This is a genomic window from Neobacillus sp. NPDC097160, from assembly GCF_044762155.1.
In the GTDB taxonomy this organism is placed as follows: domain Bacteria; phylum Bacillota; class Bacilli; order Bacillales; family Cytobacillaceae; genus Neobacillus.
In genome coordinates this window covers 1-115,343 of the sequence record NZ_JBIWDU010000016.1, presented here as the reverse complement: position 1 = coordinate 115,343, position 115,343 = coordinate 1, and the positions used below count along the sequence as shown (strand labels likewise).

Here is a 115,343-nt window from a genome sequence, read left to right as displayed (position 1 = left end):
GCAAAGCAGTCAAAAGTTGTTATTTTCCAAAATCAGTGCTGCGTTCTTACTGCAGATTATTTCACAATGCCTTCTATCTCTGTATGGTGTGTTCGTGACGAGCATTCTTGTGAAGCATGGCTTAATCGGCAGCTTTCGCGAATTTCTCCCTATTAAACAAGGTTTATTCTTCCATGGTGGTATGTTGTCGATTTCGATCTACATTTCGCTTTGGGTCATTTTCCTTTGGACTGTTTATCATTCACTTGGTAAATACCCAAAGGTAAAAAATTTCCGTTGGCTTGTTGTCCTGCTCGTTTGGGGTTCCTATAACGTATTCGAGGCATTACTTGTCAAACTTCAAGTACTTCCACAAGAACTTTTTACTTTCGGTATTAATTTGCAAGTGGCTCCAAGTATGAATTACGATCTTCAAAACGGATGGGAAATTAAATACATGAGTGCATCCCTGCCGATTATTCCGATTATTTTATACACGATTCTAACCATCATTTTATTTTTCATTGCAAGCCGGCTTCTCGATAAGAAAGTTGAGGTGTAATCGGGATGGCGACCAATTTTGAAACATCCAAACCAATATATATGCAAATTGTCGATACCATTTTTCAAAGAATTGTGCGCGGAGAAATTGGGCCGGGTGAAAAGCTGGCTTCTGTAAGAGAAATGGCGATTCACTCAGGCGTGAATCCGAATACAATTCAACGGTCATATGCGGAAATGGAAAGAATGGGAGTAGTGGAAACGAAGCGGGGACAAGGGACATTTGTCATTGAAGGGGAGATTATTGTGGAACGATTAAGGCATACGATGCAAACGGAGATTATCAGCCAGTTTGTTAAAAGTATGGAGGAGCTTGGTATTTCACGACAGCAGATGATTTCCAGACTAGAATCATTTTTAAAAGAAGGTGAGCAAAATGACGATCCACTTAAATAACGTAACGAAAAAATACGGATCAGATGTCGCATTGAATCAGGTGAGCATGGATTTTCAACCGGGGAAAATATACGGTCTGCTTGGCCCGAATGGCAGCGGCAAGTCGACCACCTTAAAGATGATTACCGGACTCGTCTATCCAGATCACGGAACCATTACTGTCTTGGGAGAAAAGGCAACACGGAGAATTTGCAAATCAGTTGCCTATTTAACCGAACTCGACATGTTCTACGATTCCTTTACCGTTGATAAAATTATTGCCTTTTACGCATCCCAATTCCCTGATTTCAGCCTAGAAAAGTCGCATCAACTATTAAAGGAGATGAATCTTTCCGGCAATAAAAAAATCAAACAACTTTCAAAAGGAAACCGAGGCCGGTTAAAGCTTGTGCTCACGTTATCAAGGGAAGTGCCCATTGTATTACTTGATGAACCTTTTTCCGGATTAGATCCGCTGGTAAGGGATTCAATTGTTAAAAGCTTATTATCTTACATTAACTTTGAAGAACAAACTGTTCTGATTGCTACTCATGAAATTGATGAAATCGAATCGATTATGGATGAAGTTATGGTGATCTACAACGGTAACATAATTGGAAGAGAAAATGTGGAACAGCTTCGTGAGGAACAGGGCATATCCGTTTTGGAATGGTTTAAACAGACAATGAAACAAATGGGAGTGTGAAAAGGATGAAATCGGTAGTAGAGTTGAAAAATGTTTCAAAGAAAATACGTGGAAAAACGATCATAGATAATCTTAGCTTTTCCGTTGAGGCTGGGGAAGTATTTGGATTTCTGGGGCCAAATGGCGCCGGGAAAACAACAACCATCCGAATGATTGTTGGATTAATCGGAATCACCTCAGGCGAAATTGCCATCTGTGGAAAAAGCGTTGCGAAAGACTATGAAAACGCCATTAGGCATGTAGGAGCCATTGTAGAAAATCCCGAGCTTTATAAATTTTTAACTGGATATCAAAACTTGCAGCAAGTGGCCCGTTTAACAAAAGGAATGACAAAGGAAAAAATCGATGAAGCCGTGAAGCTCGTTGGTTTATCGGATCGTATCCACGATAAAGTAAAGACGTATTCACTGGGGATGAGGCAGCGACTTGGGATTGCACAAAGCCTCTTGCATAATCCGAAGGTGCTGATTTTAGATGAGCCTACCAATGGACTTGACCCGGCCGGCATCCGTGAAATTAGGGATTACTTACGAAGACTGGCCCAAGAAAAGAACCTTGCCATTATTGTTTCCAGTCATTTGCTATCGGAAATGGAAATGATGTGTGACAGGATTGCCATCATTCAAAAAGGCAAATTAGTCAATGTGCAGCAAGTTCGCGATGATACAGAAGTTGAAAAGAAAACCTATGTGTGCGATGTGAATAACCCCAGTGAGGCGATTGCAGTATTAGCTGCGCATAACATTCAGGCTGCCGGGCATGAAGATGGTATTCAGCTGTTACTAGAAACACCGCAAGTACCTGATGTATTGCGCATTCTTCTTACGAATGACATTCTTGTTTTTGAAATGAAAGTGATAAAAAAATCGCTCGAAGACAGATTTTTAGAAATTACGCAGGAGGAGGAGGTGGCGGCCAATGCTTAGTCTTATTTACAACGAATGGGTAAAAATCTGTAAGCAAAAAAGCACCCTTTTGATGATTGCTTTACTCGCCCTGATCGTCATGGCTGCCGGAGGATTGACTAAATATATGGAGTCTAAAGCAGGCCCGGCTGCAGGCGATTGGAAGCAAGCATTGCAAGCGGAAAATACCAGCCTGAAACAAAACATGGAGGGCGCAGAAATCGTGGCTCCTTCGTTAAGGGAATATACGAATAAACAAATCGCGATTAATGAATACCGAATCAAGCATGATGTAGCCCCTGCAAAAGAAAGCACAGTTTGGACATTTATGAACGACTCGGCAGATTTGATCAGTTTTGCCGGACTATTCGTGATTATCATTGCGGCTGGTATTGTTGCCCATGAATTTTCATGGGGCACAATCAAAATCCTTTTAGTAAAACCGTTTAATAGATGGAAAATATTACTTTCTAAATATATTGCTGTCAATCTATTCTTTTTGCTCATGCTCGCTGTGGTATTTGTGATTGCCGGAGCGACCGGGTTTGTACTTTTTGGAACGGGCGTAGCCGCTAATAATGTACATCTCGCGTTCGTAAACGGAGCGGTTGTGGAACAAAACCTATTCTTATATCTAGTAAAAACATATGCGTTAAATTCCTTAAGCGTGTATTTACTGGTGGCAATGGCCTTTATGATTTCGGCTGTCTTTAGAAACAGCAGTTTGGCCATTGGTCTTTCCGTATTCCTTTTGCTCATGGGCGGAACCATTACAAACCTATTGGCCAGTAAGTTTGATTGGGCAAAATATAGCCTTTTTGCCAACACAAACTTAATGCAATATTATGATGGAATGCCATTGGTAGAAGGAATGACAATTGGCTTCTCCATTACGATGATATTGATTTATTTTGCTATTTTCCATCTTCTCGCCTTTGGTATTTTCACAAAACGGGATATTTCAGTTTAACAGAAAATAATAGTAGGAGGCCCTCACCACTTTGTTGGGTGAGGGCTTCCTACTATTATTTATGCACAACCAGATGTGCGAAGTGAAAATGGTCAAATGCATGTAATCCATTTCCTCTGTCCGCAAAATACAATTCTTCGATATTGGCGGGAGAAAGATTTTCATATAGTAGCATATTGCAAGCTTGAAGCTCCCGGTCAAGCTCGAACGGATCGAAACCCGTAACCATCGGTTCACCTGTCATGGCAGTAATTTGCCGCATCTGAATAAGTTTCTTTGAAGCTTTTCCGTCATTAAAAGCCGTATCATCAAGGTAATCAAAGACGAAAGAACTTCCGTTCATAGACATATCTGAAATAGAAGAAAGGAGGTTAAAGAAATCAGCCTTTTCTAAGTACATGACGACACCCAATAAACTAAAATAGGCATACTTTTGAGAATCATAGCCGCCTTTTTTTAGCTCATCAGGTAAGGAATCTTGCTTAAAATCTACGGGAACAAATTTTACGTTTGCAGGAATATCAAAACCCATTTCTTGAAGGCGGTTTCGTTTAAATGCTTGGGTTGCGGGGTGGTCGACTTCATAGATGATAAAATCTTCCGGTAAGTTTTTTTGACGAAGGGCAAACGTATCAAGGCCAGCCCCTAAAATGACATATTGTTTCACACCACGTTCAATAGCAGACATAAGGCCGTCCTCTGCATATCTTGCCCGGCTGACTAATTGTGGAATCGTCTGGTTATTCATCACCCATTCTAATTTTTCTTCAAACGCCTTCAAAGATTCATTCTTTTCCGGGTCAAAAAAGGCAATTGCATTAGCCCAATTGGTGCTGATTAACTGTTTTTCCTCTTCGCGTAAAAGTGAATGAGCAATCCAATCATTAAAAATGTGCTGATGACTGTTCATTGCATGGTAACCTCTAGAAAAGCAGCTTACTAACGCTGTTAAACTTTCCTTATTAACATCCACAAAATCTCCCCCTTAAACAGAAAAAACTCCCAGCAAAATTTTGCTAGGAGTTTATTGTATGTTAGAATTACCATACTGTCAATAAATATTTATTTTAACATAATTCTCAATAAAAGTCAATAAAAACTTTTATTTTTTCAAAAAAACATTGGTGCCTGACACCCTTTTTAACATGACACCCTTGTTAACAGAATCGACAAAAATCTGCTTCAATTCCGCTTTCATATCATTGTTTCACGCGTTAAAATAAATGGTATAACTACGGTCCTAACCGTCGTTATTATTTTTTCAGTCTATTATAAAAAAAGTTAATATAAATTATTAAATTTATCAATATAGATGGAGTGTAGATATGAATTTAAATAAACTTGAAGCGTTTATTTTGGTTGTTGAGAAAAAAAGTTTCTCAGAAGCAGCTGCAACTCTGAAAAGTTCACAGCCGACAACAAGCCTTAAAATAAAGAGCTTAGAAGAAGAACTTGGATTGGAACTCCTGGAACGAGGCACATCGGGAATACAGCCAACTGCCGCAGGTCAGCTCGTTTATCATGCCGCGAAAGAAATATCACAAAGATGGAGAAGATTGGAGGATGACCTTCATGGATTTCAAGATACATTAACCGGAACTTTGACCATTGGTGCAAGTACCATCCCTGGAACCTATCTAGTGCCGGGTTGGATTAAGACATTCCGAAACCTTTACCCAAAGGTCGAGGTAACCATTGAAATTGGTGATTCTAAAAAAATCCTCGATAAACTTCTGGATCATCAAATTGATGTAGGAATTATTGGCCTTGAGCATGATTCAAACAAACTTACATTTAGGCCGATTGCCTCTGATTCACTAATATTGATTACACCAAATGAACACCCGATGGTCCATTCAGACGACCCGGATTTAAGTCAGATCAAACAATATGATTTTGTTATAAGAGAAAAGGGTTCTGGTACCAGGAAGGTCATGGAGGATTACCTATCTCTTCATGAGTGTTCACTTTCCGATTTACACTCTGTTGTCTCGATTGGCAGTACCGAAGCCGTAATTGCTGCTGTAGAAGCAGGACTTGGCATCAGTTTTATTTCGAAACTGGCAGCACTGCCCGCCGCAAAAGCGGGTCGGATCCAGATTGTTGAAAAATTCGATCCATTTCTAAGAAACTTTTATTTTACTTCGCTGACGGATACAGAAAACCGGCCAATCATTAAAGAATTTACGGAGCTTTTATTTAAGGGTTGATGCAAAGAGAAATATTTTTTTAAAAAAAGAGGGGGAAAACAACTTTATGAAAACGAGTAAAACCATGATTTTGACCTATTCCGCAATGGGGATCGCTTTAAACGTCATACTAGGAACCGTTGTGTCATCCATGAAGATTCCTTTGTTGTTTCTTGATACGATTGGTACGGTTTTAGTTGCCGTATTATTCGGCCCATGGTGGGGAGCATTAGCCGGCGGGTTAACAAATGTGGTTCTTGGCGCCACAACAGGGCCATCTGCGATGTTTTTTGGACTTGTTAATATCGCCATTGCCTTAGTTGCTGGTTACATGGCGAAAAAGTTTGACTTTAGGAAATGGTACATCGCACTTATTACCGGAATTATGTTATCTATTATCGCACCGCTTATCGGAACACCAATCGCTGTTGCTGTATATGGCGGATTAAATGGCAGCGGGATGGACTTAGTTGTCTTATGGTTAAGATCCGCAGGGGAAAGTGTCTTTGCCTCTACGTTTATTTCAAGAATTACTGGCAATTTTGTTGATAAAATTATTACCTGCCTGCTCGTTATGTTCATGATTGCCCGATTGCCAAATCTAGCAAAAATCGTGAATAAGGAGAAGAAAAATGCAGCGTAGTAAAAAGATTTTACTCGTTTCTCATTGTATCCTAAACCAGAATACCGTCATTGAAGACGAGGCACGAGCAGAAGGCGCCGTCCTTTCAGCTGTAGAGTGGGCAATGAAAGCAGGCTATGGATTTCTCCAGTTGCCATGTCCGGAATTTACCTTTCTCGGACTGAATCGGCCGTCCATGACATATGAACAATATAATACACCGGAGTATCGAAAACATTGCCGGGAGATCTTGAAGCCTGTACTTTTACAAGCAGAAGACTACCTGAAAAACGATTACGAAATTGTCGGTTTGTTGGGGATCCAGAGCAGTCCATCATGCGATCCGACCCGCGGCATTTTTATGGAAGAGCTGGCGGCGATGTTTGCTGAAAAAGGAATCACATTGAAAACACTCTGGTATTTACCGAACACGAGTGAACCGGTATTCAAGAGTGATGTGCATTATATTAAAGAAACTTTATAATGATTATCAGACAATTGCTAGAAATTTAACTCAATCGTCACCGAAGGATTATACCAATAGGAGTCAGTCCCTGTTAAGGAATTGACTCCTGTTTTTTAAAAACAATTAGCTTATATTCAATTTCCTTTCCAACGTCACATCTAATTGTTTATAATATCTCTGAGGTGAAAGTATGGCACGCGAACGTAAATTTTCTATAGATGAATTATTTCATGAAACGAAACAGCTACTTCTCAAACACGGATATGATGGATTTACATTTGGCCTACTAGCCGATTCCTTAAACGTTTCACGAGGGGCTCTTTATAAATACTTTGAGAATAAGGACGAACTCCTCACAAACTTTATCTTTTATGAAATGGATCAATTTCTTCTTAAGTTAAAACAAATAGACGATCAGCAAGGGTTTGAAGCTCAATTTGACTTTCTTTTACAACTAATTTTCAGCCATGTCGATATTCAAAAGCTAATCAAAATTGCCCAGCAGATTCCAGGCAATGAAGAAAAGTTTGGTAAACTCCATTTCGATATGTATCAATACTTGCAAGGCTTCATAGAATTAGGTAAACAGGAAGGGAAGCTAAAATCCAACATTCCAAATGCCATAATTTTAGGATATATTTTTCAATCGGTCGCCATACCAAATCATTTTGATATCCCCACTTCGGTATGGGTCAGCTCCATAAAGGATGTTATCCGTCACGGAATGTTCACAAATACGTAAATTGACACTCTTGTTACTTTAAAAGATAATGGTAGTGACAATAGTGTCAATTTATTTTTCTCCAAAGTAACACAAGTGTCACTTTCGAATATTACAGTATGAAAGGAGATCAGCAAAAGAGATGAAATCATTCTTACAAACTATTACCGACCGGGTTTCAACTAAAAAGGGAATGTGGATTACCCTTGCTGCATGGTTAATCATTACGATGGTTTTGGCCATGTTTGCGCCAAGCGCTAAGGATTATGAGGTATCGAGAATTGATTCCCTTCCGAAAGATGCAATATCTGTCATTGCCCAAAAAAAGATGGATCAGTATTTTCCTAATAACGAAGGAACTCCTGCTATTTTAGTCTTCCAATCTAAACAGGGTGAAGTGACGCCCAAAGAGGTTGGTGCGATTTTAGACAAAATCAAAAATAACAAGATTGCTGGGGTTGATCAAATCATCCCGATTGCATCCTTACCTCCTCAAGCAACGGCCGGGTTCTTCTCAGCAGACAAAACAACAGCCATTATTCCGTTGACCTTTAATGCTTCATTAGAAAATAAGGAAATTAAAGAAACTCTAAAGCAAATCAAAAAGGTTGTTGCAGACTCCTCAGATTTAACCTTATATGTAACGGGGCCTGCTGGAATTGCAACTGATTCTCTTGATCTTTTTTCCCGTGCAGATGTTGTTCTTATTTTATCAACAGTTGGCTTAATCCTGGTACTCTTAATTGTGATTTACCGTTCACCATTATTAGCGTTAATTCCGTTGTTAGCGGCGGTATTTGTCTATGAAGTGGTTAATCAAATACTTGGGTTGATGGGAAAGGCCGGTCTTGCCCTAAGCAATCAGACCCTTTCAATTATGTCGATTCTCTTATTTGCCGCCATGATTGATTACTCCTTATTCGTTTTTTCTCGCTATCGTGAAGAACTGACGAATCATGAAAGCAAATTTGAGGCGATGAAAGAAGCCATGCGGGAAACGGGAATGCCTGTATTCTTTTCAGGTGGTACGGTTTTAGCAGCCATGCTTGTGTTATTCTTTGCTCAATTTGGCGATTATCAAAACTTCGCGCCGACCTTCGCTACCACGATGGCCGTGATTATGCTCGCATCGATTACACTTGTTCCGGCTTTATTCACCCTTTTTGGCAGAAAATCCTTTTGGCCTAAAATTCCAAAAGTCGGTGTTCAAACAGCTAATCAGCATGTTGTCTGGGGAAAAATTGGCCGTTTCGTTACGAAAAAGCCAGGCCTTTCCGTTGCGGTTATTAGCCTTTTCTTACTGCTCGCCGCTTGTAATCTATTCAATCTAAAATATGAGTTCGATACCATGAAATCCTTCCCTAAAGATATGCCTTCCCGCGAAGGCTATGAACTATTAGGAGAAAAGTTTGAAGCCGGAGACCTAGCGCCAACTTCGGTTTTAGTTGAATCGACAAAACCGGTAACAGCTGAACAGCAAGAAACATTGCGTAAATCACTAGCTGAACAGCCACTTGTTAGTAATGTACGTTTAGGCGAAACAACCAAGGACAATCAAGTCCTTTACTATAGCCTGACATTTAATGAAAACCCTTATGACGTGAAGACCATTGACGTATTGGAAAAAATAATAAACAAGAGCAAAAAACTAACGGCGGACAGCCAGCTTGACGGAAAACTTTATTTCGCCGGAGAGACAGCTGAAAAAGTGGATGATCGCTCCGTTAATGATAGGGATGTTATCGTGATCGTTTTGTTAGAAACCATTTTAATCTTTGCCTTATTAATCTTCTTAACAAAATCCATTAAAATGCCTATTTATATGATGGGGACGATTTTAATTTCATTCCTTTCCGCATTAGGATTAGGAACATTCTTAAGCAGCTTGATCTTCGATATTGATACGATTAGCAACCGGGTTCCGCTTTACGCCTTTGTCTTCTTGGTCGCACTTGGAATTGACTACAATATTATGCTTATCTCAAGATTCCAAGAAGAGCGGACGAAACACTCTGTTAAGGAAGCAGTAGAAATCGCTGTTGCAAATACAGGCGGGGTCATCTCCTCAGCAGGAATTATTCTTGCTGCAACCTTTGCTGTATTAATGACACAGCCCATCCAGCTATTATTTATCTTTGGCTTCATTGTCGCAGTGGGAATCCTGTTAGATACATTCTTAATAAGAGGAATACTGCTGCCGGGATTAATTGTTTTGTTGGAAAAGGAGAAAAAGGTTAGTGAAAATAGGTAGATTTCATAAAGAACGGCAGCCAAAAATTTTATTGGCTGCCGTTCTTTTTTACATGTAATGCCAGACGCTAACTTCCTGCAGAATTTTTATATAATTTTCCAAATTGGTAAAATATTCGGATGAATTTTGTTATACTATTTCTATGTCTATATAACGTTTTGAAACTTGCGTAGGGGGGGAATATAGATTGCCGCTCATTTTCCAATTAGGTAAAAGTATTTTGGCTTGGATGATTGCGTTATTTTTCATCATCTTTATTATCTTAATGCCGAGAGATGTGACATATGAAACCTCAACCGGAAATGTATTTGAGAATGCCGAGTACCATTACTCCTGGGCAAAGCACAAAGATTCTTTTGGAAACTTTTTTTCCTTTATTAAAGAAAACAAATCTCTAGGGGAATTCATGCCAGGCTATCCAAATAGCGAACTGCTCTCAAGGACCTTGAAAAAGAGCTTGTCCATTGCACTACCTGCCTTGTTCTTGTCATTTATCTTTGGAGTCCTGAAAGGGATGATGGACTACCGCCTCTCCAAATATAAGCTCTGGAATATACCCAATAAGGGAGCAACCTGGCTTTTCCTATCCATCCCTGATTTTTTTGTGGTGATTGGCATCCAATTATTACTGATGTTTTTATATAGCATTGGCTTCCTGCCCCATATCACCTTATTCGGCAGTGAAAGCTTTGAAAATATCATTCTATGTATTATCTATTTATCGATCTATCCCCTTTTTTATACGGCAAAAATGACTTACACCAGTTTGGAAGATGAAGAAGGGAAAGATTATATCCGCACGGCCTATTCCAAAGGAGTATCATTTAAAAAAGTAGTCAATATACATATTTTCCGGAATGCCATCATCAAAATTCTGCAGCACCTTAATACCATATCTTTGTTCGTTTTATCCAATTTATTTATTATTGAAAAATTTACTGCCTTTCGTGGTGCCGGATATTACTTCATGGAAGCTGTCTATCCAGGAGCCTCCTTTGCCGTCGGACAAAACAAAGATTTGGGCAATGCTTCATTAGCTATTTCGTATACGGTTATTTTTACGTTAATTATTTTACTTGTCCATTTAGTTAGCCAAACCTGCAACTATTTTCTTACACCATATGACCTGGAAAAAGAAGAATTATAGGATGGGGGGAAAGTCATGAAAAATATCCAACTAGTTTTAGGAGTAGTTTTTTTAACCATTTTCCTTCTATTTGCGGCTTTTGGCTCCCACTTCCCATTCGTTGATCGCGATTTAAAAGAGGAATCGATGAAAATGACCGAGGAAGGAATTAAAATCCCGCCCTATCCGCCATCGAAGGAACATCCTCTTGGCAGTGATCGAAAGGGAAGGGATTTGCTAAGTCTTTTAGTGATTGGCACAAGAGAAACATTACTGTTGGTTACGCTTGTCGTTGTGATTCGCTATTCTTTAGCGGTACCTTTAGGCATGGCTGCCACTATTTCGAAGCCGATAAATGCCTTCTTAAGCGGCTGGAATTATATTTTATCTTTTATCCCGCCTATTTTCTTAGTAGCACTGCTGCTTGGCATTCCTTTCATTTATTTTTCTAACTACCTGCCATTTTGGTTTGTTGTCATTCTATCTAGTATTGAAGTTGGACGGCTGGCGACAATTGTAAAAAACGATGTTACGTATTTATCGAATCAATTATTTGTGAAGGCGGCCATTTCCACAGGCTGCACCAAGGTGAAATTATTTACCCGGCACATTTTCCCGCATCTTAAATCACAGCTCATTACAAGTTTTGTAAACGATATGGCTAGAGTTCTATTTTTATTATCACAATTAGCCGTTGTTCAACTATTTTTGGATCGAAAATTCACATCAGAATTAGATGGCAGTTACTCGGCGGAAAATACCTCACTTGCCTACCCTATGTATCTTCAATTGGTATCGAGGGACATTTGGAGCAGCTATTGGGTCCCGCTGTCCTCTGTCTTATTTATTTCAGTTATGATCATCACCTTTCTTTTGCTTGCGGATGGGTTAAAAAAATATTTCAAAACGAAATACCGAATGCTTGGCTAAAAAGTAAGAGGTCAGTCCCCCGCACTTTAGTGCAACAGGAGACTGACCCTTTATTGGCTTGTGGGGGTTTAATTTCCAAAGTCCTTCATTCATTCGGGAAGTTTATTAAAACTCTTCATTTCGGTAGTTAAGTCCCCTACTGTTACGGTGATTTTCCTTGAGTTGTATTTCTTAAAGGCTTTCTCATCATACGGTAAAACTACTATGTCCGAAATGGAAGCTTTTCCTGATAGACGTATTGGCTCAGCTTGGACGCACGTATCATCGGAGTCTTCCACTTTGTTTTCCCCATAATACTGGGCGAATTCCAATACTGATTTACACTTTTTTGGACTCAAAACGAGGTCTTCATTTGATTTATTTGTTACTGTTGCTTCTACCTGGATAACTTTTCCTTTGAATGTTTGGATTGAATTTGAAACTAACAGGGTTACGTTCAGCTTGTCATTTTCATTTGAAATAGATGCGCCGCTTAGTCCTGAAAGGGGATGAAATTTTTCATATTCCTTATTTGCCAAAATCCCTACCCCAATTCCGATTAAAAAAATTATAAAAATAAAGATTGCCTTTTTCATATATACCTCCGATATAGTTATTTGGTTATCCTTCAACCGTCCCCCGCCACCATAAATCAGGTCACAAAAACAAGCCAGTTTCTAGCGAAGCTGGCTTGTTTGCTCTTTAAGGTCCGGGAATCAACTCCGTCCTTATTGGTTTAACTGTTTAATAAATTCCTTCATGAAGCCTGGAAGATCTGGCCAGGCATGACCGGAAACAAGATTGCCTTGAACATGAAGAGGATTCTCAATGTAAGTGGCACCTGCTGCTTCTACATCCGGTTTGCAGGCGATATAGGCCGTCAACTCTCTGCCTTCCATGTATTGACGAACCGTTGTTAAAACGAGACTTGCATGGCAAATAGCAGCAACCGGTTTATTCGCTTCAAAGAAATGTGCGACAATCCTTGGAACACTTTCATTTAAACGAATATACTCGGGGGCTCTTCCACCCGGAATAATTAAGCCGTCAAACTCTTCAGGTTTTACATCCTCGAAGGCAATCTGTGCCTCTATTAAGTATCCTTTGCTTTCGGTATAAGTATCCCAGCCAATAAAATCATGCACAACAGTTTGCAGCTTTTTCTTTGACGGAGCAGCGATTTGTACTTCGTAACCTTCTTCTAGACAACGAAAATATGGATAATAAATCTCCAAGGCCTCAACGGCATCTCCAGCTATTATAAGTACTTTTTTTGACAAATTTGAATCCTCCTCTCAAAAATCCAGCTTTCCCTTTATTTATTATTCAACCTTTTCCCTAATATTTCCTCTTTTCTGCAATTAATCTTTGAAAACCTCATAGTCCGCTAAACATCCATTTCATTGGATACTTATAAACACCCCATAACAGTATCTCCAAAAGCTCGAATGTCCGATAAATAATCATAACCGGGAGTGGATCCAAAACTATTAAACATGCGAACTGCAACAATATCATGCTTAGGAATAACCAATACTGCCACGCTTGTATATCCCAAGATTTGATAGGAACCTTTAGGTACAAGCTCACCAATTTCCGTTTTCTTTGCAGGTAAATTCTTTACAAACCATAAAAATCCATTTTGAGGAAGGTCTTTATTTAATAAGAATGGACTCTGAAGAGACGTAGCTAACTTGAGGATTTCATTTGATACCTTTTGTTCCCCAGCGATAAATCCTTGCTTCAAATGGACATATCCCCAATAAGCAAGCTCTCTTGTGGATACATACATATTCTTCTGGTCCCCAGCTGTACCTTTGCTAGTTGACCAAAATTTATCATTTTGTTCTTTGATAACTTGCACTAATTTTTCATTTACTTCATCATACCAACCAGTTTCCTTAAACCCTAAAGGATTAAAAACCTTTTCTTTAAGGATTTCGGCTATTGTCCTGCCTGTCGTGGATTTGACCATTTGTGTCAACATTTCAATGTTAATATCACGATATGCCCAACCTTTTCCTGGGGCAAATTCTCGAATAATACTGCCCTCTTGTGTGTTTAAACCATGGGTATGTGTAAGAAGGTGTCTAATCGTTGTTTTATCAAATAGTTCAGCATCAGTAACAGACAGATATTTTGTTACTTCATCATCAATTGAGTCGATGGATCCATTATATACAGCGTATGCAACCGCAAAGCCAATATAACTTTTACGAACAGAAGCTACATGAAATTGTGAGTCTTCTTGTACCGTTCTTGCATTAGGAGCTTTAGAATGTTTCCCCCAGTATTCCTCTGAAACAATTTTATCCTTATGTATGATGATCATAGCTGCACCAGAACCATCAACCATATCATAAGTATTCTTAACTTGAGATACTACTGAGTTAAACTGTCCATTTAATTTTCTCTCAACAAACATGGTATTTTTTCCTCCCCCAAAAAGATCTAACAAGCTCTTTATCCTGGCAAGTAATACAGTAGCCCAAACCGCTCCATTAAGAAAAATAGCACAGTGACAATAGGTAACATGCGTAAGCGTTGAAAATGATTTGCAGGCAAAATGATAAATAGCAAAACAGCTAAGACGATATCAAATCCACTGGGGATTGAAAGGGTATAGAAAAAACTATAACCTTCGACCAATAGCAAACTAATGGGTAGGGCAGCACAAAATGCAGCCCTCCAGCCATTTCCTTTGGCATACCACACCACATAACCGCCTATCGGTGAAAGCAAGGCAATACTTGCCCAAGCGATAAAATAATTCATTGGGAAAAATCCAAACAACATCATGGAATAGAAATAATAAACAATAAGCATAGCGAATAGAAAAACAAATGCGTGTAATGCTGCGACTTTAGGTGAACGACTTCGAACAGCAATGATGGTTGTAACGACTACCCAAAATCCTAAGTACGTCCCTATTAATCCTACAACTGACCCATCTGTGTACTTTGCCAAGAATCCCAGCAACGCTCCAAGCATAAATACAAATAATACTTTTACTAATCTCTGTTGGAACGGTGGCACTTTATCCGATTTAGCTCTTATGTAAACCAGTTTTTCTTTCAAAACTTTTTTGGTGAAAAGTTTATTTCATTTATTGAAGCCAATTGTTTCGCAACCATATCCATCACCTCTATTTACATATTTTACTATACTTTAGGGAAAGATTTTACCAAAATTATGGTGATTAAACACAGCTTATTGTTTTGCATTACTTGCTTTCAGAAATTTAAATCTAATTGTGCTAGTATGGAATGGTGGTAAAAAAATAAACAATTGGGGGTTAAAAAATGGCACTACCAAATTTTGAAGAAAATTTACAAAAATATGCCAAACTTTTAGTAGCGAAAGGAATCAATGTTCAACCCGGCGATTGGGTAAAAATGACAATTTCTGTTGACCAAGCTCCTTTAGCTCGTTACATCACCAAAGAATCTTATGAATTAGGTGCTGAAAAGGTAATCGTCAAATGGTCCGATGACGAAATCAGCAAATTGAATTACTTACATCAACCTGTCGAAGTATTGACCGACATTCCTGAATACGAAATTCAAGAATCCGAAGACCATGTGTTAAATCATCGTGTAAGCCGTCTTTCAATTGTATCAAGTGATCCAGGCTTATTAAATGAAGTCGATCCCGCTAAAATTGCTGCCTATCAAAGGGTGTATGGAAAGGCGTTCAGCGCCCAGCGCATTGCCACGCAAAATGATGATTTGAAATGGACCGTTGCCGCTGCTGCTGGAGCAGGCTGGGCCGCAAAAGTGTTCCCTGATCTTGCAACTTCTGAGGAGCAAGTTGATGCCTTATGGGATCAAATCTTTAAAACTTCCCGTGTTTATGCAGAGGATCCAATTGCTGCCTGGGATGACCATAAAAAGACGTTAAATGAAAAGGCAACAAAATTAAATGAAATCCAATTCGACGCCTTGCACTACACAGCACCTGGTACGGATTTAACCTTAGGCTTACCAAAGAACCATATTTGGGCATGTGCTGAAAGTTATAATCCAAAAGGAGAAGAATTTATTGCTAACATGCCGACAGAAGAAGTTTTCACTGCTCCTGACACACATCGCATGGATGGCGTGGTCCGCAGCACCAAGCCGTTAAGCTATGCTGGGACACTAATCGAAGGGATTGAAGTCCATTTTAAAGATGGGAAAATCGTGGACATTTCTGCAGAAAAGGGCGATGAAGCGATTAAGAAATTGGTGTTTGATAACGAAGGCGGCACTGGCTTAGGTGAGGTTGCCTTAGTACCAGACCCATCTCCTATTTCGCAATCTGGGATTACTTTCTTCAATACACTATTTGATGAAAATGCCTCCAACCACTTAGCAATCGGTGCGGCTTATCCGACTACGATTCAAGGTGGAACAAAAATGAGCCAAGAAGAATTATTAAAAAACGGCATGAATACTTCCACCGTACATGTGGACTTCATGATTGGCTCTAACAAGATGAATATTGATGGCATTAAACAAGACGGTACCATTGTTCCGATCTTCCGTAATGGGGATTGGGCAATTTAGGGTTATGCAAAGGGACGGTACTTATGTTTCTGAATCATAGTACCGTCTCCCGCTTCTACCTACTTGATCTCTGTTAATGCAACCTCCTGATAGGCTTTGAAGAAAGAATTACAAAACGCATCCCACTCCATTGCTGCTTCCATCGATCCTTCACTTACTTCTCCGAGAACCGGCCGTTGCAGCAGGTCTTCCAGCTGTTCTGAAAATGTTTGAATGGTTTCTTGAGAGGCTCCATCAAGCACATTACCTACAAAATCAGACGGCGGATACCAATCAGCTACCCTACTAATATCCCGATAAATTTGCGTTAATAAAAGATTTCTTGGTCCTTCCCATTGTTCGTTTACGACGACATCCCGGAAAATACGTGGAAGTGAGGAGAACTCTTCCATTACACCATGACCGGCAAACACTGAGATTGCCTCTCGTAATACGTCTACTCCCTCTTTGGTAGCACCAATTTTCTGTAAAATAATTAATTCACGCAGGTTAAATAGTTGCTTTCTGATTTCAAGCGGATGGTCAGATTTTAGTCCTGGATTGAGCGGTTTTTCAAGACGCAAGAAAAGGTCATAAATTTTAAAGGCCCCTGCCGTTGTCCGCTGTGCCGCATTTTCTATTTGCTTTAACTTGCTCGCTGCCAGCGGATAGTCTTTTATCTTTTTTCCAAAAACGGAACGGAATTCACTATAAAGATTCGCTTCCCTTGAAGCTCGGAGCATAAAGCCGGCACAGGCAATCCCGATTTCAAGTCGGGATAACGTTAAAACAATTCCTACTGCTACGGCTATGCCTTTATCCTTTGGACCGATTGGGTAGGCTAGTGCACCATTATATTGAAATTCACCGGTTGGAACCTCAGAGGTGCCCATTTTCCATTTAATCCGGTTAATTTGATAGCCATTCCTTTTTTCCTTCTCTTTATCACCTGGCATCCATGATGGAACAATGAAGGTAGATACCTTGTTTGAACCTGAGATTTTAGCTGTGACAACAGAATAATCGGCATGCGCTACCGAGCAGAAGAATTTATTCCCGTATAGCCGATAGTTTTTTCCATCCGGGACGGCTTCTAAAAGATTGGCGGGCAAATCAGAGCCGCCCTGTATTTCTGACATAAACTGTGCGCCAATTGCGAATTCGCCGTTAACCCCTTCTTTTGTATGCATTAAAATCTCGTGGAGTTCTGGATGAATCTCATCCGGAAATTCTTCAATTAGGGCAATTAATCCATGGGTACATGTTAAGGGACATGTAACTCCCGCTTCACCTAATTGATGGATTAACATTCGTTTAACAAAACTCTCCCAAGCTGTCATATGACTAGAGAAAAGGCTTTCACCAAATACTCCCTTTTCTAAAAGATGCGTTTCCATTGGGCGCACCACTCTGTCAATCCTATGATTAAAGGCATCATAATGAAGCATGTGGGGACGGACTTCCGGCCTCGCACTTTGTGCTGCCAAATGATTCCATTTGGCAGAAACCGTTGGAGAAAAAGAAAGAATTTTTTCATGAATTTGTTCAAAGTCTGTCTCGGTGAATTTTTCCACTGCCTTTTGCAAAAATGGTTCATCACGATACCAATCAAGATTTTCACGCTTTTCTACGAATTCATCAAAGGTGTAGGAATTTTTCCATCTAGCTTCTGTGTCTTGGGAAGTAAGGCTCATCGAATGATCACTCCTTAGTTTCATTTGACAAATTGGATTATTCAGAATTATTATATATTTAAGTTAACGTAAACGTCAACTAGGGGGATTCACAAATGTCTGAGGAACGTCTTTTTTCGATAAGCGAACTAGCATCTTTGTTTGATGTCAGCTCTAGAACGATTCGATACTATGAAGAAGTCGGGATGCTAACGTCAGAAATGCGCGACAGCTTAACTAAACAACGAATTTACACGAACCAAGAACGAAGAAGGTTAAAAATGATTCTTCGAGGTAAAAAGCTGGGTTTTAGCTTGCAAGAAATTAAGGAAATGATTGAGCTATACGAAGCGAACCCTGAGGGAGTGGAAGAGAAAAAAGCGATAATTCAGCATGCAGACCGCAAGATTCAAGAAATTAATGAACAAATCCTGCAGCTTCAGATGTTAAGAGATGAAATAACCGCTCACAAGGAAAGATATATACAAAAAAGTGAATAATAAAACCGATATGTAATCTGAAATTGAATTGTTAAGCGACCGGGTCGTTGATTTTAAAAGGGTTTCGGTCGCTTAGAACCTCGATATGCGGGAACCACTATCTTTTCAGCATATCAATTATTTTTCAGCAATTGGGTTCCTCAAATATCCTCTATCCCTGTGATACAAAACGAGAGCAATAACTAAAAAGCCCGATGCGATCCAAACAGACTTATCCCCTATATAAGTGGTAGTAAATGTCCCACTCGTTGCACCAAATAGAAAAGCAAGTATGATTCCAAAGAATTCTTTAAACTGCCTTTTTGCTTCCGGATTGTGTTCAATAAACGCGGAATAGGCAGCCTGGGTTGCTGTTCTCAGGTTACCCGTAGTCATCGTTGAATTGTAAGACCACTTGTCCAGTTTATTGAAGGTAGAGATCTGTAATGACGATACAAATGAAATACTTACGGTTACCACTATATTCGGCACACTACTTGGCAAAATCCCTACAACGGTTAGAACGATGCATTCCAAAATAAGGATTGAGCGTCTGTAACTATGTAATACCTGCCTTATCTGAGGGATCTTCACAATTTCTGATACCAAAACTCCAAATATAAAGGCTACAACAGGAAGAATATAAAGGAATGACCTACTCCATTCTCCGTTAGCCACTTTAACCGCAAGTAATACGATATTTCCTGTTTGTGCATTAGCAAAAACCCCGTCTCTGCTAATAAAAGTATAAGCATCTAAAAATCCCCCAACGATCGCTAACAATGCACCCAATCGAACAGAATTTGACGATAACGAAGGAATTTTCTTTTGCATGTCTATCATATGATGCGCTCCTTGTTTCTCTGATAATGTATGTATTATTTTACACTATGATGAGACGTTCTAAGAATTTATCTTTGACAATAATAGCAAAAGTAAAATAATTGCTATAATAAATTAATCAAACGTTTAGTTAACTTTTGCATATCAGTCATATCAAGGGATTCAGCGTTTTAATCAAATGGTTGATTAGTTTTTGCGGACCAATTACACCAAGCGCCACAGTCATTTAATCAAATGGTTGATTAGTTTTGCAGACCAGTCATGCCAAGCGATACAGCCATTTATTCAAATGTTTGATTAGTTTTTTCAGACCAGCCCTGCCACGGACACAGCCATTTAATCAATCGTTTGATTTAAAACAAATCTTCTTTTCATGGTTATAGGGGCATGTTTTCTCACGTACCTTTTTTGTGTTATCTTAAAAAATATAATGCTATAAGTGTTTTATAAAGGATGTGTAAATTCAATGGATTTTTCAAATAAAACCGTGGTCATAACAGGGGCCGGAAATGGAATTGGAAAAGGAATTGCTTTGCATTATGGAGAAAAAGGGGCCAATGTCGTCTTAGCTGATATAGACGAAAAAGCGGGTACTAAGATAGCTAGTATGATTAGGGAACAGTGCGGAGAAGCACTTTTCGTAAAAACAGATGTAAGACAGGAATCAGATATAATTCGGTTAATGGAAGCAGCCAATCAAACATACGGTCAGATTGATATTTTAATCAATAATGCGGGTAAAGCGTTATTCAAGTCTCCTTATGAAACAACGATTGAAGAATGGGACGATGTGATAAACACAAACTTAAGAAGTGTTTTCTTAGGATCACGTGAAGCTGCAAAATATATGCGGCTTAATAAGGATGGTGGATCGATTGTGAATATTGCCTCCACAAGAGCCATCATGTCTGAGCCTCATTCAGAATCTTATGCTGCCACAAAAGGTGGAATCGTGGCCATTACACATGCGCTTGCAGCCTCATTTAGCGTTGATAAAATTACGGTGAATGCCATTTCCCCCGGTTGGATCGAAACAGGAGATTATGCAAAATTAAGCAACCTGGATCATGAACAGCATCTATCAAAGCGAGTCGGGAAACCAGAGGATATTGCACGAGCTTGTTCATATTTAACTTCTAGAGAAAATAACTTTGTTACAGGCATTAACCTTGTTGTAGATGGCGGCATGACGCGGAAAATGATTTATGAGGAGTAGGGAATCCTACTAGGTTCTGTTATTAAAACAAACGTTTAATTAATCTTTTCATTCCAGTCATCCCAACGGTTTCAGCGAATTAATTAAACGTTTGGTTAGTTTTTTTATACCAGCCCTTCCAATCTTTCCTGCTATTTAACCAAACGATTGTTTAACTTTTTCATGATAGTCATAGCAGGAACCATGATAAATTAATCAAACGATAGTTCAGCCTTTTCTTGACAGTCATACCAACGATTACATCGTTTTAATCAAACGTTTGATTAGTTATTTAAGATAGATTAAGTACTCCTCACATACACTTTTTTAGTACCGAAGGAATCTACCAGCTCCAGAGATTGTGGGATTTCTTTCTCATCCAAATTTAAAGTATATGTATCATGAATAAAATCGCTTTTATAGACGACTGTTTCTGGTTTCACATCAATTGGGAACAATCTGAACTTATATGGTACACCGTACATTTTTGGAACGACAGCATATAGTTCTTTTTCAAAATGAATAGACAAGGTCTCTTCCCCGTTCAAATATGTTCCGACAAGGTTTTCGCCCACTATTTCTAACGGGTTAAACTGCTGAAAGCCATCAACCTCTTTGTCAAAAACAATCCGTATAAGGTCGCTGCTAATTTGTGTCACCGGAGTAATGTTGATATTACTTAATACAATCACAACTAGTTCCTCATCTGGATAAACCACTAGATGATTGACGAAGCCATTGATATCACCGAAATGACTGACTTCCTTTTGGGCACCGTCCTCGATGAACCAGCCAAAACCATACCCATTTATGCTAGTAAACATTTGATTTTGTAATTCTTTATCTATTAAAGAATTGCTTATTAGTGCCTGACACCAACGATATAGGTCCTCTACAGTTGAATACATTCCGTAAGCGCCCAGCGGAAATGACATGTCGATGTGCTCTGTATGGATGACTTTTTCCCAAACTGTGTGGCCTTGTGCCAGTGATTTAATGATTGATCGTCCATTATCAACACCAGTGTTTGCTAAACCTAGTTCATCGAAAATTTCTTTTTGAAGAAAATCGGTAAAAGCCATCCCTGATTCTTTTTCAATAATGGCAGTTAATAATATATAACCGGAGTTGCTGTAATTCATATCAGTGCCGAGGTCAAATTCCAGTGGCATCTTCTTAAACGATTCAATGACCTCATCCAGATTGGCCGGCATTCTCATCGTTTTTGTCCAATAATCCGGTGTAGAGGTAAAGTTGGCGATTCCTGATGAATGATTCAATAAATGGCGGACTGTTATAATTGAGCCATGTGGATAATCCGGAAAAATCGTATCAATAGAATCATCCAGATTCAAAGCACCCTTAGCATGAAGTTTCAAAACCGCCATCGCGGTGAATGCTTTCGTTAAGGAGCCAATGCGAAATTTTGTGGCAGGAATGTTAGGAATATCATACTGAAAAGACGATAATCCATACCCCTTCTTTAACACAACTTCCCCTTTGTGTCCTACAAGTACCGCCCCGTTAAAATAGTTGTGGGCGGCCAGTGAATCCATGTATTCATTAAGTAAGCTGATTTTAGTTTTCATTTTTCCACCTACAATTTGGATTTAGTGGCTTCAAGTAACTTCTTTAATGTTGAATTGATATTTTGTAAGCTTAATAGAATGAACCCAAGCATAACAAAGGTAACAATCTCACCTGTAAAAACCGAGACAATACCCAATATTACCGCATACACACCGTACAACCAGCTATTCATATCGTTTATCCCTCTCAATCATGATTATTTCGTCAGTCCGCCCTCAAAAAGAATACTCATTATCCATTTTAACACAATCTTCCATATCATTTTTCAAAGAAATTGCGAGCTGTCACCTCACTTCCTTGTTAATCTATAAATATAAAGGGCACCCTCGTTAAATAAGAAGGTGCCCTTTTCGTCCTCGCATTCTTTATTATCTCTATTTAATCCCTTACATCGCTCTCACTTTTAGTGAGTTTTCAATAATCAAGTCAAGCAATTCACTATAAGGGATCCCGGCTGATTCAGCACTTTTTGGCAGCAGGCTATTCTTCGTCATTCCAGGTAATGAATTAACCTCCATGACATAGGGAATACCGTTTTTAATCATCATGTCGATTCGGGCATAAACACTGCATTTCAGTGATTTATAGCAGGTCATTGCAGCAAAAGCAACTTTGTCATGTGTTTCAGGCGGGAGTTGGATCACCTCTTCAATCGTAGTCACATCATTATATTTGGACGTATAATCAAAAAACTCTCCTTTATGTCGAATGGAAACAATGGGTAAGAGCTCTCCATCTAATATAGAACAAGTGATTTCTTCACCATTTACATACTTTTCAATGATTACTTCAGCATCCCATTTGAATACTTCAGCAATTGAAGACTTTATCGTGTCTTGATTATAAACAATTTTTACTCCTACACTTGACCCGCCCGAATTAGGTTTCACCACTACTGGGTAACCCATCTTGTCAATTTCATCCAAATCAAGTTCTTCTATATTGGTTAGGTGAACCCAATCCGGTGTTTGGACTCCTTCATAACGGATGATTTTTTTTGAGATATTCTTATCCATGCATAAGCTGCTAGACAGTACCCCGCTCCCTGTATAAGGAATACCAAGGGTCTCAAGGGTACCTTGAATGGTGCCGTCTTCACCGTACTTCCCATGAAGTGCAAGTAGTGCAACATTGAGATTTTTGACCTTATCTGCCAAATCTTCTTTGTTATCTATTTGGATTGGTACAACTTCATATTTATTTTTATTTAAATTCGCAATCATTTCCTCACCTGTCATGAGCGAAACTTGTTTTTCGGAGGAAACGCCTCCCATAATTACGCCAACTTTCATTTTCTTAGCCTCCAAAATCAATTCTTAATGTGTCACCTATGATTTTGATTCCCTGAGTGATCTCTCTTTCCTTCAGCCTGGAAAATCCTAACCGTAATGTGTCCTTTCCACTATCGTCCGTGTAAAAGACATCACCTGGCAAAAAAACAACACCCTTTTGATAGCATTTTTCTAAAAGACTTCGTGAATCGATATTATTTTCTAGTTCTAAAAAAAGATGAAGTCCGCCGTCCCCAGTCATTCGTTTATAAGGAATGGCTTGTTGGCAAGTATGAACAGCTAATTCATATTTTTTCTTATAAACTGATTTAGCTTTTTTTAGATATTTCTCAAAGCAGCCGTCATTTAAATATTGGAATAACACTGCTTGATCTAAGGTAGACGTATGAATAGTACGAGCTCTTTTCATACTTTCCAAGTAATAAATCAAATCCTTGTCTGCTAAAATCCATCCAACTCGTATGCCGGGAAAAAGAATCTTAGAGAAGCTGCTAATATAAATTACATTGTTACCGGCTCCTGCAAAGGCAGCCAACGGCGCCAGATGTGATCCTGAATACCGTAATTCTTCGTTAAATCCATCTTCAACGATAGGTAGTTGATAGGCAGAAAAGAGCTCCATAATCTCCTTCCTTTTCTCTGAGGACGTAACGATTCCAGTTGGATTATGATAAGACGGGATTAAGTAGGCAAAATCGTATTCCTTTTTTGATAAAAGCGATTCAAGCTTAGAAACATCGATTCCATCATCATCCATATCAATACCTTCGATTTCAAAGCCATGTAATCGAAATAGCTTTATCGCCGTATGATGGGTTGGATTTTCACAAATGATACGTCCGTTCTTTTTATGAATAGAGGATAATAGGAGATCTAAACCTTCCGTGAATCCATTGGTAATCAAGATATCTTTATTTCTAATGTCAATACCTTTAATCTCCATATAATGAAGCAAGTATTCGATCAGTGGTTTATAGCCTTTGGCATAACCATAGTTAAGAACGATATTTCCTTCAATGGCCATCCGATTTAAGAAGGCTCTTTTAAAATTCTCTACATCAAATAGCTTTTCATCGGGGGCGATACTATTAAAGGAGATCATATCATGATTCCAGCGTACTCCATGCTTCATTAGGTCCAATTCATCTGCCAAATACGTTTGCTCATTGATTTTTTCTGTCCAATTTAATTGGATCGATGCAGATTTCATGGTCTCCACATGACTGACAAAGTTTCCTTTTCCTTTTACCGCGTAGATAAGGCCCTCCTGTTCCAAATCGGCATAAGCTGTTAGAACGGTATTTCGACTTATCGATAGGAACGAACTGAGTTCACGAGTGGATGGAAGCTTTTGATTCTCTAGCAAATGCCCGTTAGTAATCATTCTTTTCAAATATTCTTTCAGTTGAATATAGACAGGACGGCCTTCTATAAGCTTAAAATCGTTAAACACTGCTTTTATCCCCTTTCCAACATTTTTACACGTTCGGAATGATTCCAAAAGGTCCACACTATATGTAATTTTACGGTCTTGTGGTATGGTGCTGCAAACAATGATATTCTTTAGATAATGAAAAATCATCAATCTCATAATTGATGGAAAGATAAATTTGTAAAGAAGCAGTGGGCTTCATATATTTTTACGCAACAGGGTCACTCCAAAATGACGGCACTATTTATTTTAAGAATGCTTTGACATCTATTCATACGTTTGTTACAATAAATCCCAATAAAAGCATACAAATTCGTTGATGAGAAAAAGTAGCGTTTCGTCTTGATCCACAGAGAGCTGACATTTTGGTGCAAGTCAGTGTTTGAGTGTTACGTGAAAATCCTCTCTGAGAAGTTAGGCTGAAACCTATAGTAAGTCTAACCGGGCGTCTACCGTTAAAAGGAACACGTATGATTGTACGTTGCTAAGTGCTATTGATCGGATCAATAGAATTAGGGTGGTATCGCGGTTAACCCCGTCCCTTTCAAGGGACGGGGTTTTTTGTATGTTTTTTAGCCATTTTTGAAAAGGAGCGATATCGATGAATGCAAATGAAAGGAAGGAATCCGTTGGACAGCGTGAGGAGCAAATCCGTAACTATTGGACAGCAGAAAATACCTTTAAAAAATCCGTTCAGTTAAGAGCAGGTAAGACACCTTTTGTTTTTTATGAAGGACCACCAACTGCAAATGGTCTCCCCCATGTAGGCCATGCCTTTGGGCGAACGATTAAAGATGTGGTAGCACGATACAAAACGATGCAGGGCTTTCAAGTGGAACGAAAGGCTGGCTGGGATACACATGGTCTGCCAGTCGAGCTTGGTGTTGAAAAACAGCTAGGAATCTCAGGGAAACAAGAGATAGAACGTTATGGTGTCGAGCCTTTTATCAATAAATGCAAAGAAAGTGTATTCACCTACGAGCAGAAATGGCGCTCTTTTACAGAAGAATTAGGTTATTGGGTAGATATGGATAGTCCTTATATGACGTTAAGCAATGAGTACATCGAGACTGTATGGCATATTTTAAGCAACGTTCACAAAGATGGCCTGTTGTATAAAGGTCATCGCGTATCGCCTTACTGCCCTAGCTGTCAAACTTCGTTAAGTTCGCACGAGGTCGCACAAGGCTATAAAGATGTGAAGGATTTATCGGCTACAGTAAAATTTAAACGGCTTGATGCGAACGAGGAATATTTCTTAGGTTGGACGACAACGCCTTGGACCTTACCGGCAAACGTTGCCCTCGCGATGAATCCAACCTTAACCTATGTTCGTGCCCTAAAAGAAAATGTCGTTTATATCGTTGCTAAATCATTAGCAGAAAAAGTCCTTGGAGAGCATGTCATAGTGTTAAGTGAACATAGCGGCAGTGATTTTGCAGGCGTACAGTATGCCGCGCCATTTAATTATGTTGCTGTGGAGAAAGGACATCATGTCGTATTAGCAGATTACGTCACTGAAGCTAATGGAACAGGTATTGTCCACATTGCCCCAGCCTACGGAGAAGATGATTATAAAACCGTTCAGCAAAATGGTTTATCATTTATTAATGTAGTAGATCAACAAGGCCGTTACACAGCAGACGTTGTCGAGCTTGCCGGTAGATTTGTGAAGGACTGTGATGTGGACATCATTAAAATGCTTTCCGAACAAGGCACACTTTTTCATAAAGAAAAATATGAGCACAGCTACCCTCATTGCTGGAGATGTGACTCGCCGTTACTTTACTACGCAACAGATAGCTGGTTTATCAGGATGTCGGCATTAAAGGAGCAGATGCTTGCGAACAATGCAGCTGTTACGTGGTATCCAGACCATATAAAAGAAGGACGTTTTGGTCATTTTCTTGAAAATCTCGTTGATTGGAATATTAGCAGAAATCGCTACTGGGGTACACCATTAAATGTTTGGGTATGTTCTGATTGTCAGCATGAAGTGTCCCCTAGCAGTATCGAGGAACTTCAAAAACTAGCGGCAACGCCAGTACCAAATGATATCGAACTGCATAAGCCCTATATTGATGAGGTAAAGTGTACCTGCCCGAAATGTAAAGGCACCATGCAACGAACACCTGAAGTCATTGATGTGTGGTTTGATAGTGGCTCAATGCCATTTGCACAGTATCACTATCCATTTGGCAATAAAGAAAAATTCCAATCACAATTTCCTGCCGATGTCGTCATTGAAGGAATTGACCAGACAAGAGGATTTTTCTACAGCCTGCTCGCTGTTTCCACCCTCTTCACAGGAAAAGCGCCATATAAAAACGTCTTGTCACTTGGTCACGTACTTGATGAGCATGGTCAAAAAATGTCTAAAAGCAAAGGCAATGCATTAGATCCTGTTGAACTCATCAGGGAATACGGTGCGGATGCACTTCGCTGGGCCTTCTTAGTCGATAGCTCGCCATGGAATCCAAAACGCTTTTCGAAAAAAATCGCCCAAGATGCAAAATCAAAATTGGTGGATACGCTAGACAATACGTACAAGTTTTATGCCATGTACGCAAAAATAGATGGTTTTGTCTATGATCAAAAGCAGACTGGTACGAAAACAATCTTAGATAAATGGATTCTCTCACGACTAAATAGTACAGTTAAGCTCGTAGTGAGCTATATGGAACGTTATCAATTTACGCAGGCAACACGTGAGATTGCAGCATTAGTTGAAGAATTAAGTAATTGGTACGTACGACGATCAAGAAACCGATTTTGGGCTTCCGGACTTTCAGAAGATAAACGAGCTGCGTATTCAACACTATTTGAAACACTCACGACAATCAGTCGTTTGTTGGCTCCATTTGTACCATATGTGGCAGAGGATATCCATTTAAAGCTGCATCAAGAAAGTGTTCACTTACAGGACTACCCAAAAGCTGATGATTCTATGATTCATCCTGATTTAGAGGCGGACATGCAAACAATCCTGAAAATCGTGGAGCTCGGTCGTAGTATTCGCAATACGACAAACATGAAGGTGAAGCATCCTTTACAGCAAATGATTGTATGGCAGCAAGAAGGAAGCCGTCTTTTATATGCCTACGAAAATGTCATTAAAGATGAGCTAAATGTTAAAGAGGTCGTTTTTACAGAAGATTTATCTCAATATGAATCGATTGTTTTTAAATTAAATTTTAAAACAGCAGGTTCAGCATTCGGTAAGCTGGTAAACGCGGTCAAGGGCTACGTCGAACAAATGCCAGATCGTGAGAAAAAATCTTTATTAGACAATGGTCAACTTGAAATCGATGTTAACGGACAAACGGTAACATTACTGAATGAACATATTAATGTCGAATATATTGTTTCATCTGGATTTGAGATGGCGGGCGATCAGCAGTTAAAGGTATTGTTAGATGTAAAACTCACACCTCAATTAGTGGACGAAGGCCAAGTTCGAGAACTAATCAGAGCGATTCAAGATAAACGTAAAAAATTAGATCTACCTGTTGAGAAGTATATATCGGTCGATATTTCAGCAACGGATAATGGTAAAAAAATCATTCAACACTTTGATGGGCTGATAAAGGAGAATGTACTTGTCCACCAGATTAGCTTTGATATGCTAAATGGCTCCGAACAGTTAATTGAAGTAAAATTCGGAGACGAGATAGTAAAGGTCTCATTGAGGTATTAGTTTATGTCATAAAAAAAGTGGCACTGTAAACAGTAATATTTTTTTAACTGTTTGCAGTGCTTTTTTAACTCAAATAGGATAACGAAGTACCTCATTAGGCACGTCTTCATGGGCTCCAGTAATATAATTTATCGTTTGATTAGTTTTGGTACGCTAGTCATACCAACGCTCCTAGCGTTTTAATCAATCGTTTGATTAGATTTTACAATCTGGACATTTCATAAACTCCAGAGGTCTAACCAATTATTTCGCTTTCAGCGCTTAGATGCATCAACCAAATGATTATATTCTTCTTCAATCAGCTGAATATCTAAGCGATCAAACAACGGTGAAACGGATACTACTTTACAAGGCAGTTGTGTTTGCTCATGCCATTCAACCGTTGAAATGCCTAACATTTTTCGAATTCTCTCTGAGGAAAAGGGCAAAAATGGCTGCAGTACTTGGGCTAAATTACAAATAATATACGTACACGTTGCTAAGGTAACATCGCCTTTAATAGGATTATCCTTTACTTGAATCCAAGGTTGTTGTTCATCAAAATACCGGTTCGCACTACGAATATATTGAAAAACCCCTTCTAAGGCCTGTTTAAAATGCCCCTTTTCAATTAAGTCTCCTGTAGTGTTGAAAAGTTCGATTGTATTTTTCTTAATCTCCATATCTACTTCAACTTGCGGTATGTTACCACCAAACGATTTTTCAATAAACTTTAATGTGCGATTAACAAAATTCCCAAAGGCCCCAAGCAGCTCACCGTTGTGGCTATAAATAAATTCACGCCATGAGAAATCGGTATCGCGATTTTCTGGAGCATTGATGGTTAAGAAGTAGCGAATGGAATCGGGATCATATTTGCTTAAAAGATACGGAATCCAGACTGCCCAATTTTGGCTCGTTGATAACTTCCTTTTCTCCAATGTTAAGTATTCATTCGAAATAATATGCGTCGGTAAAGCCTTGCTCTTAATACCCATTAAGATAGCGGGCCAAATAACCGTATGGAATGGGATATTATCCTTTCCATGGACATAATAAGAGATTGTATCTTCGTTCCATAACTGGGCAATACTTCCACCATTTTGTTTAGCCCATTCTAAACTGGCCGTTAAATATCCAGCAACCGCTTCAATCCAGACATAAATTTTCTTCCCCTCAAATCCGTCAACAGGAACATCTACACCATTAGGTAAATCCCGTGTAACAGCTCGATCTGGAACTCCTTCTTGCAGATATCTTTTCGTTAACGCCACAGCATTTTCCCGCCATCGACGATCCTCATCCGCTTTGTTGACGAAGTCCTCTAACTCCTTTTGAAATTGACTAAAGGCAAAATAATAATGCTCCGTTTCCTTAATAACTGGCTCATTCCCGCAAATTTTACATCGTTTTTCAAGTAAATCAAGGGGATCAAGTATCTTTGAGCAATTATCACATTGATCACCTCTCGCTTTTGCCCCACAATTAGGACATATCCCCTCTACAAATCTATCCGGTAAAAACTGCTTGTCATGCTCACAATACGCTTGTTCAATCTTTTTCGGATATAAATAGCCATTTTCCAATAGTGTTAAAAAGATAGTTTGAACGGATTCATGATGATGTTTGGCATCCGTTCTTGTGTAAAGGTCGTAGGTGAAACCCAATTTCCTAAAACACTCAGAAAACTCCTCATGATACCGGTTAGCGATAATCTCTGTTGTTGTATGTTCTTGATTTGCCCGAATCGAGATCGGTGTGCCGTTACAATCACTTCCTGAAACGTAAAGGACTTTTTCTCCCTTTTGTCTGTAATACCTTGCTAAAATATCGCCTGGCAGCAGTGCCGCAATATGACCTAGATGTAACGAGCCATTTGCATAGGGCCATGCCCCTCCGATAACGATTGTCATTTTGGTTTCCTCCCAAAAATAAAATAAAAAAAACGCCCTAATCATTACGATTAGGACGAGATTACCCGTGTTACCACCTACATTTACAAATAGCTCACACTATTTGCCTCCATCAGTACGTCTTTTTAAAGAGATACTGTCGCTGTTATAACGGGTGCCATTCCCGTCGCAGCCTACTAGCCAAAGCGTTCGGTACGAAGCTCAAAGGTCATTTTCAAAAGGGTTTATTTACTTCCTTTCCACCATCAGAAGCTCTCTATCAAACACTGCCCAATTTACTTTTCCTTATCAAAGCCTTTAATTTCCAGAATATATGAATAATTATATTATTTTTCACAGAATTAGCAAGTGTATCTTCACTCAAAATATAAAATTTCAAACTTTGCGTTATAATAGGAAGGTTTACTTTTTAAAAAAAACACCTCCCAAATTAAGAAGATTGACGTTTTTCATTTTATTATTTTTATATTTCCTCGTTGAATCTTTTTCCGTATAGAGTTGATCATAAGGAATTTAACTACCCGTCTTGTTGGCGGGAATAGCATTAAAAAGCCGCTAATGTCTGTAATGAAGCCCGGTAGCAACAGGAATATTCCGCCAACTAATATGCATATTCCATCTAATACCGCTTCACCTGGAATATGACCATTTCTCAGCTGCTCCTGGGCCTTCCGAATCGTTTGCAGGCCTTCTCTTTTTGCTAAATATGCGCCAATTACACCAGTCAAAATAATGAGTAGGATTGTTGGCCATGCTCCAATTGTTTTTCCGGATAAAAGGAGTAAGCCGATTTCTGCTGCTGGAATAGCAATAATCAAGATCAATAAATATCGCATAGAGGGGTCTCCTTCTAATCGGTATAACTTCATTATACAGGTATAACCAGTTAATTGACAATTCCTTGTTTAAAGTGCCTTCTAGATTATGCGATACAGCTCATCAAGTTTTTGAATTTCATAAGTTGGAACAATTTCAGTATCATTTGGTACTTTATTGGGATTAAACCAACAGGTATCTAGCCCTGCAAGCTGCCCGCCTTTAATATCCGAGCTTAAAGAATCTCCAATAATTAATGTTTGTTCCGCGGAAAAGTGAGGAATTCGGCCAAAGACATAATCAAAAAATTCCTTCATAGGCTTTTGGAATCCCGTGTCCTCGGATACAAAAATACCTTTAAAAATTGGATGCAGCCCTGATGCACGCAAGCGTTTATCCTGGGTCTTCGAAACTCCATTGGTAACAATATATAATTCATATTGATGTTGTAGGTCTTTAATCAGTTCGAATGCTCCACTAATTAGCTGATGCCCTTCTTCTAAATAGCCGCGATAGCTTTTTTCCAATAATACACCATCAACGTTTTGACCGTATTCCTTAAACAAAAGGGAAAAACGCGTATTCACTACCACATCACGATCCATTTTTCCTTCCTCAAAGGACTTCCAGAGACCATGATTGATTTTTTTATAATGGAATTCCATATCAGTAGTAAAGGTCATGCCATGTTCCTCGAAAAGCAAGCTCAGCGCAGCTTTTTCTGCTGCAGCAAAATCCAATAATGTATCATCGACATCAAATAATAAAGTCCGATATTTTCTCATGATGATCTCCCCATCTTCTGCTTTTGTTTTTCAGTGTGAAACCAAGGGAACAATCCTACATCATCTTTGCCGGCCCGAGTTTCTCACTTCTTCCACCAATTTTAAAAACAACAATACCCCCGACTATTACCAGCACACCAATTAATTGCTTAAAAGTAAACGGCACCTTATCAACCCCCAGCCAGCCTAGTGAGTCCCACAATAAGGCAAACCCCAGCTGTGATGTCAAAATAATAGAGATCGCATAGGTTGGACCCAGATGCCTCATTCCTTGCACCACACACGTTACCACTCCTACTCCGATTATACCGATGCCCCAATGCCACGGCTTCATATTTTCCAAGATAAATAGATGTTTGCCTTCAAAAAGTAAGCCGAAAGCCAATGAAGCGAGGAAACCCAAACCTAATACTAATGATGTTGTTATCCAAGTTCCTTCATGTTCATTGACCTTACTGTTAAAAATATTTTGCATACTGACAAGAGAACCTGCGATAACCGCGAATATTATCCCTAGAATCATATCTTACCTCTCCCCTATTGTTGCGTAATGCTTTTATTCATAAATACTATGACCCGCAATGGCACTTAATCCTTCCCGGTCCTTAACGAGGATAAATCCTTTATTTCGCTCAATCAGCTCTTCTGTACAGAATTGCGCGATGACCCGATTTAGATGTCGATAGCTGGTCCCAATTAAGTTTGCTGCATCTTTTATTTTAATGCTTTGTTTTCCCTTAAGGAGGGAATCGGATTCATCAGAGGAGGCCGACAAAAGATAACTAGCCAATCGCACTTCTTTTCATTACCAATTTCTCCTCCAACCAAAAAAAGTGTCACTACCCTAGACTATTCGTCCGCTTAAAATCTTAGGATTACCACACCGGCAATCATCATTCCAATCCCGATAAACTGCGGCCATTTCATCTTCTGTTTCACAACTCCAAACCATCCGTTACTATCTATTAAAAAGGCCAAACACAGTTGGGCTATTAACATAGCGGATACGGTAATGGTCACACCAGTATGTTGAATAGCGAAAACATTACTGAAAATAATGATCGCCCCTAAGGCCCCGCCGGTCAAATATAACGGTTTCACTTGCTTAAACCTTTGCCATTTTCCATCTCGGACAAACAGTAGAATAAACAAGGCCAAAAGGAATCCAGTTAACTGGGTAATCGTTGCCGCCTGCCAAGTACCAATATCTTGACTAATCCTAGTAATAGCTACTCCTTGCAGGGTAATAAATGCCCCTCCTAAAAGTGCAAATACAATCCCTTTCACATTGTCTCCCCCTAGTTTAAATCTTTCTTTTATTAAAAAATAGAACCAGGGGTGTGGAAAGGACATATGTCCTAATTGCAAAAAATGGACAGTCCCCGCCGCTTTAACACGGTGTTGGACTGTCCACTTGCTTCAATTTCTTGGTGCCCAAAGCATGATGGAAACGCCGATTATACAAACAACTGCACCTAACCAATCGTATGTATCTGGTGTTTTCTTATCAACACCCCAGCCCCACAAGACCGAAAGAACAATAAATACTCCACCATATGCCGCATATACTCTACCGAATGAAGGAAATTTTTGAAGAGTGGGGATGATCCCGTAAAGAACCAAAATTACCCCCCCTATGACTCCATACCAGTAAGGCTTCCCTTCACGTAACCAGAGCCAAACTAAGTATCCTCCGCCAATTTCAGCAATTCCTGCAAGTATGAATAAAATTATTACGTAAATCATATTTCACCTTTTCTAATGAATTTTTAGGGTCAGTCCTTCACCGCTTAGGGCGAAAGAAGGACGACTCCGAAATTCATTTTCTTCCTGATTAATAATTTTTAAATGTTTTACGCGTTAAATTGATAAAAGCCTCTAAAGGAGGTGTCATCCATTTGTCCTTATGCCAGGCTATTTGCGTACAGATTGGGGCTGTGGTATTTTTCCATCCTACCTCCTTCATTCTTCCCAATCTCAAATCTGTTTCCACTGCCATCTTAGGTAACAAAGCGATGCCAAGTCCTGCAATCACGCATTGTTTAATTGCTTCAATACTTCCAAATTCTATTTTATTTAATGAGTATACTCCTGCCGAGCTGAAAAAATCTTCGAAAATGGTACGGTAAGAGCAGCCTGTTTCTGTAAGCAAAATGGTTTCATGTTCCAGATCCTCCGGAGCGACCGCTGATTTCTCCAGTAAAGGATGGCTGGATGATGCAACAATAAGTAGTTCTTCCTTGATTAGAGGTTCTATTTTCAGCGAATCACCGGACTTACAAGTATCCATAATAAAAGCCACATCAAGCAGCCCTGATTCTAGATGTTCCCTTGCCATTTCATCAGAATGAGCCGGTTTAAAAACAAGCTTAACCATTGGGAATTGGGATTTAAATTCTCTTAAAATAGGCGGAAGCCGGTAAGTACACTGACTTTCCTGTGCCCCGATCATCAAGGTACCTGTTTGTTCTTCTCCCGCATTGACAATCAACTTTGCTTCCTCACTTAATCGAATCATTTTTTCCGCGTAAGCTTTAAACTGGTGTCCTGCCTCGGTTAAGATTAACCGCTTCCCAAGACGTTCAAACAAAGGTCTTCCTATTTCAGATTCAAGGACTTTTATTTGAGCCGTTACACTTGATTGCGCAAAGTTTAAGAGCTTTGCCGTCTGTGTGAAGTTTAAATTTTCCGCTGCCATTTTAAATGTGATCAGTTGTTTGATTTCCATTCCATCACCTTAATCGTTATTTTCGATTGAATCAATCAAAATAATCGTCTTTATTGATTTATAATATCATTATAAAATATGAATGATTATATTAAAAGATACGTTAAGGAGTGAATTGAATATGACGATTGCTGTTTTATATGGAGGATCCCGCCCGGAAGGAAACTCCGAAACACTAACAAATCAAGTCATTCAAGGATTACAGGCAGAAAAGGTATATCTGCGGGATTATCGGATTCAATCCATTATAGACGGACGCCACGCAGAAGGAGGATTCCATGATGTAGCTGACGATTATAACTCCATTATTGATCGGATTTTGCCACACGACATTCTCATTTTTTCTACCCCTATTTATTGGTATAGCATGTCGGGTGTAATGAAAAATTTTATTGATCGCTGGTCACAAACAATGAGAGATGCAAATTACCCTGATTTCAAAAAGCAACTGGCACAAAAAAAGGCTTATGTAATTTCGGTTGGCGGGGATGATCCATACGTAAAGGGATTGCCAATGATTCAACAATTTCAGCATATCTTTGATTTTATGGGAATCTCATTTGAAGGGTATATAATTGGAGAGGGCAATAAACCTGGGGATATTTTAGATGATAAGAATGCTTTATATGCAGCTGCTCAATTACAAAAAAAATTAAAAGATTCTTACTAATGTTCAGTCCCCCGCTGCATTAACACAACGGGGGACTGAACCATGTTTCTATTATTCAACTTTAATTTCATTTCTTCGTCCAAATAGCTAATAATAAATCCTAAAGTCTTTATTAAAAATCGTATTCTGCTTCTTTTGCTTCGCGAATACGCTTATATGTGTCCGTTAATACAGCTGTATCATCGACCAAACGCTCGATTCTGAATAGCACATCATCATTGGTAATTTCTTTTCGATAAAAATCCTTTTCTTCGATAAAAACATACGTCTGAACGATTTGTGCTTTCATATAAGCCAAAATCGGTTTTAATTGTTGTTCTACCATTAAATAATGCTTTGGTGTCCCAGCCGTCACAAGCATACTGACAACTTTATCGCGAAATGCATTTACTGGGAGTAAATCAAATATATTCTTCAATGTACCTGGGATTGATGCTTGGAACACGGGTGTGCCAATAATGATGGCATCTGCTGCCATGATCGTTTCTGTCACATACTTTGTGTCGCCCTCATATTCCCAGTAATTCCGCCCATCGCTAAACTCAACATCGAATTCTGCAAGATCAATCAGGGTAAGTTCTGCCTCTGGATATTTTTCACTCATTGATTTGAATGTGTAGTTCATTGCAGTTCTCGTTTTAGAACCAACCTTTGAACCTGATAATCCGACTATTTTCATTCTATGTCCCTCCTATTTCCTTGCTGTAAATTTTCTTACCGCAGGTAAAATTTCTGTTGCAATCAATTCGATGTTTTTCGCAATTTTATCGAATGGCACGCCGCCAAAGTCAATTTGGGCCATGAATCTCTGTTGACCGTATAGTTCATATTGATAGTGCATTTTTTCAATTATTTGCTGCGGGCTGCCAATCATTAACGCATCACGATAGTCTGTTGCCTGTGCGAATTGCTGCTTTGGATAGCCGCCGCCTCTTAACGCCTGCATGCCTAAATTCAGATGTGGATAATATTCTCGAAGGGCATCCTGGGAATTTTCTGCCGTATAAAATAAGCTTGTTGTCGCAATTGGCAATGCCGCTGGGTCAAAACCGCTTCGCTCTAGTGCCTCACGATATGCCTCTACAGATCCTTTAAAATTTATTGCTGGGCCGCCAAGGGTTGTCAGCATCATCGGTACACCAGAATGCCCCGCTTTTATGGCACTTGCAGGCGGGCCGCCTACAGCACGCCAAATCGGCATGTGGCCATTTTGAGGTTGTGGAAGAATGGACGCATTTTCCAGTGGTGCCCGGAATTGACCTTCCCATGTTACCTTTTCTTCGGCATTTAACTTCAGCAGAAGTTCCAATTTTTCTTCAAATAATTCTTCATAATCGCGTACATCATAACCGAGCAAGCTATAGGCCCCAACGCGTGAGCCACGGCCAGCAACAATTTCAGCCCGACCGTTTGAGATTAAATCGAGTGTCGCAAAATCTTCATACACACGAACGGGGTCTGACGTACTTAACACCGTTGCCGAGCTGGCAATTTTAATCTTTTTTGTCGCTTGGGCAATCGCACCTAAAATGACCGTATGTGCTTGGGTGGTAAAATACGCTTGGTGACTTTCACCGACAGCAAATACATCTAGGCCTGCCTCATCTGCCAGCTTACTTGCCTCAATTAATTCCTTGATACGTTGTTCGGCACTAATCCGACTTCCTGTAAAAGGATTTGGTGTATGATCACCAATCGAATATAAACCGAATTCCAATCCTTTGCTTGGATCAATGCGATATTGTTTCATGGCTACTCTCTCTCCTTAATCAAGTGGTTTTAAATTTGCTTCAATTTCTGTCCGTTTTTCTTCTAAAAATGGTGGTAAATCTAATTTTCCCCCTAACGCTTCCACTGTTGAATCAACTGTAAATCCCGGTCCATCTGTGGCCATTTCAAATAAAATTCCATTTGAATCACGGAAATATAAACTTTGGAAGTAGTAACGGTCGACAATGCCTGATGAATAGAAGCCACGCTTTTTCACCATTTCCTCCCAATGGCGTAACTCATCCTCGTTTTTCACACGAATCGCCAAATGATGAATACTGCCGTGTCCCGGTTTTTCACTCGGACCCTCTTGCTGCTTCAGGACAATTTCACCAAAAGCCTGACCAGAAACAGACTGATAAACGGCCTCTTTTTCTGAACGGGTCACTTCTACGTAGCCCAGCATATCCTTTAACGTTTTCGCCGTACGTTCCAAATAGCGGACGGTTATTTCCACAGTCCCCATCCCTAAAATACGATGCTTTTGTTCGACGAGGGAGTCTTCCCATGCCAACCAATGCTCTGGTATTTTTTCACCATTATTATTTAATAACATAAGGCGTAACCCTTCGGTATCCTTAAATGGAAGTGCTGCCCGTCCTGCATATGTTGTAATTTCACCGTGTTTAACATCTAAAAGCTCAAAGCGCCTTTTCCAATATTCCAGACTTTCAAATGATGGGACAAATAGGCCGATTTGGGTAATGGCATTAGTTCCGCGAACAGTTCTGCCAACGATTGGCATTTCAAAGAAGGATAGCTCTGTGCCTGCACTACCGGTTAAATCTCCATAAAATAAGTGATACATCGAAGGATTATCTTGGTTAACGGTCTTTTTCACACGTCGTAACCCTAATACTTTTTGATAGAATCGATTATTCATTTGCGCGTTTTTTGTAATCATCGAAATATGATGATGTCCTGGAATGGTATACATTGTGGTTCCTCCTTTTTAACTTGACTAATCAAGTGATGATGTAAAAAAAATTACTCCTGTCGTAATTCTTTTTTTTGACTATGTTTATGGACACGTGTCATTAGCGTGTACAATGTTTTTATTTCATCTTTGTTTAAGACCTCGTCAAAAAATGACGTTTGAAACGCAAGTTGAACAGGGAAGGCCTTTTCTAAAATTACTTCACCCTTCTCCGTTAAGCTAATCGTTTTCGTTTTCCAATTTTGCTTGCGGACAATATAGCCTTCCTTCTCAAGCCGGGCAACCATACGAGAAATACCACCTTGCGTGACTGTTACTTTTTCAGCTAACTCCGTTTGCGTGAGCGGCTGATATACATGAATTTGCATGAGCACATCAAATTGTGCTGTGGTTAAATTAAATGGCTTTAAAGAATCATTCGACAACTGGTTACTGAGGTTTGTAAAACGTACTAGACGTAACCAAATTAGCGACCCTAGCGTATTATTACGCATATCGTTTCCCTCCCCTTCGCTAACCTCAATATCACTTTACCACTCAAGTGAAAATAAATCAAGGTAAATATCTCGAATCTGAGATAAACTTACTTCGATGCGCTTCTTTATAGCACTTTAATGTGTTACTTCCATATACTCATAACGGGTTCGACCGTCTTACTTTCCCCTGCATGCGCTAAACCGTAAAGATCCTCGAGGGTCCTTAAAAGATTATAGTGATTTAACTTTTCATCAAATTGGCCCATCTTTACCATGGGTCCGACAAAAAAGGTCGCAATTTTGTTATCTTGTGAAAAATCGTCTTCGTCCCAGGTCACAATTAATAAACTGTTATGATTTTTCGCCCATTGGACATAAGGATCGATCTGTTCCTTCAGCCAATCGTCCGCTTCCTTTATCGTTCCATCATGCATGTCATTCCGAAGATTCGGTATGACAAATGAAACCGTTGGCAGTTTGGTAAAATCCTTTGGAAAGTTTGTCAATGGCTGATTTACTTCTTTCGGTACATTGGTAAAGTTTACCCAAGGATTATGCTTACGGGCATAACCTCCGGGACCAGTTGATGCCCCGTTAAAGCCAGTGGAAGGCAGGTCTTCGGAATAGCCAACAAATGAGTAATTTTTAGCAATCAGTTCACTTGCTAAATTATCTGTAGAAAAATTTGTTTTTGGTACTTTATCATTTGTAACACCTTGGTTTGACCCGGAGAACAAGTCCAAATAATTAGGCTGACTTGGGTGCTCAATGGCATGAAAGTTTGTGAAGTTTGCGCCTTGCTTCATTAGTGAATTGATATACGGAGCAGAAGGATTCCCTTCAATCGTTTTTTGAGAGTGATTTTCCTCGACAACAATAACGATATGATCAATTTTTGGAATCTTTCTCACTACAGGAATATTCTTTTCAGCCGGAGCGTGATCCTTAGGCTGACTTGGTGCACAAGCACTTACAATCATTACGACTAATAAAAGATGAAATCCCCATTTTCTAAACACATCAATGCCTTCTTTCTTTTCCGTTCTTAATTTTATTATTAGCAAAAGAACATTAAAAAGACCAGCATCTCTGACAAGTACAATTGTAAATTGTAAAAAGGGATCAGTCCCTTTAATGCAACGGTGGACTGACCCCAAAATTCAATTACTTAAAAACTCAAAGACGTTTGAACAGTCTCAATCGCTTCTTTCTTTGTCAAATGAGTAATCTTAATGCCAAAATAGCCATAAATATTCGCTCGCATTCTCAAGCTCTCGAATAAAGGAAATTTAATAATTTCCATACGAACCTCTACCTTCTTCAACTATAGGTTAATTGTTTGATCCATCCTTTAAGCTTACCTATTCATTACAATAATTATTTCAACGCGTTTTTAATTTGTGCTAGGTGATGTTGACCATGCCAAGCATAAATGCCAATGTTTCGTTCAAGGGTTACTTGCCCAGATACAGGATGATGAAATGTTCGTTTCAATTGCTCAGCAGTTAAGCTTTGCAGTAAATAAGTCCAGCGTTCATGCAAACTATCAATGATTTTAAGAGAAACAGAAATTGGCATAGTAGAATCTGGCAGGTTGGCCCATTCGTCTTGGTTGTATGACTTAATAGTAGGTGCATCTTCCGTTAATGCCAATTTGAATCGAATATAACTATTTGTATGACTATCTGCAATATGATGAATCACTTGACGAATCGTCCAGCCATTTTTTCGATATGGCTGATTTAACTCTTCCTCACTTAATTCACTTACTACTTCGGATAATTGACTTGGAAGCACTCGTATCTCTTCAATCCACTTTGCTACTTGAGCCATAGAAATAATATCTTCACATTCAAATTCACCAATTGGATATCTTTCATTCACCATATGTATACCTCACTTCTCAATATTATCTTCTGTAGTAAAGACATCCATTCTGCTCCTTCTAGTAAATTCTTTTAAAAGTTTAATCATTCTTAACATTGTCCATTAAAAGAATACTCTCTTACCACCTTACAAATCTGTACGTTGTAATTACTGTACCACGTTTCTTTTCCTTTTTGTTGTGCTGCTTGATGTGCCGTATTCTCTTTCCACTTTTGAATCGCTTCTAACGATTCCCAATAAGAAACGGTAATACCATGTCCTTCGTGATCTCTTGCACTCTCAACTTTAATAAATCCAGGTTGTAATCTAGCTAATTCTACCATCTTGTCTGACATCCTTGCATATCCTTTTGAATCGTCCTCTGTTCTTCGAGAAGTAAATATTACTGCATAATAGTGGTTCATCCTGTTCCCTCCTTGATTTGTAATGATTCATTGTATACGATAGACACTTCAACTATAATCGAAATATGAAATACGGAAAGGTTGATAAAAATGAGTATAAATCCAAATGTGGCGGAGATTGCCTCTCTCCTTGGAGAAAAGTCGCGGGCAACCATTCTAACAAGTTTATTGGACGGGCGTTTTCATACAGCCAGTGAATTAGCTTTTATGGCTGCGATAAAACCTCAAACGGCTAGCTTTCACCTTTCTAAATTGGTAGAAGGTAACCTGGTTAACGTTGAAAAACACGGACGCCATCGTTATTTTCAGCTAGCCAATGGTGAAATCGCACGTATTTTAGAATCGTTTCTTGCAATTTCCCCTCCTCTTGAAGTGCGTTCGTTAAAACAATCTAGCCAAGTAAAATTGCTTCAGAAAGCCAGAACTTGCTATGACCATTTAGCTGGAAAATTAGGAGTTGATTTAACCGAATCGATGTTGAACGCTGGTTATTTGAAAAAAGAAGAAAGAGAACTTGCCGTTACACCTAAAGGAGAACAGTTCTTTACTGATTTCGGTATTGATTTAAGTGAATTAAAAAGAAAACGGCGCTCATTTTCTCACATATGCCTAGACTGGAGTGAGCGTCATCATCATCTTGCTGGCGCTTTAGGGCAAGGACTTCTTACACATTTTTTTGATTTAGGTTGGATCGTTCGAGTTCCATCTATTCGCGCTGTAAAAATCACAGAAAAAGGGAAAGAAGGATTTAATCAGGTTTTTTCTATAAATGTATAATTTAATTCTGAATAAAACCCTCTCCATAATATCCAGATTAGAATTTCTTTCTTTTTTCTATACACAATGAGAGGGTTTTTCTTGTGCTTGAACGCTTAGATCAAACAATTCATTTATTATAAACTTCTATTAACTAGATTATTTTTCTGCTGGAAATTGCTATTTACAAGGAAGATACCAGTAATAATAAAAAATCCACCCACTATGAGTGCAGGGTATAACGGCTCCCCTAATAGTAACCAGCCAGATAATACACCGAAGAAAGGTGCCAAAAATAAAAAGACACTTGTTTTTCCAGGATCACCGTTTTGTAAAAGATAAAACCAAACAGCAAATTGAACAATAGAGGACATAATACTTAACCATAATAAAATGGATAAGGAATTACTGTTCAAAATGAAAACGGGTTTTTCAAGAATAAAGCTGCCAAGTAAAAGTAGTAATCCTCCAAAAAGCATTTGATAGGCGGATAGAACCCATGTATCGAAAAACGCTCCCCATTTTTTAGCTAATAATGTCGAAATTGCCCAAGATACAGAAGAAAAAATTCCGAAAAGAATGCCACTCTTAAATTCAATTTGCGCCCCCATTGTAATACTTACCCCTATTAACCCTAACAAAACACCTATCCATTGATAATGTTTATAGCGTGTTTTTGAAAAGATGGTGCCGAATACAACAACCAATAACGGGTTCGTAAATGTAAGAATGGAGGATTCACTTGCTGTAATAGTCCTTAAACTCAAGAAAATACAACCCATAACACCTGCTGTTTGTAAAGCACCAATAATAACTATTTTTATCCAGTCTCCTTTAGATGTTGGGTGTGGTCTTTTTAAAACGATAACGATTACTGCCATTATGATTCCAGCAAGTGTGAAGCGTAATGCTGCTAATAACAATGGGGACGAATAAGGCAAACCAATTTTAACTACAGCAAAAGAAGAACCCATTAAAAATGTTGTTAAAAGTAGCAACGATGTAAATTTGAAAGTATTCATTTTTTATCTCCCTGCATATTATAATGACCAATCTATGGCTATTATAACTGCTGAATACTTCAGCTATTATCGAAATATGGAATGTAGATGGAGACAATTTAAAAATGATAATAGCTATAATATATTTACCAGAATTATTTAGACTTATTTATTCTAGAAAAATAGAAATATCTCCTTTTAAATTCAAGAAGGATGAATGATCCATTATTACTTCTGTAATATAGGAAGCAGGCAATCCCTCTTGTAACAGTTGCTTCATTATTTTTATGTATGGATTAATATGCTTAAAATATTTTTTTAAGGAGGCACATAGGTAATTTAAATTTGCAAAACCCCATTCTGAGGAAGAACGGGGTTATAATAACATTGTTTATTTTTTTTTGTATACGATTTGCTTGTTCTACCCCTTAAAGGAATCTTGCCATATCGACATCTTTTATGAAGAAGGAATAATAATAGAGAACCGTGTTCCTTTTCCTTTTTCGCTTTTTATTTCGATATCTCCGTTTAATTCTTTAATAATACCGTATGAAATCATAGTGCCCAGCCCGGTTCCCTTCTCTTTTAAAGAATAAAACGGCATAGCGATTCGCTTGATCTCCTCAGGCGACATTCCAATTCCTGAATCAATAATATCAATCACAATATTATTCTTTATCTTTTTCACATTAATTCGTAGTATTCCTCCATTAGTCATGGCTTCAATCCCATTTTTGGCAATGTTAATTAAACACCGTTTTATATTAACGACGTTGGAATTTATATAAAGGGAATATAAATTATCGCTTTCAACTTTAACATTATTTAGGTTAGCCAGCGGTAAAATAACATCGATTACTTCATGGACAATAGGTCTAATATCTATTACTTCTTTCACAACGATTTGTGGTTTTATAAGGGATAAATAATCGTTAATAACGAGTTGCGCTTTATCTAGCTCCATGAGCATGACTTGCACATACTCACCCTTTTGTGTTTCGGAGATTTCGTTTTTACTAAGCATCTGTATAAATCCATATACAGTAGTCAAGGGATTTCTTATTTCATGGGCTATAGACGCAGCTAATTCACTAGTCACTATAAATTTTTCGGCCCGGTGAATTTTTTCTTTCATTTTAAACCTTTCTATCATTCCCTCAATTAGATAAAGAGATAACAAAACAGTAAGAATATTGATTACTATAAAATTGGATAAAAAGTGAATAAACTCAGGCTGAGTTTTAGCACTTATCCTCAATTGGTTCATTAAAGCGAAGATGGAAAAGGAAATGGTGCAAAGAGAAATAAGCAATGTGCTGAACAATATTTTTCTTTTTATAAAATAATCAGCTAAAAAATATTGTCCTAGCAGAATAATGGAAGTGACCATAAAATATACAATAACTGCAGGGAAAAATCCGTTTCCGCCCAAGTAAAAACGGTATAAAAGAAATACAAAGGTGATGAAAGTAAAGCTCCTAAAACCACCATAGAGAACGGCTAAAAGGATTGGGATAAGCCTTAAATCATATATATATCCGGAATCAAGCCTAAAGGGGAACGTCATACAAAGAACGATCGCAATAGATGAAAGAATGGAAATTAATACATTATTACGTACTTCTTTTCCATCTTTATCTAACCAAAATATTTGATAGAAAAAAATACAAAGGATAATAATGAATGCATTTAATAATAGTGTCTGTATCCCCATGCTCAACGCCCCTAAATTGAGTGATAAGTTCTAAAAAGTAAGAAGGTATAAAAGATTAAGATAATTATATACAGTTTTTTATAAAAAAAGCAGGAAATAAAAAATAGAATCAAAAGAATTTCTGTTACAACGTATTCTCTTCTCATTACTAAAAGACTACAATTGCTCGGAATCGATTGTTTAACTATTGGGTGTATCGTAAGTGAAGCTCTCAAAAAAAGCGCTAATATACATTTCTAAATTTGTATATTACCGCCTTAGATTCATTGTTTAAAACCATTAAATTTAACAAAAAAAGTAGTGCCCTCTGATCCTGTTTGAATTTCAATTTTTGCATTATGACGAGCAGCAATGGCATAACATATGCCTAATCCTAAGCCAGTGCCATTATCTTTGGTAGTAAAAAATGGCGTGCCCAATTTTTCTAAAATTTCTGGCCTAATACCTTCTCCTTGGTCCTGCACTGCAAGAACTACACAATCATCTTCTTTGTAGGTTCTGATAGATAGAACTTTCCCTGTGCTCATTGCTTCCAAGCCATTTCGGTATAGATTTATTAATAATTGCCGTATCTCATTACGATTTAACAGTAATTCTGGGATGTCTTTAGTACCGACATGAATATATTTATTTTGATTAAATGCATCAATTTTAATTAATGGAGTAATATCATGAATAATTGAATTTAAATCTAACATTTGTAAATCCGATGTCCTTGTATTGCCCATTGAGAGAAATTCAGTAATAATTGAATTTGCGCGGTCAAGTTCTTCAATCATTAAATTAAAGTAATCATTATGTTTCGCAAATTCATCCTCTTTTTTTAATACCTGCAAGAATCCACGTACCGTTGTCATTGGATTTCTAATCTCATGGCTAATACCTGCTGCCATTTGTCCTATTAATTCTAGGCTGGATAACCTTTTCAATTCCTTCTCATATTTCTTTTTTCCCGTAATGTTTTTAGAAAGACAACAGATGCCCTCATCAAACGGGTAAGCTACTATTTCGTGCCAATATTCGTCTGAGGCTGAACATATTTCGAATTGGACGGGTATCCGCTCTATCATCGCCCGATGAAATTCTTTATATAAGGCCGTATCAACCGCTTCCGGGAAGACGTTCCATATATTCTTGCCTAAAACATCTTTTGTGTTTTTTATTGGTGGTAAATGTTGATGTTTATTTAAGTAAATAAATTTCCATTCTTTATTCAAAGCAAAGAAACCATCCGTAATACTTTCAATGACACTTGTAACTTTTTCATTAGCAGCAGCTAGTTCCCTTGTTCGCTCTTCCACCATGTGTTCAAGTCGGTCCATATATTGCAGGTTTGAAAATGTAGGGGCTGTGGCATCAACGATAGATTTTGCCAGTTGAATTTGGGATTCAAGGTAATTGAGATCTTTTCTCTGTAATTTGACATCAGCAATTACTCCTAAAACTTCTCCCATTGAAACCAATGGTATCATAAGTAGACCCTTAATCTTGAAGCTCCGACAAACATCATGGTCTAGTCTTTCGTTTGTAAATACATCTGGGATGATAATTACATTCTTTGTATGAATAACCTCTTGGATCATCGCTTCATAGCTTTTGGCTTTATGGATCTCCATCCAATCTGCTTCTGTCCAATCACTATCTTTACTTAACTTCGTTGATCTAATTGAGTTTTTGTCTAGCGGATCTAGGAGGTGGGCAGCTAAATTATTGCTATCTAAAGTCTTTCTTAAGTAGAAAAAACATTTATCAAGACACTCCTGTATCGAGGAACACTTCGATAAATCACTTGTAACATCAAGTAACAACTGCTTTTCAGCAATAAGGTTTTCCTTTTGTATTAAATTTTTCGCGTTTTGTATTGCGACTGCAGCCATATTCACATAAGCTTCGACACTTTGAATTTCTGATTCTGTTAGATTCATTGGAGTTCCATAATCAAATAAAAAAACTAGACCAAATAACTCTTGTTCAACTGAGATAGGGAGAGCTAATAAGGATTTAATTTTAAAGGCCTCGACTGGTCTCGGATCCGGCCGATTATCCTTAGAGGTATCAGCGATGTAGATGGTTTTTTTGGTTTCTATAACCTCTCTTGCCAATAGATCTTGTTCAGGTTCAATTACCTGCATATCAAGCGTCATACCATTTATGATATCCGGTTTTCCTGCAAATCCTCTGAACGTTCCATCTTCCTGGGGTAAATAAATACCAACAGCATTACATTGAACAATTTCTTCAGATATGGCCGTTGTTACATGCTGTAAAACTTCTCGTAGTTCTAACTTTGTATTTATTATTTTCGTTATATTCGCAAGGCGAGAATATCTCGTCTGTTCCCTTAACATTTACACGGTCTCCAATCATAGAGCATAATACAATTAACATTATAAATTCCCGTTAATAATTATGGCCTATTGTTATTTTCAAGTTTAATTCATGTCCTCTTTCTCCTCTTATTTTACATATTTTGCATTAATTTAATATAAGGAATAAAGAATTTCATGAAAAGATACTAAACAATTAAATATATAAAAAAAGAGACTCAAAGGCAAGGGGTTCAGACATCACAATCAATTCTAGTTATTTTCAAAAGACTTTCTTCTATTATTTCTTCTAATAACTCCAGTAACGGGAAGCGACCCCAGGAATGACCGTAGGCTAATGAGTATTTTACTTCAACACCTTTTTCAAGAAGTCCAGCTTCTCTTTCGCATTATCTTTCGTGACAATATCGACACCGCTATCAATATTCCTTTTTATCGCTTCTCCCTTTGTCACCTTTAATGCAGCTTCAACGCTTAAATATCCCATATCATAGGGGTTTTGTGCTACTGTACCAGCTAATGTCCCTTTTTCGACTAGCTCAACCATTTTGCTTATTCCATCTGCTCCTGTAACGGGCATGGTAAGTCCTTGTTCCTGAAGAATCTTAACCACAGGAATAGCAAGATAATCAGTTGAGGTAACAACACCTTTAAGATCTGGATGGATCTTCAAAATTGTTTCCATTACCTTGTTCACTTTTTGATCCTGTTGTTTATCATCAATTGCTATTTCTATCGTTTCTGCCGGTATGTTGATCCCTGCAGCTTCTAAACTGGCTTTAGCACCTTTTATCCGTTCCCTTTCCACGGGTGATTCTCTGCCGATGAGAGCCACTTTATCTCCGGGATGCAGCATTGAGGCCATCAATGCCCCTGCTTTTCGCCCTAATTCTACGTTATTGGTACCTATATAAGCCGCTTTATTTACCGAAGGTTCATCTGTATCGATCAGCAATACAGAAATGTTCTTTTTGACAAACTCTTCTAATTTAGGAATAATATCAGCTGAAATGGCTGGAGAGACAACTAATACATCTGGATGCTCTTCAAGAACATTATCCAACATCTTTATTTGTTCTGCGGCTGTATCATTATCCGGTGCCATAATCTTACCATCTACCCTAAAGTCTTTACATCCCTGCTCGACACCCGCGCGAATAATTTCCCAATACTGATTGTCTAACGCTCGCAATACAAAGACGACCTTTGGCTTTTTATCGACAAATTGTTTATAGCTAAAAACGATTAAAATTGCAGAAATAATAGTAAGAGTAAGAAGAAATAGCTTGCTCCTTTTTAACATGCAAACCTTCCTTTTCTATTTTGAAGTTCCTTAGTTTGATTTGAATCGAATGAAAAAGGTTGTCCCTTCGTCTCCCGTCTCGATGTCAATATCTGCCTGATGCCGCTCTGCAACGCTATAGCAAATCGCGAGGCCCAAGCCTGTTCCATTTTCCTTTGTTGTAAAGAACGGCGTTCCTATTTTTTCTAAAATCTCCAGGCTAATCCCTTTCCCCTGATCTTTTATTTCCAAAATGACTGCCTGTTCTTCTGGATATGTTTTGATCGTCAGCTTTCCTCCAGATGACATGGAATCAAGCCCATTTAAGACAATATTTAAGATTAATTGGCGAATTTCTTTCTCATCTACTGGGATATCAGGACAATAATGTAAATCGAGATCTGCTTGTTTTCGCGAACGTAAGGCTTCAGCTTGAATAAGCGGGAATAATGCTTCAATAATTGTATTTAAGTTTTGAACTTTTTTATAACTCACTTTATTTTTTGCCAAATTAAGGAACTCAGTAATAATAGAATTAGCCCTGCTTAGTTCTTCCAACATAAGGTCAACGATCTCTTTAGGTAACCCCTCGCGATTGCCTCTTGCGACTTGCAAAAATCCATAAACGGTGGTCATTGGGTTGCGAATTTCGTGGGCGATTCCGGCAGCCATTTCGCCAATTAAATTTAACCGATCTAGCCTGGACATCTCCCTTTCCAAAAGGACCCTTTCCGTAAAATCTGTCAAAACAAACAGAATACATGGTTCAGGTTGGATGTCAATCATTTCTGTAGACAATAAACCGGCACGGATTTCACCATGTTTTGTCTTATAGCGGATTTTTTTACTACGAAATGGCTGTTCAAGATTAATAGAGTTATCGCCCTGTTCGTCAATAAAATCGAGTAAATTTATTTTTTGATGATATAATTCATCATAACTATAACCCGTAACGTTTATCCAACTTGTATTAACATCTAAATAGGTTTTATCTTTTAACGAAATAAGAGCCACCAAGCTAGGACATGACTCAAAGATTTTCCGAAACCGCTCTTGGGAAACAAAAAGATGGTCAGCAATCTTTTTTCGTTCCTCAATTTCTATTTGCAGTTGCTCGTTTGCTAATAAAAGCTCTAATGTGCGGTCTTTTACCATCTTCTCCATCTGATTGAATTGCTGTTTTTTAACTTCTTCCATCTGCTTTCTTTCCGTCACATTACGAATGGTGCAAACAAAAAATGGTTGACCTTCTACTGCTGCTTCACCAATCTGGATATCCGCAGGAAACGCGCTTTCATCCTTTCTTAATGCAACCGCTTCAATTACACTACCCAGACTTAGATTAATTAAGGAAAAGAACAAATCCGGACAGCTATTTCCATCTTCTCCGCTCACTTTAAGAAAAAGATTGCTGATAGGCTGTCCTACTAATTCATTCTCCCTATAGCCAAACATCGTTTTTACAGCTGGATTTACCGATAAGATACACCCTTGACAATCAAAGGTAACAATCGTATCGAGTAACGTTTCACTAATTACCCTTGCTAACGCTTCTGTCCTTTGCAAATCCAAGGTTGTCTCATCTAACTTTTTATTCACTTCATTTAATTCAGCTGAACGCTGTAACTCACTCTTGCTAATTTCCTCTTTATGTTTTTGATAGATTTCTACAAATTTCTCTATCTTTTGTTTCAATGTTTCAGGTTGAAATGGTTTAAAGATATAATCAATTGCCCCTACGGAGTAACCGCGTTGAACATGTTCCATATCTTGACTAATAGCTGTTATGAAAATAATCGGTGTATGCTTTGTTTTTTCTCTGGCCTTAATTAGTTTAGCCGTTTCAAAGCCATTTAGTCCCGGCATTTGTACGTCTAGTAAAATAACAGCAAATTCTTGTTTAAGCAGACTTTTCAGCGCCGCGTTTCCTGACGTAGCACTAACTAAGTTATAGTGCGGAGACGAGAGGACCGCTTCCAATGCCAGTAGATTCTCAGGATGATTATCCACCATTAAAATATTTACTTTTTGAGTAGTGGTACTATTTAAATTTATGGTACAGTCTTTCTGTTGCATTAAATTCTTCGTAACAGTTTCCATAACTTGTAAATCTAATCCCCTCTCTTTTTCCCAGCCCTAGAAATCCTGACAAACTTAGGCTCTCATAGAGGAGCTGATGGACATCATTTTGCAACCCCTTATTAAAATAGATTAGGACATTACGACAAATAATTAGATCAAACTCATGAAATGAAGAGTCTGTTACTAAATTATGCTCGGCAAACACCACGTTTTTTTTTAGTGCAGGGTGGAAAACAACTTGGTCTGCAACCACCTTATAGTATTCTGAAAAAGCCCTAGATCCACCAGCTAGTAAATAATTTTTTGTGTATAGCTGCATATCGGCTAAAGAAAAAGCACCTTTCTTCGCCTTTTCTAACACACTTGTATTTATATCGGTTGCATAAATTTTTGTTTTTTCATATAGGCCCTCTTCCTGTAACAAAATGGCCATTGAATACACTTCTTCACCAGTAGAGCAGCCCACATGCCAAATTCGAATTTCAGGATAATCTCTTAATAATGGAATGAGATCTGTTCGCAAAGACTTAAAAAAGCTAGGATCACGAAACATTTCAGTTACATTTATAGAAAAATCGGAAAATAATCCATTCATGACGATTGGATCACGCAATATTTTTTCCTGTAAAGCAGATATACTCATTAGATTTTCTTTTTGAACACGTTGCAAAATTCTCCTTTGAATGAAGGAACGGGCATAATTTCGAAAATCGTAACCGTAATAACGATATATCGCTTCAAGGAGCAATTCTATTTCAATATTTTCTATCATTTGGCTCGATGTTTGTTTTTGGAGGGTTTCCCTTTTTTGAATCGTAATCGCTTATCATTCCTTTCTGTACAACCATACATGCATAAGCGAGAATAACTGATCTAAGTTTAGCGGCTTACTGATATAGTCCGTTGCTCCTGCATTTAAACATTCTTTACGACTGTGTTTCATCGCCTTTGCTGTAAGGGCAATAATCGGTAAGGTTGTAAACATAGATTTGCGTCGAATTGTCCGTATTGCCTCAAATCCATCCATTTCAGGCATCATTATGTCCATTAGAATAAGATCTATATCAGGATTATCATTTAAGACTTCAATCCCTTCGCGGCCATTGTCTGCCACAAGAATTTCCATGTCATATTTCTCTAAGGCAATCGTAAGTGCATAAACATTTCGGATATCATCATCGACAATAAGGACCTTTTTATTTTTTAGCAGGTAGGCTCCAAGTTGTTTATTGCTACTTTCTTCATCATCCATTGAGTTAGTTACTTCTTGTGGTTCATGCTCAGTCTCGAGGCCTGCCGAAGCTTCATTAATATAATCGATTACCTCTTTCGGCTCGTTTACTTGATTGTAAGGCAGATATAAAGTAAAATTACTGCCCTTTCCTACTTGACTCGTTAACTCAATAAACCCGCCTAATAAATAAGCTAATTTACGGCAAATTGATAATCCTAGTCCTGTACCACCATATTTTCGACTCGTCGTTCCATCAGCTTGTTTAAAGGCATCAAATATCGTCCCTTGTTCTTCACTAGCTATGCCAATTCCAGTATCAATCACGGAGAAGGCTAGCATAGATTCTCCATGTAAACGTTGCTGCCGAGTGGTTTCTTTTATTACATTCCGAACAAGTAGTGACACACTTCCACTTTCAGTGAATTTAAATGCATTTGAGAGCAGATTTTTTAAAATTTGCTGCAAACGATGTTCATCGGTATAGAAACTCGATGGTAAATCAGGTTCCGCTTGAACGATCAATTGAATATTTTTCTTATTGGCAATGGGTGAAAATTGCTGCTTAATGTAATCTTCCACATTATGGAAATCTAGTTCTCGATGAATCACTTCTAACTTTCCTGATTCTACCTTTGCTAAATCGAGAATATCATTGATTAAATGTAATAAATCATTCCCAGAAGAATAAATGGTCCGAATATACTCCGCTTGTTTTGCTGTAAGATTGCCATCACCGTTATCGGCAAGGATCTGTGCTAAAATAAGCAAACTATTAAGTGGCGTTCTTAGCTCATGGGACATATTAGCAAGAAATTCTGATTTATATTGAGAGCTAATTTCTAATTGTTTCGCTTTTTCTTCAAGTTCCTCTTTTACTTTCTCTAGCTCTTCTTTTTTAAGGACAGAGGTTGCATATTGCTCCTCCAGTTGTTCATTTGTCGTCCTTAGCTCCTCTTGCTGTAATTGCAGTTCTTCAGATTGAGCTTGCAGTTCTTCTGTTAAGGTTTGTGATTCTTGTAATAACCTTTCCGCTTTCATGTGATTTAAAATACTTTTTAGTGTAATTCCAGTTGTAGGGATAACTTCCTCGAGTAGCATGATTTGGGAAGGACTAAATGATTCAAAGGAGGCAATTTCGATGACAGCCAGTACCTCATCTTCATTTTGTATCGGTAAGATGATAATATTCTTCGGTGAAGCTCCGCCCATACCCGAACGTATTTTTAAATAATTATCCGGAACTTGATTTAGGAAGATGGGCTGCTTCTCAAGCGCACATTGCCCGATCAGACCCTCTCCCATACGAAAGGATTCAAATTCCTTATTTTGATTAAAAAATGCGTAACCGGCGATTTTTTTCAAATACTGTTCGTTTCCTTCCACCGTCTTTATATAGAAAACCCCATTACTAGCTCCTACCATTGGTACAAGCTTTGAAATGAACAATTCGGCAAGCATCTGTACATCTTTAGCTTCTGGGTACATCGCTAGGATTTCAGCAAGTTTCGTTTTAAGCCAGCTATGCTCTTCTGATTCTTCTATTAATTTTTTTTCTCGTTTACTGTGGGCTTCCAGCTCTGACACCATTTTGTTAAAAGCAGTGGCGATGGCACCAATTTCATCTTTAGAGAAAATCTCAATCCGCGGCAGGGCATCGGTGCTACTATTGGTCACACTTTTCATGACAGTCGTTACTTGGTTGAGATTCTTTGTCATTCCTCTAATAATCCAAATAATAAAACCTATTCCTAAACTCAAACAGATGGCAAGATACACATAAATTGTCGTGACAGCCCAATGGTATGTGTCTCGGGATCGATAAAGTTCATTTTTCATCTCTTGTTCTTGCAATCCGCGGAGAAGTTCCGCATTTTGAAGCATTCTTTCCCTGGTGAGCTTCAAATCTTTCAACATCTCTGGTTGAATTACCACTTTAGGATCGATTTTTTTAATAGCAATTACTTGCTGTACTTTAGTTAGATAAGATTCCCGGAGTACTTTATATTTTGCAATTAATTCATGAGTCTTTTCTTTACTATCTATCCTTTCAAGTGACTCCATCGCTTGGTTGATATTGATGTTCGAGTCTTCCAAAACATTAATGGAAGTATCAATCGTTTCATTTGATTGATTGAGGATAATCCCATTCAACTCTCGAGCAATATTAACTGTCTCGTATTTAATCGTTGAAGCCATATTGATTCGTTCATATTTATCGGAAATAACTACATCGATATTCACCAAAGATTGTTCCAGCATATTCATTAAAATGATGACACAGATTGAAATTAACACGATTATTGAACCTATGCTCGCATAGAGCTTTGTTCTAAATTTCATACGGCCTCCTAACCTACCCACGTTGCCCTTTATACTAATGTTTCAATGAATATAGTAATTTCGCAATATTCACACATTCAAAAACATAATAAACCCTTTTATTTATTTGACTTAAAATTCTTTCTTATTACGACAAATTATAGCACATTTTGCAAAGCACTAAATGGAAATATTTTTTTGAAAAATAGGAAATCAAAAATAGGTCAGTCCCTCGCCGCTTTAACAAAGGGCGGAGGACTAACCCAAACCAGACCTAGATTCATTGCTTTTTAGTTACTATCCATCAATCTGATTTCTTGGATCCTAAGGCATGATGGAAACCCCAATTAAACAAACAACTTCACCTATCCAATCGTATGTATCTGGTATTTCTTTTCAACACCCAAGACCTCAACACCAAAAGACAGAAAGAACAATAACTGAAGCATAAGAACCGTCCCCTTGCTTCTACCCTTGCTTCTATTTCTTTTGGTTGCCGCTGACGAAATTTTGGATATATTCAAGTTGCTCTTCATTTGGGACTGTCTTTCGTACCTCTTTAAATCTAGCTACCGCTTTTTCAAGAAGAACTTCATTACCTACAATTTCCCCGATACTGGTTAGTTCATCAAAGAAGTTCCACATTTCTTCACGGTTTTTCGGATCTTGATGTCCGGTCACATAGGTATTTACATCGTATTTTTTAATTTTGTCTACTAAAATTAAGAGTTCATTCTGGTCATAGCTCCATTCGCCGCTATAAAAGTCCTGATAGATGCAATCACCTAGAAACATTACTTTTTCATCAGGAATATAAATGATGGATGAATCCTTTGCATGGACCCCTCCGACATGCTCTACTACACAGGTGACACCGCCCAAATCCATTTCGATTTCATTCGTAAACGTTAGATCAGGCAACTTCAACTCCAATCGATCCCGCTTAGGCATTTCAAGTTTTATCATATCACGACAAAACTCAATTTCTTCACCAGACTCTACTCGTGCATCTAATGCAGCATCGTCCCATTTTAGCGTTTTTAAATAATCTAATTTCTTCTTTGTTTCTTCATGACTTATGGTTAATAAGTTCATCGTTTTCATACCAAAAATATGATCCCAATGCCAATGTGTAATCACAACAAATTTCACCGGCGGTATATCCATTTTTTCTACAAGATCGAGAAAATCCCTCGCATGTGCCGGTGAATTCCCAGAATCAACAATCACGCTAAAGGCATCCCCGCAAATTAAACCTAATGCCGGACGATCAGTATCTGCATAATGCGGCATATAATATACTCTATTGGCTAGTTTTTTCAGCATTTACATTCCTTCTCTCTTGTGTTCGAAAAATAAGATACCAACATACTACTAATTTTAAGTTTACTTCTCAAGTTTTTCTTTTAAAAACAAAGGGAACGGTCCTTACACTTCCATTTTTGGAAGCATAAGGACCGTTCCTCTGCTTTAGATAACCATTTTTTTATTTTCTTGCAGTTGTAATTCTTGTTCTGCCACACCGCCGTGCTCGCGGGTCTTTTTAATTTTAAAGTGATAAATGAGGTAGCAGGCTATAACAAACGGAACTCCTAAATAAAGGGCTAAACGTTGTTCTGAGTCAAACGCTAAACTTGCCAATACGATACAGTTTAAAGTTAAGGCGATTATGGGAAGTACAGGATAAAACGGGGTTCTAAATTTCAGATCCTCTACCTTACCGCCTTCTCGGATGAACTTTCTACGGAAGGCAATTTGTGAAGCTGTAATGGAAATCCATCCAACTTGAGCGCCTAATCCTGCAATCGAAAGCAGCCAAACAAATACCGTTTCCTCTGCAAAAAATCCTGACAATAACGATAATAACGCGATCCCAATCGTTAAGACAAGGGCGTTTATCGGAACTCCTTGTTTAGTTACTTTTGTCAGTTTAGGACTGGTCATTTTTTCTTTCGACATCGCATAAAGCATCCGTGTTGCGGCATACAGCCCAGAGTTTGCAACGGATAGTAATGCCGTCAGAATAACAAAGTTCATAATGTCTGCTGCATATGGTATACCGATACTATCAAAAACCACCACAAATGGACTTTCAATGACGCCTGCTTGTTTCATTGGTATTAAACTCGCTAATACAAAAATGGCTAGGACGAAGAAAAACAGCGTACGCCAAACCGTTTGCTTAATCGATTTAGGGATGGTCTTCTCCGGTTCTTCACTTTCACCAGCAGCAATCCCAATTAATTCTGTGCCCTGAAACGAAAAGTTAACCGCAATCATCGTAATAATTAATGCCGTAAACCCATGTGGCAGGAGACCATGTGCTGTAAAGTTTGAGAAAAAGGGTGCCGGTTGTCCACCTTTCATGTGGATCAAACCAAACATCGCCGCTCCGCCAAGGACAATAAAAGCAAGGATGGCGAAAATTTTAATACTTGAGAACCAAAATTCTGTTTCTCCAAACGCACGTGCTGAAAGGGCATTAAGTGAAAATAATACCACAGCAAAAACCGCACACCAGACCCAACCTGGCGACCCAGGAAACCATCTTTGCATAAGTTGTCCTGCGGATAATAACTCCAAAGCAACCGTTACAGACCAACCTAACCAATAGAGCCAGCCAAGTGCAAATCCCGTTCCTGGACCAATAAATTTAGTGGTATAGGTTTGGAATGATCCCGATACAGGCATGGCTACCGATAATTCCCCTAAACAAAGCATTGTCAAAAACATGATCATGCCGCCAACCACGTAAGAAAGTATTGCCCCAGTTGGTCCAGCTTGGCTAATCGTGTAACCCGAACCTAAGAAAAGCCCCGACCCAATTACTCCGCCTAGAGAGATCATAAACAAATGCCGTGTCTTCATTGTTCGTTTTAATTCATGTGTTGCATTGTTCTCCTGTAGATTCATTAACCTTCCCCCTCGTATCACTGAAAACTAATATGGCGTTTTGCTCCGCCCCTCAGAGAATGCGCTTTCAATATTTTACATTAACTTTTCTACAATAGTAAACTCGTAACAAAATTTTGTTACATAAAAAGATTAGTACATTTGCGTATTTCTATCAACAACCAAATCTTTCTAATATTTCTACTATTTCAACACCTTTTATATATGCAATTTCTATGCCAACGTACAGATGCCCTACTTTTGAACAATTATTTTAAAATAGTGCCAAATATATTGGCACTATTTTAAAATAATTTTGCACTAAGATGCAAAAAAAAGAACAGTCCCCCACCGATTTAATGGAAGGCATGTAGCCTGGAGAGAAAAAGGACCTGACCCCATTCAACAATTGGGAGCAGGTCGTTTTTTCATATAATGGTATGAGTTATTTATTTGACTTCAATTGATGGTATTGCTCAATAATTCCTTGGAACAAAGACGACGTTGCATCAAGTTGTGTAAATTTCTTAATCGCTTCTTCTAGTCCTTTTTCATTGATGGTCGTTTGGACTTGGACAGCTTCTTCATCACCTTGATAGTCGTACATGAGTGCTGCGGCAATCCCCTTTAATAGATATTCAGGGTCTTTTCCGATGACCGCCTGATATTGCCTTGCAGGGCTGACGAGGCGGTCCTTTGGTCCAAGCTTGCGGATTGGTGAACGCCCTACTCTTGTCACTTCGTCAACAATATAAGAATTAGAGAAACGGCCGATAATCTTTTCAATATATTTGTTATGTTCTTCTTCGTTAAAGTCATATTTTCCAACTAGAAACGCACCGCTTTCTTTAATCGCACCTTCCACTAACCCGCGAATTTGCTCGTTCTCCATCGCACGATTAATCGTTTCCATTCCAAAATAATAGCCAAAATAAGCAGCCAGCGCATGGCCTGTATTAACGGTAAATAACTTACGCTCAATAAAAGGCACTAATTCTTGAACATAGGTGATTCCCTTAACAGACGGTTTTTCTCCAACAATCTTCGGTTCCTCCACTACCCATTCATAAAACGGTTCAACCTTCACCATGAGTTTATCTTCATTGACCTGATTCGGCACAATCCGGTCAACAGCGGAATCTGGAAAGCCAAAGCGCCCTTCAAATTGCGCTTTTTCATCAGCTGTTAATTTTTCAAAAATCTTTTCTTTTAAAAGGGAACTGCCGCCAATCATATTTTCACAAGCAATAATATTGAGAGGCTTATCTGATTGCTCGACACGTTTGCGCAGACCATCTGCAATCAACCCTGCAATCAGTGGAAGAATGTTCGGTCCGATTGCCGTTGTGACTAGATCTGCCTCAGCAATGGCTGCCATCACTTGTTCCGGGTTTACCGCACTGTTGATGGCTCTGACATTTTTTATCGTAACTTCTTCTTGGGATGACTCAGCAAGAACGACACGATACTCGTTCTTTTCGTTTAGTAAATTCACAATTTCACTATTTACATCCACAAAGCAAGTTTCATATCCTGAATGATATAACAAATTCCCGATAAAGCCGCGGCCAATGTTTCCTGCTCCAAAATGAACGGCTAACATCTTAGTTCACCTCTGCAAAAATTGCTAAAATTTCATCGGCTGTTTTTGCAGCAACAAGCTTTTCAATATTTTCTTCCTCCGAACAAACAATTGCAATATTTGATAGAATGTCTAAATGTTCGTTGTCTTTACCAGCAATCCCAATTAGCAGCTTTACAATGTTGCCGCCCCCAAAATCAACACCTTGTGGTACTTGAACGAAGGAAATTCCTGATTCCTTAACAAAGGACTTTGAATCTTCAGTACCATGTGGGATTGCGACAAAATTACCCATATAAGTAGAAGTTAATGCTTCTCTTTCTAGCATTTTTTCGATATAGCTTGCGTCTACATAACCTTTTTCCACAAGAATACTTCCTGTTAAGCGGATGGCTTCTTCTTTTGTCCCTACTGCTGTATTTAATAAAATATTTTCTTTTGCCAAAATGGATTTCGTCATAATTAAACACTCCTTAATTCTTTTAATTTCTCGGTAAAAAATTGATCCAATCTTGCGGTAAGCAATCCAGCTATCCTGCCATAGTCTTCTGATTGAAAAACGGCAATATTTTTTTCACTTTCAATTAACAATGAGCTTAAAAAACTCAATACTTCCAATGCCTTTTCTGATATATTGGATGGCGATAGCAGTAATACTAAAAATTTCATGTCCATTTCATTTTCATCCATACCGACAACCTTTATTGGCTCCTGCAGGACGGTGATATCGAAGCTCGGCTGCACCACATGTGGTGAACGAGCATGAAATAAGGCCATTCCTGTATCAGGAATACCTATGCCCCCAAGTTTTTCTCTTTCGAGGACTTTCTGAACAACGGCTTCAACATTGTTAATCTTTTGTTCTTTATAGAGCCTTTGACAAGCTTGGATTAAGACTTCTTCCGTTGTTTTGTCCCCGCTTATGTCGTTTACTTCGAACCCTCTAAGTATAGTAGAAATCGTTCCCGCATAATCAAGAATATGATCCATTTCCTCTATTAATATGGTTGCACTCTTTTTGCTTACATTGACATTGAACGTGACAGGCAGTTGTTTTTCGGAACCATTCACGATCTTAAATTCATTGATAAAGGAACGAATCTTCTCAATCTCATCTTTATTTAAAAAGGGATTGACCACAATATAATTCGCTTCGTAATCAGGTATCGGAATGGTGGAAAGCACTAACTGATAATGGTCCTTGTTCATCTTTTTAAATTCCATTACCGATACATTTTGAATGTGCTTCAGTTCAGGGAACTCCTTTTGCAATCTCGTTGCCAGCATTTTAGATGTCCCGATTCCACTTGAACAAACCACAAGCGTTCTAAAGTTTACTAGCTCTCGGTTGCCCATAATCGAAGCACCAAAATGCATCACTAAATATCCTGTTTCCTCATCAGGAACATAAAAATATTGTTGAAAAACCTCTGCAGCTGCCTGCTTTACAATGGCAAACAAATCCGAATAATCCCGTTTAATTTTATCTAACAAGGGGTTGCTGATCCCCATTTTTTGCTTCATTCGATAAATGGCAGGCTTTAAATGGACGACAAGCCCTTCAAATAAGGAGCGATTTGTCGATAAGTCCATTCCAACTAATCTACCAACATTTTCAATGAGTTTTTTTGTTTTAATCGCAACCTCTAAGCCTGTTTCCTCATTTAAATATTCATTATCATGTCTTAGTTTTGCACCCTTTAAGTGCATAGTGATGTAGGCAACCTCTGCCTCCGGTATGTGAATGGTAAAAACTTGCTCTAATTGAGCAACAATTTTTTCGGCAAATCTATATTCTTTCGTTACTTTTTGATCTTCCAAGTAGGCTGGATTGATGATAATCCCTTCGCCTTTTTGGATTCGTTCTACAGCAAGTGCTAAATGAACGACTAAACCAATATAAGCACTATCCGCCATAGAGTATGGTAATTCCTGAACAATGGAATTGACTATTTCTTCAACAATAACAAGCTTTTTCTTTTCAACAAGTCCCATTAATCTTTCAGATATAGTATGAATTTGCTGAGTTGACCGCTTTTGAATATTTTCCCGTGTTAATGAGAGAATTTCGGATTCATCTAGATATTCAGAGATGAGGTTGCTCATGGCCCGTCTTTTAGCGCCTTCAGCCCCTTCGATTTCAACTCCATAGCCTCTTCTTCGAATGAGCGCTAATCCAAAGGTTTGCAATCTCTCTTCTAGTTTTGTTAAATCAGTACTTACCGTAGCGATCGTGACATTTAGATCGTTGGCAAGACCAAGAATCTTTACAGGTTCATTCGTTTCTAAAAGCTCACATAAAATAATCGTTTGCCGTTCATCAGGTGTGTATTCCGTATGTGAGAGATTAAACAAATACAGTTCAAGTTCCCTGATTTTGTTCGGGTCACCTGTAATTTGGACACCAACCCCTGATTTTTTTTGCAATGACAGACTGTATTCCTCTAGAATATCTTCTACATTTTTTAAATCGCGGTGGATTGTGCGCCCACTTACACCAATTTTATCGGCAAGGTCTTTCACGGTCGTTTCATCCGTACTCTTTAATAAAATTTCAAGGATTTGCCTTTCTCTTGCGGAAATATACATATTTCACACTCCCTAAAGTTGACCGTCAGCCTCCAATCTTATGATGTTGCCAAAATTATAATTTAATACTGACAATATCATTTTAATCCCGTCAACCCCTTTGTACAACTAAAGCTATTAACGATTTAGTCAACTGTATTGTTGACATTATTAAAATAAACAAAAGCCTAGCACATCGTGTCTAGGCTTTTGTTCCAGATTATTTCTTTAAATTATTTATTAACTCATCATACTTAGGACTATTTAAAAAGTTTTCTACCGAAATATGTTTTGCATTTGGAAGCTTCTCTTTGGCACGGTCTGTTAAGTCCTTATGAGTAACAACCACATCAGCATCTGCCGGTAAATTATTAATCGCTGTGTTAATAACCGTCACATCTAAGCCGGCTTTTTGCACTTTATTTCGTAAAATAGATGCACCCATGGCACTCGATCCCATACCAGCATCGCAAGCAAATACGATTTTGTTTACATTTTCTGGACTGATCTCATCTTGAGTCGTAAACGCCGAGGTAACAGAACTTTTCTTGCCTTTCATTTCTTCCATTTTTGCTGCTGCAGAAGATAAGTCTTCTTCATCTGTCGCCTTGCTTGTTTTTAGAATTAATGAAGCTACTGCAAAAGAAACGGCTGTTGCCACGATTACACCAGCAAGTACTGCAAAATAACCACCTTTTGGTGTCATTGCAAGCAGGGCAAAGATACTACCAGGAGATGGAGCAGCTACAAGACCTGCATGAAGAATATTGAATGTGAATACGCCACTTACGCCACCAGCCATCGCTGCAAAAATAAGCATTGGCTTCATCAAGATGTATGGGAAGTAAATTTCATGAATACCACCTAAGAAGTGAATAATTACTGCACCCGGAGCAGTTTGTTTTGCTGTTCCTTTGCCAAATAACCAGTAAGCAAGCAGAATACCTAATCCCGGTCCAGGGTTTGTTTCTAATAAGAATAAAATAGATTTTCCAGCTTTTGTTGCTTGTTCAATCCCTAATGGGCTTAAAATTCCATGGTTAATCGCATTATTTAAGAATAGTACTTTTGCTGGTTCAATAAAGACGTTTGCTAACGGCAGCATATTGTGCTCAACGATGAATTGAACACCTGAAGCTAATCCTTTACTTAAAGCTTCTACAACTGGGCCGACACCTTTGTAGGCACCCAGTGTTAAGAGTCCGCCGAGAATACCTGCAGAGAAGTTATTCACTAGCATCTCAAATCCGGACTTTACTTTTCCTTCAATAAGTTTATCAAATTTCTTAATGACATACCCACCAATAGGTCCCATAATCATGGCCCCTAAGAACATTGGGATATCTGTTCCGACAATAACACCCATTGTTGCTGTAGCACCAACTACCCCGCCTCGAATGTCATAAACCATGCGGCCGCCGGTAAAACCAATTAATAATGGCAATAGAAATGTGATCATGGGGCCGACAAGTGTTGCTAGGTCTTTATTTGGCAGCCAGCCTGTTGGAATAAATAATGCCGTAATTAGACCCCAAGCAATAAAGGCTCCAATATTCGGCATAACCATACCGCTTAAATAACTGCCGAATCTCTGTATCTTAACTTTTACATCTGATTTATCTTTTGCTGTTTCATTCATCTCTTTTTCCCCCTTCAACTTATTTGTTGAACTTTCTATCTTAATAATAAAGCGGTTTCACCCCCCTATCAATTTATACAAAACTTCATTTTGTCACGATGATTGTTGCCAACATTAATAACAAAGGGGTTGGGGTTGGGGCATGTCTTGCGCCAAGTGCGACTTGCTTTGGTTTTCAGCCTGGAACCCCTTATTGGATTCATTTCACTCAAGGTTTTTACCAAAAATGCATCCAATACCCCCTATTAGATTCATTACGCTCAAGGTTTTTACCAAAAATGCATCCAATACCCCCTATTGGATTCATTACGCTCAAGGTTTTTACCAAAAATGCATCCAATACCCCCTATTGGATTCATTACGCTCAAGGTTTTTACCAAAAATGCATCCAATACCCCCTATTGGATCATTACGCTCAAGGTTTTTACCAAAAATGCATCCAATACCCTCATTGATGTTTAAGCGAATTTTTCAGCCTAAACATCGCTGTAGAAGCGGTCTGCGTAGAGGTTTCGCCCGAATAAAAAGGTCAGTCCCCCGCAGCATTAAAGCAACGGGGGACTGACCCCTTGGGTTATTTCTGATTGTATTGCCTCACTATCTCGTGAGTGATTTCGCTATTTTTATCCAGCCCGCTTACTTCTTTAAGTACTGCAGGAAGTCCACTTTCTTTAATCATCGCTTGCAGCTTTACTGCTTCAGGATCTTCCTGAAAATCGAAACGTAAGGCAGAAGCAATTGCTTTTGCAAGATTTGTGTAAGAAAGTCCTGCTTTTGCTGCTTCGGTAGCCGGTCTTACTAGACGATCATTTGGTCCTAATTTCCTTAATGGGGAACGGCCAACTCTTGTCACCGCATCATTTAAATAGGCATTTTTAAATCGATTAATAATCTTATCGATATATTGGCTGTGTTCCTCCGGATTTAAGCCATACTGTTTAATTAAATAGGCGCCAGTTTCACCAAGTGTCGCTTGAACTTGCTCAACAATCTTTTCATCCTCTAATGCTTGATCAATCGTTTCTTTATTCCCAAGATAACCAAGATAGGCAATGACGGCGTGACCAGTATTCACGGTAAATAGCTTTCTTTCAATATACGGAGCAAGATCAGCGACAATTTTCATCCCTTCCACAGGTGGGAAACTTTCACTTGTTTCTACGACCCATTCATAATAGGATTCAACCAGCACATCGAGTGAGCCTTGATTGTTTTGAATCGGAACAATTCGGTCAACGGCAGAATTAAAGAAAGAAACTTTGCCCGCTAAATTTGCCTTTGTCTCATCATCTAAATGTTCGAATATATAACCTTTTAGCAAGTCTGTTGCAGAAATTTGATTTTCGCAAGCAATCACGAATAACTTTTCATCGTTTGTCTTAACCCTTTCGGTGATTCCCTTCGCAATCAGCGGGGCAATATGCGGTAGGATATTTGGACCAATGGCCGTCGTGAGATATGTCGCCTTTCCAATCGCTTCTACTACCTCTTGTTCCTGTGTGCTATTATTCAAACCGGAAACATTTTCAATCATCATGGTTTCCTGTTGATCCGTTGCCAATTTTACTTGATAGTGCTTTTCGTCGTTTAACTGTTTAATAATTTGATCGGCAATATCAACAAAGGTCACATGATAGCCAGACTTTGAAAAAAGTGCCCCAATAAATCCCCTTCCAATATTCCCTGCTCCAAAATGGACTGCTAGCTTCATTACGATCATTCCTTTAATAAATTTGTATGGAAAAGGGGCGGAGTGTCGCAAAAGCGAATCAGTATATCTTAGTTATGTGGATTATATACGTATTCGCAATGAAAAGGTGAAGCATAGCTCTGCTCACACCGCCTTTATTAGGTAAAAATTATTTATCATTTAAAATATCTATGATTTCCCTCGCTGAATTGGCTTGGACTAATTTTTCAATATTGGCCATATCAGAGCAGGTAACGGCAATTCCAGATAAGATTTCCAGATGTGTACCGTCTTTCCCTGCAATCCCGAAAATCAACCGGACCTTTTGTCCGTCAAAATCCACCCCGTTCGGTACTTGTAAAACGGTGAATCCAGAATTCAGGACATCCTTTTTCGCTTCTTCGGTTCCATGCGGGATGGCCACATCATTGCCCATATACGTGGATGTCATTTCATCGCGGGCAATCATGGCATCAATATAGCTCTCTTTCACATATCCGGCTTTGACCAGCACACTGCCAGCAAAGCGAATAGCCTCTTCTTTCGAGGCAAATTCCTGATTTAGAAAGATATTTTCTTCACGGAGTAAGGCATCATCTGTGTGCCTGTCACCGCTTGGAACAGCTGCTTCTGCGTCTTCTACGATTTCCTGAAGTTCAGCCGTATCAGGATTTTTTAACCGATTAATTAACTTATTGTATTCCGGACTTGAAAGGAAATTATCAACCGAAATATGATAGGCATTTGGCACTTGTTTCTGGGCTCTAGGTGTCAACTCTTCCTGAGTAATCACGATTTGGGCATCAGAAGGCAGATTACTAATTGCTGTATTGGTAACCGAAATATTCATCCCGGCCTCCTTTACCTTCTTCCGAAGAAGAGACGCCCCCATTGCACTTGAGCCCATTCCTGCATCACAGGCAAAGATAATTTTGCTGACGTTTTCTGGCATCTTGCCGGGATAAGCAGCAAAGACATTGGCGACAGAGCTTTTCTTGCCTTTCATTTCTTGCATCTTTCTTGCAGCATCTTCAATGTCTTTATCTTTTTGCTTACCGGTTTTTAAAATAAAGGATGAAAGAACAAAGGATACGACTCCAGCGACAAGAACACCTGCGATGTTCGCTAAATAGGTACTTCCATGCGGTGGGGTAACCGCCATAATGGCAATAATACTACCTGGCGATGCCGGAGCTGATAACCCTCCGCCTAACAGGATCAAGGTGAATACACCGCTCATTCCACCCACGATGACGGCAAAGAACAACATCGGAGTCATTAAAATATAGGGAAAGTAAATTTCATGAATCCCGCCAAAGAACTGAATAATCGCAGCGCCCGGTGCTGACCTTTTTGCATTCCCTTTTCCAAAAATACAATAGGCCAAGAGAACACCGATACCGGGTCCAGGATTTGCTTCAAGAAGAAACAAAATGGATTTCCCTGCTGTTTTCGCTTGCTCTAAACCAATTGGTGAAAGCACACCATGGTTAATGGCATTATTTAAGAACAGCACTTTCGCCGGTTCGATAATGATACTTGTCAATGGCAGCAGTCCTGTTGCCAATAACCAATCAACGCCCGTAACAAGCCAGCCTGTAAACACGGTAACGGCAGGACCAATCGCTAAGAAGGCTAAAATAGCCAAGAATCCGCCAAGGATCCCTGCCGAGAAATTGTTCACAAGCATTTCAAAACCAGCTTTGACTTTTCCTTCAATCAGCTGATCAAATTTCTTAATCACATATCCGCCAAGCGGACCCATGATCATAGCACCGAGAAACATTGGGATATCTGCCCCTACAATAACCCCCATTGTCACAATCGCCCCGACGACACCCCCGCGTTGATCGTGTACAAGCTTACCGCCTGTATAACCAATTAATAGTGGAAGCAGGTAGGTAACCATTGGTCCCACCAATTTTGCAAGGTTTTCATTTGGGAAAAATCCAGTAGGAATAAATAGTGCAGTAATTAACCCCCATGCTATGAAAGCGGATATATTTGGCATAACCATCGAACTTAAAAAGTTACCAAACTTTTGAACAGCAACTTTCATAGTAGATTGAGCCACTTGCTCTCATCCCTTCATTATTGTATTACCTTATTAATGGTAAAGTACGAATCCCCTGCATTCAATAAAGAGGAAACCTAACTTTGTCATAATAAAGGCGACAAAATTAGTGTTTCTCAAAAAACAAGTGGTTATGCCATTCAGGAGAAATGCGAAAAGAGCCTGTCCTTGGTTAAAGATAAAGAGGCTGACTTTCCTGGAATATCCAGAAAATATCAACCTCTTTATAAAATTGCATTCTTATTAGGCAAACACTTTTATATTGTCGTTCAATTTTTGGTAGATGATTTTCATATATGGTTCGCTGCATTTTTCCACTGCTTCTTCTAACGTCATCCATTGAATGGCGCTGTTTTCATCTGGCTTGACCTGCGTCCTTTCGTTTTCATCCGCTTCGATGAGATAAGTCACATTCAGATGAACATGTGTGGGAACATGCTTGCCATTTTTCACATGTCCATCCACCCCAAGGATTTCCAGCGAATAGATTTCGCCGGATAGTGGTTTGATATTCTTTAAACCCGTTTCTTCTCCGGTTTCCCTTAGAGCAACACGGAGAAGATTATCATCCCCGTCCGCATGTCCCCCCAACCAAGACCAAGACTGATAAATATTGTGGAATGCCATCAAGACTTTAGTGCGGTCCTGGTTCACGATCCAAGCGGAAGAAGAAAAATGGGCAAATTCATTTTTCCGTGTCAAAATATCAGGAAAGGCATCGATGTACCGCAACATGACTTCCTGATCTTTTGCTTCTTGTTCATTGTTGGGCTTATATGCAGCTATTTGATTTCTAAACTTCAAAATGACTTGGCCTCCCTTAGGGAATTACTCTCTTCTAAAATTGAAAAACTTATTTTCATAATGATAATATCATCTCAAGTATATTATCAACAAATAAACATTCTGAACCAGATTTCAGCAATTTTCTTACTAGTCTTATGAAAAGAATCCCATACTTTCAATGATTTCCATGTTTTCAATCAAACGATTGATTAACTTTTTAAAAACTAATCAAATGTTTGATTGAAATCAGATTATGGCTTATTAATAAAGAGTTTAATTATTAAAATCAGATAGAATTCCGTCGAAAATTAGAATCTCCTTTCTACTTAGATACGCAAACTGTGGCGAAAAACAGGTCTTTTTCGCACATATTATACACTTCGACAAGGATTCCTATATTTTCTTATTAACTAAACGTTTGATTAAATGTGGCCTATCCCCTTCTTGCGTTTGGTTTTTCCCCGGGAAATGATGAAAATATTGTCGATAATCGCTCGACTTTTTTCATACATTTACGAAAAAAAGGGCCATACCCTCGTTGCTTTAAGACAATGGGGGTATGAACCTGATATTCAACTCCTACCAAACCTAATCCTGGTTTGCTGACTGATTACGATTTGTAAATTGAGGAGGCTGCTCCATCCATCTTCTTTCAATCATTAAATCCATGCCATCTTCACCATAAGCTCCTGCTTTGATGATGAAATTTGCGTACATGGCACTAATATCTCTTCGCATGGTAACAGATAAACCAGTGCCATAGGTTATCATCCCTAAATTAGAAAGAACTCCTATAATAAACAGCATTAATTGATCTGAAAAAGGAGCAACTTTTGAATTAGTAACACTCTGATCCCAAGACATGGATATAGGCACATCACTTTCTCCCAATACGTCATGAATGGAGTTTAGGATATGTTTACATAGGTGCCCTCCACGCAGGAAATAATCACGAATTTCTTGTTCTTGTGCCACCTGGGAAAAACCAGCACAAGTTGCTTTACCAAGTTCATTCTGAACAGCGTTAATCATTAAATGCGCCACTTCTATACCTAACAATGAGCGCCTACGGCCAAACCAACCTGTCAAAAATTTATCTTTTTCGATAAAGTCAATTTCAGTTGGATAGTTCATCAAAGGCATTCGTACAAATGTCCCTTTTTCCTGCATAAGATGAACAACATCATTATATACCTGAGAAGCCTCATCGATGAAATCTTTATACATCTTCCGCACGTCTTCTCTTGCCGATATGGTAAAACTTGTTGTATGTGAACTAATTCCAACTCGACACATTTGTAAAAGATACTGCATATAAAACATATCAGAAAAAAGCTTAGGGGCTTTAGATACAACATGCTTCTCAACCTTAAAAGCCTCTGGTACAGCAATTTTCTCCTTTATAAAAAGCTCTTCTACTTCATTCATATGCTTTTTAGCAACATGAATCGTTTCTTCAAGTATCGGAAGAATCTCAGGATCTGTATACGTCTCTATAAAGTGGGTCATGACGCAAACCACAATACTATCACCCATATAGGTTGACCATAATGCTGAGATCTCTCCACTTGTTAGTTTGACAATCTCAACTTTTTTATTCATATCATATCCCTCCATAACCCTACTATTTCCAAAATTCCAGAAGAATATTATCCAATATTTTTAAGCCCAATTTGTTGTCACCTAGCTTATTTCACCCAAGACCCAGTTTGTTCTCGCACCAGTCACTCCAGTACTTGGGCACTGACCGCTATCTCCTGTTAAGTCAGCTACAATCGTTTCTACAAGGGGTTGATGAACGTGCTGCGGCGCTTCAAAATTCCATTGCTCTGTTCCGCTAGTAGTCGTCAAAACGATGGGCTCATTTCCGAAAGTGGAAAAGGTAATTTTCCCTTTACTGCCGACGATTTCGTTCACATCCACATCTTCAAAAGCAGAAAAACACCAATTTCCTGTGCCGTGAATTCCAGATTCAAATCGATAGGTACCTGTAACGATATCTTCCGCACTATAATAGCCTGCTTGATTTGAAGTAAAACCTTGAACATCTTTAATAGGTCCCAGTAAAAAATCTAATAAGTCGAGCGTATGACTGGCTAAATCAAAAAACAGCCCGCCTCCGGACAATTTAGGTTGAACCCTCCACGGGAGATTTTGTGAGTCCTTCACATCTTCTGAAGCTTTTTGATACTGTGTTGTTGATACGAAACGAACGTCTCCGATCGCTTTATTTTCTAGCAACTCTTTTATTTTTATTAATCGAGGCAGCTCCCTACGGTAGTATGCAACATATAAAGGAACGCGAGCCGCCTTGCAAGCAGTTATCATTTCATTGCATTCAGCAAAATTGAGTGCCATTGGCTTTTCTACATAAACAGGTTTTCCAGCCTTTGCAACTTTAATTGTATATTCTTTATGTGAACTAGGTGGTGTTGCAATATAGACCGCATCAACATCTGGATCGTTAATAAGTGCGTCGGCATCATCGTACCATTTCGGAACATTATGTCTTTCCGCATAATCTTTTGCTAGTTCACCGGTTCTTCGCATAACGGCAACCAACTCTGAATTTTTAACTTTTTGAAATGCTGGTCCACTTTTCACTTCAGTCACATCACCGCATCCAATAATGCCCCATCGAACTTTCTCAAATTTCATGATAATATTCCCCCCTTCTTTTATAATCAGAAACGGATTTTATAAAGGTTGATTTCTGTACTTTCTCGAAGTTTTCTAAGCTCTGGAACCATTCTTAAAACATGTTCACTTTTATTGTGTTGATTAATAGACTCTTCATCTTCCCATTCTTCGAGCGTAGTTAGGATGGACGGGTCATTAATATCTTCATGAAGAGTATACCTTATACACCCTTTTTCTTTTTTAGATTCTAAAACAACTTCTCTAGCAATTTCTAAATATTCCTCAATGTTTACACCTGGTTTTAATTTAGCTTTACAAACAACTCTAATCACTTTATTAACTCCCTCTCTCATTATATTCAATGAGTCCCCCTTACATTTAATATTGTGTTTGTTACATTCTTTTTCTCAAATTTAGAAGTACTGATTTTTTCTTGTAATTTTTCAAAATAATAGTTTGGGTCGACGGGTAATTCTACTGTTTCGTTTAACCAAGAAGATAAGTACATGGCATTTGCAATTTCTAATGCCTTTACTCCATCTTCTCCTGGCGCAAGTAAAGATGAACCATTACTGATCGAATCAATCCAGTTTTGAATAATCTTTGCATGATTCGCATTTTCAACTTTTACAGGAATATTAATTTTCTTCCATTCAGGCATACCGAAACCACCCTTGTACGTCTTATTAAATTCACGTTCTGATTGTGTTAATTGGTAGAAGATAATTTCTTCATTTTCAACAACGATTTTCCCGCGATCTCCAATGATCTCAAAGCGATTCGTTCCTGGAACTTCCCCTGTTGAAGTAATAAAAACACCCGTCGCCCCATTTTCATATTCGACATATACGGTTACATCATCTTCAACCTCAATATCATGATACTTTCCTACGCTAGACACTGCACGAATCCTTTTTGGCATATCCCCTGTTGTCCACTGCCAAATATCTAATTGGTGAAGAGCTTGATTTAATATAACACCGCCACCTTCACCTTTCCATGTGGCTCTCCAATTACTTGAATCATAATAACTTTGTGAACGGTAAATATCAGTCACAATCAAATTGGTTCGTTTAATTTTACCAAGTTCTCCTGAAAGAATAAGATCCCGTAATTTTTGATAAAGAGGATTCGCTCTTTGGTTATACATGATACCAAATACTTTGCCACTAGCTTTAGCAGCTTCATTCATTTCCAACACATTTTTTGTATAAACCCCTGCTGGTTTCTCAATGAGGACATGTATCCCATTCGCAAAGGCTTTTTTTGCTAGTTCTGGATGACTGTAATGGGGCGTCGCAATTAGAACGGCATCAATTCCTGATTCACTAAAAAAGGTCTCTTCATCCCGGAAAATTTGTACATCTCCTTGTGTATTATTTTTCACCCATTCATTTCTTCCTTCATTACGACTACAAATGGCCGTTAATGTTGCCCTTTTGATTTGTCCTTTATCCAGTAATTGAACATGTGAACTGCCCATGTTTCCGATTCCGATTACACCAACCTTAACTAAATCCATACATAATGCCCCCCTAAATTCATTTTCTAACATTAAACCACAATATGGTACACTTGTATCGCACTTCGGTTAATTTGAGTATAATGAATTAGGAAAACTTTTGTCAATCACCTAGGATTTCTTTTCACTTTACTCCGCGGAAATACACAATTTCTAATTCATAATAAAATTTCATATATGATAGAATTGGTATATAAAGAGGAAGGGGTACGTACTTTTGAACATCGATAAACAGGAGCAAGAAACGAAACCATCTAGTGTTCAAGTGATCTCTCGTGCGGCTAACATACTGAGAATTCTTCGAGAGCATCCCAAGGGGTTAAGCCTGTCACAGATTGCAAAAGAAGTGAACTTAGCCAGATCGACGGTTCAAAGAATTGTTGCTGCACTTGAACAGGAAAATTTTGTAGCAGCAGCTACCAAGAAAGGCGGAATCCGTCTCGGACCTGAGATCGCGATGCTTGCCGCAGCTGTCCATAGCGATCTAAGAGAAGAAATTAGACCATTTTTAATCCAGTTATCAAAAAAAGTAAATGAAACAGTCGACCTTTCTATATTAGATAACGGAAAAGTGCTTTTCGTGGATCAGATCATCGCAGCACATCCATTACAGGCGACTTCACAACCCGGTGCAGCCTTTCCATTACATTGCACGGCTAACGGAAAGGCTATACTCGCCTCATTACCTATAGCTGAGGTTGAGAAATTGCTTCCGGAGCATCTAACACAGTACACTGAAAATACGATTACGAATCGGGAGGAATTGTTGAAGGAATTAGAAGTGGTCCGAAAAGAGGGCGTTGCTTTTTCAAGGGAGGAGCATATCAATGGGATTTGTGCGGTAGGCGCAGTTGTCTACGATCGTATGAGAAATCTAAGCGCCGTCTCCATACCGCTGCCATCTACTCGTTTTTATGGTAATGAAGAAAAGTTAACAACTTCTCTCGTGAAAACTTGTCAGTACATCGACCAGCACTTCGATGTTCAACTATAAGAACAACCGGGATTGGCTTTTCTCCCGGTTGTTCTTATTTGCCTCTATTTATAAGTCATATGTTGCTTCTTTCACTTCATGAGTACTTCTAAACGTTTCTGTTAGAATTACTGTATCTTCCACTAAACGATCAATTTGGATAATCCGCCCAGTTCTCTAACGCAGTAAATGTAAAAAAATCACTTGTTTATCGAATAAAAAACAACCTGATTTTTCCTTTCTTTTGCCCTATATAACGCATGATCTGCCATAGAGATTAAATCTCTTCCCCTTAATCCATGTTCTGGGTATACAGATATGCCTATGCTTGTGGTAACATCAAATGTTTTATTATTTATCGTATAAGGTGATATTAATGTGTAGTGCAATCTCTCAGCAATTTTTTCTATTTGTTTATTGTTCGAAATATTATTAAGAAGTACGAGAAACTCGTCTCCTCCAATACGACATAGCTCATCATTCTTTCTAACGCTTAATTTTAGCCTATTTGCAAAATGTTGGAGTAATTCATCTCCAACATTATGTCCTAAAGAATCATTGATTGATTTGAAATTATCAAGATCAATATACATAATCGCTATTTTCCCATTTTTCATTTCCGCTTCTTTTATAGAAGCATTCACGATCTCAGCAAATTTCCTTCTATTTTTAAGCCCTGTCAAAGGATCGTGAAAGGCTAAATGTTCAAGTTTACGCTGAATCTTCATTTGATCAGTGAAATTTTTGTACATTCCAACAGCAAGAATAGATTGATTATTAATTGAACCGTAGGATGCTATTACATCTAATATCGTTCCATCTTTATGTTTTCTTTTTGAAACAACATAAGGATAGTTTTTACCATCTCGAAGATGCTGCAACATTTCTTGATGTTCTTCTTTTGTTATATGTGAAAAGAACGGTGGAAACGATAGACCTTTTAGTTCTTCAACACTATAGCCAAAGAGTTCCACAAAGGACCGATTAGCATCAATGACAGAACCGTCATGACCGATTGTAAAAATGGCATCTGCTGTATTATTCCAAATAAGCTCAAAAATGTCCTTTTTTAATTTGGATTTTGCACCGATTGACATCACCAATTGCCCCACTTCATTTGTTTTTCTATAAGTTTACTAAAATGTTTTAAATACATTTACATAGTGAAAATTCAATTCCTCAAGCAGGATAATAGTTTATATGCAAAACCATCCCCTAAAAAGAGGATGGTTTTACACATGTAATATGCTGAGGTTATTTAGATAAACGTTTTAATAAAACTTCTTTTTCCGCTTCAAATCCCGGTTTGCCAAGCAAAGCAAACATATTCTTTTTATATGCTTCTACACCTGGTTGATCAAATGGATTGACACCTAACAAATGCCCGCTTATAGCCGTAGCTTTTTCAAAGAAGTACACCATTTCACCGAAGGCATATTCATTTAATTCATCCAATTCAACGACTAAATTTGGTACTCCGCCATCCACATGTGCCAGGACGGTCCCTTGAAACGCCTTTTTATTTACTTCATCCATTGATTTTCCAGCTAGAAAGTTCAAGCCATCAATATTATCTGGATCTTCTTTAATGGTTAACTCAATTTTTGGCTTCTTCACCTGAAGAACCGTTTCAATTAAGTCACGTCGCCCCTCTTGTACATATTGTCCCATCGAGTGTAAATCTGTAGAAAAGTCAACAGAAGCAGGAAATAGTCCTTTTTGATCTTTTCCTTCACTCTCACCATTTAATTGTTTCCACCATTCAGAAACATAATGAAGAGATGGTTCATAGTTTACTAGAAGTTCTATTGTTTTTCCTTTACGGTAAAGAGCATTACGAACTGCTGCATATTGGTAACTTTCATTTGTTGAGAGCTCTGGGTTATTGTATTTTTTAGCAGCTGCCATTGCCCCAGCCATCATTTGATCGATATCAAGGCCAGCTGTCGCGATTGGCAAGAGACCTACGGCAGTTAAAATGGAATATCTTCCACCGACATCATCAGGAATAACAAATGTTTCATATCCTTCTGCATCTGCTAATGTTTTAAGAGCTCCTTTTTCTTTATCTGTTGTAATAAAAATGCGGTTTTTCATTTCTTCTTTTCCGTATTTCTTCTCCATGTAGTCACGGAAAATACGAAAGGCAACAGCTGGTTCGGTTGTTGTTCCAGATTTTGAAATCACATTTATCGAAATGTCTTTCCCTTCTAATAATTCAAGTAAATGTGTAATATATGTAGAACTAATGTTATTACCTGCAAAATATACTTGAGTTGTACCACTCATTTGATTGTGGAAGGTATGCGATAGTGCTTCAATGGCAGCTCTTGCCCCTAAGTATGAGCCTCCGATCCCAATTACAACCAAGGCCTCTGAATGACTGCGAATTTTTTCAGCAGCTTTTTTTATTCTTGAAAATTCTTCTTTATCATAGTTATTTGGTAAATCGACCCATCCAAGAAAATCAGACCCTGGCCCTTTCTTTTCGTGTAACCTATTATGGGCAACTTTCACGAATTCATCTAAATAATCAACTTCATTTTGTTGCATGAATGATAACGCGTTTGAATAATCAAAAGAAATAGTCATTGTAGATCCTCCTAATATCATCTTATGATGTGGATCAATCGGAGATTAGCCGATTGATCTCTAATGAACTATCTTAAGCTGGATACTCTAAAAATATAACTTAGTTTTTAGGTGCTTTTGCCCAATCCGCTGCGAATTTTTCAATGCCTTGGTCTGTTAATGGGTGTTTAGTAAGTTGCTCAATGACACTGTAAGGGATTGTAGCAATATGAGCACCTGCCATCGCTACACGTGTTACATGGTCAGGGTGACGGACGGATGCAGCAATGATTTGGGCATCCAAGTTATGAATCCGGAATAATTCTGCGATTTTCGATACTAATAGTACACCGTCTTCAGAAATATCATCTAGACGGCCTAGGAATGGTGAAACATATGTTGCCCCTGCACGAGCTGCTAATAGCGCCTGGTTCACTGTGAAGATCAGTGTTACATTGACTTTAACGCCTTTTTTGGCAAGATAACGAGTAGTCTCTAAGCCTGCAACTGTCATCGGAACTTTAATGGTGACTTTTTCATCCCCGCCATTAATTTTGATTAGCTCTTCCGCTTCTGCAATCATTTGTTCAGCTGTTTCGGCATATGGTGATACTTCCGCAGAAACAGATTCCACTTCAGGTACGGCTTGGAGAATTTCCTCAATCCGATCTTCGAATTTCACACCTTCTTTCGCAACTAACGATGGATTTGTTGTTACACCAGATAATACACCCATTTTATAAGCCTTTTTAATATCCACTAGGTTTGCAGTATCGATAAAAAATTTCATGATCATATTCCTCCATTTAAATAATAGTTTTTAATTTTTTTCTACAGCATGTCCACCAAACTCGTTGCGAAGAGCGGCGACAACTTTTCCTGTAAATGTATCATTTTCTAATGAACGATTACGCATCAACAAGGACATGGTGATAACTGGCGCGGCGACTTGAAGATCTAGAGCCGTTTCAACCGTCCATTTCCCTTCACCGGAAGAATGCATAATACCTTTGATTTCATCCAGTTTCCCATCTTTTGAAAATGCCTTTTCGGTTAATTCCATTAACCATGAGCGAATAACAGAACCGTTATTCCATACTCGGGCTACTTTCTCATAGTCGTAATCAAATTCACTTTTTTCTAATACCTCAAATCCTTCACCTATTGCAGCCATCATGCCATACTCAATTCCATTATGAACCATTTTAAGGAAATGGCCGCCCCCCGCTTTACCTGTAAATATATAACCATTTTCTACAGCTGTATCACGGAAAATAGGTTCGACAACCGCCCAGGCTTCCGGATCTCCACCTACCATATAGTTCGCACCATTACGAGCTCCTGCCATTCCGCCAGATGTTCCAGCGTCCATATAGCTAACACCTATCTCTTTTAGTTGGTTATAACGGCGAATGGATTCTTTATAATGAGAGTTTCCAGCTTCGATTACAATATCGCCTTTTTCTAAAAACGGTGTGATTTCACTAAGCACTGAGTCCACAACAGTGTGTGGTACCATGATCCAAATTACTCTTGGTTTGACTAATGATTGGAACAACTCACTTAGATTAGTAGTACCTTTTGCTCCATATTGTTGTATTTCCTCTACAGCATTTGGATTTAAATCATATGCTGCAACTTGATGCTTATGGTCAATTAAGTTTTTACCTAGATTTAGCCCCATTTTACCTAATCCAATTAATCCTAGTTGCATTTTTCTTCCTCCTCAAATGTATCTTTACATAAAATAGTATGTTTCACTTTTAAGAATTTAATAGTCCTTTGGTTGTTTGAACAACATTGTCAGTCGTAAATCCAAATAACTCCATGACAGCCGCTCCTGTTCCAGATGCACCGAATGTCTCAATAGAGATTATTTTTCCTTCTTGTCCTACATAGCGTTCCCAGCCAAGAGAGATCCCCATTTCAATTGCCACTCGTTTTTTTATGGTAGATGGAAGCACAAACTCTTTATATTGGTCAGATTGGCGATTGAAAAGTTCCCAACTTGGCATAGCAACCACACGAACGGATACATGTTCTCTTTCAAGTTCAGTTTTTGCATTCACAGCCAATGCTACTTCAGAGCCTGTTGCGATTAAGATAACATCTGGATTTTTATTGGTTTCTGCCAACACATAAGCGCCTTTTGACATATCTTCGATATTTGCTTTTGTTTCGTTAAATACCGGTAAATTTTGACGGCTAAGTATCAGTGCTACCGGACCATCTGTGTTTTGAAGTGCATATGCCCAAGCACTCGCTGTTTCATTTGCATCAGAAGGACGTATAACTGTAAGACCAGGAATAGCACGAAGAGAAGTCAACTGTTCAATTGGTTCGTGTGTCGGGCCGTCTTCACCAACAGCAATAGAATCATGTGTAAATACATAAGTAACAGGTAGTTTTTGCAGGGCTGCCAAACGAATCGAAGGCCGTAAGTAATCATTAAAAACAAAGAAAGTACTTACAAATGGCTTCACGCCGCCATGAAGCGCCATTCCGTTACCAGCCGCTCCCATTGCATGTTCACGAACGCCAAAGTATACGTTTCTGCCAGCAAAAGATTCAACAGCATAAGCCGCTTCCCCTTTGATATCAGTCATAGTAGAGTGAGAAAGGTCTGCACTTCCTCCAAAAATAGCAGGAACCAATTTCACAAAATGATTGATGGCTTCACCACTAGCAACACGTGTTGAAACAGTTTTTTCAGGATTGAAAGTTAAGATATCTTTTACATCGATCAATACTTTTCCTTCTATTGCATCCTCTAGTTCACTTGCAAGTTGAGGATACGCTTCTTTATAGGCTTTGAACAATTCATCCCATTTATTTTCAGCTTGCACTCCATTTTGTTTCAGTGCTTCAAAGTGAGCTTTTACTTCTTCCGGTACATAAAAATCTTCTTCGTATTCCCAGCCATACACCTTTTTGGTTTCTTTCGCTTCCTCAGCTCCAAGTGGATTACCGTGTGCTTTATTCGTCCCGGCAACTTTAGGGCTGCCAAAACCGATAATCGTTCTAACTTCGATTAAAGTTGGCTGCTCTTGATTTAATTTAGCTTCTGCAATGGTTTTTGTGATTTCTTCGACATTATTTCCATCTTCTACTCGAAGATATTGCCAATGAAGGGATTCCGCTCTTTTTTTAATATCTTCAGAGAAGGAAAGATTTAATTCCCCATCAAGTGAAATATCGTTGGAATCATATAAAGCAATTAACTTTCCTAGTTTCATATGGCCAGCCATTGACATGGCTTCATAGGAAATACCTTCCGATAAATCACCATCGCCAACTAATGTGTACGTATAGTGATCAACCACTGGGAATGCATCTTTATTAAATTTCGCAGCTAAATGCGCTTCTGCCATTGCCATCCCTACAGCATTGGCTATTCCTTGTCCTAATGGGCCAGTTGTTACATCAACACCATCCGTATGACCAAATTCAGGGTGACCAGGGGTTCTACTGTTTAATTTACGAAAGCTTTTCAGATCTTCGATAGAGACATCATAGCCGCTAAGATGGAGCAAGCTATATAACATACTAGAACCATGACCAGCTGATAAAACGAAGCGATCACGATTGAACCATTTTGAATGATTGGGATTATGTGATAAATGATTTGCCCAAAGTGCATAAGCCATTGGTGCTGCTCCCATTGGCAAGCCTGGATGACCAGAGTTTGCACGGTTGATGGCATCGATTGATAAAGTACGAATCGTATTCACAGCTAACGTTTCAATTGCTCTACTCATAAAATTTCCTTCCTCCTCGGAACTTTCTTATTGTGCCACTAATTCTTGAACGGACTCACTTAAATCTTGTACCTTTTCATCATCCAGCCACCATTTGAATCCGTCCTCTTCAAGCAATCGATCTGCTGCCTTAGGGCCATTGGAACCTGCTGGATATAAATGAAGGGGTAAGAGATTTTCATTAAAGGCCTCAAGAATAGGCTGTACCCATTCCCATGACAATTCTACCTCTTTCCAATGAGCAAAGAACGTAGAATCCCCACGAATAGCATCAAATATCAAACGTTCATATGCTTCAGGTACTTCTTTTTGTTCAGTTGAAAAACCAATTTTCACGGGTTCAACTTTTCCATTTCTAGGATTCCTGCTGTTTAGTTGTAAGGTTACTTTTTCATTTGGACCGATCTCGATAATCAAAAGATTGGATGCCACTTTTTTTGCCGAACCCTTATGACCTGCATTTTTGAATTCAATGACAATCCGTGTAGATTTCTCAGCCATTCTTTTTCCAGTTCGAATATAGAATGGCACCCCTTGCCAAAATGGATTGTCAATCCAAAGTCTTGCTGCCACAAAGGTATCATTTTGGGAGGAAGCTTCAATTCCCGGTTCATTTCGATAACATATAACTGGCTGCCCCACTATCTCTCCTGAACGATATTGACCACGAACAACATTTAGGATTACATCTTCTTTCTTTATGTGGCGAACAGATTCGATCACTATCTTCTTTTCATTTCGAATTTCCTGCGGACTGATTTTCTTTGGCATATGCATGGCTGTCATCATTAAGATTTGCAGCATATGATTTTGGACCATATCGCGAATGGCACCAGATTGATCATAATATCCTGCGCGTTCCTCAACCCCAACCGTTTCACTTGCCGTAATTTGGACATTTGCAATATGCTGATTGTTCAATAGGGTTTGAATGACAGGATTTAAAAATTGTAAATCTCCTAAGTTTTGAATCATTGACTTACCTAGGTAATGATCAATTCGATAGATTTCATCTTCTTCAAAAGCTTTACTTAAGTTTGCATTTAGCTCCCGAGCTGACTCTAAATCTCGTCCAAACGGTTTTTCAATGATTAGTCGTTTCCACCCCTTTGTAGAACCTAATCCACTTCCTTTAATATTCAAGGCGATTGTCTCAAAGAAAGATGGTCCGACAGATAGGTAGAACATTCGATTTCCGGGAATATTTAGTTCACTTTCACGTTGTTGAACGAGATTTAAAAGCTTCCCATAGTCATCCGCGTTTGTTGCATCGAGAGTCTGGTAACGAAATGCACCAAGAAAAGCTTCCATTTTGTCGCCATTATCCACAACGCGCCTCGAAAATGTCTTGATTGATTGCTCAACATGATTTTGAAACTTACCATCGGACATTTCACGTCTACCTAGGCCAATGATTGAAATGGACTGAGGCATTTTTTGATCATGATATAAATTATATAAGGCAGGGAATATTTTCCGTTTCGCTAAATCACCTGTTGCGCCAAATAAGACGAAAGTCATTCCATTCATATTCATTCCTCCTTGCTGCTGCTTTCTTCAAATTATTTTCACTGTTAATTCTTCTTATTTCTTGTTTAAACCATGTTGTCCCTCGATAAACCGAACTGTCCCAGTCTTAGCACGGATAACTACAGAATGTGTTGTCCCAACATTCCCTTTATATTGGACACCTCTCAGAAGTTCACCATTTGTTACACCTGTTGCTACAAAATAAGCATCATCGCCTTTCACAATGTCATCCATTAATAAAACTTTATTAAAGTCGTTAATGCCCATTTTCTTTAAACGAATTTTTTCCTCTTCTGTGTGTGGAAGAAGCTTGCCTTGGAATTCTCCTCCTAAGCTTTTCAATGCGGTGGCAGCCAATACACCTTCAGGGGCGCCCCCTGAACCAAGCATGATATCAACACCCGTATTTTCAAATGCTGTATTTATGGCAGCTGCCACATCACCGTCTTGCATAAGTTTAATTCTTGCTCCAGAATCACGAATTTCCTGAATCATTTTTTTATGTCGTTCACGATCTAAAATAGCCACAACTAGGTCTTCAATATTTTTATTTTTTGCCTTTGCGACTGCTGTTAGATTGTCTATGACTGGTGCATTAATATCAATTTTCCCTACAGATTCAGGCCCTACAGCAATTTTTTCCATATACATGTCTGGTGCATGTAATAGATTTCCATGCTCTGCGACTGCTATAGTAGCAAGTGCATTCCATGTTCCTGCAGCAACAATATTGGTTCCCTCTAATGGGTCAACAGCAATATCTACTTTAGGTCCATCACCTATGCCTAGTTGTTCACCAATATATAACATAGGGGCCTCGTCCATCTCCCCTTCACCAATAACAACGGTACCTCTCATATGAATGGAATTAAACATGTCTCTCATTGCCTGAGTTGCTGCTTCATCTGCTTCGTCTTTTTTCCCTCTACCCATCCATCTTCCAGCAGCTAAAGCCGCGGCTTCAGTGACTCGAACAAGTTCCATTGAAAAATTCCTGTCCATCTTATATTCCCCCTTCGTTATTAGATTTTTAATTTGACAATTTATTCACTCCATTGTTTTAATACCTGTTTTTCGGCAATATTCTTAATTGCTTTATTGGTTATACCTTTTTTAGCAATGACATTTGTTTTATAATTTTTTCCTTTAAATGAAACTGTAACCGTTACTTCGATCATGTCCTGCCTCTCCTTTCGACAACTTTTTAAACTTATTCCTATATCCGCTTAAATTGCCCTCAATTTGAAATTCTTTAATTCGAGATATTACTGAAAAAGAAAAGCCCCTATCGCCTACAAATACCATAATATTTTTTAGTATTTTTGTTCCTAGGTAACTTTATGTAACCATAATAAAACTTTTTTATTCATTCGTCAAGATATTTGTGTCTAATTTGTGAACTGGTAAATCATTGAAGTTTTCAAGGTTAAATCAACAAATAAATATCCCAAAAGATTGTACTTTTGGGATTGCCTCACTTTATTACTTTCATCCATTTAATGGCCCACTGACTAATAGGTCCGAGAATTTTTGCCAGCTCATTTCCTTTTTTGGTTAATAAGTATTCTGTTCTTATTGGCCTTTCAGGAATTACATGACGTAATACAATCCCATGCTCTTCCAATTCTTTCATTCTCTCCGTTAGCACTCGCTTACTTAAATCAGGTATCATCGTATGAATTTCACTAAAGCGTTTTGGACCACTAAATAACACATAAATAATTAACCCCGTCCATCTTTTTCCAATTAATTCAAAAGATTTTTCAATCTCCGGACAAAGTTCTGCCTGTTCTTCAATCAAATATCTCACTCTCCTTTTTATTGGAATCAGAAAAAAATTATCAACAAGCTATATTTTTCTTTTGTACAGCAATTTTAACAACTAGATTAGGAACGTTTAATAATCCTTCTAACACTGAAAGTTTTGCATTATTTTCCTGGATTTCTATATCACTAACAACGTTTGCTTGTTTATTATTATAGATCATTTGTCTTACTAATTCCTTGAATTTTGGAGATTCAATTAATAAATAATCAATTAGTTCGATTGCAGCCTGCTTTTCCAGTTCATTCTTAACTGCAAAGATACTTTGTTGATCCGGATTAAATATAACGATAGATTGTAAATCCTCTGTAATTCTTAAACCAAAGTAGCTTTTTTTCGTTCCATAAAATTCATTATTCCGTATCCGCATTAAATCTACGCCAACCATCATTTCATAATAAGGAAAGTTCTTATTTGGATATTGAAAACCACTAAGTTCAATGTTTGATATTTCGTCAATAAATATTTCCTTTTCTAACTTAGTTTGGATAACCTTTGATTCTAACAAGTTCATTATAAAAACCTCACTTTTTATTTTTTATATAATAAATTTTTAAAACAAAAAGTAACATGTGTATAAAAAGTAACCTTATGGGCAAAAAAAGAGTAACAATTAATTTCCGTCCATATTTTCCATTGTTCCTTCATGAATTCGTTTGATGAGTTGATATGTTCCTGGTTTCTGCAATATTCCTTTCATTAAACCACTTCCAACACATTATCTCGAATTTAAATATCTCGAACATGAGATAATTGTAATACTTTTTCTGTTTTATGTCAATAACTTATACTCTTCCATTAATGATAATGCTGTTTTCTCTATTCAAGGTAATGACTTTATCGGCCATTCCAACAAAAAGTCCATTTTCGACAACACCCGGGATCAGATTCAAGTTTTTCTCGAGTTCACCAGGTTGGCCTATTGTGGGGAATATGCAATCAATAATATAGTTGCCATTATCGGTTAAAAATGGGATTCCATTGTTATGTCTTAGCTGTGGGCTACATCCAAGATTTTGGATATGCTTCATCGTCATTTCATATCCAAAAGGCACCACTTCTACTGGAAGTGGGAATGACCCTAATTTACTCACCCTTTTGTGAGGGTCGGCTATAACGATAAAAGATTTAGCTGCTTTTGCGATAATTTTCTCTCTTAAAAGGGCTCCTCCTCCTCCTTTAATGAGATTAAAATCATCATCAACTTCATCTGCACCATCGATTGCCAAATCAATTTGTTCTACTTCCTTAAACGTAACAAGTGAGATTCCTACTTCTATTGCCAATTTCTCCGTTTGGTTTGAAGTTGGAATCCCTTTAATAGACAGTCCCTCTTCAACCAATTTTCCAAGCTTAATAATGGTATGAAATACAGTAGACCCCGTTCCAAGTCCAACTACCATACCATCTTTCACGTATTCTACAGCCTTTTCTCCAACCACTTTTTTATCATTCAAGGATTTTTACCTCCAATTAATTAGCAGCCAATTCCTTCATATGTTAAACATATAAAAAAATTGTTCATTACACGAATTATAACTTTTCTTTATTTAAGTAGCTTTAGATTTAAAGTTACTTTTTGTAACTATAATATTTCTTAAAATAATCGTCGTCAAGTAAATTACTTCAAATTAAAGATATTTAATTTTTGGTTTATTCGAGGTTGTTACAAAAAACTAATCGGGAAATTTCCGATTAGTTTTTCATTATTATTGATTTTCCTTTTTATTTTCTTCTTAGAATAAATATCCCGAATTAATAATAATTTATTATAATCAATACACATTGAATTCATCTAGTATCATTTCCTCGGTCTGAGGCATAGTTAGACCAAGGTGCCAGCAGCCCATCCCCGCTAATCCATATTGTCGAATAACACGGAGTTTAGCAAGTAAGCTTCGTGGGTCTTCAAACCACACTTCATGTAACTTTCCTTTATTATCAACATAACGAAACGATGGGGCAGCAGCATTTTCATCATAGTGAATCGGACTTTGATATCCAGTATATATATCAATGGCATGTTGGGTCGAATAAGCAGAGCCAGAACGCTTATTACTTCCTATTACCCAATCATACGCATATTGTGGAATTCCCAGCATCAGCTTTGATCTATCAACAACTGAGACAGCATAATCCAGCGTGGCTTTGACTCTGTCTATTGGGGCAATTGGACCAGAAGGACCCCCAGGCCAATGCCAATCATATGTCATCAAAAACATTTTATCCAGGTATTTCCCTAGCGTTTTGTAATCATAAGCTGTGGAATAGGATGGGACCCGATCTCCTTCTTTTGGGGGAACGGCCATCATAACTTCCATTCCTGCTGGATGAAGCTTTGCAGCTAATTCTTTAATAAACAGATTTAGGTTATCTCGATCTTGCGTTTTCACCTGTTCAAAGTCAACGACAATCCCTTTGTAATCATGACTATCCAATAGGGAATAAATATTATTAACCAGCTTTTTTCTTAACCAAGGTGTACTTATTAATCGATGTGTAAGATTTGGATCAAACCCTTTTTTACTTAAATTTGTAATTGTAGCATATGGTGAGAGGTTCTCTTTCCAAGCAATCTTATGTGCCTGGTTTTCAGGTGTTTCAATGATGTTACCTTGTTCATCGGAACGATACTCAAACACGAAAATACTTGAAAGAGTCTTTTTATAATTATTCAGCATCCAAGCGTTGGTATTCTTATCTTTTGGAACAAAATAGGTTCCGGTCCATACATTCATTTTTGGAGGACGGGGAATACTTAATTTCTGACCGGGCACAATGACACGACTCTTTAAATGATTCTGTTGCATTAATGTTTCTTCGCTAATGGCATGACGATTAGCAATCGCCCATATACTGTCACCCGCTTGCACAAAATAAGTTGAACCAGGTATCAACATCGCCTGGCCAAGGACTAATTGGCTATTCTTAGCTAAACCATTTAGTTTAGCAAGTTCATCACTGTCAATTTTGTATTGCTTTGATATTTTGGTAAGACTATCTCCTGACTTCACTTCATGGATGACTTGAGCAAAAGTCAAAATGGGAGTCATTACTACCATATAAGCTGCAATCATCAATATCAATAATTTCTTAGCCATAAAAATCCTCCTGATAAATTTTTCCTAATCCTTTTAGTTACCTAGAACACAATTTGTTGTGTCGTGTTAATCGGATATAATTTTCCGTTTAAGGCAAATGAAATTTTACCTGTTTCTTCAGAAACCACCAGTGCAAGAGCATCACTTTGTTCCGATACTCCTATAGCAGCACGGTGACGTGTGCCAAGTTTTTTTTCTGTAATCATCTTCGTTAATGGAAGTATATTAGCTGCTGAATAAACTACGTTACCTCTGATTAATACTGCCCCATCATGCAACGGGTTACCCGGATAAAAAATGGATTCTAATAACTTGGGTGTTACCATTGCACCTATAGTTGTTCCCTTTTGGATAATGTTGTCAATAGAGTCACTTCGTTCAATTACAATCAACCCACCATGTTTACGTTTTGATAGATGCTGAGCTGTAGCGGTTAAATCCTCATATGTGTCAGTAAAGGACGATAAATAACAATTTAAATAAAAAGAAGCCGCCATTGATTCAATTGAATTCAGCTGTTCTTTAACATCCTCTAGACTTCCCAGAACACAATAGTCTTCGTTTCCGAGTACGTTTAAATTTGATTGAAGTTGATGAATTAGGTGTTGAATTCCATCTACTAGATTTTGTTTCATTGGTGAAAAATCGCAATTTTGACTGTCCATCTTGTTCCCCTCCATCTACTGTATTATCCTTTTAAATCTATTGAATAGAAAAATTCTTTTTCCACGCAATCTTCTGAGCCTCATTCTAATTTACCTTAATAAGCTGCCCGTTTCTCATTTGGATGATAATCAAAAACAAATAACCCAGCTAATGTGCCTCAAAAAAAAGCCCATGTTGATAGGCTCTTTTTAAATTAAGAAGGTCTCCCACCATAATTGGTTTTAGAAGTAATTTTTATTAATATATAACGAATTATAAATCCAATTCCTAACCCAGGTATCAAAGACAATATAGGAAGCCAAATAGGGCCAAATGATATACCGAAAAATAATTTTGGTGAGTACATAAGACCTACTGTGACAAAATAGGCTCCAAAAGCGAATGGGATAAACGATAACCGTGGATTCTCACCTTCCGCATATTTATAGGCATCATACATTGCAAACATATAAACACATGGATAAAACATAAGCCATTGGTAATCAACCACTCTGGCAGCATCATTTATCTTCCCAAGAAAACTAAACATGATAGCTTGATTAAATAAACTGTTTACATTAATGATGAATTCTAAAAGGATAAACAAAACTCCTTTTAAAAGGTGACCATTTAATAGTTGACCAAAACCTGGAAAGGCAATACTCCAAAGAATTGCTTCTAACTTATACGTTTTTTTCATAATATCAACCTTTATTATTCGGTTATATTTTGATTACCCTTTAATTTATCTAACTTTTTTATTAATCCCACCAAACCCCTAATCGTAAATAAAGTAAAACTCACACTACCGAATGTATGGAATGGGGACCATTTTTTCCATTTAAATAATCTAGAATTCTTTTCAAAATACCACTGACCGATGCTCATCGGAACACTAAACACCAAACTTTTCAACAGAATTTTCCAAAAATTATCATTATAGGACATTTTCACCCAAATGACACTTAAAATAGGAAAAAACAAGATGTCAAAAATAATATTAGTTTTAAAAATATTCCCAAAAGGACGAACTGGATATTCTATTTTTTGGGTTCCGACAACATAAGCATCAATCAGAGTCGCAAGAACCCCTTTCGAGAAGAAAATTAGAAGATTTTCTCTCATTTTTGAACCTCTAAATAAGAATGGCAGGGCAACTACACACAAACCAGTAAGTAAATTTAACAACTTTTTCTCCATTAGATATCATCCTTTTTTGTTTACTATTTTTTAAAATTACCCTCAAAAAATTATTTATACCTATTCTTAACTGCTTGAATGGTATTATTTAATAAAAACAAAAACAGTATATAAAGGAATAGAAAAATATATCAAAAAAAATTAAAAAATCGTATGTCTAAAAACTAGAAAAACTAATCGGAGTTCCGATTAGTTTTTTATTAAAAAATATGAGGGTTTTCTATTGATGCAACTTCATTCATTAAGTCGGATAGACAGTTTTATACTCAGCAAGGATCACCAACACCTCTTTTAAAATTATTAAGCAACTCTATTGAACTCATTTGAATCTTTATGGAAAATCAATTGGCTAACTGATAATAATTTGCTCCCATTGATTACAAGATAAACTGCCATTGCGAAAAATGCTAAATCTAACTCATATCCAGCCATTTGACCATTTCCTAATAAACCAACCGCAAGTTTCACCTTTAGTGTGGCTCCTATCATTAGTAGTACAAACAACGCAGATATAAATCTTGTTGCTAATCCAATAATTAACGCGACACCACCCACGATTTCGAGCAAAGCAACTCCATATGCCATAAATCCTGGTAATCCCATGCTTTCAAACCATCCGACGATATTTTCAATTCCACCTTGAAACTTTACAATCCCGTGAATTAAAAATAATGCCCCTAGTGTTACTCGTAAAATAAGTGCTCCAATTTCGTTTTTTACCATCATTTTCTACCTCTCCGTTAACCTAATATTTATTTGATCATTACCGTACGATACCAAGTCGCAGCGGCTTCTACTTCTTGCATTGTTAATTGATGACCTCTATTTTCCCAATGAAGTTCTACCTTTGCATTTGCATTTTCTAATAATTCTTGTAGTTCAGCCGATTCCATTGGCGAGCAGATCGGATCATTTGTCCCAGCTGCAATAAACACAGACTTACCTGATAAGTCAGGAAGATCCATTCCTTTTCTCGGTACCATTGGATGATGAAGAATCGCACCCTTTAATGCATTTTGATAATGAAATAATAAACTTGCTGCTATATTCGCTCCATTTGAGTATCCAATTGCGATAATATTATCTCGGTCGAAACCATACTCTTCTGCTGCTTCATCAAGAAACTCATTTAATTCTTTTGTTCGAAAAATTAGATCTTCTTCATCAAAGACACCTTCTGCTAATCTGCGGAAAAACCGAGGCATCCCATTTTCTAATACATTCCCACGAACGCTTAATACATTTGCCTCATCATCGATCATTCCTGCAAGTGGCAGCAGGTCTAATTCATTGCCGCCAGTACCATGAAGCAATAATAACGTTGGTTTTGTTGGATCTTGGCCTTTATTGAATATATGTTTCATTATTTATCTCCCTCCAGAACACGAACCTCCACCTGTGGTAAGGTTTCTTGTAATTCTTCTCTTTTTGACTCTAACCAAGACGGCAGCATGAGTTTTCTTCCAAGTTCATTGGAAGGTTCATCAACCGCAAAACCTGGCGGGTCGGTCGCTATTTCGAAGAGGATACCCCCTTCTTCATGAAAATAAAGAGCTTTAAAGTAATTTCGGTCAATAATCTCTGTTGGATAATACCCTTTTTCTAAAAGAATTGACCTCCACCTTTGATGATCTTCTTCATCCTTCGCTCTCCATGCTATATGGTGAACCGTTCCTGCTCCCATTAACCCTCGGACTGAAGGATTTAAGTGAATATCAATGGTGTTTCCAACATTTCCTTCAGACTTAAATCTTAGAAATTCATTTTCTTGACCAATGCAATCTAGCCCTAAAATATTTTCAAGAACATCCGTTGTCTTATGTGGCTGTGCGGAAAACAAAACAGCACCGCCAAATCCTTTAATGGCATTCTCAGTTTGAACTCCCCCAAAGTTCCAAGTGTTCATTGGCCCTTCATCTCGTTCTGTCAGTTCTAGTTGGAGTCCATCGGGATCATTAAATTTTAAATATGTTTCCCCAAAACGAATGGAGGAAGTAAATTCAACTCCGAATTTCCGCAATCGATTCTCCCAAAATGGAACCGAGCCCTTCGGAATTACATAGCTGGTCACACCAACCTGACCTGTACCCACTCGACCTTTTAGCTGTTTAGCCCATGGAAAAAAAGTAATGATAGTTCCTGGTTGACCCATTTCGTTTCCAAAATAAAGATGATATACTTCTGGCCGATCAAAATTTATCGTTTTTTTAACAAGCCTTAACCCAAGCACACCTGCATAAAAGTCTATATTTCTTTGGGCGTCGTTTACCATCGCTGAGATATGATGGATACCTGCTGTCTTTGACATTTTATCCTCTCCATTTCATCAATGGGATTTTATAAGGAATTATTTTGGTCTTTCGATTTCAAAGATTTCACCAATTTTTGCATAATAGTTTCCAGCTAATCTACTTACAGCAGTTAAGCCCATTGGATCGATTCTTCCGTTTTCATAAATGTCGCTCTCAATATGAAACTGAACAACCTTTCCTATAATCATGTCACATCCTGGAGTTTCCGGACCTCCCAATTCTAAGGAGTGCTCTAATGAACATTCCATTCTGATTTTCGCTTCCTTAACTCCAGGAACTGATATTTTCACACTTTCGACTGGAGTTAAGTTAGCTAACTCAATTTCACTTTGATCAGGGGAAAGGCTTGCTGCTGTTTTATTTATCTTTTCAACATTTTGTTCGTCAACGATATGAACCACAAATTGCTTGGACTCGATGATGTTTCTCGCTGTATCCTTATGTCTCCCTCCTGACCGTTGAATAGATAATGAAATCATCGGGGGATTAGATGACACGATATTGAAATAACTAAATGGTGCACCGTTCAAAACGCCGTCTTTTGAAATCGTTGTGACGAAAGCAATTGGTCTGGGTATAATGCTGCCAATTAGAAATTTATAATTTTCTCTTTCAGACAATGAGGCTGGATCGATTGAGAGCACAGAAATCATTCCTTTTCGTATAATCAGTCTAGTTTTCTTACTTCAAACGGAAGCAAAGCTCGTTCTAACTGTCCTCTATGTTGTTCATACTGTTCTGGCAGCATCAATTTTTCACCCATTGTCTCTACGGATTCATCATGAGCAAATCCTGGAGGATCAGTTGCAATTTCAAATAGAATTTCCCCATGCTCTCTAAAGTAAATTGCGTTAAAGTAATTTCGATCCTGAACAGGTGTGACGCCATAGCCATTCGCAGTAACATACTTTTTCCAATCTAACTGATCTTCATCATCAATAGCACGCCATGCAATGTGGTGTACTGTTCCCACACCCATTTTACCGCGTCCAATTGAAGTTAATTTTAGATCAATTACATTGCCGATATCGGCTGAGGAACGAAAACGGACAAAATCTCCCTCTGTTCCAATTTTTTCTAGTCCTAATACATTTTCTAAAAGTTCCGCTGTTTTATTAGGTTGAGCCGATAATAGAGTAGCTCCACCGAACCCTTTGATGGCAACTTCAGGTGTTACCCCTCCGAATGACCATGAATTAACTTCCCCTTCTTCTCTTTCCACAATTTCCAAGTGAAGTCCATGTGGGTCATCAAATTCCAAAAATTGTTCTCCAAAGCGTTCCATTTTAGTAAAAGAAATGTTGAACTTTTCTAGTCTATTTTCCCAAAATTCCATGGCACCTTTCGGAACTACATAAGAAGTAACCCCTACTTGACCGTCTCCAATGATTCCCTGGCGGGCTCCCGCCCATGGAAAGAAGGTAATAATCGTTCCAGGTTTTCCTCCTTCATTTCCGAAATAAAGGTGATAAGTACCTGGATCATCAAAATTGACTGTTTGTTTAACTAAACGTAAACCTAAAACCCCAGCATAGAAATCAACATTCTCTTGAGGGTGGCCGACGATTGCTGTGATATGGTGGATACCCATTATTTTCTTACTCATTTTTTAACACTCCTTTTTAATGTAAAATCAACATGAAACTCTTTACCTTATTTTGTTCCTACTAATAAAATTAAAGTCTCATAATATTTGTTTTAATTTACGAATGATAAATGAACCAACATTTATCTTATCTCGAATTCGAGATATAATTTTTTAAAAAATGCTAGTTTAAACTATATTCCTTACTTTTTTCAAAAGATGTACCAATGTCTCTGCCTCATTAGAATTTAAAGAATCAAACATATTATCTACTAACTCATAATATTTCGGCATGATTTCCTCCATCAATTCCTTTCCATCATCAGTTAATATCACATGTATAACTCGACGATCATCTGGACAGGCATTTCTACTTAATAAACCTCTTTGTTCTAGCTTATCTATAACATAGGTCATGGAACCACTTGAGATTAATATGCAATTTCCGATTTTTTGAATCGTTTGTTTCTCTTTTTGGTAGAGAACCTCTAAAACAGAAAATTCCGTTATACTTAGCTTATTTTTTGTCATTTCTTCCTTTATTCGCTCATGAATTGCTTTAGATGTTTGCATTAATATCAGAAAGGGTAAATTCGTGCACTTCCTCTCCATTCATTTCATCTCCCATAAAAATCTTGAATTAAAATATCTTGAATATGAGATAATTATAATACCTGTTAACTAATGTGTCAATCGTTAATTGGGAAAAGTGAAAGCAACTCAGTATAGAGTTACTTTTGTTGAATGCACTTAGACGGATTTCTGAGTATCTATCTTGTTTTAGATGGTCAATACCAGCTCTCATTAACAGTTTGGAAATCGCCTTCCCTCTAAATTCTTCTATAACAAATAGTTCGTAAATAAATCCATTCATCATATCAGTAAATTCACTCATTACACTGAACCATGTGCTGCTGCTGCCATTTCTTCTTAATAGATGGTGACATCGTTGTTATATTTAACGGACTTAAGCCTGAAGATAAACTTACATGGAAACGCGTTGAAAAAAATATCTAATATATGAGCTATGAAAAAGTTAAGGAATTAATTTTACAAAGTCCTACCTAATGGACTCGAAATAATTTCATATTCATTAGGCTCATCAATTACAAGTTTTAATAACTTTGATATATTTTTCACTTGTTCGATTCCGTCTTGTGTTAATGGAGAATCAAGTTCACCTTGGTATCTTCCTTGTGTATTTAAAACTGTTTCCCCATGTCTAATTAAATATATTGTTTGCTCCAAATTGCTATCCTCCGTCTAAAAGTGAAATTAATAGTTCCATATAATGTCTACCAATATAGTATCTTTTTACGAAAAATAAATCTATTTTATTCCATTCATTCTTCAACTAAACTCCTTTATTCGAATAAGAAAAGGGCTGCCATAGCAAGCCCCATTCTTGAACACAAGTACCCGATAAAGAAGCGACTTATTTCTATTCTAAATCCCAATAAACATCAAAACTCTAGGCAATCGGTGTACCATTTATAACTGGCTTATCTGGCGTTAAGAGTATTACATCACCTTCTTCTTGAACACCACCTATAACCAATACTTCAGATTTGAATCCAGCAATTCGACGTGGAGGAAAGTTTACAACCGCCACTACTTGACGACCAATTAATATTTCTGGAGTGTACCTTTTTGTAATTTGTGCACTCGATTGCTTAATTCCTAATTCTTCACCAAAGTCAATTCCTATTTTAATTGCTGGTTTACGAGCCTCTGGAAAGGATTCAGCACTTATTACAGTACCAATACGAATATCTAATTTTTGAAAATCTTCAATCGTTGCTATGGTCAAAACTATTACCTCCTATAAAAATGAAAAATTGAAATTCAAAAGAATTAGTCTCTATGATTGAGAGGTCTTATATTGAACGAATTTAGGGTATTTTTATTAAATAGGGTTATATTACCTGATACAAAAAGTCCTAGTACAATAAACAATGTTCCTATTAAATCATATAGAGTAAGCTTTTCGTCTAAAAAGAGAGCTGCTAACATATACCCAAAAACAGGTGACAAAAATAGCCAAGTATTTGCTTTTACAGGATTATGTTTTAGGAGAAAAAACCACAATATCATTCCTAGAATTGAAATTATTAGACTTAAGTACAATAGTGAGCCATAAAAGTAAGCATCGAACTTAAAATCTATGTTTTTCTCAAGAAAATAAGAAAAAGGAATTAAAAACAAACTTCCAATTAATATTTGCCAAGTATTTATTACAATACCCGGAAGTCTTAAATTGCACCTTTTAAAATAAACACTTCCAAAAGCCATTGATAACATTCCGATAGTCAGCATTATTAAACCAAAGGAAGTTGCGGAATTATGAACGAATACCGGATATGTACTCGTTAACAAACCAAGTGCTGCAATGACCATTCCGACCAATACATTCTTTTTTATTGTTTGTTTTAATAATAAGCATGAAAATAATGAAACAACAAATGGGTTAGCTGTTACCGCTAAATTAAAGTAGCCCGCCGATACTTGTTTTAAAGCTAAAAAAGTACCTCCAATATACAACGTAGTGTTTAAAATTCCTAACACAATTAAATGAATCCATTCTGACTTCATTGGCATCCGATAAGTCCTATATCTTATTCCATAAATATATATAATTAACATCATTCCCGCTATCAATAATCTTAATGTTGCTAGTGTTATCGGGGGAGCAGACATCAACCCAAATTTAATTGCAATCGACCCAGTTGCCCATATAAATGTAAATAATATTCCCAACAAAGAATACATTTTTAACCACCCCTTTACTTACAATAAAGTCTCTTTATAGATAAATTTTATCTCAGTTTGGCAGTTAAAATTTTTCCTTTACTCAGGCTTTTTTTACGAATCTTCAGTTATCCCTGATCGATTTACGGTAAAGAGATGGAGTTATTCCTTCGATTTTTTTAAATACCCGTGTAAAGGAAGATTGATGTTCAAATCCAATCTGAATTGCAATCTCTAAGTGAGATAGGTCAGTTTGTTCTAATAATTCTTTTGCTTTCTTTACCCGAATTTCCGTTATATATTGATAAGGAGTTTTTCCTGTATTCTTATAGAACCATTCCAGGTAGTATGTTGGATTATAATTTTCTATTTGAGCTAATGTATTCAGTCCAAGTTTTTGATTGTAATTTTGATGAATAAATAAAATAGATGGAGGTTTTCGCTCGTTATATAATTGTCTCGATACATATGAGAAAAGTTCCCTCAATCCTGAATTGTCATTGTTAGCTTTACTAATTTCATTTAATACAAGATATCTTATTGCTTTCCATTTCTCACTTACATCATAAACGATACTTGAACCATCCTGATTTTTTAAGGAAATGAACGTTTTAGGAATATTTAAAATCAGAAACTTATTATAAGTTTTTGAAAAAAAACTATGTTCGCAATTAGGAAGTAAAAAGAAAATTTTATCATCGTTTAATAGTAGATTATGAATCTTAGTTTTTATCACAAGATTTCCTTCTAATGGAAAGATTAATTGACCATACTGATGTTGATGAGTGTTTTCCCACTGATTATATGTCCTCAGTTCTCCTATTAAATCTGTTAAAGGCTCCACGTAAAATTCCCCCTATAGGGTAATCATTAAATTGTACCAGTAAAAAAGTATCAGAAAGTATCCTTAATTATTTAGTCAATGGTCCATTTTGTAATACAAGTTAATAATTTTACTCCAACATTTCCCTCTAAGTGTAACTACTATTAATTTTATTGAAGTCTAATTCTCATGTAAATGGTTCTATAGTGACAGGGGTCATATTATAGAACGCAAAGTAAATTGGGGCTAAAATCTAAGGGTCAGGTTCAATAAGAGGTAGCAATTATAGCATCAATTAATATTATTGTTTTAGAAATTAATTATTGTTTTTTGTTAAACGAACAGGTAACCTTTGGAAAATGCGGGTTATATTTGTGAAGTATTTAAGTGCGGATGATGAATATGTTTGGAATAAATGTAAGTCTACATATTTTGGGGTAATCGTAATATAAATAATGTAGCAATAAACTTCAATTGTAAATGAAAGACCTAAAAGGTGGGATAGAATGAATGCATTTTTGACAGTTATACCAATTATACTTAGGTTTTATATCGGCCTAATAATCTTTATTTCAGGAATTGTTTTATATGCGGTATCTATAGTAAATTATGCTAATCCTAAAATAAATGGGATAAATGTAAACGGGTTATATCGAATATCCCGTAACCCTATGTACATTGCATATTTCATTTACTTCTTGGGTTGTGTATTGCTTACACAATCATGGATATTGCTTGGGTTATTAATAGTTTTCCAAATATCAGCGCACTGGATTATTCTTTCAGAAGAAAGATGGTGTATCAAGAGATTTGGGGAAGAGTATATAAAATATATGAATAGAGTGAGACGTTATTTTTAGATAAACCAAAATAATAAGCACACAGTCCCTTCAAATTCTGAAGGGACTGTTTATTATGCTTTAGAAATATCAATAAATCCTTCTCCGAACACATCACGAACATCATGTATAGCAATGAAAGCATTCGGATCAGTAGATTGAACAATTCGTTTCAACTTTATTACTTCTTGCTTACTAATAACAATATAAAGAATTTCTTTTGGGGTTTTTGTGTAATAACCATGACCCGAGTATACGGTTACCCCTCTGTCCATTGATGTAGTCACCTGTTTGGCTATGTCATTCGGTTTATCGGAAATAATCGTAATGGCCTTCTTCGGATTCAAGCCTTCGATTACAAATTCCATCACTTTCGTTCCTACATATAGCATAATAATTGTCAGCATCAGCTTTTCTGCACCAATGATAAAATAAGATGAAAAAGCAACGATTAAATCAAAAAACAATAGACCATAGCTAATATTCCATCCTAAAAACTTATGTGTAATCCTTGCTAAGATGGTAGTACCTGCTGTTGTTCCGCCAACCCGAATAATTAAGCCAATCCCAGCCCCTATAATGATTCCTCCAAAAATAGCATTCACCATCAATTCATCAGAAGCAATATTCCAGCCTTCTGTTAGATGAAGAAAAAGCGAATTAAAAACCACTGCAATAATCGTATAAATCGTTGTTATCTTATTCAAAAATTTATAACCAATAATTAACAAAAATGCATTCAGAATTAAGTTGACTAAACCTGGTGACCACTCAAATAAATAGTAGGTAATAATTGTGATACCCGTTACTCCGCCTTCCCCAAGCTCGTTCGGAATAACAAATAAATTAACACCTAACGCAAAAAGAAAGGCACCAATAATGATAAAAATGATGTCTGTGGTTGTTTTTTTCATACTCTACCTCGCTGCTCTTATAAATAGTTACTCAGGTACAAACTCTCATCATTATATCGTGGAACATTTATATCGTACAGTAGTCTGTTATTTATTAGGGAGTATAATTCAGGGGGTGTAGTCTACTAGGCTCCTTACTTTGGCTTATAGGGGTCCTGCCACAAATGCGCATCTACAACGTTAAGGAAATCCAAATAAAAAAAGCCTAGTTTCTCGCTTATAAAACCGAGAAATTAGACTTTTGTTCCTTCATTAAAGCGCCCGATTGCTGAAAATCAAGAATGCGATAGGACCGGAAAAATCGTTATTTTTTTAGGGACATATTTACCGCTTCACGTGCATGTATATAAGTTGTGTCAAATAGAGGAACATCGGAATCCTCCGGTTTGATCAATAATCCAATTTCTGTACAACCTAATATAATTCCTTCAGCTCCGGATTCGATTAAACCTTGGATAACTTTTTTATAATAATCCCTTGATGCCTGATGAACCTTACCCAAACACAACTCATCATAAATAACCTTGTTCACAATCTCTCGCTCATTGTCATTTGGCACAATCACGTTTATACCGTTGGACTCTAAACGTGATTTGTAAAAGTCTTGTTCCATCGTGTACTTTGTGCCAAGTAATCCTATAGAACTAATTCCTTGTTCTTTAATTTGCGTTGTTGTTGCATCAGCTATATGCAAAAGGGGGATATTGATTTTTGATTGTACATCATCTATAACCTTGTGCATAGTATTGGTACAAATGACAATAAAGTCAGCTCCCCCTTTTTCCAAGGAAAGTGCAACATCACCCAAGACTTCACCGGCTTTTTTCCAATCACCGTTTGACTGAAAACGTTCAATTTCTTCAAAATCAACACTGTATAATAGACATTTTGCCGAGTGTAGCCCTCCTAATCTTCTTTTCACCTCTTCATTAATAATCCGATAATATTCAACAGAAGATTCCCAGCTCATTCCACCAATAAGACCTATGACTTTCATGTTTAATCCCCACCATTGCTTTTTTGTTATTTGTCCTTAAGATTAACTTCGACTTCTTATAAAAAATCCCTTTCTTTATTCCACAAAATGGCCCGATTGTCGAACAACACGAAACTGTTTTGTAGGCAGTTTCCTCTGAACCGGTTCCCCACTTTGTGTCCATATACACAAAGTGGGGAACCTTATTTCTTCTATTTTTTTTTCATTTTAGTCTTGATTTTTCGAAGGGATGGGCAAAAACACCCTTCATATGATCCTGGTCACCGGCCAAAACTATGCTGAGCATTATTTTGAAAAGGATCAAGCGACATACAGAATATGGCTTGAAGATGAACTTTCATTAAAAAAACGGGCGCATTTAGCCAGACGGTATGATCTGGCTGGAGTGGCTAGCTGGTAAGATATTTTGCAGATGAAACCGCCTGGTCCGCGCTCACTCTTGAATAATGAACAAATGACCAAAAAGTAACTTTTGCTTGGCCAGAATGATTTCCAGCCATTTTTCGTTTCCTGTAATTGTGAACTTTGCAAAAATATCGTTAAAATTTGCAAAATAACTAATGTAACTTGCAAAATAACTGCCATTAAAAGCTCGTAATCAATCCTTTTTCACATAATTTCAAAAGAAAGAGTGTGAACTCATCCGCACACACCCAAAAATGTTACTAAAAAATTTCCTGTTTGTAATTCACGTCAATATGTTTGAACGTTTTTACGTCAAACAATCCTATATCTGTTAGCTTTAGTTCTGGGATAACGGGAAGGGCCAAAAACGATAAGGTTAAAAACGGATTGAATTCCATCGTACAGCCGATTTTCCTTAACGCCTTATTTAATTCCATTAACCTCTCATTTACGATTGATGATTGCTTATCAGATATTAGTCCTGCTATTGGCAGTGGGAGAGAAGCCAATATTTCCCCGTTTTGAACGACTGCTAATCCGCCATTCATTTGTGCGGTTACTGTTACGGCTTTTATGATGTCATCATCTGTTGTTCCTGCTGCCACGACATTATGGGAATCATGAGCGACTGTTGAAGCTATTGCCCCGTTTTTTATCCCCAATCCATTTATGATTCCTACACCAATATTACCTGTGTTTCTATGTCTTTCTATTACTGCTAATTTCAAAAAGTCTTTTTCTGTGCTGCTTTGGAAAAGGCAATTCTTAAGATCAACTTTTTCAATCAGATGTTTTGTCACAATGCTGTTGGGAATAATGCCAATTATGTTGGCCAAGCTATCATCGTTAAGCTTAATTTGTAAGTGCTCTCTTGTAATCAGATTAAGCCTCATGCTGTCAATAATTGAAGGAGAAGGAGAAGTTGTTGACTTTGCCCTTGCAGCCATTTTTCCATTTTTGGCCACGAGCTTCCCACTTTTAAATACCAAATCAACTTGAATATTTTTAAGATCATCAATAATTAAAAAATCGGCTTCATATCCCGGAGCAATGGCCCCCTTATGTTTAAGGCCGAAGCATTCTGCTGCATTCAAAGTTGCCATTTGTATAGCGAGAAGAGGGTCTAAACCTTCTCTAATGGCCACCCGTACATTATGATCGATGCTACCTTCACTGATGATGTCATCTAGATGTTTATCGTCGGTTACAAACAGACAGCGGCGGGCATTTTTCTCATTAACAGCTTTTAAAAGGGTTGTTAAATCTCTTGCGGCCGAACCTTCCCGCAGCATGACGTACATTCCTTTTCGCAGCCGGTCTAATGCTTCTTCAGAAGTTACGCATTCATGATCAGTTCGGATGCCTGCAGCCGTATAAATGTTAATACCGTCTGAATCGATTCCCGCGGCATGCCCATCTATCCTTTTTCCTTTTAAAGAGGCAGACACAAGCTTGTTAAGCATTTTTTCTTCATTATGAAAAACAGCCGGGTAATCCATTACCTCCCCAAGACCGAGGACTCTTGGATGCGCATAAAACGATTCCAATTGTTCATAATTTAATACAGCTCCTGCGTTTTCAAAAGGTGTGGCAGGAACACAGGAGGGAAGCATAAAGAAAACATCTAGCGGAATTCCTTCAGAAGATTTGATCATATATTCTATACCCAGGGCTCCGCTGACATTTGCAATTTCATGAGGATCTGCAATGACAGACGTTACCCCATTTGGGAGAACTACATTAGCAAATTCTGCTGGTGTCACCATTGCAGACTCAATATGAACATGCCCATCAATTAATCCAGGGGCAATGTATTTTCCTGAGACATCTATTGTTTCATAACCTTCATATCTGCCAATCCCGGCAAAATAGCCATCTGCAATGGCTAAATCCCCTTCCAAAATTTCATGAGTAAAAACATTAACGATTTTCCCGTTTTTTATAACAAGATCAGCAGGAGTTCTTTTAGCTGCCACATCAATTCTCTTTTTCAGCTGTTCAATTGTTTGCTTCAACAAGGACTCCTCCCTTTTTTAAGAAAATGTGTCATTAATGCCCACCCATAATAAAGTTAATGATGAAAGCAATACTGACAAAATACATAATCCAGTGAATTTGATTTCTTTTTCCAGTAAGCAGTTTTAATACAGTATAAGAGATAAAACCGAATGCTAAACCTTGAGCAATACTAATTGTCAAAGGCATCAATACGATGTTTAAAATATGATTTTCCATCTGGTTCTTCGTCTTCAGTAACACATGAAATGGTAAGAGTGTCTTCATTGATTTTATCTAACAGTAATCCATTCCACGCTTAAGTTGGATTTTCCTTCTTCGTCAAATTTCCTAATAAATTTCTTTTTCTTTTTCTGTGTATTCTTTGAATAACTCTAAACATTCACCCCTATCTAATTCTTCTAAATTCATTACCTCTTTGTCTTCTAAATTATTATTAATAAATTTATAGATAAAATCGTCTCTAAAACCAATTTTATCGGCATCTTTTGAAGTACATCCATAATACACTTTTTTAATATTCGCCCAAATAATTGCAGATAGACACATTGGACAAGGAAAACCAGTTGCATATAAAATATAATTCGATAAATCATGGGTTTTTAATTTTTCTCCTGCTTTTCTAATTGCATTTACTTCTGCATGTGCTGTTGGATCATGTGTACCTAAAACAGTATTTGAAGCTACTGAAATAATATTTCCTTGTTCATCTATAATTGATGCCCCAAATGGTCCACCAATATTTTCATTAATTGTTCTTCTAGCTTCTTTTATAGCTAGTTCCATTGCTTTATTCATATTACCATTCTCCTTTTCCAGCTTTATCATCAGCATGTGCTCCTAGATAAATACTTACTTCATCATCAGGGTAAATAGACATAAATGAACAAAAGAAAAGAGCGTGATTTGAAAAAAGATTGATCAAAACACGCTCTTAATATATCCCGGTGAATCATTCTTTTATAAAAAAGATTGATCATTTCTGTGATCCTTATTCCTTTAAAGCGCCCTATACATGAAGAAAAGCGCGATCAGTCAGTTATTCCTGATTCTTCTAATGAAACAAACGACAGCTTGGGTTAGAAAGAAAGTCCTAATGGTTTAGCCCATATCAAATATAAATAACCTGCCATGTAAAGCTCTTCCCTAATAAGTTTTAAACTAGACTTTTTTACAATTTCACTAATATTTCTGTCCTGGTGGCACCCTACAAATTTTAATGCCAACGGATCCAATTTTTTTTGTAGCCAAGCTAATAGTTTGTTAGTGCTGATTCCATGCTCCATCATTCCAGTAGCAAGACCAGCTTGCCCTCCGCCAATCACAATTGCATCCCATACTTTAGTCATTCGAACCTTCCTTTTTACTTGTATTTTGCAAGTATTGAAAATGGGGATATTACCCCGAAATAGTCCCACAGCATACGTTAGATTTTGCCATCGCATTATTTAACAACTTAATGGAACGAATGACTGTTTCTTTCTCAAACTCGTTCATATGAGAAAAAACTTCATTCAAAAAAGAATTCATTTGTTGGTCGATCGTCGTTGCAATAAATTTTCCCTCTGTTGTTAGGGATAGAATACTAAATCGTCTATCATCTGGATCTGGTGTTTTTTTTACCAAATTCATTTTTACTAATGATTGTACCTGCCGGCTAAATGTTGTAATATCCGTACCTAATGTGTCTGCTATTTGCTGCATTGAAGGTTTATGCTGATGGTCAATCTCATAAAGGATATGACTTTGAATGAGGGAAATATCGCAACCGCCTGCACTACAGCAATTTTTATTTAAAAGACCAAAACGTCGTGTCATTACTTGAAATAATTCACGAATATTTTCCAATATTTCTCACCTCTTTCTTATTATATAAAATAATTTGCAAAATGCAACTATTACTTTAAATTATTTTTTAAATTTTGATATGCTGTGACAAAACTATGATACGTCTCCTTACCGTATATCAGTAAATCGCCTTTAAAAAAGTTCTGCGTCATAAATTCATTTGCCTGCACAATATCATAGTTCCTTGATAAAATTACAAGCTTGAAGTAAGCTTCAAAATAATCAACAGAGAGAACACCTGAATGATTTACTGTCACAAATCACCACCACCTTTACTTAAATTTGAACGATTAACTTCTCCATTGCCATAACATCAACATACTGTCCATCTAGAATACCCTGATTCTTAAATATGCCAACCTCACGATACCCTTTCTTTAGATATAGGCCTTGACCAAGCTTATTGAACGGAAATGTAAAAAGGACTATTTTATGAAAATCATTTTCTTTTGCAAACTTCTCAATTTCTGTTAATAACAAACTCCCAATGCCCATCCCTCTGTACTCTCTAGCAATATATATTGATAAATCTGCAACTCCTGCATATGCACAACGGTTATTGTAAAGATTTAATGAGGACCATCCTAAAATCTTTCCTTTTTGTTCAGCAACAATAACTTTAAATCGTCCTTTGTGTTGTTCAAACCACTCTTTCATGTACAGAAAATCTTTTGGTTCAGATTCTAAAGTGGCTATTCTGTCTTCAATTCCTTGATTGTATATGTTCAGAATGGATTCTAAATCCTTTATAATTGCTTCTCGAATCATAACCATACTTTTCCCCTCCAACATTTCCAACTTCTTCTTGTTAGTAAATATAAAGCAAATAATTGCAATTTGCAAATGTTTTTTATAATAGAATTTGTCATTAGAACTTTCGTACATTGTATAATTTTTTCGTCTCTTATTAATTAACATTATTAATATTAGTTACCAACTTTAAAGTTACTGGACAATTATCTCCTACTAATGACTCCTAATATTGGACAGTCATTTAACATTGGTGAATAAAAGAGACCTATTCATATATACGAATAGGTCTCTAGTTTCAAAATCTAAGTCTTTATAGGGCATCAACAATCCCGTTTTTGATTCTGAACAGAGGTAATCTTGACATTATCAATTCTTTTTTTTGTTAAAGTGGATAATAAGGATCATTTTTCTTCCTAATAAGGCTTATTTGTTATTCTCATTAGGCTCATTTGTTTTTCCTAATCACAATTGTTGCTTTGAAATAAAGTTTGATCAAAAATACCCCCTAAGCAAGCATTTTACGATAAATAAAAAGAATCCATTTTGAAAAAAGATTGATCAAAATGGATTCTTATCCAGCAGATTAATGTTTCGGGTTTATAAAAAAGTTTGATCATTTCAGTAATCCTTATTCCACTAACTCTCCTTTTGTGGAATAACAAATCAACATAAGAAAGCGTCGATTAAACGTAGAAGTAAATAATAACAATATTTATTTTTACAGGTTTTTTTAGCTTTAGGTCTTTAAACAATTCGTACACAACGACCTCAACGATTAAAGGTATTGAGGTCGTACATGCTTTATATAGGAAATTTTGAGTTGGTGAGAAACCATTGGAATTTTTACATGGATGGATAATTAATCGTCATATTTAATCTTGTCAATTCATTGCCTGGATTGTGATACGCATGTTTACAGTTAGCTTTGAATCTGATCGAGTGATCTTTTTCGAGTAAATAGGTTTGCCCTAATATCGTTAATTCGAGCTGCCCATCAAATAAAGTAATGTATTCCTCTGTGCCATCATGATGAGGATCTGCTTCTAAATACCCCCCCGGCTCAATTTCTACCATGTATATTTCAAACTGCTTATCATCTTCGAACGGAAAATATGGATACACTTTATATTTCCCATCATTCTCTGGCAATTCCAATAAATCGTTTTTTGATATTATCTTTATATCATTCGTTGATTCTTTAATTAGTGAAGTGAAAGAAACCTTTAATCCATTCGCAATTTTCCACATGGTCGTTATCGTTGGAATAGAGTCTCCACGTTCTATTTGGCCTAACATTGTTTTACTGACACCTGTTAATTCTGAAACTTTATCCAGACTTAATTTATTAGCCTTTCTGTATGCCTTCATATTTTCAGCTACCACCACATGTATTTCCTTCACATCGTATCCCCCATTTCCTATTTACAATATAACGTATATAATGTACAATTTAAAGCACATATCAATATAAAGCATTTTTGTACATTATAACACACAAAGGGTGAAGTCATCATGTCAATGTTGTCGCTATTGGTTTATGCATTTGTCGCAAGTTTCACACCGGGGCCTAATAATATTATGTCGTTGTATTACGCCAATAAATTTGGTTTGAAACAGACTTTCAGATTTTGCATAGGGGTTGGTTTTGGATTTTTTATTTTATTATTATTCGCTAATTATTTTAGTGTTGCATTAAATACCGTTTTTCCAGAAGTCGAGTTAATTATGAAATTATTTGGTTGTCTCTATTTACTCTATCTAGCTTATAAAATAATTACGAGCAAACTTGGTAAAGAACAACAATTTAATAATCGATATAACAATTTAAAGTCAGGCGCTATGTTGCAATTCATCAATCCTAAAGCAACTATTTATGCCATTACAGTCACAGCCACATTCGTGACACCCTTTTATCACCATTATTTGACTCAGTTTCTATTTGTGATCTTGTTAGCTGTGATTGGATTCTTAGGGACATTCAGTTGGAGTTTGTTTGGGTCATTATTCAAGAAGTTGATTGCTAAATATCAGACGGTTTTCAATATCATCATGGCTTTGTTACTTGTTTATACTGCGGCTACGATTTTATTTCATTAAAAATCCCTACGAAAAAGAGAATGAAGAAATAGGAGAATATCGCTGTATTTGTACTCGAATAAGGGGATATTATTAGAAATCTGAATGACTAACAATAGAAATACAAAATGTGTGTTTGTTGAACAAGAAGTAAAAGAGTGGTACATAATATATATGATTATGTACCACCCTTTATTTTTAATGACCTTTTACAATTTAGGTCTTGATAATTTATAAACGGTACGACTTTATTTCAAACCCACATTTAGATGTTCTTTTTCTTTTCGACACAAAAACACCCCTTTAGATAATCATATCCAAAGGGGTAAAACGTCGCGACTTTTTTATAAACATCGTGACTTTTTTATAAACATCGCATCTTTTTTATAAACTTCGCGATTTTATTTCAAATCCACAACAATTAGAATGTATTGCTGCCCTCTTACTCAACCGTAACCGATTTCGCAAGGTTGCGTGGTTTGTCGACGTCGCAGTCGCGGTGAAGGGCTGCGTAATAGGCAATTAATTGCATTGGTATGACAGAGATAAGCGGTGTTAATAATTCATGTACTTCTGGGATGACAAAACTGTCTTCATCCATATTTAGACCCTTCATCGAGATGATGCATGGGTTTGCACCACGGGCTGCAACTTCTTTCACATTTCCGCGAATGCTAAGGTTCACATTTTCTTGAGTGGCAAGAGCAATAACCGGTGTACCCTCTTCAATTAATGCAATGGTACCGTGCTTTAATTCGCCGCCGGCAAAACCTTCTGCTTGAATATAAGAGATTTCCTTCAGTTTCAAGGCACCTTCTAAGCAAACATAGTAGTCAACACCGCGGCCAATGAAAAAGGCATTACGTGTTACCGATAAAAATTCTCTTGAAATATGCTCAAATAATTCTTTAGAGTCGCAAAGAACTTCCATTGCGTTAGCGATAATCCCAAGCTCATGCACAAGGTCAAAACTCACTTCAATATTTTGGCTTTTCGCTGTCACTTCAGCTAAAATAGCTAAAACAGCTAACTGTGCAGTATAGGCCTTTGAAGAGGCAACCGCAATTTCAGGACCTGCATGCAGCAGTAGTGTATAATCCGCTTCACGAGAAAGTGTCGAGCCAGGAACATTAGTGATCGTTAACGTGCGATACCCCATTCCTTTTACTTTAACAAGCACCGCACGGCTGTCCGCAGTTTCCCCACTTTGTGAAATAAAGATAAACAATGGCTTCTTCGTTAGAAGCGGCATATTGTAAACAAATTCACTGGCAATATGAACTTCAACTGGAAGCTTCGCAATGCCTTCGATGAACTGTTTGCCAACAAGACCTGCATGATAAGAAGTACCAGCTGCAATAATGTAAACACGATCAGATTGATTCATTGCACTAATAATCTCAGGGTCAATTGTTAATTCCTCTTGGTCATTTTGATACGTTTGAATAATCTTACGCATGACAAGTGGCTGTTCATCGATCTCTTTTAACATATAATGTGGGTACGTGCCTTTTTCAATGTCACTTGCATCAAGTTCTGCTGTGTAAGGCTCACGGCTTATGACTTCTCCATTCAGATTTTGAATGGTTACATGATCCTTCGTAACAATAACAATTTCCTTGTCCATCAGTTCAAGGTATTGGTTTGTTACTTGCAGCATTGCCATCGCATCACTTGCGACAACATTAAAGTCGTTACCTAGACCAACAAGTAACGGGCTTTTATTTTTCGCTACATAAATGGTGTCGTGGTCCTCAGCATCTAATAAGGCAATAGCATATGAACCGTGTAACAGGGAAAGCGTTTTGCGGAAGGCCTCAATAACCTCTAATCCCTCATTTACAAACAGTTCAATTAGCTGAACGATAACCTCTGTATCTGTTTCACTGATAAAATGAACGTCTGTTAAATATTCACGCTTTAAAAGATCATAGTTCTCGATTACACCGTTGTGAACAAGTGTAAAGCGGCTGGATGTACTTTGATGCGGGTGGGAATTCACCTTGCTTGGTACACCGTGTGTTGCCCAGCGTGTATGGCCAATTCCGATAGTAGCCATTACATCCTCATCAACAATACTACGTAAATCCGCAATACGGCCTTTTTCTTTAAAAACATGAATGCCGTTCTCATTTTTCACAGCAATCCCTGCTGAATCATAGCCTCTATATTCAAGTTTTTCTAAACCTTTTAATAAAATTTCCTTCGAGTCGTTATTCCCAATATATCCAACAATTCCACACATTTTTAATTTCCTCCCTGATACAGGGGGCAAGGTGCTTCACGAGGGCAGTCTTGCCCCCTTATCTCTGTTTTTTTGTAAGGTATCTGTCTATACCTTTTTTTAAACATTACTGTTAGTATGCGCATTTTCTTCTCTTTGTGCACCGAGTTGCCTCAATGTTTTAAAGAAGAAATTTTCGGCCCTGCGTCGCAGCCGGGAGGTATCCGCCGAATTTTCGATAAACCTCCACCTCGTCAACTAATCTAACCACTGAAGATTAGTTCAGGCGCTTTAAATTGCTATTTTCTTCTCCTGCCCTCCTTTCAAATCAAAATGACCAACCCTGCTTTAAAATAACAAAGCAGATTAATCTTACATGATTTGTCAGTCGTCCGTCAACTAAAAACATAAATGTTAAAACTTTATTCAAAAACAATACATAATAAAATATGCATAAGGAATCCTTTGAGTTCCCCTATGCATATTTATTGGATCTTATTCTTTTAATTCCATTTCTTCTTTTACTACTGTAACAATACGATCAACATAGGATGCACACAATTCTTCCGTTGATGCCTCTGCCATAACGCGGACAAGTGGTTCTGTTCCGGATGGGCGAACAAGGATTCTACCGTTTCCGGCCATTTCCGCCTCCACTTGTTCAATAACCTCTTTTACTTTTGCATTATCTGTCACATGGTGTTTATCGGTTACGCGTACATTCACAAGCTTTTGCGGATATGTTTTCATTTCTCCGGCTAATTCTGATAAGGTCTTCCCAGTTGCCTTCATGATATTAACTAACTGAAGCCCTGATAATAGACCGTCACCAGTGGTGTTATAGTCCAAGAAAATAATATGACCTGATTGTTCACCGCCAAGATTAAAGCCGTTCTTCTTCATTTCTTCCACAACATAGCGGTCACCCACTGCTGTTGGTACACTATGGATACCATGGGTTTCAAGGGCTTTGTAAAATCCAAGATTGCTCATGACGGTTGAGACAATCGTACCATGTTTTAAGCGTCCCTGTTCTTTCATATACTTACCGCAAATGTACATGATCTGGTCACCATCGACGATATTTCCCTTTTCATCAATCGCAATCAGACGGTCACCATCGCCGTCAAAGGATAGACCGACATCGGCTCCTTTCTCTTTAACAAAAGCAGCTAGTGCTTCCGGATGCGTGGAGCCAACGCCTGCGTTGATATTTAATCCATTCGGTGATGCCCCCATTGTGGAAAGGTCTGCATCTAAATCTGCAAATAAATGCGATGCTAACGATGATGTTGCACCGTGAGCACAATCTAGGGCAACATGAATGCCTGAAAAGTCTTCCTCAACTGTATTTTTCAAGTATTGCAGATATTTTTGTCCGCCTTCAAAATAATCCATAACCTGACCAAGGTCTGCCCCTGTTGGCCGCGGCAATTGATCTTCCGCTAAATCAATTAACGACTCAATTTCTAACTCCTGTTCATCGGAAAGCTTAAAGCCATCCGGACCAAAAAATTTAATCCCGTTATCAGCCACCGGGTTATGTGAAGCAGAAATCATAACACCTGCCTGCGCCCCCAATGCTTTTGTTAAATAAGAGACTCCTGGTGTAGAAATGACTCCTAAGCGCATGACTTCTGCACCAATAGAAAGCAAACCGGCAACTAGAGCTCCCTCAAGCATATGTCCTGAAATACGTGTATCACGGCCTATCAGTACTTTAGGACGATCCTTATCCTTGGTTAACACATATCCGCCAAAACGGCCTAATTTAAAGGCCATTTCAGGTGTTAATTCACTATTTGCAACGCCGCGTACCCCATCGGTACCGAAATATTTTCCCATTTTAAAAATCTCTCCTTCAACATGTGAATTGCTGAATATTATGCATTATTCGTTATGGTAATTTTTGCAGTAGATTTGTCAGGTTTCCAATTGACGTCTTTTGGACCTTCGACTTGAATTTTGACATCATGACTACCTTCTGTTAAACCAGATAAGTCGATAAAAACAGTAAAATCTTCTGGATTTAGTCCTGTTACTGAACCGCTTGGGCCATCCACTATTAAATTAACCGTATGACTTGTTGGGTCATTCATCTCCGCTTTATAGGTATCAGCTAATCCCCGTATTTTTACAGGTATTCCTGAGACGGTTTTCTCTTCTTGTTTTTTAACCACTACAGTTGCTTTTACTGTTTGCGGTGTCACCTTCGTAATCCCATTTGAGATAATAACAGGTAAAGTAAGTGTGGTATTTTCAGATATTTTACTAATATCCACTTCTACCCGGACACTCTCTGTATTTTTCAGAACATCTTCATTTCCGGTGACGGTCGCTTCTTTTTGATCAAGTTCAATCGATTCAATTGTAACACCATCTGGAGCCGTACCTTTTTTCACCACATTAATGGGAACAGTCTTCGTGTTACTTTTTATTGGAATGGTCACCTTAACTGTCCCAGGTTCCACAACAACATCCAGCTTGTTTAGTTCTTTGTCAAGTACTTGGATGCGGGCTTCTTTTGTAATGGTTTCTTTCAGTTTACCTTTTTCTTCAAGGGTTGCCTTGACGTAGCTTATTCGGTCAATGATATCCTTGGCGCCAGTAATTTTCACTTTATTTGGCTCGACAACAGGTTGTCCGGCTGCATAGCCCTCTTCGATTTGACTCGAATTAATTTCAGCTTCTACCTTAAATTCCTTTGTGATCTTTTCTTGGATCGTTACTTCCACACTATCCGGTTTCAATGTCGCTTTTAATTTATCTGATAAATCTTTAACCTTAAGTTTCACCTTTTGTTTCCCAATCTTAGCATCTGTCAAATCTACAAATACCTCAAAGTTCTTTAACGCCTTTGCTGACTGGACATGTGTCATCGGTCCTTTTATCGTGATATCCACCGTGTTTGGAATGCCGGACACAACTAAATTTTCCGTATCATAATACACTTTTACCGGCATAGCCTTAATCGTCTCTGTCGTTTGTTCGCCAGGGACATTGACATCAGATAATTTTTTCCCTGTATGCGGGATCGATGAGTATAAAAGGACAGCCAATAACAAGGCAAGAATTTTTAAAAACCAAGGATTATCCATCAGTTTATCCATTATTTTTCCCCCTCCAGTTCCAGCGCGCTGAAGAAGCCTGTTTCACTTTATTATGAATAACCATATCACTCGTAAGTATTTCTTTTAATTCCTCCAATTTTAAATCGCGATGAAGCTCGCCATTCTTTGTTAGGGAGATATTACCTGTCTCTTCCGATACCACGACTGTTACACTATCGGTGACTTCACTTATTCCTAATGCAGCGCGATGCCTCGTGCCCAGCTCCTTTGAAATAAATGGGCTCTCGGATAAAGGAAGATAGCATGCTGCTGCTGAAACATTATTTCTTTGAATAATAACCGCACCATCATGCAGCGGTGTATTGGGAATAAAAATATTAATGAGCAATTCCGAAGAAATATTGGAATTTAACTGGATACCTGTTTCTATGTAATCGCTCATACCCGTTTCTCGTTCAATTGAGATTAACGCTCCGATTCGGCGTTTTGCCATATAATCGGTCGCCTTAACAATGGCTTCGACTGTTTTTTCCTGATTATCATCATCCTGTGTTCTGCTGCTGGAAAAAAAACGCCCTCTTCCTAATTGCTCAAGGGCCCTTCTAAGTTCAGGCTGAAAGATAATGATAACGGCAAGAAATCCCCAATTTATGGCCTGTTGCATCATCCAGCTTAGCGTAATTAAGCCGAGCCACTCACTGACCACTCTGACAAGAAGAATAACGAGAATTCCTTTTAATAACTGAACAGCCTTCGTCCCTCTTATCACATTGATGAGCTTATAAATGACATACCATACGAGGACAATATCAACAATACTAGCTAAATACTTCCATAAAGTGAAATCAGCAAATTGCATTGTTCTTCCTCCGTAACTTTCTTAAAACGTTTAGTGAACCAACATATTATATCATAAATACACTCTATACCTATTATATGAGCTGTTTAAAAAAACAAATCACTCATTACGAGTGATTTGTTTTTATCCCGCTAAGAACGGGCAGTAAGACTTTCACTGATTGAAGTTTTAATTTATTGGGTTTCAGACTGGTCAAAGATATCGATGACCTCTTGTGCCGTCCGTTTCATGTGATACCAAATCCAATCAAATACTTCATTTACTTCTTCAATTTGACCCGTTACGTGACCCGCAGAGGCTAAATACTTTTCACCATTGATGACCGTTACATCACCTTGGATTTCACCATTGATGACTGTTACATCACCTTGGATTTCACCTTCGATTTTCAACTTCCCATTGCGGACGACGACATCACCCTTGACCGTTTCCCCTTTAGGAACGATGACTGTATTATTTTTTACGACTAAGTTTTTTTGCTTCGAAACAGAAAACTCTCGGTCATGACTCCAGGTCGAAAATACACTTCCCATCATTAAAATCAAGAAAACGGAGGCGGCCGCTAGCATGGGATGATTCTTTAACCAGCGCTGCATCCAAACCTTCTTCTTCTCTTTTGGCAGACGTGCCAAAACATTGGCGGTAAAATCTGCGGGGGCCTCCATATGTGAAAGGCTTTTTACATAGGCAATACTCTTTTTTAATTCATTAAAAATCGTTTCACATTCCTTGCAGCTTTGGAGGTGTTCCCTTAATATTCGTTCCTTTTCAGGTACAATTTCTTCGTCTAAATATTCGTGCATTAGTTCGATGATTTGTTCTGGACACATGTATGGTTTCACCTCTTATCACACATATCGTAATTGTTGTCTTAATGCTTCTCGGCCACGGTGAATCCTTGTTTTAACCGTACCTAAAGGCAAATCGAGAATTTCACTGATTTCATTTAAAGACAACTCTTCAATATATTTTAATACGATCGGAGAACGATATTTTTCCGGCAGTTTTGATATTTCCTTCTGCACCGCCTCATGCAGCTCTAAACTCTCTACCTCCGACTCCGGCAGCGGCGTGTTGGAAGGAATTTGTGAATACATGGTTAACCCTTCTGTTCCTGCCACTTCGGCATCTAAATAATGATCTGGTTTCTTTTTTCGCATTCTATCAATACAAAGATTGGTTGCAATTCGAAAAAGCCATGTGGAAAATTTTAACTCCTGGTTAAACGAACGGATATTCACATAGGCACGGATAAATGCCTCCTGCGCCATATCCTCTGCTTCATGCCGATTCCCCAGCATTCTGAAACAAAGATGATAGACACTATTTTTATATATTTCAACGATTTCACCGTAGGCATCCTGATCGCCCTTGATGACTTGTTTGATTCTTTTTTTTACAATAGCTTCCATTAAATTCTCTCAGCTCCAATGCTGCTATACGATAATACGAATCGCTAGCAAAAAAGTTTCGTTTTAAACGAAAAACTTCTCAATACCTATAATTTTAACAAAAATTTACTAAGGAGGGGTAATATTAGTTTAAAGTTTTTCCCAAGGGAGATACAGGTAATAAAACTAGGAACGAGGCGACGCAAATGGGTACTCAATTTCGCAGATTAAAGGAAGAAATAGAAAGTTGTCGAGACGATATGGTTCGATTAGCGTCCGATTCTACATTAGCCAATCATCAAGTACTTGAAATTAGTCAGCGACTGGATCATTTATTAAATGAATTTAGTCACTATAAAAAGTAATGCAGCTGCATGGTTCGGATGCAGCTGCATTTTTCTATAAAAGTTTTTCACCAAATAATGAACCCATTAGCCCAACCGCGACAGATGCTGTTTTATTTTTTTCATCTAAGATTGGGTTTACTTCAACAAATTCCGCTGAAGTAATAATTTTTGCCTCCTCTAGCATTTCCATTGCCAGATGGCTTTCCCGGTAGCTGATGCCGCCCATAACCGGTGTACCTACACCAGGACATTCGCTGGGATCTAATCCATCTAAATCCAGTGATAGGTGAACCCCATCGGTTCTTTCCTTAAGGTAGGCAATCGTTTCTTCCATGACCTTCGCCATTCCCATTCGGTCAATTTCGTGCATCGTATAAACTTTTATTCCTTTTTCTTTAATTAAACTTCTTTCACCTTCATCAAGAGACCTGGCACCAATAATCACTACATTCTCAGGTTTAACCTTTGGAAAATATCCCCCGATTTCCGTTAATTTTGTGTGACCCAATCCTATGCTGATTGCCAAAGGCATACCATGAATGTTTCCTGAGGGGCTTGTCTCAGCTGTATTCAAATCACCATGGGCGTCATACCAAATGACACCAAGGTTCTTATAATGCTTCGCAACACCGGCTAATGTTCCGATGGCAATGCTATGGTCACCTCCAAGTACAAGTGGAAATGAACAAGATTGAACAGCTTCATCCACCTTTTCGGCTAGCATGGCGGTTTTTTCGGCAACTAAATCTAAATTTCTTAGGTTAGATTCCTGATCGACCACAACTTCCGGCCTTCCGATTGGAATATCACCTAAATCATGAACTTCATCAAATAGTGGCGATAGTCGTTCATTAATCCCCGCATAACGGATAGCACTTGGCCCCATATCTACTCCACGTCTCATTTGTCCTAAATCCATCGGCATTCCAATAATCGAAAGCTTTTTACTCATCGTTCGTATTCCCCCTAGCCGTTGATATAATACTATTTTAACCGCTTTCATACATATGACTCAACTCGACAAAACGATGTATATATATGCGTGGAGACATGGCCTGGTTTGTGGTTTATTGTTGGGTGAGACTTTGGAGGTAGTGGCCTTCGTAGCTTGGCTGCATAGTATTCCCAGGCAGGGTTCTATTTTTTAGTATTTATGATGTGTTTTGTGCCAAGTGCGACAAACTGCCCTTCATTAGCATGATGAAGACCTATTTGCTGGAATTCGTTAATATTTGAGGGTTGATTTTGTGAAGTGGACAGTAAAATTCAGAAAGTGGAAAGTAAAATTCAGAAAGTGGAAAGTAAATGAAAAAGTCTAGCCTAAAAGGGTAATTTAAATGGATCTCCGGCAGGAATCTGCCATAAGAAGGTCCTGAAATTAGATGCTTGAAAGAAAAATGACCTGAGCCAGGCTGCCCGCCTGGCTTTTTAGCTGGTTTGTGGGTGGATCAGAGTTTTAGCCTAGTCTTCATTGGTGTAAGAAAAGTCGTTAATACGCAATTTGGGCCATTTGTGACTATAGGAGTGGTCGTCTCAATTGATTTAGAATCAAAAAGTCGGAAATTTTTATGAGAAGTGAATTCAATAGTTTATTGGACGCATTTCATTCGGAATCTTTATTAAAAGTGAATCCAATGGCCCCTATTGGGTGCATAATTCTCGGGATATTTACCAGAAATGAATCCAATAGCCCTTATTGGGTGCATTCCACTCAATAATTTTTACCAAAAGTGAATCCAATAGCCCTTATTGGATGCATTACACTCAAGGATTTTACCAAAAGTGAATCCAATACCCCTCATTGGATGCATTACGCTCAAGATTTTTACCAAGAACGAATCCAATACCCCTTATTGGATGCATTACACTCAAGATTTTTACCAAGAACGAATCCAATACCCTCTATTGAATCAACCTCCTAATTTCGACAAAGTTTATGTCACTTACTACACATTTTCCGAAATACATGACATCGATTGGATAATTTCAGGGAATTAAGAAAATAAAAAAAAGCCTTAAATCAGCAACCTGATTTAAGGCGAAATATGTAGTGTGATGGTGGAACCTAGCGGGATCGAACCGCTGACCTCCTGCTCCGCATGCTAAAGAGATGCTCTCTCAGCTGAGCAGCTAAGGCCCAATTTTAAGTTGAAGCGGAAGACGGGATTCGAACCCGCGACCCCCACCTTGGCAAGGTGATGTTCTACCACTGAACTACTTCCGCTTATTTACAGATAAAAAACCCTAGAAAAAAATTTTCTAGGGTTTTATGATCTTAATTTATGAGCCATGAAGGACTCGAACCTTCGACCCTCTGATTAAAAGTCAGATGCTCTACCAACTGAGCTAATGGCTCATGGCTGGGCTAGCTGGATTTGAACCAACGCATGTCGCAGTCAAAGTGCGATGCCTTACCGCTTGGCTATAGCCCAATAAAGAAGTATTACTATCTAGTATGTCCAACGTTTCTAAAAATATGAATGGTGGAGGGGGACGGATTCGAACCGCCGAACCCGGAGGGAGCGGATTTACAGTCCGCCGCGTTTAGCCACTTCGCTACCCCTCCATATTCAATTTAGAAAAAAAGGTGCCGGCGAGAGGACTTGAACCCCCAACCTACTGATTACAAGTCAGTTGCTCTACCAATTGAGCTACCCCGGCAAATAGTTTGGAAAAATATTAAGTTCGTTCACGCTGTCTTTGATACCGTCATCCTGACCTCAGAAAGCTTATGCAAGCAGCAGCTCGGTCAGTATGCTGATGTTTATTCAGGAAGCTAATTCGTTCGTGCTCTACCAATTGAGCTACCCCGGCAAATAGTTTGGAAAAGATTTAGTTAACATAATAATATTATGGTGGAGGATGACGGGATCGAACCGCCGACCCTCTGCTTGTAAGGCAGATGCTCTCCCAGCTGAGCTAATCCTCCAAAAATGGTGACCCCTACGGGATTCGAACCCGTGTTACCGCCGTGAAAGGGCGGTGTCTTAACCGCTTGACCAAGGGGCCGAATCTTATTAAAATAGGTAAGCTTCCAAGCGGGCTCGAACCGCTGACCTCTTCCTTACCATGGAAGTGCTCTACCTACTGAGCTATGGAAGCATAGCTGAATTTCTTAGATGAATAAAAATGGCTCCGCAGGTAGGACTCGAACCTACGACCGATCGGTTAACAGCCGATAGCTCTACCACTGAGCTACTGCGGAATAATAATATAACAGCCTGGCAACGTCCTACTCTCACAGGGACGCATGTCCCAACTACCATCGGCGCTGAGAAGCTTAACTTCCGTGTTCGGTATGGGAACGGGTGTGACCTTCTCGCCATTGTTACCAGACTATTTATTCGACACTATTTTATTATAATGTCTTTTTTATATTTTTCAAGAGGAAATTTATTTTTTTCATTCCCTCAAAACTAGATAATGCAGAAGAAGTGTTTGTAAAAACGAGTTCGCTTTAAAAATTGGTTAAGTCCTCGAACGATTAGTATCAGTCAGCTCCACACGTCACCGCGCTTCCACCTCTGACCTATCAACCTGATCATCTTTCAG

110 protein-coding genes, 9 tRNA genes, 2 rRNA genes, 2 pseudogenes and 2 other annotated features (1 of these 125 running past the window's edge) are annotated in these 115,343 nt (G+C 37.9%); of the genes and pseudogenes, 23 read left to right on the top strand and 100 right to left on the bottom strand.

All coding sequences use genetic code 11. The features are described 5' to 3' along the window. The 5 genes in view from ACIQXV_RS21540 to ACIQXV_RS21520 are tightly spaced (at most 5 nt apart) and all read left to right on the top strand, a layout consistent with a single transcriptional unit that may run on beyond the window. Positions 1-541 carry the 3' portion of a hypothetical protein gene (locus ACIQXV_RS21540; protein WP_402961979.1) on the top strand. It extends 245 nt beyond the left edge of the window, so only the last 541 of its 786 coding nucleotides appear in the window; the start codon falls outside the window, past its left edge; its stop codon occupies positions 539-541. 5 nt (positions 542-546) lie between these two features. Then, positions 547-936, top strand: coding sequence for a GntR family transcriptional regulator (locus ACIQXV_RS21535; protein ID WP_402961977.1), 390 nt, complete (start codon positions 547-549; stop codon positions 934-936). Then, positions 917-1,621, top strand: coding sequence for an ABC transporter ATP-binding protein (locus ACIQXV_RS21530; protein ID WP_402961975.1), 705 nt, complete (start codon positions 917-919; stop codon positions 1,619-1,621). The genes ACIQXV_RS21535 and ACIQXV_RS21530 overlap by 20 nt, the downstream gene beginning before the upstream one ends. A 5-nt stretch (positions 1,622-1,626) precedes the next feature. After that, entirely contained in the window at positions 1,627-2,547 is a 921-nt protein-coding gene (locus tag ACIQXV_RS21525) for an ABC transporter ATP-binding protein (protein ID WP_402961974.1), read from the top strand. Beyond that, on the top strand, positions 2,540-3,496 hold the full coding sequence (locus ACIQXV_RS21520; protein WP_402961972.1) for an ABC transporter permease: 957 nt from the start codon (positions 2,540-2,542) through the stop codon (positions 3,494-3,496). Before ACIQXV_RS21525 ends, ACIQXV_RS21520 begins: the two co-directional genes overlap by 8 nt. A 55-nt stretch (positions 3,497-3,551) precedes the next feature. On the opposite strand, the gene ACIQXV_RS21515 is transcribed toward ACIQXV_RS21520, so the two are convergent. Then, complete coding sequence (locus ACIQXV_RS21515; RefSeq protein WP_402961970.1) at positions 3,552-4,469, bottom strand: class I SAM-dependent methyltransferase; 918 nt, start codon at positions 4,467-4,469, stop codon at positions 3,552-3,554. A 352-nt stretch (positions 4,470-4,821) separates the two neighbouring features. Here ACIQXV_RS21515 and ACIQXV_RS21510 point away from each other — a divergent pair, with 352 nt between their 5' ends. The 7 genes from ACIQXV_RS21510 to ACIQXV_RS21480 all read left to right on the top strand — a co-directional run bounded on the left by ACIQXV_RS21510 (position 4,822) and on the right by ACIQXV_RS21480 (position 11,801). Then, on the top strand, positions 4,822-5,706 hold the full coding sequence (locus tag ACIQXV_RS21510; RefSeq protein ID WP_402961968.1) for a selenium metabolism-associated LysR family transcriptional regulator: 885 nt from the start codon (positions 4,822-4,824) through the stop codon (positions 5,704-5,706). Between the two features lie 46 nt (positions 5,707-5,752). Beyond that, positions 5,753-6,328, top strand: coding sequence for a CD3073 family putative ECF transporter S component (locus ACIQXV_RS21505; protein WP_402961967.1), 576 nt, complete (start codon positions 5,753-5,755; stop codon positions 6,326-6,328). After that, positions 6,318-6,791 (top strand): CD3072 family TudS-related putative desulfidase, encoded by a 474-nt coding sequence (locus ACIQXV_RS21500; RefSeq protein ID WP_402961965.1) that lies wholly within the window; start codon positions 6,318-6,320, stop codon positions 6,789-6,791. Before ACIQXV_RS21505 ends, ACIQXV_RS21500 begins: the two co-directional genes overlap by 11 nt. A gap of 172 nt (positions 6,792-6,963) precedes the next feature. Continuing rightward, entirely contained in the window at positions 6,964-7,515 is a 552-nt protein-coding gene (locus tag ACIQXV_RS21495; protein ID WP_402961963.1) for a TetR/AcrR family transcriptional regulator, read from the top strand. A 121-nt stretch (positions 7,516-7,636) separates the two neighbouring features. Continuing rightward, on the top strand, positions 7,637-9,745 hold the full coding sequence (locus tag ACIQXV_RS21490) for an MMPL family transporter (protein WP_402961962.1): 2,109 nt from the start codon (positions 7,637-7,639) through the stop codon (positions 9,743-9,745). A 187-nt stretch (positions 9,746-9,932) separates the two neighbouring features. Then, on the top strand, positions 9,933-10,892 hold the full coding sequence (locus tag ACIQXV_RS21485; protein ID WP_402961960.1) for an ABC transporter permease subunit: 960 nt from the start codon (positions 9,933-9,935) through the stop codon (positions 10,890-10,892). Between the two features lie 15 nt (positions 10,893-10,907). Beyond that, positions 10,908-11,801, top strand: a complete 894-nt coding sequence (locus ACIQXV_RS21480) for an ABC transporter permease subunit (protein ID WP_402961958.1) — start codon at positions 10,908-10,910, stop codon at positions 11,799-11,801. Between the two features lie 89 nt (positions 11,802-11,890). Here ACIQXV_RS21480 and ACIQXV_RS21475 read toward each other — a convergent pair whose 3' ends face one another. The 4 genes from ACIQXV_RS21475 to ACIQXV_RS21460 form a co-directional block, all read right to left on the bottom strand. Continuing rightward, positions 11,891-12,376: a hypothetical protein gene (locus ACIQXV_RS21475; RefSeq protein WP_402961957.1), complete on the bottom strand. Its 486-nt coding sequence runs from the start codon at positions 12,374-12,376 to the stop codon at positions 11,891-11,893. Positions 12,377-12,508: 132 nt separating this feature from the next. After that, a complete protein-coding gene (locus tag ACIQXV_RS21470) occupies positions 12,509-13,060 on the bottom strand; it encodes a DJ-1/PfpI family protein (RefSeq protein ID WP_402961955.1) in 552 nt (183 codons plus the stop codon). A 131-nt stretch (positions 13,061-13,191) separates the two neighbouring features. Then, positions 13,192-14,205 (bottom strand): serine hydrolase domain-containing protein, encoded by a 1,014-nt coding sequence (locus ACIQXV_RS21465; RefSeq protein WP_402961953.1) that lies wholly within the window; start codon positions 14,203-14,205, stop codon positions 13,192-13,194. A gap of 38 nt (positions 14,206-14,243) precedes the next feature. Continuing rightward, positions 14,244-14,816 (bottom strand): DUF6518 family protein, encoded by a 573-nt coding sequence (locus ACIQXV_RS21460; RefSeq protein WP_402961952.1) that lies wholly within the window; start codon positions 14,814-14,816, stop codon positions 14,244-14,246. A gap of 266 nt (positions 14,817-15,082) precedes the next feature. Between ACIQXV_RS21460 and ACIQXV_RS21455 the strand changes: the two genes are divergently transcribed. Then, positions 15,083-16,327: an aminopeptidase gene (locus ACIQXV_RS21455; protein WP_402961950.1), complete on the top strand. Its 1,245-nt coding sequence runs from the start codon at positions 15,083-15,085 to the stop codon at positions 16,325-16,327. A gap of 59 nt (positions 16,328-16,386) precedes the next feature. On the opposite strand, the gene ACIQXV_RS21450 is transcribed toward ACIQXV_RS21455, so the two are convergent. After that, complete coding sequence (locus tag ACIQXV_RS21450; protein WP_402961948.1) at positions 16,387-18,000, bottom strand: acyl-CoA dehydrogenase family protein; 1,614 nt, start codon at positions 17,998-18,000, stop codon at positions 16,387-16,389. 95 nt (positions 18,001-18,095) lie between these two features. Between ACIQXV_RS21450 and ACIQXV_RS21445 the strand changes: the two genes are divergently transcribed. Next, positions 18,096-18,479, top strand: coding sequence for a MerR family DNA-binding protein (locus ACIQXV_RS21445; RefSeq protein WP_402961947.1), 384 nt, complete (start codon positions 18,096-18,098; stop codon positions 18,477-18,479). Between the two features lie 117 nt (positions 18,480-18,596). Here ACIQXV_RS21445 and ACIQXV_RS21440 read toward each other — a convergent pair whose 3' ends face one another. Further along, complete coding sequence (locus ACIQXV_RS21440; protein ID WP_402961945.1) at positions 18,597-19,301, bottom strand: YoaK family protein; 705 nt, start codon at positions 19,299-19,301, stop codon at positions 18,597-18,599. A gap of 466 nt (positions 19,302-19,767) precedes the next feature. On the opposite strand from ACIQXV_RS21440, the gene ACIQXV_RS21435 reads away from it, so the two are divergent. Continuing rightward, positions 19,768-20,517: a glucose 1-dehydrogenase gene (locus ACIQXV_RS21435; protein WP_402961943.1), complete on the top strand. Its 750-nt coding sequence runs from the start codon at positions 19,768-19,770 to the stop codon at positions 20,515-20,517. A gap of 281 nt (positions 20,518-20,798) precedes the next feature. Here the strand turns inward: ACIQXV_RS21435 and ACIQXV_RS21430 are convergent, their stop codons facing one another. The 4 genes from ACIQXV_RS21430 to pdxR all read right to left on the bottom strand — a co-directional run bounded on the left by ACIQXV_RS21430 (position 20,799) and on the right by pdxR (position 24,831). Then, positions 20,799-22,085: a serine hydrolase domain-containing protein gene (locus ACIQXV_RS21430; RefSeq protein ID WP_402961942.1), complete on the bottom strand. Its 1,287-nt coding sequence runs from the start codon at positions 22,083-22,085 to the stop codon at positions 20,799-20,801. A gap of 8 nt (positions 22,086-22,093) precedes the next feature. Further along, complete coding sequence (locus tag ACIQXV_RS21425) at positions 22,094-22,258, bottom strand: hypothetical protein (protein ID WP_402961940.1); 165 nt, start codon at positions 22,256-22,258, stop codon at positions 22,094-22,096. A 214-nt stretch (positions 22,259-22,472) separates the two neighbouring features. Beyond that, a complete protein-coding gene (locus tag ACIQXV_RS21420) occupies positions 22,473-23,378 on the bottom strand; it encodes a D-alanine--D-alanine ligase (protein WP_402961938.1) in 906 nt (301 codons plus the stop codon). A 4-nt stretch (positions 23,379-23,382) separates the two neighbouring features. After that, a complete protein-coding gene (gene pdxR / locus ACIQXV_RS21415; RefSeq protein ID WP_402961937.1) occupies positions 23,383-24,831 on the bottom strand; it encodes a MocR-like pyridoxine biosynthesis transcription factor PdxR in 1,449 nt (482 codons plus the stop codon). Positions 24,832-25,117: 286 nt separating this feature from the next. Beyond that, positions 25,118-25,356, top strand: a binding site (T-box leader). 55 nt (positions 25,357-25,411) lie between these two features. Here pdxR and ileS point away from each other — a divergent pair. Beyond that, complete coding sequence (gene ileS / locus ACIQXV_RS21410; protein WP_402961935.1) at positions 25,412-28,507, top strand: isoleucine--tRNA ligase; 3,096 nt, start codon at positions 25,412-25,414, stop codon at positions 28,505-28,507. A gap of 254 nt (positions 28,508-28,761) precedes the next feature. Here the strand turns inward: ileS and metG are convergent, their stop codons facing one another. The 8 genes and pseudogenes from metG to ACIQXV_RS21370 all read right to left on the bottom strand — a co-directional run bounded on the left by metG (position 28,762) and on the right by ACIQXV_RS21370 (position 34,728). Beyond that, positions 28,762-30,399: a methionine--tRNA ligase gene (metG, locus tag ACIQXV_RS21405; RefSeq protein ID WP_402961933.1), complete on the bottom strand. Its 1,638-nt coding sequence runs from the start codon at positions 30,397-30,399 to the stop codon at positions 28,762-28,764. 48 nt (positions 30,400-30,447) lie between these two features. After that, positions 30,448-30,700 (bottom strand) — a binding site (T-box leader). A gap of 148 nt (positions 30,701-30,848) precedes the next feature. Continuing rightward, complete coding sequence (locus ACIQXV_RS21400) at positions 30,849-31,235, bottom strand: FxsA family protein (RefSeq protein ID WP_402961931.1); 387 nt, start codon at positions 31,233-31,235, stop codon at positions 30,849-30,851. 81 nt (positions 31,236-31,316) lie between these two features. Further along, positions 31,317-32,000, bottom strand: a complete 684-nt coding sequence (locus tag ACIQXV_RS21395; protein ID WP_402961930.1) for a YjjG family noncanonical pyrimidine nucleotidase — start codon at positions 31,998-32,000, stop codon at positions 31,317-31,319. Positions 32,001-32,055: 55 nt separating this feature from the next. Next, positions 32,056-32,523, bottom strand: coding sequence for a DMT family transporter (locus ACIQXV_RS21390; protein WP_402961928.1), 468 nt, complete (start codon positions 32,521-32,523; stop codon positions 32,056-32,058). 33 nt (positions 32,524-32,556) lie between these two features. Continuing rightward, positions 32,557-32,799, bottom strand: a pseudogene (locus ACIQXV_RS21385) (helix-turn-helix domain-containing protein); the annotation flags it as partial. A 62-nt stretch (positions 32,800-32,861) separates the two neighbouring features. Next, positions 32,862-33,287, bottom strand: coding sequence for a DMT family transporter (locus ACIQXV_RS21380; RefSeq protein WP_402961926.1), 426 nt, complete (start codon positions 33,285-33,287; stop codon positions 32,862-32,864). A gap of 132 nt (positions 33,288-33,419) precedes the next feature. Continuing rightward, positions 33,420-33,746, bottom strand: coding sequence for a YnfA family protein (locus ACIQXV_RS21375; RefSeq protein ID WP_402961925.1), 327 nt, complete (start codon positions 33,744-33,746; stop codon positions 33,420-33,422). 88 nt (positions 33,747-33,834) lie between these two features. Then, positions 33,835-34,728 carry a LysR family transcriptional regulator gene (locus ACIQXV_RS21370; RefSeq protein WP_402961923.1) on the bottom strand — a complete coding sequence of 298 codons (894 nt, stop codon included), beginning with the start codon at positions 34,726-34,728 and terminating at the stop codon, positions 33,835-33,837. Between the two features lie 121 nt (positions 34,729-34,849). Between ACIQXV_RS21370 and ACIQXV_RS21365 the strand changes: the two genes are divergently transcribed. Next, positions 34,850-35,398, top strand: a complete 549-nt coding sequence (locus ACIQXV_RS21365) for a flavodoxin family protein (RefSeq protein ID WP_402961921.1) — start codon at positions 34,850-34,852, stop codon at positions 35,396-35,398. Positions 35,399-35,510: 112 nt separating this feature from the next. Here ACIQXV_RS21365 and ACIQXV_RS21360 read toward each other — a convergent pair whose 3' ends face one another. The 7 genes from ACIQXV_RS21360 to ACIQXV_RS21330 form a co-directional block, all read right to left on the bottom strand. Next, positions 35,511-36,077, bottom strand: a complete 567-nt coding sequence (locus ACIQXV_RS21360; RefSeq protein WP_402961920.1) for an NADPH-dependent FMN reductase — start codon at positions 36,075-36,077, stop codon at positions 35,511-35,513. Between the two features lie 12 nt (positions 36,078-36,089). After that, positions 36,090-37,148, bottom strand: a complete 1,059-nt coding sequence (locus ACIQXV_RS21355) for an LLM class flavin-dependent oxidoreductase (protein WP_402961918.1) — start codon at positions 37,146-37,148, stop codon at positions 36,090-36,092. Positions 37,149-37,163: 15 nt separating this feature from the next. Beyond that, entirely contained in the window at positions 37,164-38,105 is a 942-nt protein-coding gene (locus tag ACIQXV_RS21350) for a ring-cleaving dioxygenase (RefSeq protein ID WP_402961916.1), read from the bottom strand. 50 nt (positions 38,106-38,155) lie between these two features. Continuing rightward, positions 38,156-38,599 carry a MarR family winged helix-turn-helix transcriptional regulator gene (locus tag ACIQXV_RS21345; RefSeq protein ID WP_402961915.1) on the bottom strand — a complete coding sequence of 148 codons (444 nt, stop codon included), beginning with the start codon at positions 38,597-38,599 and terminating at the stop codon, positions 38,156-38,158. A 125-nt stretch (positions 38,600-38,724) separates the two neighbouring features. After that, complete coding sequence (locus tag ACIQXV_RS21340; RefSeq protein ID WP_402961913.1) at positions 38,725-39,600, bottom strand: alkaline phosphatase family protein; 876 nt, start codon at positions 39,598-39,600, stop codon at positions 38,725-38,727. Between the two features lie 358 nt (positions 39,601-39,958). After that, on the bottom strand, positions 39,959-40,468 hold the full coding sequence (locus tag ACIQXV_RS21335; protein WP_402961911.1) for a YfiT family bacillithiol transferase: 510 nt from the start codon (positions 40,466-40,468) through the stop codon (positions 39,959-39,961). Between the two features lie 89 nt (positions 40,469-40,557). Continuing rightward, positions 40,558-40,872 (bottom strand): antibiotic biosynthesis monooxygenase family protein, encoded by a 315-nt coding sequence (locus ACIQXV_RS21330; RefSeq protein WP_402961910.1) that lies wholly within the window; start codon positions 40,870-40,872, stop codon positions 40,558-40,560. Between the two features lie 90 nt (positions 40,873-40,962). Between ACIQXV_RS21330 and ACIQXV_RS21325 the strand changes: the two genes are divergently transcribed. Then, positions 40,963-41,649, top strand: a complete 687-nt coding sequence (locus ACIQXV_RS21325) for an ArsR/SmtB family transcription factor (RefSeq protein ID WP_402961908.1) — start codon at positions 40,963-40,965, stop codon at positions 41,647-41,649. A gap of 116 nt (positions 41,650-41,765) precedes the next feature. On the opposite strand, the gene ACIQXV_RS21320 is transcribed toward ACIQXV_RS21325, so the two are convergent. The 20 genes from ACIQXV_RS21320 to ACIQXV_RS21225 all read right to left on the bottom strand — a co-directional run bounded on the left by ACIQXV_RS21320 (position 41,766) and on the right by ACIQXV_RS21225 (position 70,980). Further along, entirely contained in the window at positions 41,766-42,650 is an 885-nt protein-coding gene (locus tag ACIQXV_RS21320; protein WP_402961906.1) for a DMT family transporter, read from the bottom strand. Positions 42,651-43,086: 436 nt separating this feature from the next. Then, a complete protein-coding gene (locus ACIQXV_RS21315; protein WP_402961904.1) occupies positions 43,087-44,343 on the bottom strand; it encodes an ATP-binding protein in 1,257 nt (418 codons plus the stop codon). Between the two features lie 263 nt (positions 44,344-44,606). Then, positions 44,607-46,691 (bottom strand): GAF domain-containing protein, encoded by a 2,085-nt coding sequence (locus ACIQXV_RS21310; RefSeq protein ID WP_402961902.1) that lies wholly within the window; start codon positions 46,689-46,691, stop codon positions 44,607-44,609. A gap of 325 nt (positions 46,692-47,016) precedes the next feature. Then, positions 47,017-47,973 carry a sugar ABC transporter substrate-binding protein gene (locus ACIQXV_RS21305; protein ID WP_402961900.1) on the bottom strand — a complete coding sequence of 319 codons (957 nt, stop codon included), beginning with the start codon at positions 47,971-47,973 and terminating at the stop codon, positions 47,017-47,019. 30 nt (positions 47,974-48,003) lie between these two features. Then, complete coding sequence (locus ACIQXV_RS21300; RefSeq protein ID WP_402961899.1) at positions 48,004-50,052, bottom strand: PAS domain S-box protein; 2,049 nt, start codon at positions 50,050-50,052, stop codon at positions 48,004-48,006. Continuing rightward, complete coding sequence (locus ACIQXV_RS21295) at positions 49,994-50,806, bottom strand: CheR family methyltransferase (protein WP_402961897.1); 813 nt, start codon at positions 50,804-50,806, stop codon at positions 49,994-49,996. Before ACIQXV_RS21295 ends, ACIQXV_RS21300 begins: the two co-directional genes overlap by 59 nt. 54 nt (positions 50,807-50,860) lie before the next feature. Next, entirely contained in the window at positions 50,861-53,608 is a 2,748-nt protein-coding gene (locus tag ACIQXV_RS21290) for a response regulator (RefSeq protein WP_402961895.1), read from the bottom strand. A 459-nt stretch (positions 53,609-54,067) separates the two neighbouring features. Next, positions 54,068-54,913 carry an MBL fold metallo-hydrolase gene (locus ACIQXV_RS21285; RefSeq protein ID WP_402961893.1) on the bottom strand — a complete coding sequence of 282 codons (846 nt, stop codon included), beginning with the start codon at positions 54,911-54,913 and terminating at the stop codon, positions 54,068-54,070. Positions 54,914-55,057: 144 nt separating this feature from the next. Continuing rightward, positions 55,058-56,500, bottom strand: coding sequence for an amino acid permease (locus ACIQXV_RS21280; RefSeq protein ID WP_402961892.1), 1,443 nt, complete (start codon positions 56,498-56,500; stop codon positions 55,058-55,060). A gap of 424 nt (positions 56,501-56,924) precedes the next feature. After that, positions 56,925-58,082: a mannitol-1-phosphate 5-dehydrogenase gene (locus ACIQXV_RS21275; protein ID WP_402961890.1), complete on the bottom strand. Its 1,158-nt coding sequence runs from the start codon at positions 58,080-58,082 to the stop codon at positions 56,925-56,927. A gap of 1 nt (position 58,083) precedes the next feature. Next, positions 58,084-58,521 (bottom strand): PTS mannitol transporter subunit IIA, encoded by a 438-nt coding sequence (locus ACIQXV_RS21270; protein WP_402961888.1) that lies wholly within the window; start codon positions 58,519-58,521, stop codon positions 58,084-58,086. 2 nt (positions 58,522-58,523) lie between these two features. Next, positions 58,524-60,650: a BglG family transcription antiterminator gene (locus ACIQXV_RS21265; protein WP_402961887.1), complete on the bottom strand. Its 2,127-nt coding sequence runs from the start codon at positions 60,648-60,650 to the stop codon at positions 58,524-58,526. A 199-nt stretch (positions 60,651-60,849) separates the two neighbouring features. Beyond that, entirely contained in the window at positions 60,850-62,268 is a 1,419-nt protein-coding gene (locus ACIQXV_RS21260) for a PTS mannitol transporter subunit IIBC (protein ID WP_402961885.1), read from the bottom strand. 574 nt (positions 62,269-62,842) lie between these two features. After that, positions 62,843-63,979, bottom strand: a complete 1,137-nt coding sequence (locus ACIQXV_RS21255) for a mannitol-1-phosphate 5-dehydrogenase (RefSeq protein WP_402961883.1) — start codon at positions 63,977-63,979, stop codon at positions 62,843-62,845. A gap of 148 nt (positions 63,980-64,127) precedes the next feature. Next, on the bottom strand, positions 64,128-66,032 hold the full coding sequence (locus ACIQXV_RS21250) for a PTS mannitol transporter subunit IICBA (protein ID WP_402961882.1): 1,905 nt from the start codon (positions 66,030-66,032) through the stop codon (positions 64,128-64,130). 243 nt (positions 66,033-66,275) lie between these two features. Beyond that, the gene (locus ACIQXV_RS21245; protein ID WP_402961880.1) at positions 66,276-66,836 is read right to left on the bottom strand and encodes an NUDIX hydrolase; all 561 of its coding nucleotides are present in this window, start codon (positions 66,834-66,836) and stop codon (positions 66,276-66,278) included. 570 nt (positions 66,837-67,406) lie between these two features. Beyond that, positions 67,407-68,420, bottom strand: coding sequence for a DUF3231 family protein (locus ACIQXV_RS21240; protein WP_402961878.1), 1,014 nt, complete (start codon positions 68,418-68,420; stop codon positions 67,407-67,409). An 81-nt stretch (positions 68,421-68,501) separates the two neighbouring features. Then, a complete protein-coding gene (locus ACIQXV_RS21235) occupies positions 68,502-69,476 on the bottom strand; it encodes a Gfo/Idh/MocA family protein (protein ID WP_402961877.1) in 975 nt (324 codons plus the stop codon). 26 nt (positions 69,477-69,502) lie between these two features. Next, complete coding sequence (locus ACIQXV_RS21230; protein WP_402962045.1) at positions 69,503-69,811, bottom strand: putative quinol monooxygenase; 309 nt, start codon at positions 69,809-69,811, stop codon at positions 69,503-69,505. Between the two features lie 5 nt (positions 69,812-69,816). Then, positions 69,817-70,980: a Gfo/Idh/MocA family protein gene (locus ACIQXV_RS21225; protein WP_402961875.1), complete on the bottom strand. Its 1,164-nt coding sequence runs from the start codon at positions 70,978-70,980 to the stop codon at positions 69,817-69,819. Positions 70,981-71,197: 217 nt separating this feature from the next. On the opposite strand from ACIQXV_RS21225, the gene ACIQXV_RS21220 reads away from it, so the two are divergent. Beyond that, entirely contained in the window at positions 71,198-71,974 is a 777-nt protein-coding gene (locus ACIQXV_RS21220; RefSeq protein ID WP_402961873.1) for an IclR family transcriptional regulator, read from the top strand. Positions 71,975-72,153: 179 nt separating this feature from the next. Here ACIQXV_RS21220 and ACIQXV_RS21215 read toward each other — a convergent pair whose 3' ends face one another. The 26 genes and pseudogenes from ACIQXV_RS21215 to ACIQXV_RS21090 all read right to left on the bottom strand — a co-directional run bounded on the left by ACIQXV_RS21215 (position 72,154) and on the right by ACIQXV_RS21090 (position 94,072). Continuing rightward, positions 72,154-73,050, bottom strand: coding sequence for a diguanylate cyclase domain-containing protein (locus tag ACIQXV_RS21215; RefSeq protein WP_402961871.1), 897 nt, complete (start codon positions 73,048-73,050; stop codon positions 72,154-72,156). Between the two features lie 157 nt (positions 73,051-73,207). Next, positions 73,208-74,545: a glucose-6-phosphate isomerase gene (locus tag ACIQXV_RS21210; RefSeq protein WP_402961869.1), complete on the bottom strand. Its 1,338-nt coding sequence runs from the start codon at positions 74,543-74,545 to the stop codon at positions 73,208-73,210. A 100-nt stretch (positions 74,546-74,645) separates the two neighbouring features. Next, the gene (gene fsa / locus ACIQXV_RS21205; protein WP_402961867.1) at positions 74,646-75,314 is read right to left on the bottom strand and encodes a fructose-6-phosphate aldolase; all 669 of its coding nucleotides are present in this window, start codon (positions 75,312-75,314) and stop codon (positions 74,646-74,648) included. Positions 75,315-75,344: 30 nt separating this feature from the next. After that, positions 75,345-76,238, bottom strand: a complete 894-nt coding sequence (gene gnd / locus ACIQXV_RS21200) for a phosphogluconate dehydrogenase (NAD(+)-dependent, decarboxylating) (RefSeq protein ID WP_402961866.1) — start codon at positions 76,236-76,238, stop codon at positions 75,345-75,347. A 49-nt stretch (positions 76,239-76,287) separates the two neighbouring features. Next, positions 76,288-78,282, bottom strand: coding sequence for a transketolase (tkt, locus tag ACIQXV_RS21195; protein WP_402961864.1), 1,995 nt, complete (start codon positions 78,280-78,282; stop codon positions 76,288-76,290). A gap of 27 nt (positions 78,283-78,309) precedes the next feature. Beyond that, positions 78,310-79,812, bottom strand: coding sequence for a glucose-6-phosphate dehydrogenase (gene zwf / locus ACIQXV_RS21190; protein WP_402961862.1), 1,503 nt, complete (start codon positions 79,810-79,812; stop codon positions 78,310-78,312). 54 nt (positions 79,813-79,866) lie between these two features. Then, positions 79,867-80,814, bottom strand: a complete 948-nt coding sequence (glpX, locus tag ACIQXV_RS21185; RefSeq protein ID WP_402961861.1) for a class II fructose-bisphosphatase — start codon at positions 80,812-80,814, stop codon at positions 79,867-79,869. A gap of 41 nt (positions 80,815-80,855) precedes the next feature. After that, entirely contained in the window at positions 80,856-80,990 is a 135-nt protein-coding gene (locus ACIQXV_RS21180) for a BA3454 family stress response protein (RefSeq protein WP_007084106.1), read from the bottom strand. Between the two features lie 296 nt (positions 80,991-81,286). Beyond that, on the bottom strand, positions 81,287-81,610 hold the full coding sequence (locus ACIQXV_RS21175) for a winged helix-turn-helix transcriptional regulator (protein ID WP_402962044.1): 324 nt from the start codon (positions 81,608-81,610) through the stop codon (positions 81,287-81,289). Between the two features lie 43 nt (positions 81,611-81,653). Then, positions 81,654-82,151 carry a hypothetical protein gene (locus ACIQXV_RS21170; RefSeq protein WP_402961858.1) on the bottom strand — a complete coding sequence of 166 codons (498 nt, stop codon included), beginning with the start codon at positions 82,149-82,151 and terminating at the stop codon, positions 81,654-81,656. A 271-nt stretch (positions 82,152-82,422) separates the two neighbouring features. Further along, a complete protein-coding gene (gene rpiA, locus ACIQXV_RS21165; RefSeq protein WP_402961857.1) occupies positions 82,423-83,094 on the bottom strand; it encodes a ribose-5-phosphate isomerase RpiA in 672 nt (223 codons plus the stop codon). Positions 83,095-83,412: 318 nt separating this feature from the next. Continuing rightward, a complete protein-coding gene (locus ACIQXV_RS21160; protein WP_402961855.1) occupies positions 83,413-84,738 on the bottom strand; it encodes a glycoside hydrolase family 18 protein in 1,326 nt (441 codons plus the stop codon). Positions 84,739-84,779: 41 nt separating this feature from the next. Next, positions 84,780-85,403, bottom strand: a complete 624-nt coding sequence (gene cdaS, locus ACIQXV_RS21155) for a sporulation-specific diadenylate cyclase CdaS (protein ID WP_402961853.1) — start codon at positions 85,401-85,403, stop codon at positions 84,780-84,782. 194 nt (positions 85,404-85,597) lie between these two features. Next, positions 85,598-86,083 carry a hypothetical protein gene (locus tag ACIQXV_RS21150; RefSeq protein WP_402961852.1) on the bottom strand — a complete coding sequence of 162 codons (486 nt, stop codon included), beginning with the start codon at positions 86,081-86,083 and terminating at the stop codon, positions 85,598-85,600. Positions 86,084-86,097: 14 nt separating this feature from the next. Further along, a complete protein-coding gene (locus ACIQXV_RS21145) occupies positions 86,098-86,583 on the bottom strand; it encodes a CBO0543 family protein (RefSeq protein ID WP_402961850.1) in 486 nt (161 codons plus the stop codon). 300 nt (positions 86,584-86,883) lie between these two features. Next, positions 86,884-87,309 (bottom strand): DoxX family protein, encoded by a 426-nt coding sequence (locus ACIQXV_RS21140; protein WP_402961848.1) that lies wholly within the window; start codon positions 87,307-87,309, stop codon positions 86,884-86,886. A 26-nt stretch (positions 87,310-87,335) separates the two neighbouring features. Beyond that, entirely contained in the window at positions 87,336-87,950 is a 615-nt protein-coding gene (locus ACIQXV_RS21135; protein WP_402962042.1) for an alpha/beta hydrolase, read from the bottom strand. Further along, positions 87,947-88,891 carry a ring-cleaving dioxygenase gene (locus ACIQXV_RS21130; RefSeq protein WP_402961847.1) on the bottom strand — a complete coding sequence of 315 codons (945 nt, stop codon included), beginning with the start codon at positions 88,889-88,891 and terminating at the stop codon, positions 87,947-87,949. Before ACIQXV_RS21130 ends, ACIQXV_RS21135 begins: the two co-directional genes overlap by 4 nt. A gap of 39 nt (positions 88,892-88,930) precedes the next feature. Then, positions 88,931-89,539 (bottom strand): flavin reductase family protein, encoded by a 609-nt coding sequence (locus ACIQXV_RS21125; protein WP_402961845.1) that lies wholly within the window; start codon positions 89,537-89,539, stop codon positions 88,931-88,933. Between the two features lie 23 nt (positions 89,540-89,562). Next, a complete protein-coding gene (locus ACIQXV_RS21120) occupies positions 89,563-90,501 on the bottom strand; it encodes a ring-cleaving dioxygenase (protein WP_402961843.1) in 939 nt (312 codons plus the stop codon). 168 nt (positions 90,502-90,669) lie between these two features. Continuing rightward, complete coding sequence (locus ACIQXV_RS21115) at positions 90,670-91,092, bottom strand: MarR family winged helix-turn-helix transcriptional regulator (protein ID WP_402961842.1); 423 nt, start codon at positions 91,090-91,092, stop codon at positions 90,670-90,672. Positions 91,093-91,120: 28 nt separating this feature from the next. After that, positions 91,121-91,348 (bottom strand): annotated as a pseudogene (locus ACIQXV_RS21110) (GNAT family N-acetyltransferase); the annotation flags it as partial. A gap of 182 nt (positions 91,349-91,530) precedes the next feature. Beyond that, positions 91,531-91,728 (bottom strand): phosphoglycerate mutase family protein, encoded by a 198-nt coding sequence (locus ACIQXV_RS21105; RefSeq protein WP_402961840.1) that lies wholly within the window; start codon positions 91,726-91,728, stop codon positions 91,531-91,533. 223 nt (positions 91,729-91,951) lie between these two features. After that, positions 91,952-92,284, bottom strand: a complete 333-nt coding sequence (csaA, locus tag ACIQXV_RS21100; protein WP_402962040.1) for a chaperone CsaA — start codon at positions 92,282-92,284, stop codon at positions 91,952-91,954. 50 nt (positions 92,285-92,334) lie between these two features. Further along, positions 92,335-93,249 carry a DMT family transporter gene (locus tag ACIQXV_RS21095; RefSeq protein WP_402961838.1) on the bottom strand — a complete coding sequence of 305 codons (915 nt, stop codon included), beginning with the start codon at positions 93,247-93,249 and terminating at the stop codon, positions 92,335-92,337. 103 nt (positions 93,250-93,352) lie between these two features. Continuing rightward, positions 93,353-94,072: an AraC family transcriptional regulator gene (locus ACIQXV_RS21090; RefSeq protein WP_402961837.1), complete on the bottom strand. Its 720-nt coding sequence runs from the start codon at positions 94,070-94,072 to the stop codon at positions 93,353-93,355. 485 nt (positions 94,073-94,557) lie between these two features. On the opposite strand from ACIQXV_RS21090, the gene ACIQXV_RS21085 reads away from it, so the two are divergent. Continuing rightward, positions 94,558-94,911 (top strand): methyltransferase family protein, encoded by a 354-nt coding sequence (locus tag ACIQXV_RS21085; protein WP_402961835.1) that lies wholly within the window; start codon positions 94,558-94,560, stop codon positions 94,909-94,911. Between the two features lie 53 nt (positions 94,912-94,964). Here ACIQXV_RS21085 and ACIQXV_RS21080 read toward each other — a convergent pair whose 3' ends face one another. Both ACIQXV_RS21080 and ACIQXV_RS21075 read right to left on the bottom strand, forming a co-directional pair. Next, positions 94,965-95,804: a YitT family protein gene (locus tag ACIQXV_RS21080; RefSeq protein WP_402961833.1), complete on the bottom strand. Its 840-nt coding sequence runs from the start codon at positions 95,802-95,804 to the stop codon at positions 94,965-94,967. 304 nt (positions 95,805-96,108) lie between these two features. Continuing rightward, positions 96,109-96,801, bottom strand: coding sequence for an aspartate/glutamate racemase family protein (locus ACIQXV_RS21075; protein ID WP_402961832.1), 693 nt, complete (start codon positions 96,799-96,801; stop codon positions 96,109-96,111). Between the two features lie 229 nt (positions 96,802-97,030). On the opposite strand from ACIQXV_RS21075, the gene ACIQXV_RS21070 reads away from it, so the two are divergent. Further along, positions 97,031-97,201 (top strand): hypothetical protein, encoded by a 171-nt coding sequence (locus ACIQXV_RS21070; protein ID WP_402961830.1) that lies wholly within the window; start codon positions 97,031-97,033, stop codon positions 97,199-97,201. Positions 97,202-97,466: 265 nt separating this feature from the next. Here ACIQXV_RS21070 and ade read toward each other — a convergent pair whose 3' ends face one another. The 8 genes from ade to ACIQXV_RS21030 all read right to left on the bottom strand — a co-directional run bounded on the left by ade (position 97,467) and on the right by ACIQXV_RS21030 (position 103,224). Next, positions 97,467-99,221, bottom strand: coding sequence for an adenine deaminase (gene ade / locus ACIQXV_RS21065; RefSeq protein WP_402961828.1), 1,755 nt, complete (start codon positions 99,219-99,221; stop codon positions 97,467-97,469). A 34-nt stretch (positions 99,222-99,255) separates the two neighbouring features. Next, entirely contained in the window at positions 99,256-99,489 is a 234-nt protein-coding gene (locus ACIQXV_RS21060; protein ID WP_402961827.1) for a hypothetical protein, read from the bottom strand. Positions 99,490-99,552: 63 nt separating this feature from the next. Next, on the bottom strand, positions 99,553-100,050 hold the full coding sequence (locus ACIQXV_RS21055; RefSeq protein WP_402961825.1) for a nucleoside deaminase: 498 nt from the start codon (positions 100,048-100,050) through the stop codon (positions 99,553-99,555). Between the two features lie 251 nt (positions 100,051-100,301). Then, the gene (locus ACIQXV_RS21050; protein ID WP_402961823.1) at positions 100,302-100,571 is read right to left on the bottom strand and encodes a hypothetical protein; all 270 of its coding nucleotides are present in this window, start codon (positions 100,569-100,571) and stop codon (positions 100,302-100,304) included. 49 nt (positions 100,572-100,620) lie between these two features. Then, the gene (locus ACIQXV_RS21045) at positions 100,621-101,070 is read right to left on the bottom strand and encodes a MarR family winged helix-turn-helix transcriptional regulator (protein ID WP_402961822.1); all 450 of its coding nucleotides are present in this window, start codon (positions 101,068-101,070) and stop codon (positions 100,621-100,623) included. Positions 101,071-101,120: 50 nt separating this feature from the next. Beyond that, entirely contained in the window at positions 101,121-101,327 is a 207-nt protein-coding gene (locus ACIQXV_RS21040; RefSeq protein WP_402961820.1) for a hypothetical protein, read from the bottom strand. A gap of 19 nt (positions 101,328-101,346) precedes the next feature. After that, a complete protein-coding gene (locus tag ACIQXV_RS21035; RefSeq protein WP_402961818.1) occupies positions 101,347-101,844 on the bottom strand; it encodes an arsinothricin resistance N-acetyltransferase ArsN1 family A in 498 nt (165 codons plus the stop codon). Between the two features lie 822 nt (positions 101,845-102,666). Continuing rightward, positions 102,667-103,224, bottom strand: a complete 558-nt coding sequence (locus ACIQXV_RS21030) for a helix-turn-helix domain-containing protein (protein ID WP_402961817.1) — start codon at positions 103,222-103,224, stop codon at positions 102,667-102,669. Between the two features lie 111 nt (positions 103,225-103,335). Between ACIQXV_RS21030 and ACIQXV_RS21025 the strand changes: the two genes are divergently transcribed. Continuing rightward, complete coding sequence (locus ACIQXV_RS21025) at positions 103,336-103,920, top strand: LysE family translocator (protein ID WP_402961815.1); 585 nt, start codon at positions 103,336-103,338, stop codon at positions 103,918-103,920. A gap of 421 nt (positions 103,921-104,341) precedes the next feature. Here ACIQXV_RS21025 and glmS read toward each other — a convergent pair whose 3' ends face one another. The 6 genes from glmS to sigW all read right to left on the bottom strand — a co-directional run bounded on the left by glmS (position 104,342) and on the right by sigW (position 111,465). After that, positions 104,342-106,144, bottom strand: coding sequence for a glutamine--fructose-6-phosphate transaminase (isomerizing) (gene glmS, locus ACIQXV_RS21020; protein ID WP_402961813.1), 1,803 nt, complete (start codon positions 106,142-106,144; stop codon positions 104,342-104,344). A gap of 474 nt (positions 106,145-106,618) precedes the next feature. Continuing rightward, a complete protein-coding gene (gene glmM / locus ACIQXV_RS21015) occupies positions 106,619-107,968 on the bottom strand; it encodes a phosphoglucosamine mutase (protein WP_402961811.1) in 1,350 nt (449 codons plus the stop codon). 38 nt (positions 107,969-108,006) lie between these two features. Continuing rightward, positions 108,007-109,233, bottom strand: a complete 1,227-nt coding sequence (locus tag ACIQXV_RS21010; protein ID WP_402961810.1) for a CdaR family protein — start codon at positions 109,231-109,233, stop codon at positions 108,007-108,009. Continuing rightward, complete coding sequence (gene cdaA / locus ACIQXV_RS21005; protein ID WP_402961808.1) at positions 109,226-110,053, bottom strand: diadenylate cyclase CdaA; 828 nt, start codon at positions 110,051-110,053, stop codon at positions 109,226-109,228. Before cdaA ends, ACIQXV_RS21010 begins: the two co-directional genes overlap by 8 nt. 173 nt (positions 110,054-110,226) lie before the next feature. Continuing rightward, complete coding sequence (locus ACIQXV_RS21000) at positions 110,227-110,883, bottom strand: zf-HC2 domain-containing protein (RefSeq protein ID WP_402961806.1); 657 nt, start codon at positions 110,881-110,883, stop codon at positions 110,227-110,229. Between the two features lie 18 nt (positions 110,884-110,901). Continuing rightward, positions 110,902-111,465 carry an RNA polymerase sigma factor SigW gene (gene sigW, locus ACIQXV_RS20995; RefSeq protein ID WP_402961805.1) on the bottom strand — a complete coding sequence of 188 codons (564 nt, stop codon included), beginning with the start codon at positions 111,463-111,465 and terminating at the stop codon, positions 110,902-110,904. Between the two features lie 185 nt (positions 111,466-111,650). Between sigW and ACIQXV_RS20990 the strand changes: the two genes are divergently transcribed. Further along, positions 111,651-111,809, top strand: coding sequence for an aspartyl-phosphate phosphatase Spo0E family protein (locus ACIQXV_RS20990; RefSeq protein ID WP_402961803.1), 159 nt, complete (start codon positions 111,651-111,653; stop codon positions 111,807-111,809). Positions 111,810-111,843: 34 nt separating this feature from the next. Here the strand turns inward: ACIQXV_RS20990 and rocF are convergent, their stop codons facing one another. The 12 genes from rocF to ACIQXV_RS20930 all read right to left on the bottom strand — a co-directional run. After that, entirely contained in the window at positions 111,844-112,743 is a 900-nt protein-coding gene (rocF, locus tag ACIQXV_RS20985) for an arginase (RefSeq protein WP_402961801.1), read from the bottom strand. Between the two features lie 1,200 nt (positions 112,744-113,943). Beyond that, positions 113,944-114,015, bottom strand: a tRNA-Gly gene (locus ACIQXV_RS20980). Between the two features lie 59 nt (positions 114,016-114,074). Continuing rightward, positions 114,075-114,147: transfer RNA gene (locus ACIQXV_RS20975), tRNA-Lys, on the bottom strand. Between the two features lies 1 nt (position 114,148). Continuing rightward, a tRNA-Gln gene (locus tag ACIQXV_RS20970) sits at positions 114,149-114,223 on the bottom strand. Between the two features lie 49 nt (positions 114,224-114,272). After that, positions 114,273-114,357: transfer RNA gene (locus tag ACIQXV_RS20965), tRNA-Tyr, on the bottom strand. Between the two features lie 22 nt (positions 114,358-114,379). Beyond that, positions 114,380-114,452: transfer RNA gene (locus ACIQXV_RS20960), tRNA-Thr, on the bottom strand. A gap of 192 nt (positions 114,453-114,644) precedes the next feature. Beyond that, positions 114,645-114,720: transfer RNA gene (locus tag ACIQXV_RS20955), tRNA-Val, on the bottom strand. A 5-nt stretch (positions 114,721-114,725) separates the two neighbouring features. Beyond that, positions 114,726-114,800: transfer RNA gene (locus ACIQXV_RS20950), tRNA-Glu, on the bottom strand. A 20-nt stretch (positions 114,801-114,820) separates the two neighbouring features. Beyond that, a tRNA-Thr gene (locus ACIQXV_RS20945) sits at positions 114,821-114,893 on the bottom strand. Positions 114,894-114,921: 28 nt separating this feature from the next. Beyond that, a tRNA-Asn gene (locus tag ACIQXV_RS20940) sits at positions 114,922-114,996 on the bottom strand. Positions 114,997-115,010: 14 nt separating this feature from the next. Then, positions 115,011-115,127: ribosomal RNA gene (gene rrf / locus ACIQXV_RS20935) — 5S ribosomal RNA — on the bottom strand. Between the two features lie 128 nt (positions 115,128-115,255). Then, positions 115,256-115,343: ribosomal RNA gene (locus ACIQXV_RS20930) — 23S ribosomal RNA — on the bottom strand; the annotation flags it as partial.

Bases quoted from the DNA above. Each gene is read 5' to 3' on its own strand.
- ACIQXV_RS21535 (WP_402961977.1), top strand. From the start codon at position 547: ATGGCGACCAATTTTGAAACATCCAAACCAATATATATGCAAATTGTC.
- gnd (WP_402961866.1), bottom strand. From the start codon at position 76,238: ATGCAACTAGGATTAATTGGATTAGGTAAAATGGGGCTAAATCTAGGT.
- fsa (WP_402961867.1), bottom strand. From the start codon at position 75,314: ATGAAATTTTTTATCGATACTGCAAACCTAGTGGATATTAAAAAGGCT.
- ACIQXV_RS21160 (WP_402961855.1), bottom strand. From the start codon at position 84,738: ATGGCTAAGAAATTATTGATATTGATGATTGCAGCTTATATGGTAGTA.
- ACIQXV_RS21425 (WP_402961940.1), bottom strand. From the start codon at position 22,258: ATGAATAGCTGGTTGTACGGTGTGTATGCGGTAATATTGGGTATTGTC.
- ACIQXV_RS21315 (WP_402961904.1), bottom strand. From the start codon at position 44,343: ATGGGGATACAGACACTATTATTAAATGCATTCATTATTATCCTTTGT.
- ACIQXV_RS21080 (WP_402961833.1), bottom strand. From the start codon at position 95,804: ATGAAAAAAACAACCACAGACATCATTTTTATCATTATTGGTGCCTTT.
- ACIQXV_RS21075 (WP_402961832.1), bottom strand. From the start codon at position 96,801: ATGAAAGTCATAGGTCTTATTGGTGGAATGAGCTGGGAATCTTCTGTT.
- ACIQXV_RS21440 (WP_402961945.1), bottom strand. From the start codon at position 19,301: ATGATAGACATGCAAAAGAAAATTCCTTCGTTATCGTCAAATTCTGTT.
- ACIQXV_RS21145 (WP_402961850.1), bottom strand. From the start codon at position 86,583: ATGGAGAAAAAGTTGTTAAATTTACTTACTGGTTTGTGTGTAGTTGCC.
- ACIQXV_RS21285 (WP_402961893.1), bottom strand. From the start codon at position 54,913: ATGCTGAAAAAACTAGCCAATAGAGTATATTATATGCCGCATTATGCA.
- ACIQXV_RS21270 (WP_402961888.1), bottom strand. From the start codon at position 58,521: ATGACGAAATCCATTTTGGCAAAAGAAAATATTTTATTAAATACAGCA.
- ACIQXV_RS21150 (WP_402961852.1), bottom strand. From the start codon at position 86,083: ATGAAAAAAACGTATAAGTTAGAAGCAATTCTTTGGAGTATTGCCTTT.
- ACIQXV_RS21370 (WP_402961923.1), bottom strand. From the start codon at position 34,728: ATGGAAATCAAACAACTGATCACATTTAAAATGGCAGCGGAAAATTTA.
- cdaS (WP_402961853.1), bottom strand. From the start codon at position 85,403: ATGGACAGTCAAAATTGCGATTTTTCACCAATGAAACAAAATCTAGTA.
- ACIQXV_RS21530 (WP_402961975.1), top strand. From the start codon at position 917: ATGACGATCCACTTAAATAACGTAACGAAAAAATACGGATCAGATGTC.
- ACIQXV_RS21130 (WP_402961847.1), bottom strand. From the start codon at position 88,891: ATGTCAAAGACAGCAGGTATCCATCATATCTCAGCGATGGTAAACGAC.
- cdaA (WP_402961808.1), bottom strand. From the start codon at position 110,053: ATGCAATTTGCTGATTTCACTTTATGGAAGTATTTAGCTAGTATTGTT.
- ACIQXV_RS21085 (WP_402961835.1), top strand. From the start codon at position 94,558: ATGAATGCATTTTTGACAGTTATACCAATTATACTTAGGTTTTATATC.
- ACIQXV_RS20990 (WP_402961803.1), top strand. From the start codon at position 111,651: ATGGGTACTCAATTTCGCAGATTAAAGGAAGAAATAGAAAGTTGTCGA.
- ACIQXV_RS21400 (WP_402961931.1), bottom strand. From the start codon at position 31,235: ATGCGATATTTATTGATCTTGATTATTGCTATTCCAGCAGCAGAAATC.
- ACIQXV_RS21275 (WP_402961890.1), bottom strand. From the start codon at position 58,082: ATGTTAGCCGTTCATTTTGGAGCAGGAAACATTGGCCGCGGCTTTATC.
- ACIQXV_RS21375 (WP_402961925.1), bottom strand. From the start codon at position 33,746: ATGATTTACGTAATAATTTTATTCATACTTGCAGGAATTGCTGAAATT.
- ACIQXV_RS21230 (WP_402962045.1), bottom strand. From the start codon at position 69,811: ATGAGAGAGGGAGTTAATAAAGTGATTAGAGTTGTTTGTAAAGCTAAA.
- ACIQXV_RS21070 (WP_402961830.1), top strand. From the start codon at position 97,031: ATGGGCAAAAACACCCTTCATATGATCCTGGTCACCGGCCAAAACTAT.
- ACIQXV_RS21465 (WP_402961953.1), bottom strand. From the start codon at position 14,205: ATGTTTGTTGAGAGAAAATTAAATGGACAGTTTAACTCAGTAGTATCT.
- rocF (WP_402961801.1), bottom strand. From the start codon at position 112,743: ATGAGTAAAAAGCTTTCGATTATTGGAATGCCGATGGATTTAGGACAA.
- ACIQXV_RS21300 (WP_402961899.1), bottom strand. From the start codon at position 50,052: ATGGAAACTGTTACGAAGAATTTAATGCAACAGAAAGACTGTACCATA.
- ACIQXV_RS21475 (WP_402961957.1), bottom strand. From the start codon at position 12,376: ATGAAAAAGGCAATCTTTATTTTTATAATTTTTTTAATCGGAATTGGG.
- glpX (WP_402961861.1), bottom strand. From the start codon at position 80,814: ATGGACAGGAATTTTTCAATGGAACTTGTTCGAGTCACTGAAGCCGCG.
- ACIQXV_RS21305 (WP_402961900.1), bottom strand. From the start codon at position 47,973: ATGTTAAAAAGGAGCAAGCTATTTCTTCTTACTCTTACTATTATTTCT.
- ACIQXV_RS21510 (WP_402961968.1), top strand. From the start codon at position 4,822: ATGAATTTAAATAAACTTGAAGCGTTTATTTTGGTTGTTGAGAAAAAA.
- ACIQXV_RS21435 (WP_402961943.1), top strand. From the start codon at position 19,768: ATGGATTTTTCAAATAAAACCGTGGTCATAACAGGGGCCGGAAATGGA.
- ACIQXV_RS21480 (WP_402961958.1), top strand. From the start codon at position 10,908: ATGAAAAATATCCAACTAGTTTTAGGAGTAGTTTTTTTAACCATTTTC.
- ACIQXV_RS21360 (WP_402961920.1), bottom strand. From the start codon at position 36,077: ATGAAAATAGTCGGATTATCAGGTTCAAAGGTTGGTTCTAAAACGAGA.
- glmS (WP_402961813.1), bottom strand. From the start codon at position 106,144: ATGTGTGGAATTGTTGGATATATTGGGAATAACGACTCGAAGGAAATT.
- ACIQXV_RS21395 (WP_402961930.1), bottom strand. From the start codon at position 32,000: ATGAGAAAATATCGGACTTTATTATTTGATGTCGATGATACATTATTG.
- ileS (WP_402961935.1), top strand. From the start codon at position 25,412: ATGAATGCAAATGAAAGGAAGGAATCCGTTGGACAGCGTGAGGAGCAA.
- ACIQXV_RS21225 (WP_402961875.1), bottom strand. From the start codon at position 70,980: ATGGATTTAGTTAAGGTTGGTGTAATCGGAATCGGAAACATGGGCAGT.
- ACIQXV_RS21115 (WP_402961842.1), bottom strand. From the start codon at position 91,092: ATGGAGAGGAAGTGCACGAATTTACCCTTTCTGATATTAATGCAAACA.
- ACIQXV_RS21355 (WP_402961918.1), bottom strand. From the start codon at position 37,148: ATGAAACAATATCGCATTGATCCAAGCAAAGGATTGGAATTCGGTTTA.
- ACIQXV_RS21255 (WP_402961883.1), bottom strand. From the start codon at position 63,979: ATGAAGCTAGCAGTCCATTTTGGAGCAGGGAATATTGGAAGGGGATTT.
- tkt (WP_402961864.1), bottom strand. From the start codon at position 78,282: ATGAGTAGAGCAATTGAAACGTTAGCTGTGAATACGATTCGTACTTTA.
- ACIQXV_RS21235 (WP_402961877.1), bottom strand. From the start codon at position 69,476: ATGAAATTTGAGAAAGTTCGATGGGGCATTATTGGATGCGGTGATGTG.
- metG (WP_402961933.1), bottom strand. From the start codon at position 30,399: ATGACAATCGTTATCGGAGGGGCATGGCCCTATGCAAATGGCTCGTTA.
- ACIQXV_RS21290 (WP_402961895.1), bottom strand. From the start codon at position 53,608: ATGAAATTTAGAACAAAGCTCTATGCGAGCATAGGTTCAATAATCGTG.
- ACIQXV_RS21140 (WP_402961848.1), bottom strand. From the start codon at position 87,309: ATGATGGTAAAAAACGAAATTGGAGCACTTATTTTACGAGTAACACTA.
- ACIQXV_RS21210 (WP_402961869.1), bottom strand. From the start codon at position 74,545: ATGACTATTTCTTTTGATTATTCAAACGCGTTATCATTCATGCAACAA.
- ACIQXV_RS21060 (WP_402961827.1), bottom strand. From the start codon at position 99,489: ATGAAGACACTCTTACCATTTCATGTGTTACTGAAGACGAAGAACCAG.
- ACIQXV_RS21420 (WP_402961938.1), bottom strand. From the start codon at position 23,378: ATGAAAGTTGGCGTAATTATGGGAGGCGTTTCCTCCGAAAAACAAGTT.
- ACIQXV_RS21525 (WP_402961974.1), top strand. From the start codon at position 1,627: ATGAAATCGGTAGTAGAGTTGAAAAATGTTTCAAAGAAAATACGTGGA.
- ACIQXV_RS21265 (WP_402961887.1), bottom strand. From the start codon at position 60,650: ATGTATATTTCCGCAAGAGAAAGGCAAATCCTTGAAATTTTATTAAAG.
- ACIQXV_RS21335 (WP_402961911.1), bottom strand. From the start codon at position 40,468: ATGGTGAATGAAAGATATCCAATTGGTGAATTTGAATGTGAAGATATT.
- ACIQXV_RS21500 (WP_402961965.1), top strand. From the start codon at position 6,318: ATGCAGCGTAGTAAAAAGATTTTACTCGTTTCTCATTGTATCCTAAAC.
- ACIQXV_RS21330 (WP_402961910.1), bottom strand. From the start codon at position 40,872: ATGAACCACTATTATGCAGTAATATTTACTTCTCGAAGAACAGAGGAC.
- ACIQXV_RS21000 (WP_402961806.1), bottom strand. From the start codon at position 110,883: ATGTGTCCAGAACAAATCATCGAACTAATGCACGAATATTTAGACGAA.
- ACIQXV_RS21055 (WP_402961825.1), bottom strand. From the start codon at position 100,050: ATGATAAAGCTGGAAAAGGAGAATGGTAATATGAATAAAGCAATGGAA.
- ACIQXV_RS21050 (WP_402961823.1), bottom strand. From the start codon at position 100,571: ATGACTAAAGTATGGGATGCAATTGTGATTGGCGGAGGGCAAGCTGGT.
- ACIQXV_RS21495 (WP_402961963.1), top strand. From the start codon at position 6,964: ATGGCACGCGAACGTAAATTTTCTATAGATGAATTATTTCATGAAACG.
- ACIQXV_RS21455 (WP_402961950.1), top strand. From the start codon at position 15,083: ATGGCACTACCAAATTTTGAAGAAAATTTACAAAAATATGCCAAACTT.
- ACIQXV_RS21490 (WP_402961962.1), top strand. From the start codon at position 7,637: ATGAAATCATTCTTACAAACTATTACCGACCGGGTTTCAACTAAAAAG.
- ACIQXV_RS21010 (WP_402961810.1), bottom strand. From the start codon at position 109,233: ATGGATAAACTGATGGATAATCCTTGGTTTTTAAAAATTCTTGCCTTG.
- ACIQXV_RS21390 (WP_402961928.1), bottom strand. From the start codon at position 32,523: ATGATTCTAGGGATAATATTCGCGGTTATCGCAGGTTCTCTTGTCAGT.
- ACIQXV_RS21025 (WP_402961815.1), top strand. From the start codon at position 103,336: ATGTCAATGTTGTCGCTATTGGTTTATGCATTTGTCGCAAGTTTCACA.
- ACIQXV_RS21170 (WP_402961858.1), bottom strand. From the start codon at position 82,151: ATGAACTTGTTAGAATCAAAGGTTATCCAAACTAAGTTAGAAAAGGAA.
- ACIQXV_RS21120 (WP_402961843.1), bottom strand. From the start codon at position 90,501: ATGAGTAAGAAAATAATGGGTATCCACCATATCACAGCAATCGTCGGC.
- zwf (WP_402961862.1), bottom strand. From the start codon at position 79,812: ATGAATGGAATGACTTTCGTCTTATTTGGCGCAACAGGTGATTTAGCG.
- ACIQXV_RS21035 (WP_402961818.1), bottom strand. From the start codon at position 101,844: ATGGTTATGATTCGAGAAGCAATTATAAAGGATTTAGAATCCATTCTG.
- ACIQXV_RS21310 (WP_402961902.1), bottom strand. From the start codon at position 46,691: ATGTTAAGGGAACAGACGAGATATTCTCGCCTTGCGAATATAACGAAA.
- sigW (WP_402961805.1), bottom strand. From the start codon at position 111,465: ATGGAAGCTATTGTAAAAAAAAGAATCAAACAAGTCATCAAGGGCGAT.
- ACIQXV_RS21280 (WP_402961892.1), bottom strand. From the start codon at position 56,500: ATGAATCTACAGGAGAACAATGCAACACATGAATTAAAACGAACAATG.
- ACIQXV_RS21240 (WP_402961878.1), bottom strand. From the start codon at position 68,420: ATGAATAAAAAAGTTGAGATTGTCAAACTAACAAGTGGAGAGATCTCA.
- ACIQXV_RS21215 (WP_402961871.1), bottom strand. From the start codon at position 73,050: ATGTCAATCGGTGCAAAATCCAAATTAAAAAAGGACATTTTTGAGCTT.
- ACIQXV_RS21520 (WP_402961972.1), top strand. From the start codon at position 2,540: ATGCTTAGTCTTATTTACAACGAATGGGTAAAAATCTGTAAGCAAAAA.
- ACIQXV_RS21320 (WP_402961906.1), bottom strand. From the start codon at position 42,650: ATGAATACTTTCAAATTTACATCGTTGCTACTTTTAACAACATTTTTA.
- glmM (WP_402961811.1), bottom strand. From the start codon at position 107,968: ATGGGAAAATATTTCGGTACCGATGGGGTACGCGGCGTTGCAAATAGT.
- ACIQXV_RS21505 (WP_402961967.1), top strand. From the start codon at position 5,753: ATGAAAACGAGTAAAACCATGATTTTGACCTATTCCGCAATGGGGATC.
- ACIQXV_RS21325 (WP_402961908.1), top strand. From the start codon at position 40,963: ATGAGTATAAATCCAAATGTGGCGGAGATTGCCTCTCTCCTTGGAGAA.
- ACIQXV_RS21350 (WP_402961916.1), bottom strand. From the start codon at position 38,105: ATGTATACCATTCCAGGACATCATCATATTTCGATGATTACAAAAAAC.
- ACIQXV_RS21445 (WP_402961947.1), top strand. From the start codon at position 18,096: ATGTCTGAGGAACGTCTTTTTTCGATAAGCGAACTAGCATCTTTGTTT.
- ACIQXV_RS21365 (WP_402961921.1), top strand. From the start codon at position 34,850: ATGACGATTGCTGTTTTATATGGAGGATCCCGCCCGGAAGGAAACTCC.
- ACIQXV_RS21095 (WP_402961838.1), bottom strand. From the start codon at position 93,249: ATGTATTCTTTGTTGGGAATATTATTTACATTTATATGGGCAACTGGG.
- ACIQXV_RS21450 (WP_402961948.1), bottom strand. From the start codon at position 18,000: ATGAGCCTTACTTCCCAAGACACAGAAGCTAGATGGAAAAATTCCTAC.
- ACIQXV_RS21180 (WP_007084106.1), bottom strand. From the start codon at position 80,990: ATGATCGAAGTAACGGTTACAGTTTCATTTAAAGGAAAAAATTATAAA.
- ACIQXV_RS21345 (WP_402961915.1), bottom strand. From the start codon at position 38,599: ATGCGTAATAATACGCTAGGGTCGCTAATTTGGTTACGTCTAGTACGT.
- ACIQXV_RS21295 (WP_402961897.1), bottom strand. From the start codon at position 50,806: ATGATAGAAAATATTGAAATAGAATTGCTCCTTGAAGCGATATATCGT.
- ACIQXV_RS21430 (WP_402961942.1), bottom strand. From the start codon at position 22,085: ATGAAAACTAAAATCAGCTTACTTAATGAATACATGGATTCACTGGCC.
- ACIQXV_RS21260 (WP_402961885.1), bottom strand. From the start codon at position 62,268: ATGAATGAAACAGCAAAAGATAAATCAGATGTAAAAGTTAAGATACAG.